Annotated in this window: 96 protein-coding genes, 3 tRNA genes and 1 pseudogene (2 of these 100 only partly in view); 38 read left to right on the forward strand and 62 right to left on the reverse strand. The window is 66.9% G+C overall.

The annotated features are described in order from the left end of the window. Nucleotides 1-1,854, reverse strand: partial view of an MFS transporter gene (locus OG326_RS36660; protein ID WP_442790869.1) — the 5' portion only. 621 nt of this gene lie to the left of the window's left edge; 1,854 of the gene's 2,475 nt are visible here — the first part of the coding sequence; its start codon is at nucleotides 1,852-1,854; its stop codon lies beyond the left edge, outside the window. A gap of 133 nt (nucleotides 1,855-1,987) precedes the next feature. Continuing rightward, nucleotides 1,988-2,647: a phosphate signaling complex PhoU family protein gene (locus OG326_RS36665; RefSeq protein ID WP_327141707.1), complete on the reverse strand. Its 660-nt coding sequence runs from the start codon at nucleotides 2,645-2,647 to the stop codon at nucleotides 1,988-1,990. 239 nt (nucleotides 2,648-2,886) lie between these two features. Here OG326_RS36665 and OG326_RS36670 point away from each other — a divergent pair, with 239 nt between their 5' ends. After that, nucleotides 2,887-4,062, forward strand: coding sequence for an AI-2E family transporter (locus tag OG326_RS36670; RefSeq protein ID WP_327141708.1), 1,176 nt, complete (start codon nucleotides 2,887-2,889; stop codon nucleotides 4,060-4,062). On the opposite strand, the gene OG326_RS36675 is transcribed toward OG326_RS36670, so the two are convergent. Next, a complete protein-coding gene (locus OG326_RS36675; RefSeq protein WP_327141709.1) occupies nucleotides 4,059-4,934 on the reverse strand; it encodes a DMT family transporter in 876 nt (291 codons plus the stop codon). The two genes, OG326_RS36670 and OG326_RS36675, sit on opposite strands and share 4 nt — an antisense overlap. Before the next feature lie 85 nt (nucleotides 4,935-5,019). Continuing rightward, nucleotides 5,020-5,376 (reverse strand): immunity 51 family protein, encoded by a 357-nt coding sequence (locus OG326_RS36680; RefSeq protein WP_297621924.1) that lies wholly within the window; start codon nucleotides 5,374-5,376, stop codon nucleotides 5,020-5,022. Nucleotides 5,377-5,477: 101 nt separating this feature from the next. Between OG326_RS36680 and OG326_RS36685 the strand changes: the two genes are divergently transcribed. Next, nucleotides 5,478-6,839, forward strand: a complete 1,362-nt coding sequence (locus OG326_RS36685) for a DUF2252 domain-containing protein (protein ID WP_327141710.1) — start codon at nucleotides 5,478-5,480, stop codon at nucleotides 6,837-6,839. Between the two features lie 4 nt (nucleotides 6,840-6,843). Here OG326_RS36685 and OG326_RS36690 read toward each other — a convergent pair whose 3' ends face one another. Then, nucleotides 6,844-7,692, reverse strand: a complete 849-nt coding sequence (locus OG326_RS36690) for a helix-turn-helix domain-containing protein (RefSeq protein ID WP_327141711.1) — start codon at nucleotides 7,690-7,692, stop codon at nucleotides 6,844-6,846. A gap of 75 nt (nucleotides 7,693-7,767) precedes the next feature. On the opposite strand from OG326_RS36690, the gene OG326_RS36695 reads away from it, so the two are divergent. Next, nucleotides 7,768-8,580 (forward strand): alpha/beta fold hydrolase, encoded by an 813-nt coding sequence (locus tag OG326_RS36695; RefSeq protein ID WP_327141712.1) that lies wholly within the window; start codon nucleotides 7,768-7,770, stop codon nucleotides 8,578-8,580. A 775-nt stretch (nucleotides 8,581-9,355) separates the two neighbouring features. On the opposite strand, the gene OG326_RS36700 is transcribed toward OG326_RS36695, so the two are convergent. Continuing rightward, the gene (locus OG326_RS36700) at nucleotides 9,356-11,512 is read right to left on the reverse strand and encodes an HNH endonuclease signature motif containing protein (protein WP_327141713.1); all 2,157 of its coding nucleotides are present in this window, start codon (nucleotides 11,510-11,512) and stop codon (nucleotides 9,356-9,358) included. A gap of 286 nt (nucleotides 11,513-11,798) precedes the next feature. Between OG326_RS36700 and OG326_RS36705 the strand changes: the two genes are divergently transcribed. Next, nucleotides 11,799-15,059 carry an arabinosyltransferase domain-containing protein gene (locus OG326_RS36705; RefSeq protein ID WP_327146687.1) on the forward strand — a complete coding sequence of 1,087 codons (3,261 nt, stop codon included), beginning with the start codon at nucleotides 11,799-11,801 and terminating at the stop codon, nucleotides 15,057-15,059. An 87-nt stretch (nucleotides 15,060-15,146) separates the two neighbouring features. After that, nucleotides 15,147-16,292, forward strand: coding sequence for a pyridoxal phosphate-dependent aminotransferase (locus tag OG326_RS36710; RefSeq protein WP_327141714.1), 1,146 nt, complete (start codon nucleotides 15,147-15,149; stop codon nucleotides 16,290-16,292). A 15-nt stretch (nucleotides 16,293-16,307) separates the two neighbouring features. On the opposite strand, the gene OG326_RS36715 is transcribed toward OG326_RS36710, so the two are convergent. Next, nucleotides 16,308-17,369 carry a S1C family serine protease gene (locus tag OG326_RS36715; RefSeq protein ID WP_442791082.1) on the reverse strand — a complete coding sequence of 354 codons (1,062 nt, stop codon included), beginning with the start codon at nucleotides 17,367-17,369 and terminating at the stop codon, nucleotides 16,308-16,310. A gap of 537 nt (nucleotides 17,370-17,906) precedes the next feature. Here OG326_RS36715 and OG326_RS36720 point away from each other — a divergent pair. Both OG326_RS36720 and OG326_RS36725 read left to right on the forward strand, forming a co-directional pair. Next, nucleotides 17,907-18,347, forward strand: a complete 441-nt coding sequence (locus OG326_RS36720; RefSeq protein ID WP_327141716.1) for a helix-turn-helix domain-containing protein — start codon at nucleotides 17,907-17,909, stop codon at nucleotides 18,345-18,347. After that, nucleotides 18,344-18,730: a hypothetical protein gene (locus OG326_RS36725; protein WP_327141717.1), complete on the forward strand. Its 387-nt coding sequence runs from the start codon at nucleotides 18,344-18,346 to the stop codon at nucleotides 18,728-18,730. The genes OG326_RS36720 and OG326_RS36725 overlap by 4 nt, the downstream gene beginning before the upstream one ends. A gap of 102 nt (nucleotides 18,731-18,832) precedes the next feature. On the opposite strand, the gene OG326_RS36730 is transcribed toward OG326_RS36725, so the two are convergent. After that, a tRNA-Met gene (locus OG326_RS36730) sits at nucleotides 18,833-18,906 on the reverse strand. Between the two features lie 116 nt (nucleotides 18,907-19,022). Between OG326_RS36730 and OG326_RS36735 the strand changes: the two genes are divergently transcribed. The 5 genes from OG326_RS36735 (at nucleotide 19,023) to OG326_RS36755 (ending at nucleotide 25,179) form a co-directional block, all read left to right on the forward strand. Further along, a complete protein-coding gene (locus tag OG326_RS36735; protein WP_327141718.1) occupies nucleotides 19,023-20,027 on the forward strand; it encodes an AraC family transcriptional regulator in 1,005 nt (334 codons plus the stop codon). Nucleotides 20,028-20,207: 180 nt separating this feature from the next. Further along, the gene (locus OG326_RS36740; RefSeq protein ID WP_327146688.1) at nucleotides 20,208-21,329 is read left to right on the forward strand and encodes an acyl-CoA dehydrogenase family protein; all 1,122 of its coding nucleotides are present in this window, start codon (nucleotides 20,208-20,210) and stop codon (nucleotides 21,327-21,329) included. 263 nt (nucleotides 21,330-21,592) lie between these two features. After that, nucleotides 21,593-22,873, forward strand: coding sequence for a hypothetical protein (locus tag OG326_RS36745; protein WP_327141719.1), 1,281 nt, complete (start codon nucleotides 21,593-21,595; stop codon nucleotides 22,871-22,873). Between the two features lies 1 nt (nucleotide 22,874). Next, entirely contained in the window at nucleotides 22,875-24,212 is a 1,338-nt protein-coding gene (locus tag OG326_RS36750) for a lipase family protein (RefSeq protein WP_327141720.1), read from the forward strand. A 313-nt stretch (nucleotides 24,213-24,525) separates the two neighbouring features. Further along, the gene (locus OG326_RS36755; protein WP_327141721.1) at nucleotides 24,526-25,179 is read left to right on the forward strand and encodes an SDR family oxidoreductase; all 654 of its coding nucleotides are present in this window, start codon (nucleotides 24,526-24,528) and stop codon (nucleotides 25,177-25,179) included. A gap of 90 nt (nucleotides 25,180-25,269) precedes the next feature. On the opposite strand, the gene OG326_RS36760 is transcribed toward OG326_RS36755, so the two are convergent. The 9 genes from OG326_RS36760 to OG326_RS36800 all read right to left on the reverse strand — a co-directional run bounded on the left by OG326_RS36760 (nucleotide 25,270) and on the right by OG326_RS36800 (nucleotide 36,910). Beyond that, nucleotides 25,270-25,890, reverse strand: coding sequence for a VOC family protein (locus tag OG326_RS36760; protein ID WP_327141722.1), 621 nt, complete (start codon nucleotides 25,888-25,890; stop codon nucleotides 25,270-25,272). Nucleotides 25,891-26,015: 125 nt separating this feature from the next. Further along, entirely contained in the window at nucleotides 26,016-29,792 is a 3,777-nt protein-coding gene (locus OG326_RS36765; protein ID WP_327141723.1) for an ABC transporter ATP-binding protein, read from the reverse strand. Continuing rightward, a complete protein-coding gene (locus OG326_RS36770) occupies nucleotides 29,789-31,141 on the reverse strand; it encodes an LLM class flavin-dependent oxidoreductase (protein ID WP_327141724.1) in 1,353 nt (450 codons plus the stop codon). Before OG326_RS36770 ends, OG326_RS36765 begins: the two co-directional genes overlap by 4 nt. 10 nt (nucleotides 31,142-31,151) lie before the next feature. Next, on the reverse strand, nucleotides 31,152-31,874 hold the full coding sequence (locus OG326_RS36775) for an ABC transporter ATP-binding protein (RefSeq protein WP_327141725.1): 723 nt from the start codon (nucleotides 31,872-31,874) through the stop codon (nucleotides 31,152-31,154). Further along, complete coding sequence (locus tag OG326_RS36780; protein ID WP_327141726.1) at nucleotides 31,850-32,707, reverse strand: ABC transporter permease; 858 nt, start codon at nucleotides 32,705-32,707, stop codon at nucleotides 31,850-31,852. Before OG326_RS36780 ends, OG326_RS36775 begins: the two co-directional genes overlap by 25 nt. Next, nucleotides 32,704-33,744, reverse strand: a complete 1,041-nt coding sequence (locus OG326_RS36785; RefSeq protein ID WP_327141727.1) for an ABC transporter substrate-binding protein — start codon at nucleotides 33,742-33,744, stop codon at nucleotides 32,704-32,706. The genes OG326_RS36780 and OG326_RS36785 overlap by 4 nt, the downstream gene beginning before the upstream one ends. A 155-nt stretch (nucleotides 33,745-33,899) precedes the next feature. Further along, nucleotides 33,900-35,051 (reverse strand): ROK family transcriptional regulator, encoded by a 1,152-nt coding sequence (locus tag OG326_RS36790; protein WP_327141728.1) that lies wholly within the window; start codon nucleotides 35,049-35,051, stop codon nucleotides 33,900-33,902. Between the two features lie 66 nt (nucleotides 35,052-35,117). After that, nucleotides 35,118-36,617, reverse strand: coding sequence for a sodium:solute symporter family protein (locus OG326_RS36795; protein ID WP_327141729.1), 1,500 nt, complete (start codon nucleotides 36,615-36,617; stop codon nucleotides 35,118-35,120). Beyond that, complete coding sequence (locus tag OG326_RS36800) at nucleotides 36,614-36,910, reverse strand: DUF3311 domain-containing protein (RefSeq protein WP_327141730.1); 297 nt, start codon at nucleotides 36,908-36,910, stop codon at nucleotides 36,614-36,616. Before OG326_RS36800 ends, OG326_RS36795 begins: the two co-directional genes overlap by 4 nt. Before the next feature lie 205 nt (nucleotides 36,911-37,115). On the opposite strand from OG326_RS36800, the gene OG326_RS36805 reads away from it, so the two are divergent. Next, nucleotides 37,116-38,708: an FAD-binding protein gene (locus OG326_RS36805; RefSeq protein ID WP_327141731.1), complete on the forward strand. Its 1,593-nt coding sequence runs from the start codon at nucleotides 37,116-37,118 to the stop codon at nucleotides 38,706-38,708. Further along, nucleotides 38,705-39,046 carry a ferredoxin family protein gene (locus OG326_RS36810; RefSeq protein WP_327141732.1) on the forward strand — a complete coding sequence of 114 codons (342 nt, stop codon included), beginning with the start codon at nucleotides 38,705-38,707 and terminating at the stop codon, nucleotides 39,044-39,046. Before OG326_RS36805 ends, OG326_RS36810 begins: the two co-directional genes overlap by 4 nt. Nucleotides 39,047-39,204: 158 nt before the next feature. Here the strand turns inward: OG326_RS36810 and OG326_RS36815 are convergent, their stop codons facing one another. Next, nucleotides 39,205-40,107 (reverse strand): LysR family transcriptional regulator, encoded by a 903-nt coding sequence (locus OG326_RS36815; RefSeq protein ID WP_327141733.1) that lies wholly within the window; start codon nucleotides 40,105-40,107, stop codon nucleotides 39,205-39,207. A 75-nt stretch (nucleotides 40,108-40,182) separates the two neighbouring features. Between OG326_RS36815 and OG326_RS36820 the strand changes: the two genes are divergently transcribed. Beyond that, nucleotides 40,183-41,691: an MFS transporter gene (locus tag OG326_RS36820; RefSeq protein WP_327141734.1), complete on the forward strand. Its 1,509-nt coding sequence runs from the start codon at nucleotides 40,183-40,185 to the stop codon at nucleotides 41,689-41,691. A gap of 87 nt (nucleotides 41,692-41,778) precedes the next feature. On the opposite strand, the gene OG326_RS36825 is transcribed toward OG326_RS36820, so the two are convergent. Together OG326_RS36825 and OG326_RS36830 are read right to left on the reverse strand one after the other, a co-directional pair. Then, nucleotides 41,779-42,198: a nitroreductase/quinone reductase family protein gene (locus tag OG326_RS36825; RefSeq protein WP_327141735.1), complete on the reverse strand. Its 420-nt coding sequence runs from the start codon at nucleotides 42,196-42,198 to the stop codon at nucleotides 41,779-41,781. Nucleotides 42,199-42,303: 105 nt separating this feature from the next. After that, on the reverse strand, nucleotides 42,304-43,317 hold the full coding sequence (locus tag OG326_RS36830; RefSeq protein ID WP_327141736.1) for an endonuclease/exonuclease/phosphatase family protein: 1,014 nt from the start codon (nucleotides 43,315-43,317) through the stop codon (nucleotides 42,304-42,306). Between the two features lie 348 nt (nucleotides 43,318-43,665). Here OG326_RS36830 and OG326_RS36835 point away from each other — a divergent pair, with 348 nt between their 5' ends. From OG326_RS36835 to OG326_RS36850, 4 genes are all read left to right on the forward strand, one after another. Next, a complete protein-coding gene (locus OG326_RS36835; RefSeq protein WP_327141737.1) occupies nucleotides 43,666-43,926 on the forward strand; it encodes a hypothetical protein in 261 nt (86 codons plus the stop codon). 165 nt (nucleotides 43,927-44,091) lie between these two features. After that, nucleotides 44,092-45,075, forward strand: a complete 984-nt coding sequence (locus OG326_RS36840; protein ID WP_327146689.1) for an NADP-dependent oxidoreductase — start codon at nucleotides 44,092-44,094, stop codon at nucleotides 45,073-45,075. After that, nucleotides 45,072-45,608, forward strand: coding sequence for a helix-turn-helix domain-containing protein (locus OG326_RS36845; RefSeq protein WP_327141738.1), 537 nt, complete (start codon nucleotides 45,072-45,074; stop codon nucleotides 45,606-45,608). Before OG326_RS36840 ends, OG326_RS36845 begins: the two co-directional genes overlap by 4 nt. Before the next feature lie 129 nt (nucleotides 45,609-45,737). Next, nucleotides 45,738-46,859, forward strand: coding sequence for a 3-oxoacyl-[acyl-carrier-protein] synthase III C-terminal domain-containing protein (locus OG326_RS36850; protein ID WP_327141739.1), 1,122 nt, complete (start codon nucleotides 45,738-45,740; stop codon nucleotides 46,857-46,859). A 21-nt stretch (nucleotides 46,860-46,880) separates the two neighbouring features. Here OG326_RS36850 and OG326_RS36855 read toward each other — a convergent pair whose 3' ends face one another. Continuing rightward, complete coding sequence (locus OG326_RS36855) at nucleotides 46,881-47,498, reverse strand: TetR/AcrR family transcriptional regulator (RefSeq protein ID WP_327141740.1); 618 nt, start codon at nucleotides 47,496-47,498, stop codon at nucleotides 46,881-46,883. After that, nucleotides 47,485-48,957, reverse strand: a complete 1,473-nt coding sequence (locus OG326_RS36860) for an MFS transporter (RefSeq protein ID WP_327141741.1) — start codon at nucleotides 48,955-48,957, stop codon at nucleotides 47,485-47,487. Before OG326_RS36860 ends, OG326_RS36855 begins: the two co-directional genes overlap by 14 nt. A gap of 372 nt (nucleotides 48,958-49,329) precedes the next feature. Between OG326_RS36860 and OG326_RS36865 the strand changes: the two genes are divergently transcribed. Continuing rightward, nucleotides 49,330-49,800, forward strand: coding sequence for a hypothetical protein (locus OG326_RS36865; protein WP_327141742.1), 471 nt, complete (start codon nucleotides 49,330-49,332; stop codon nucleotides 49,798-49,800). 76 nt (nucleotides 49,801-49,876) lie between these two features. On the opposite strand, the gene OG326_RS36870 is transcribed toward OG326_RS36865, so the two are convergent. The 3 genes from OG326_RS36870 to OG326_RS36880 all read right to left on the reverse strand — a co-directional run bounded on the left by OG326_RS36870 (nucleotide 49,877) and on the right by OG326_RS36880 (nucleotide 50,898). Then, nucleotides 49,877-49,950: transfer RNA gene (locus OG326_RS36870), tRNA-Met, on the reverse strand. Nucleotides 49,951-50,013: 63 nt separating this feature from the next. Continuing rightward, nucleotides 50,014-50,484: a nuclear transport factor 2 family protein gene (locus OG326_RS36875; RefSeq protein WP_327141743.1), complete on the reverse strand. Its 471-nt coding sequence runs from the start codon at nucleotides 50,482-50,484 to the stop codon at nucleotides 50,014-50,016. 21 nt (nucleotides 50,485-50,505) lie between these two features. After that, entirely contained in the window at nucleotides 50,506-50,898 is a 393-nt protein-coding gene (locus tag OG326_RS36880) for a carboxymuconolactone decarboxylase family protein (RefSeq protein WP_327141744.1), read from the reverse strand. A 98-nt stretch (nucleotides 50,899-50,996) separates the two neighbouring features. On the opposite strand from OG326_RS36880, the gene OG326_RS36885 reads away from it, so the two are divergent. Then, nucleotides 50,997-51,845 (forward strand): helix-turn-helix domain-containing protein, encoded by an 849-nt coding sequence (locus tag OG326_RS36885; protein WP_327141745.1) that lies wholly within the window; start codon nucleotides 50,997-50,999, stop codon nucleotides 51,843-51,845. On the opposite strand, the gene OG326_RS36890 is transcribed toward OG326_RS36885, so the two are convergent. From OG326_RS36890 to OG326_RS36900, 3 genes are all read right to left on the reverse strand, one after another. Beyond that, the gene (locus OG326_RS36890) at nucleotides 51,830-52,627 is read right to left on the reverse strand and encodes a PP2C family protein-serine/threonine phosphatase (RefSeq protein ID WP_327141746.1); all 798 of its coding nucleotides are present in this window, start codon (nucleotides 52,625-52,627) and stop codon (nucleotides 51,830-51,832) included. The two genes, OG326_RS36885 and OG326_RS36890, sit on opposite strands and share 16 nt — an antisense overlap. Nucleotides 52,628-52,755: 128 nt before the next feature. Next, a complete protein-coding gene (locus OG326_RS36895; RefSeq protein WP_327141747.1) occupies nucleotides 52,756-53,544 on the reverse strand; it encodes a trans-aconitate 2-methyltransferase in 789 nt (262 codons plus the stop codon). Between the two features lie 98 nt (nucleotides 53,545-53,642). Continuing rightward, nucleotides 53,643-53,716, reverse strand: a tRNA-Met gene (locus OG326_RS36900). Nucleotides 53,717-54,260: 544 nt separating this feature from the next. Here OG326_RS36900 and OG326_RS36905 point away from each other — a divergent pair. Further along, the gene (locus OG326_RS36905; RefSeq protein ID WP_327141748.1) at nucleotides 54,261-54,794 is read left to right on the forward strand and encodes a transglycosylase family protein; all 534 of its coding nucleotides are present in this window, start codon (nucleotides 54,261-54,263) and stop codon (nucleotides 54,792-54,794) included. Nucleotides 54,795-54,919: 125 nt separating this feature from the next. On the opposite strand, the gene OG326_RS36910 is transcribed toward OG326_RS36905, so the two are convergent. Then, nucleotides 54,920-55,774, reverse strand: a complete 855-nt coding sequence (locus OG326_RS36910) for an SDR family oxidoreductase (protein ID WP_327141749.1) — start codon at nucleotides 55,772-55,774, stop codon at nucleotides 54,920-54,922. A 127-nt stretch (nucleotides 55,775-55,901) separates the two neighbouring features. Between OG326_RS36910 and OG326_RS36915 the strand changes: the two genes are divergently transcribed. Then, complete coding sequence (locus OG326_RS36915; protein WP_327141750.1) at nucleotides 55,902-56,885, forward strand: Lrp/AsnC family transcriptional regulator; 984 nt, start codon at nucleotides 55,902-55,904, stop codon at nucleotides 56,883-56,885. 102 nt (nucleotides 56,886-56,987) lie between these two features. Here OG326_RS36915 and OG326_RS36920 read toward each other — a convergent pair whose 3' ends face one another. Continuing rightward, nucleotides 56,988-59,987: a UPF0182 family protein gene (locus OG326_RS36920; protein ID WP_327141751.1), complete on the reverse strand. Its 3,000-nt coding sequence runs from the start codon at nucleotides 59,985-59,987 to the stop codon at nucleotides 56,988-56,990. A 177-nt stretch (nucleotides 59,988-60,164) separates the two neighbouring features. Here OG326_RS36920 and OG326_RS36925 point away from each other — a divergent pair, with 177 nt between their 5' ends. Beyond that, a complete protein-coding gene (locus tag OG326_RS36925) occupies nucleotides 60,165-60,767 on the forward strand; it encodes a PPA1309 family protein (RefSeq protein ID WP_327141752.1) in 603 nt (200 codons plus the stop codon). A gap of 109 nt (nucleotides 60,768-60,876) precedes the next feature. Here OG326_RS36925 and OG326_RS36930 read toward each other — a convergent pair whose 3' ends face one another. After that, entirely contained in the window at nucleotides 60,877-61,902 is a 1,026-nt protein-coding gene (locus tag OG326_RS36930; RefSeq protein WP_327141753.1) for a YlbL family protein, read from the reverse strand. 85 nt (nucleotides 61,903-61,987) lie between these two features. Between OG326_RS36930 and OG326_RS36935 the strand changes: the two genes are divergently transcribed. The 3 genes from OG326_RS36935 (at nucleotide 61,988) to OG326_RS36945 (ending at nucleotide 65,951) form a co-directional block, all read left to right on the forward strand. Further along, a complete protein-coding gene (locus tag OG326_RS36935) occupies nucleotides 61,988-63,421 on the forward strand; it encodes a zinc-dependent metalloprotease (protein ID WP_327141754.1) in 1,434 nt (477 codons plus the stop codon). 137 nt (nucleotides 63,422-63,558) lie between these two features. Then, nucleotides 63,559-64,521, forward strand: a complete 963-nt coding sequence (locus tag OG326_RS36940; protein ID WP_327141755.1) for a TOMM precursor leader peptide-binding protein — start codon at nucleotides 63,559-63,561, stop codon at nucleotides 64,519-64,521. A gap of 44 nt (nucleotides 64,522-64,565) precedes the next feature. Further along, nucleotides 64,566-65,951, forward strand: coding sequence for an ABC1 kinase family protein (locus OG326_RS36945; RefSeq protein ID WP_327146690.1), 1,386 nt, complete (start codon nucleotides 64,566-64,568; stop codon nucleotides 65,949-65,951). A 122-nt stretch (nucleotides 65,952-66,073) separates the two neighbouring features. On the opposite strand, the gene OG326_RS36950 is transcribed toward OG326_RS36945, so the two are convergent. Further along, the gene (locus OG326_RS36950) at nucleotides 66,074-66,361 is read right to left on the reverse strand and encodes a WhiB family transcriptional regulator (RefSeq protein WP_297612622.1); all 288 of its coding nucleotides are present in this window, start codon (nucleotides 66,359-66,361) and stop codon (nucleotides 66,074-66,076) included. Between the two features lie 711 nt (nucleotides 66,362-67,072). Next, a complete protein-coding gene (locus tag OG326_RS36955; RefSeq protein WP_442790870.1) occupies nucleotides 67,073-69,226 on the reverse strand; it encodes an ATP-dependent DNA helicase UvrD2 in 2,154 nt (717 codons plus the stop codon). A gap of 102 nt (nucleotides 69,227-69,328) precedes the next feature. On the opposite strand from OG326_RS36955, the gene OG326_RS36960 reads away from it, so the two are divergent. Continuing rightward, nucleotides 69,329-70,582, forward strand: coding sequence for a low temperature requirement protein A (locus OG326_RS36960; protein ID WP_327141756.1), 1,254 nt, complete (start codon nucleotides 69,329-69,331; stop codon nucleotides 70,580-70,582). 3 nt (nucleotides 70,583-70,585) lie between these two features. Here the strand turns inward: OG326_RS36960 and OG326_RS36965 are convergent, their stop codons facing one another. Genes OG326_RS36965 through OG326_RS36975 form a run of 3 tightly spaced genes read right to left on the reverse strand, consistent with a single transcriptional unit; the run spans nucleotide 70,586 to nucleotide 71,903 of the window. Continuing rightward, nucleotides 70,586-71,068: a MarR family winged helix-turn-helix transcriptional regulator gene (locus OG326_RS36965; protein ID WP_327141757.1), complete on the reverse strand. Its 483-nt coding sequence runs from the start codon at nucleotides 71,066-71,068 to the stop codon at nucleotides 70,586-70,588. After that, complete coding sequence (locus OG326_RS36970; protein WP_327141758.1) at nucleotides 71,065-71,487, reverse strand: EVE domain-containing protein; 423 nt, start codon at nucleotides 71,485-71,487, stop codon at nucleotides 71,065-71,067. The genes OG326_RS36965 and OG326_RS36970 overlap by 4 nt, the downstream gene beginning before the upstream one ends. Next, nucleotides 71,484-71,903, reverse strand: coding sequence for a hypothetical protein (locus OG326_RS36975; RefSeq protein ID WP_327141759.1), 420 nt, complete (start codon nucleotides 71,901-71,903; stop codon nucleotides 71,484-71,486). The genes OG326_RS36970 and OG326_RS36975 overlap by 4 nt, the downstream gene beginning before the upstream one ends. 99 nt (nucleotides 71,904-72,002) lie before the next feature. Here OG326_RS36975 and OG326_RS36980 point away from each other — a divergent pair, with 99 nt between their 5' ends. Beyond that, nucleotides 72,003-72,254 carry a mycoredoxin gene (locus tag OG326_RS36980; protein WP_327141760.1) on the forward strand — a complete coding sequence of 84 codons (252 nt, stop codon included), beginning with the start codon at nucleotides 72,003-72,005 and terminating at the stop codon, nucleotides 72,252-72,254. A gap of 61 nt (nucleotides 72,255-72,315) precedes the next feature. Here OG326_RS36980 and nudC read toward each other — a convergent pair whose 3' ends face one another. From nudC to OG326_RS37000, 4 genes are all read right to left on the reverse strand, one after another. After that, a complete protein-coding gene (gene nudC / locus OG326_RS36985; protein WP_327141761.1) occupies nucleotides 72,316-73,224 on the reverse strand; it encodes an NAD(+) diphosphatase in 909 nt (302 codons plus the stop codon). Nucleotides 73,225-73,270: 46 nt separating this feature from the next. Next, nucleotides 73,271-74,329 carry a potassium channel family protein gene (locus tag OG326_RS36990; RefSeq protein WP_442790871.1) on the reverse strand — a complete coding sequence of 353 codons (1,059 nt, stop codon included), beginning with the start codon at nucleotides 74,327-74,329 and terminating at the stop codon, nucleotides 73,271-73,273. 100 nt (nucleotides 74,330-74,429) lie between these two features. After that, complete coding sequence (locus OG326_RS36995; protein WP_327141763.1) at nucleotides 74,430-78,290, reverse strand: ATP-dependent helicase; 3,861 nt, start codon at nucleotides 78,288-78,290, stop codon at nucleotides 74,430-74,432. After that, nucleotides 78,287-82,075: an ATP-dependent helicase gene (locus OG326_RS37000; RefSeq protein WP_327146692.1), complete on the reverse strand. Its 3,789-nt coding sequence runs from the start codon at nucleotides 82,073-82,075 to the stop codon at nucleotides 78,287-78,289. The genes OG326_RS36995 and OG326_RS37000 overlap by 4 nt, the downstream gene beginning before the upstream one ends. A gap of 142 nt (nucleotides 82,076-82,217) precedes the next feature. On the opposite strand from OG326_RS37000, the gene OG326_RS37005 reads away from it, so the two are divergent. The 3 genes from OG326_RS37005 to OG326_RS37015 all read left to right on the forward strand — a co-directional run bounded on the left by OG326_RS37005 (nucleotide 82,218) and on the right by OG326_RS37015 (nucleotide 84,170). Next, nucleotides 82,218-83,003 (forward strand): alpha/beta fold hydrolase, encoded by a 786-nt coding sequence (locus tag OG326_RS37005; protein WP_327141764.1) that lies wholly within the window; start codon nucleotides 82,218-82,220, stop codon nucleotides 83,001-83,003. A gap of 39 nt (nucleotides 83,004-83,042) precedes the next feature. Then, nucleotides 83,043-83,348, forward strand: coding sequence for an MGMT family protein (locus tag OG326_RS37010; RefSeq protein ID WP_327141765.1), 306 nt, complete (start codon nucleotides 83,043-83,045; stop codon nucleotides 83,346-83,348). 81 nt (nucleotides 83,349-83,429) lie between these two features. Beyond that, complete coding sequence (locus tag OG326_RS37015) at nucleotides 83,430-84,170, forward strand: VOC family protein (RefSeq protein WP_327141766.1); 741 nt, start codon at nucleotides 83,430-83,432, stop codon at nucleotides 84,168-84,170. Between the two features lie 33 nt (nucleotides 84,171-84,203). On the opposite strand, the gene OG326_RS37020 is transcribed toward OG326_RS37015, so the two are convergent. Both OG326_RS37020 and OG326_RS37025 read right to left on the reverse strand, forming a co-directional pair. Next, a complete protein-coding gene (locus OG326_RS37020) occupies nucleotides 84,204-84,482 on the reverse strand; it encodes a WhiB family transcriptional regulator (RefSeq protein WP_442791083.1) in 279 nt (92 codons plus the stop codon). A gap of 68 nt (nucleotides 84,483-84,550) precedes the next feature. Next, nucleotides 84,551-84,973 carry a hypothetical protein gene (locus OG326_RS37025; RefSeq protein WP_327141767.1) on the reverse strand — a complete coding sequence of 141 codons (423 nt, stop codon included), beginning with the start codon at nucleotides 84,971-84,973 and terminating at the stop codon, nucleotides 84,551-84,553. A 222-nt stretch (nucleotides 84,974-85,195) separates the two neighbouring features. On the opposite strand from OG326_RS37025, the gene OG326_RS37030 reads away from it, so the two are divergent. Continuing rightward, nucleotides 85,196-86,077 (forward strand): alpha/beta fold hydrolase, encoded by an 882-nt coding sequence (locus OG326_RS37030; protein ID WP_327141768.1) that lies wholly within the window; start codon nucleotides 85,196-85,198, stop codon nucleotides 86,075-86,077. Between the two features lie 18 nt (nucleotides 86,078-86,095). On the opposite strand, the gene OG326_RS37035 is transcribed toward OG326_RS37030, so the two are convergent. Then, a complete protein-coding gene (locus tag OG326_RS37035; RefSeq protein WP_327141769.1) occupies nucleotides 86,096-86,926 on the reverse strand; it encodes a helix-turn-helix domain-containing protein in 831 nt (276 codons plus the stop codon). 350 nt (nucleotides 86,927-87,276) lie between these two features. On the opposite strand from OG326_RS37035, the gene OG326_RS37040 reads away from it, so the two are divergent. Continuing rightward, nucleotides 87,277-89,025, forward strand: coding sequence for an NTP transferase domain-containing protein (locus tag OG326_RS37040; RefSeq protein ID WP_327146694.1), 1,749 nt, complete (start codon nucleotides 87,277-87,279; stop codon nucleotides 89,023-89,025). Between the two features lie 244 nt (nucleotides 89,026-89,269). Here the strand turns inward: OG326_RS37040 and OG326_RS37045 are convergent, their stop codons facing one another. The 5 genes from OG326_RS37045 to OG326_RS37065 form a co-directional block, all read right to left on the reverse strand. After that, a complete protein-coding gene (locus tag OG326_RS37045; RefSeq protein WP_327141770.1) occupies nucleotides 89,270-90,055 on the reverse strand; it encodes a helix-turn-helix transcriptional regulator in 786 nt (261 codons plus the stop codon). 154 nt (nucleotides 90,056-90,209) lie between these two features. Next, nucleotides 90,210-91,976: an ABC transporter ATP-binding protein gene (locus OG326_RS37050; RefSeq protein WP_327141771.1), complete on the reverse strand. Its 1,767-nt coding sequence runs from the start codon at nucleotides 91,974-91,976 to the stop codon at nucleotides 90,210-90,212. Further along, a complete protein-coding gene (locus OG326_RS37055; RefSeq protein WP_327141772.1) occupies nucleotides 91,973-92,878 on the reverse strand; it encodes an ABC transporter permease in 906 nt (301 codons plus the stop codon). Before OG326_RS37055 ends, OG326_RS37050 begins: the two co-directional genes overlap by 4 nt. Next, entirely contained in the window at nucleotides 92,875-93,834 is a 960-nt protein-coding gene (locus OG326_RS37060; protein WP_327141773.1) for an ABC transporter permease, read from the reverse strand. Before OG326_RS37060 ends, OG326_RS37055 begins: the two co-directional genes overlap by 4 nt. Continuing rightward, nucleotides 93,831-95,420 (reverse strand): ABC transporter substrate-binding protein, encoded by a 1,590-nt coding sequence (locus tag OG326_RS37065; protein WP_327141774.1) that lies wholly within the window; start codon nucleotides 95,418-95,420, stop codon nucleotides 93,831-93,833. The genes OG326_RS37060 and OG326_RS37065 overlap by 4 nt, the downstream gene beginning before the upstream one ends. Nucleotides 95,421-95,699: 279 nt before the next feature. Here OG326_RS37065 and OG326_RS37070 point away from each other — a divergent pair, with 279 nt between their 5' ends. Next, nucleotides 95,700-98,012: an arylsulfatase gene (locus OG326_RS37070; RefSeq protein WP_327141775.1), complete on the forward strand. Its 2,313-nt coding sequence runs from the start codon at nucleotides 95,700-95,702 to the stop codon at nucleotides 98,010-98,012. Nucleotides 98,013-98,142: 130 nt separating this feature from the next. On the opposite strand, the gene OG326_RS37075 is transcribed toward OG326_RS37070, so the two are convergent. After that, a complete protein-coding gene (locus OG326_RS37075) occupies nucleotides 98,143-98,883 on the reverse strand; it encodes a TetR/AcrR family transcriptional regulator (protein WP_327141776.1) in 741 nt (246 codons plus the stop codon). A 45-nt stretch (nucleotides 98,884-98,928) separates the two neighbouring features. Between OG326_RS37075 and OG326_RS37080 the strand changes: the two genes are divergently transcribed. After that, entirely contained in the window at nucleotides 98,929-100,515 is a 1,587-nt protein-coding gene (locus OG326_RS37080) for an FAD-dependent monooxygenase (RefSeq protein WP_327141777.1), read from the forward strand. Here the strand turns inward: OG326_RS37080 and OG326_RS37085 are convergent. After that, nucleotides 100,436-100,882, reverse strand: coding sequence for a YdeI/OmpD-associated family protein (locus OG326_RS37085; RefSeq protein ID WP_327141778.1), 447 nt, complete (start codon nucleotides 100,880-100,882; stop codon nucleotides 100,436-100,438). The genes OG326_RS37080 and OG326_RS37085 overlap by 80 nt on opposite strands. Nucleotides 100,883-101,093: 211 nt before the next feature. Between OG326_RS37085 and OG326_RS37090 the strand changes: the two genes are divergently transcribed. Then, entirely contained in the window at nucleotides 101,094-101,288 is a 195-nt protein-coding gene (locus OG326_RS37090) for a hypothetical protein (protein WP_327141779.1), read from the forward strand. Between the two features lie 68 nt (nucleotides 101,289-101,356). On the opposite strand, the gene OG326_RS37095 is transcribed toward OG326_RS37090, so the two are convergent. From OG326_RS37095 to OG326_RS37115, 5 genes are read right to left on the reverse strand one after another with little or no spacing between them, the layout of a single operon-like run. Continuing rightward, entirely contained in the window at nucleotides 101,357-102,139 is a 783-nt protein-coding gene (locus OG326_RS37095; RefSeq protein WP_327141780.1) for an SDR family NAD(P)-dependent oxidoreductase, read from the reverse strand. Between the two features lie 14 nt (nucleotides 102,140-102,153). After that, the gene (locus tag OG326_RS37100; protein ID WP_327141781.1) at nucleotides 102,154-103,899 is read right to left on the reverse strand and encodes an N-acyl-D-amino-acid deacylase family protein; all 1,746 of its coding nucleotides are present in this window, start codon (nucleotides 103,897-103,899) and stop codon (nucleotides 102,154-102,156) included. 5 nt (nucleotides 103,900-103,904) lie between these two features. Further along, complete coding sequence (locus OG326_RS37105; protein ID WP_327141782.1) at nucleotides 103,905-105,563, reverse strand: class I adenylate-forming enzyme family protein; 1,659 nt, start codon at nucleotides 105,561-105,563, stop codon at nucleotides 103,905-103,907. Between the two features lie 3 nt (nucleotides 105,564-105,566). After that, complete coding sequence (locus OG326_RS37110) at nucleotides 105,567-106,718, reverse strand: serine hydrolase domain-containing protein (protein ID WP_327141783.1); 1,152 nt, start codon at nucleotides 106,716-106,718, stop codon at nucleotides 105,567-105,569. Nucleotides 106,719-106,734: 16 nt separating this feature from the next. Next, nucleotides 106,735-108,102 carry a flavin-containing monooxygenase gene (locus OG326_RS37115; RefSeq protein WP_327141784.1) on the reverse strand — a complete coding sequence of 456 codons (1,368 nt, stop codon included), beginning with the start codon at nucleotides 108,100-108,102 and terminating at the stop codon, nucleotides 106,735-106,737. Between the two features lie 205 nt (nucleotides 108,103-108,307). Between OG326_RS37115 and OG326_RS37120 the strand changes: the two genes are divergently transcribed. Further along, on the forward strand, nucleotides 108,308-108,961 hold the full coding sequence (locus OG326_RS37120) for a TetR/AcrR family transcriptional regulator (protein ID WP_327141785.1): 654 nt from the start codon (nucleotides 108,308-108,310) through the stop codon (nucleotides 108,959-108,961). Between the two features lie 36 nt (nucleotides 108,962-108,997). Here OG326_RS37120 and OG326_RS37125 read toward each other — a convergent pair whose 3' ends face one another. The 7 genes and pseudogenes from OG326_RS37125 to OG326_RS37155 form a co-directional block, all read right to left on the reverse strand. Further along, the gene (locus tag OG326_RS37125) at nucleotides 108,998-109,408 is read right to left on the reverse strand and encodes a nuclear transport factor 2 family protein (protein ID WP_327141786.1); all 411 of its coding nucleotides are present in this window, start codon (nucleotides 109,406-109,408) and stop codon (nucleotides 108,998-109,000) included. An 87-nt stretch (nucleotides 109,409-109,495) separates the two neighbouring features. Beyond that, nucleotides 109,496-109,717, reverse strand: coding sequence for a hypothetical protein (locus tag OG326_RS37130; RefSeq protein ID WP_327141787.1), 222 nt, complete (start codon nucleotides 109,715-109,717; stop codon nucleotides 109,496-109,498). A gap of 91 nt (nucleotides 109,718-109,808) precedes the next feature. Next, nucleotides 109,809-110,684: a sirohydrochlorin chelatase gene (locus tag OG326_RS37135; protein ID WP_442790872.1), complete on the reverse strand. Its 876-nt coding sequence runs from the start codon at nucleotides 110,682-110,684 to the stop codon at nucleotides 109,809-109,811. Between the two features lie 389 nt (nucleotides 110,685-111,073). Further along, a pseudogene (locus OG326_RS37140) lies at nucleotides 111,074-112,219 on the reverse strand (uroporphyrinogen-III synthase); the annotation flags it as partial. After that, the gene (nirD, locus tag OG326_RS37145) at nucleotides 112,216-112,650 is read right to left on the reverse strand and encodes a nitrite reductase small subunit NirD (protein ID WP_327141789.1); all 435 of its coding nucleotides are present in this window, start codon (nucleotides 112,648-112,650) and stop codon (nucleotides 112,216-112,218) included. The gene nirD and the pseudogene OG326_RS37140, both read right to left, overlap by 4 nt. A 57-nt stretch (nucleotides 112,651-112,707) precedes the next feature. After that, entirely contained in the window at nucleotides 112,708-115,242 is a 2,535-nt protein-coding gene (gene nirB / locus OG326_RS37150) for a nitrite reductase large subunit NirB (protein ID WP_327141790.1), read from the reverse strand. 26 nt (nucleotides 115,243-115,268) lie between these two features. Beyond that, nucleotides 115,269-115,343, reverse strand: partial view of an MFS transporter gene (locus OG326_RS37155; protein WP_327141791.1) — the 3' end only. It continues 1,419 nt past the right edge of the window; the window shows 75 of its 1,494 coding nt (coding positions 1,420-1,494); its start codon lies beyond the right edge, outside the window; its stop codon occupies nucleotides 115,269-115,271.

Raw genomic sequence — 115,343 nt, forward strand, 5'->3', positions numbered from 1 at the left:
ATAGCCGCCCGCGCGCGGCACCCCGATCCGGTAGCCGCCGTCCGCGGTGCCGATGGCACGCGAAACCTGGTGTCCCCGCTGATTGATCAGCGTCAGCACGGCGTCGGAAATCGAGTGGCCGTCCTCGCGGTGCACACATCCGGAGATGGCCAGACCGGCAGGCTCGATGATCCGCAGTTCCGGCTCGGGTTCGGGCTCCGGTTCCGGCTCCGGTTCGGGCTGCGGCTCCGGTTCCGGCTCGGGCTCCGGTTCGGGCAGCGCCTCGACCACCACGGGGGCCGGACTGTCCTGCAGCGGAATCTCTTTCATGAACATGAGCACTGCCGCGGCCACCACCGCCACCGCGGCGGCGACATAGAACACGCCGCTCATGGCATCGGTGAAGCCGATCAGAATGGGCACCCGCAGCTCATCGGGGAGCGCGGCGATTCCGGTGGTATTGCTCTGGATTCGGCCCAGCTGCGCGGCGTCGAAGCCGTTCGGAAGGCTGCCGCCGAAGGCGTGCAGGATCCGGTGCGGCAGCAGATTGAACAGGATGGTCAGGAAGACCGCCACACCCAGCGTGCCGCCCATCTGGCGGAAGAAGGTGGCCGAGGCGGTCGAAACGCCCATATCCGAACGCGGACCGGCATTCTGGGCCGCGATGACGAGCGTCTGCATACAGCCGCCCAGGCCGAACCCGATAATGCCGCAGTACAGCAGCGGCTGCCACATCGCGCTGTCGTAGTGCACGCGGGCGAAGAGCACCGAGCCGATCGCGATCACCATCGAACCCGCCACCGGCAGCATCTTGTAGCGCCCGGTGAACTTGGTGACCAGTCCGGCCAATTGCGCGCCGATCATGATGCCCACCACGAGCGGCAGCATGAACAATCCGGCGCGGGTCGGCGAGTATCCGCGCACCACTTGGAAATACAGCGGCACCAGGACGATCGCGCCGAACATGGCAACGCCCACAATGAATCCGCCGATAATGGCAATGCTGAAGGTGCCACTGGTGAAGAGCCGCAAGGGAATCAGCGCGGCATCCTTCATGAGCAGTTCCACAATGACGAACAGCACCAGCCCGGCCGCCGCGATGCCGTAGCAGGCCAGTGCGCGATGGGAGCTCCAGCCCCACTCCCGGCCCTGCTGGGCGATGATGAGCAATGGCACGGTGGCAATGGCCAGGGCAATCGCGCCCAGCCAGTCGGTGCGATAGTCGCGCCGCGGGAACGGCACGTTGAGCACCTTGGCGACCACCAGCATGGCGAGCACGCCGATGGGCACGTTCACCAGGAACACCCACCGCCAGCCCTCCAGCCCGAGCAGATGATCGGCATTGGAGAGCCAGCCGCCCAGCACCGGGCCGAGCACGGTCGCGATACCGAAGCACATCATGAAATAGCCCTGGTAACGCACCCTTTCGCGGGCGGGCACGATATCGCCGATAATCGTGAACGCCAGCGACATGAGCCCGCCCGCGCCGATGCCCTGCGCTGCACGGAATCCCGCGAGCTGGTACATGCTGGTGGCGAAGGTGCAGGCCACCGAGCCGAGCACGAAGACCCCGATAGCGATGAGGTAGCAGGGTTTTCGGCCGTAGATATCGGCGAGCTTGCCGTACAGCGGGGTGCTGATGGTGGCGGTGATGAGGTAGGCCGTGGTGGCCCACGCCTGCTGGTCGAAACCGTGCAGGCTATTGGCGATTCGAACGATCGCCACGCTCACAATGTTCTGGTCCAGGGCGGCCAGGAATACGCCCAGTAGTAGACCGGACAAAATGGTCATAATCTGCCGATGTGAGAGTTCCGCTCTCGCATCGGAATCCAGAGCCGGCGGGATAACCCGCGGCTTGGTCATGGTATTCGTCATGTTTGGGGCCCTTGTCGGATTTCGGGTGTCCGTATAGGTGCGGTGCTACTCGAAAAGACCTCGCCATGAAGCAATTCGGGCAGCGTACTCCTGGTGATACGGACCCTTACGACACACCCCCGATATGAGGCGGTTACCCCTCCACTTGTGCGTACAGCGGAATTCCGGTGTGGAAGAAGCGAATGAGCTGACCGATGCGCACACTGTGGTCGGCGCAGCGCCCGAAGTGGTGCGCGAGCATGGCGATATCGATGGCCATGGCGCTGCCGTGCGACCACCCGGCGTCGGAGGCGGCGTCGGCGACCTGCGCCCGCAATCGGTCCAGCGTCTCGTCGCGCGGCACCAGTATCCGATCACGCGGCGGGTTCGGTGCGGCAATGACTCCCACCACGGTCCCCGCCATATCCGCTACGGCGCCGGAGATTTCCGCGAGCATCTCGCTGAGAGGTTGCAGGGCAACCGGTTCCGGATAGCGGCGAACCACCACATCGGCCACCCGGCTCAACGCGGCCGCGACGCCCAGCAGATCGTCGGCGATCTGGATGGCGGTCACCACGTGGCGCAGATCACGCGCGACGGGCGCTTCGAGGGCGAGCAGGATGACCGATCGGTCCTCACATTTGGCGTGCTCGATCTGCACCTGCTCCTCGAGCGCGAACACCTCGTAGGCCGCGGTGAGGTCACTGCCCACCAGCGCCACCGAGGCGCGCTCGGCCGACTCATGCGCCAACCGCGCCATATGCGCCAACTCGTCGGTCAGCGCCATGAGCTCGATGGAGAATTTCGTTCGCACTCGCATATCTTGTCCGCCCGCCCACACAACTGCACAATATCGCGGCAAAAGCATTCCCTCCGAATGCGTCTCGGCCTGTCATACGGAAAATAACCAACCGACCAGTCGTATTGGTGGCGGCGGAGAGTCCGGACGTCGAATTCAATTCACCGGATGTTCGTGATCGAACGCTTCCCGCCGACCACTCGGACCGGTGCGTCGGTGGCCGAAAACGCCGCGACGTACCCGACACTGGACCGATGGCCGCACATCCCCCCGCTGCCGAGCAGAACGACGAGCCGGACACCGGCAGCGCGGTGCAGACCGCCGACACGCCGCCGTCGCCCGAGAGCCGGATGCCGGTGTGGCTGCCCCGCGCCATGGTGCTGGCGCTGGCCCTGCTCGGCCTGTTCGAGCTCGCCAATTGGGCTGCGCACGAACTGATCGGCATTGCCATCATGATGACGGTGGCGTTCTTCATCTCGCTCGCCATGGAACCGGCCGTGGACGGGATGGCCGCGCGCGGCGTCAATCGGGGGGTCGCGACCGCGATCGTGTTCATCATCGTGTTCGCGTGCACCGTGGGATTCCTCGTCACGCTCGGCATCCTGATGGTGGAGACCGTCAGCACCGTGCTCGATGAATTGCCGCGCCTGCTGGACGAATTGATCAGCTGGGTCAACCACACGTTCCATCAGAATTTCACCGTGGGTCAGCTGCGGGACCGGCTGTTCAAGGACTCCGACGTCATCAGCTCCTATGCCGAGCGGGCCGCCAATAATGTGTGGGGGCTGTCGAATACGGTGCTCGGCGGGTTCGCAAAGGTCGTCACCATCGGACTGTTCAGCGTGTACATGACCGCCGACGGGCCGAAGCTGCGGCGTTCGGTGTGCTCGCTGCTGCCGCCGGCCAATCAGGGCGCGGTGCTGCACGCCTGGGATCTGGCGATCGACAAGACCGGCGGCTACCTGTACTCGCGGGCGCTGCTGGCCGTCATCTCGGCCCTGACGCACGGTGCGTTCCTCTGGATCCTGGGGATTCCGAACGCCTTTGCGCTCGGCATCTGGTTCGGCGTCATCGCCTCGTTCGTCCCGACCATCGGAACGTACATCGCGGGCGTGCTGCCGATTCTGGTGGCGCTCACGATCAGGCCGATCGACGCCGTGTGGATCCTCATCTTCGTGGTGGTCTACCAGTGGATCCAGGACTACGTGCTGCAGCCGCGCATTACCGCCCGGACGGTCGATGTGAACCCGGCGGTGGCGCTGCTGTCGGTCATTGTGGGCGGGGCGCTGCTGGGGGCGGTGGGCGCGCTGCTGGCCATTCCCGCGACCGCCACGCTGCAGGCGTTTCTGAGCGAGTACGTGAAGCGCTACGAGGTCAATGAGGATCCGCGGATCGAGCGCACCGGAGGCAAGGCGCGCAAGAAACGCTAGGCGGGTGCGGGCTCCGGGAGTTCGGCGCGGGATCGCGCGGTACCCAGAACCGAGCCCAGGATCACCAGCGGGAAGCCGATGGCCATTCCCGCGGTCACCGGCTCGTGCAGCAGGCTCACGCCGATGAGCAGAGCCACGGCCGGATTGATGTAGGTGATGACCGTGGCGCGAGCCGGGCCGACCTCGCCGATGAGCGCGAAGAACACCACGAAAGCCAGTGCGGTGCAGAGCAGGCCCAGGCCGACCACCGACCAGCTGGCGGCCGCCGGATAGTGCGCGGGCAGGCGCAACATGGCGAACGGCAGGTAGATGACGGCGGCGAACACCAGCGTGGCGGTGACCACGCCGATGGGCGGGAGGCCGGTGAGCTTGCGGGCGATGATGATCGGGCCGAGCGCGTAGCCGACAACGCTGAGGGCGATCGCGCCGAGCGCACCCCTATTCGAGACATCGATATCCAGGCCGACCAGTGCGGCCACACCGGCGAAGCCGATCAGCAGGCCGATGACACGACGGGTGTCGAGGCGCTCGGTGCCGCCCACGGTCACCATGACGATGGCGATCAGCGGCACCGCCGCGATCAACAGCCCGACCGTGGAACTGGTCAGCGTCGTCTCGGCCTTGCCGATGAGCAGCCAGGGCCCGGTGATCTCGACGAGGGTGTAGACCAGCAGCCAGGGCCACTGCCGCAGAACGGGCAGGAAAACCTTGGTGTACAGGGCAATCGGCAGCAGCACGAGCGCGCCGAGGGCGGTGCGGCCGAAGGCCACCACCACCGGATCGAAGTCGCCCACCGCGACCCGGATCATGGCGTACGGGACGCCCCAGATGACGCCCATACCCAGGAACAATGCCCAACCACGCCGGCTCATGACGGCACTCCTTCCGATCGCCCCGGAGCGTATGCGAACGCTCCGACACCGGAACGCCGCCGCGGCCCGCATCCATCCCGCAGGGTCAGTCGAACCATTCCGGATCGCCGGCGGCGATGAATCCGGTGAGCACCGTCTGATCCTGGAATGCCTCCTGCAGGAGCAGACCCAGTTGCCGCAGCGCCTCGGCATCGGTCCCGTAGGCGACAAACGTGCCCGCCTCCGGATCGAAATTGATGCGCTCGGCGAGTTCGGGGGCGCGCAGGCTCACAGCGGACTGTGCGACACCGGCCCAGCCGTAACCATTGCCCTCGTACCCGGCCTCGGTGAAGTTCTCCTCCAACTCGACCATGTGGTTGTCGGAGAGCATGAGGCAGTAGTTGCCGGGATTGTGGTCGTACTCGAAAAAGACCAGGGGTGCGAAGGTTTCACGATCAGTCACAGCGCGGACGGTACCGACCGGCCCCGACAACCGCATCGTCTGCACACACCGAGGGCCCGCATCTGCGGGTTTGTCCCCCGGCGAGGAACTACAGTCCCCACATGACGACAACGGACACCGCGGTGAGCACCGCCGACACCGACACTGCCGAGGAGGGGCGGGCCGTTCGTAAGCAGGTGCCGCGGTCGAGCCTGGGCCAGTGGGAGCCCGCCGCTGACCGGGTCGATCCGATCGAGGTGCTGGAGCAGCAGGCGGCCACCCGGGTGCCGGAGCTGGTCCGAATTCGGTACGCGCGCATGGCCGCCGGGCAGTTCCCGTTCTACCGGGGCGCACCCGCGATCCTGGCCGCCGATCTCGCGGCCGGGCCCAATACCGGGCTCACCGTCCAGCTGTGCGGCGATGCGCACCTGTCGAACTTCGGGCTGTTCGCCTCGCCGGAGCGCTCACTCATCTTCGATATCAACGACTTCGACGAAACCCTCCCCGGGCCGTTCGAATGGGATGTGAAGCGTTTGGTGGCGAGTGTCGCCGTCGCGGCGCGCGCCAATGGCTGTGACGATGACGAGGCGACCGAGGCGGGTGCGGCCGCGGCCACCGCCTACCGCGAGACCATGAACCGGCTGGCCGGAATCGGCGATACCGAGGTCTGGTACGAGCGGGTCGATGCCGAGCAGGTTGCCGAACTGCTGAGCCCGAAGGACCGCAAACGCACCGAAAAGGTGATCAGCAAGGCGAAGTCGCGCACCAGTTTGCAGGCGCTCGACAAGCTCACCGAGCCTGGTCCGGACGGTATGCCGCGCATCAAACAGGATCCGCCGTTGCTCATGTCCGTCCCCAATACCGAACTGGCAGATCTGGATTCGGTTCTTGTCGACTACGGAAACACCCTGCCGGAAGAGCGGCGGGTGCTGCTCAACCGCTACCAATTACGGGATATGGCAATGAAAGTCGTCGGCGTAGGCAGCGTGGGCACTCGGTGCTTCATCGCCCTGCTCACCGGCCGCGCCACCGGCGACCCGCTGTTCCTCCAGGTCAAGCAGGCTGAGAAGTCGGTACTCGCGCAATACCTGCGCTCCAGTGTCTTCCAGCACCAGGGCCACCGCGTAGTGCACGGCCAGCGCCTCACCCAGGCCGCCAGCGATATCTTCCTCGGCTGGGCCACCGGCCCCGACGGCAACTTCTATTACTGGCGTCAACTCCGAGATATGAAGGGCTCGTTGACAATCGACGATATGTCCTTCGCTGAACTCCGCCAATACTCGACCCTCTGCGGCCAGACCCTGGCCCGCGGCCACGCCCGCTCCGGCGATCGCGTGGCCATCTCCGGCTACCTCGGCACCAATGACGTATTCGACCGAGCCATGGGCGATTTCGCCCTCTCCTACGCCAACCAAACCCTCACCGACTACGACGCCCTCCAGGCCGCGATCAAATCCGGCCGGATAGACGCCGCCACCGACTGAGACGTCAGGTGGCGGCGGCCTTGAAGCGGCCGGGCGAGGTGGCGGTTCGGGTGCGGAAGAACTTGGCGAAGTTCGCCGGGTCGTCGAAGCCGAGTCGGCGGGCGCACTCGGAGGCGGTCAAGTTGCCGTGGACCAGTAGGCGTTTGGCTTCGAGAATTACGCGGTCGTCGATGAATTGTTTGGCGCTCATGCCGGCGGCGGCGTGGGACGCCCGGCTCAGGGTGCGTGCCGAGTAGCCGAGTTCGGCTGCGTACCAAGAGAGTTCACGGGTTTCACGGTGGTGGGCTTCGACGGCGCGGGCGAAGGTGTCGAAGACTTCGCCGGTGGTGCGGTAGTGCTGCCCGGCCCGGGTGCGCAGGAGAATCACCTCCAGCAGATTGCGCAGGATTGTGGTCGAGTCGGGGATCGGGTCGGTCTCGACCGCAGCGTATTCGCGGTGAAGATGCTCGATTGCCGTGGTGATGAGGGGTGTGGTTTTCGACATCGGTGAGACGAGCATCCCCGGCGGATCGGCGCCGATGATTGCCGTGGAGACGAATTCCGGGCGGAGCAGGACGAGGCTGCCCTGGACATCGGCGATGTCGTCCCAGCGATGAGTCCAGCCCGGGCGGATCCACGCCAGGTCGCCCGCGCCGAAGGGATGCGCCGCGAAGTCGACCCGCAATCGGCCGTTGCCGTCGGTGCAGCTCGCCAAGACATGGAAGTCCGCTCTGATCACAGGCGAGGATTCCGTGCCCGCGCGCATGGCGCGCACCTCGGCGAAGGTCAGCATCTCGAGGTCCGGGGCAGCCAGCGCACCGGACTGGTACCGCATCGGCAGAATCTGCGGGTCTTGTCCATTTTTGACCGTCATCAGTCATGAATGTACCTCGCCGGGGTCGCGCCTTCCGAATAGCGTCGGTGTAGAGCGAAAAGAGAGGTCGACACTATGACCATCAAGACTGAAACGATTGCCGTGCAAGGTGGTTCGCTGGATATTCAGCTGCATACCGGCGATCCCGAGCTACCGACGCTGATCTTCCTGCACTACTGGGGTGGCTCCCACCGCACCTGGAGCCCACTGATCGACGAACTGAACTGGGCAGGCCCGGTGGTAACTTATGACCAACGTGGCTGGGGCCGATCCCGAGGCCTCCCCGGCCCCTACGAAATCGACCAACTGGCAGACGATCTGGACCGCATAGTCACCGAACTCGGTGCGCGCCAGTACGTCCTAGTGGGCCACTCGATGGGCGGAAAAGTCGTACAGCTCTTCGCCGCCCGCAGGCCTCCAGGCTTGATCGGCGTCGTACTGATCGCCCCGGCCCCCGCCCACCCCGCCATCACCGAACCGGAGCAGCAAGGTCTGTCACACGCCTACGACACCGAAGCCACCATCACCGCAGCCCTAACCCACGTACTCACCCACCACCCCCTCCCCCACAACCTGCACGCCCAGGTAGTCACCGACAGCCTCGCCACCAGCCCACCCGCCCGCTCCGCCTGGCCCCTACATTCGATCGCCCAGAACATCACCACCCCCGTAGCCGCCATAACAGCACCCGTCCTGATCCTGGCAGGCGAACACGACCAGGTAGACCCACCCACCGTTCTCCTCGACCACCTCCTCCCCCACCTCCCCACCGCCGAACTCGAAATACTCCCCCACACCGGCCACCTCTCCCCCTTGGAGATCCCAACCCCACTCGCCACCCGACTACACAAATTCCTAAGCGAAACCGCAACCCCCACAACCACCTAACTCCCGAGCGCCCATCACCAAGATCCCCGAGAAACAGCAATCAACAGGCAGCAGCGGGAGCCTCAACGCTCACGACCCAGCAGCCCTCAACCCTTGTCTTTGTGTTTTGTCTTGAGAACGCAACCACAGCCGGTCGACCCCGCCGGTACCGCAGGTATTCCCTCCCAACTGCGGAAGGCAAACCGGGTACCTCTCCCAACGTGCCCAGCACGGCCATCTCGGGCTTTGCCCGCACCCCCTGCCAGATCAACCCTGCCCGGGAGGCAAGAAACCCAGGTGCACCGACCGTTTCGGCATAGAACCCGTCGGCTACCGGGGATCGAACAGCGGGTGTCTCAGCGGCACAACGGTTATCGGGTCTGTGCCGTGCGGATACCTGCTGTGCGGTCAAGGAGAAGCGTTGTGCGGTGCCCGCTTCAGGGGTTTCGAGGCCGAGATGAGGCCGGTGCACCTGGGTTGCGTGCGGCGAGAGGCAGTGTTGGGTCACGGGGTGCGGGCAGGGCCCGAGATGGCCGTGCTGGTGACGTCAGGTGGGGTACCCGATCTACCTCCCGCAGTACGGAGGTACCTGCGGTACCAGCCGGAAGACCGGCTGTGGTCCGGTTTCAGAGACACAAGACGAAAAACCAAAACCCGAAAGACCAAGAACCCGAAGCACCCAGACCCAAGAACCCAGACCCCGAAACCCCCACCCGTGCAACGACCTGTAGCACCGACGGGACCAGCCCGGCGGTGGAACAGAGGCAAAACGGGGGTCAGCAGGCGGGTGTGGAACCTACCGCCGGTAGCGCTGTAGTTCCCGCTCGTTACGAGCCCGGATCCGCGCCACCGCAGCAGCCTTCAACTCCAAGGGATGATGCAGATGATTGACCTGTGGTTCCCCACTGGGGTTGATGTGCGCAGGCCCGATCCACCCGGTCCGCCCCGGAAACTCCGACTCCGGTCCCATGACCACGGTTTTCCACCCACCGGGCCCGTCGTGGACCTGGGCATGGCAGTGATCGCACGCGAGGGTGAGGTTGTCGATATCGGTGCGCCCACCGTTGCTCCACTCGGTGATGTGATGCACCGCGCACATCGTCGCCGGCGCGTCACACCCAGGCCGCGTGCACCCCTTCTCCGACGCGATCAACGCCAATCGTTGTGCGGCACTGGCCAACCGAGGAACCCGCCCGGTGCCGAAGGACCGCGGACCGAACACCAAGCACGCAGGCCGAGTGCCGTCACCGAGGCTGCCCGCCCCGGAGTTGACCTCGGTGCCCGAGGAGTGGGAGCCGTCCTCACTGCCACACGAGCGCAGGTCGGGGCCGGAACCGCCTGCACGCGAACCGGCCTCGGGGCCGGAGGGCCAAGCACTGTCGCCGAGGCTCACCGCCCCGGAACCCTCCTTGGTACCCGAGGAGTGGGAGTCGTGCTCGAGGGTAGCCGGACGGGAGTCGTCCTCACTACCGCACGAGCGCAACTCAGGGCCGGAACCGTCTGCCCGTGAACCGCACTCAAGTTTGGCAGGCCGAGCACCCTCGCCGGAGCTCGCCGCACAGGAGTCATCATCGGTGCCGGACGAGTGGTGGTCGCGGCCGGAACTGCCTGCCCGCGCACCGTTCTCGGCGCTGCTCGAGCGCGTACCGGCACCACAGCTTCCCGACGAGCCAGGCGCGTGGTCGGGACCGGCCGCACCCGGAACACCCTGGTCGCCGGTAGGCCGGGCACGGTGCCCGAGATCAGCCGACCCGCGCTCGCGATCGGCACCACCTGCCTGCGAACCGGTCTCGAGGCCGGCCGGGTGAGCACCGGGATCGAGGCCCGCCGAACCGGACTCACACTCGATACCCGAAGAGCTGCGGGTGTGGTCCAGGTTCACCGAGCGGGTACCGCGACCCAAATACAACGGCAATCCCACCGGGTTCAGCACCGCCAGATACTTGTTCGACTTCGCCGCCAACTCCAAAGCCTCCGGGATCGACACGATCCCACCGGACGCGGTCGTCGCGACACCGGCGTCGGCTTCCAGATCAGACACGCTCATCGTCACGATCACCGACACCGGCAGACCACGATGCCTACCCAACTTCGCCGGGCCACCGAACTCCGGACGCAAGAACGCCAGCAGCGCATCATGATTACGCTGCGCCGGAGTACGGGTATCACGCTCGACACACGCCGCCATCGCCTTGGCATCGAGCTTGTGCTCGGACACCCACGGACTCTGCGGATCCTTCGGATTACACATCCCCGGGCGGGCCAGCTTCGCGAACACCGGCTCCAGCACCGAGCGCAGTTTGCGGTTGATCTCCCCGTTCCACGGCGACATCCCATCCGCCCGTTCGGCACCCAAGGTGAGACCGCGCATGCGTTCACGATCGGCATCGGAGCTCAACGTGCCGTCCGGATCCAAACCCGCGAGCAGCACTTCACCCATGACCGGCAACCCTTCCGGGTAGCCGGTCGGGGCGAACTCGGTCAACTGCAGTTCGGTGGCTTCACGCACGTCCATGTCGAGGCTGCCGGGCAACCGGTTCATCACCGTCATGATCCGGCGCACATGATCGACACCGATTGTTCCTTCGCGGTGTGCGGCGGCCACGTGCGCCAGGGTCGGTTCCAACTCCACACCCGACACGATGCGCGGACCGGTTTCCACCGCGATGCTGACCCGGGACGCGGCGTCGGCGCGGGAGATGCCCAGGGTTTGACGCAGGAACACCTTCGGGGACGCCACCCCACCGCGCTGGGCCAGGCCGCGGCTGGTGGTTTCCACGACGAATCGGGTCTGTACGGCCTCGAGTTTGCGTTTACACGTTTCCACTTCCCGCATCACCGCGATGAATTCGTCATCGTGCAACGGAACCAGGGACGCGTTCAGGAGGTGATCGACCGCTACCGACAGTGCGTGCGCACTCTCGGTGTCGACGGTTTTTCCCCCTGGATTCATACCACTATTCTACCGCCGCGATACGGGCACGGAAAGGTGAATTGTGGTTTGATATAAGGATATTCAGACTGGCGGACCGACCAGCCTCTTTCACGTTATTTTCCCTTCTTCTAGTCCAGGCGTCTTTATCTCTTTGGTCTTTGTTCTTCTTGTTCTCCGCACCGGGACCACAACCGGTCTTCCGCTGGGACCCCGGTCCCGACTCCCAGCATTCTCACACCTCCGCATCGTCTTGCATGCCACCACCGAACCGACACCGTTGCTAGGATCCGAAAGCGTGACCTTGGTGCTCAGTCGAAGACAGCCGCCCGACGATCAGCCACTGGATTCCCAAGTCGAGCAACAAAAACCTGCCCGATTATGGCGAATTGTCGCGATCGTTGCGGGCATTTTCGGCGCCTTACTGGCGGTGGCGGTCCCACTGCTCCCAGTGCAGCAGCAGCAAGCGTCCTTCTCTTGGCCACAGGGCGGTCAAGCGACGAGCTCAACGTCTTCATTGGTGTCGTATTCACCGGTCAGCACGAATGTCACCGTCCCCTGTGCGGCAATCGGATCCATGGGAGCGCATGGCGGCAATCTGCTCTCCACCGTCCCGCCCGCATCGGGGCAGGCATGGCACTACGGCCTGAATGTGCTTGTCGCACCCGCCGACGCGGGTAACCGACTCCAGGTGGTGCTCCGCGACAAGGTGCTCGTCGATGCCGCCATTGCGGACCTGCCTCAGGGCTGTCAGGTATCAATCGCTTCCGACAGCACCCGCACCACCGTGAATGTCAGCGGCACCGATCCCGTCGTGCAGGAGGGCGACCATCGGCCGCAGCTGGTCGGCGTATTCACCGATCTGACCGGCAGCGCGCCCGCGGGAATGCGGGCCGATGTGGTGATCGATTCTCGCTTCACCACCTCACCTACCGCGCTGAAGCTGGTCGCGATCATCGGCGCGCTGGCCGCAACGGCGCTGGCGCTGTTCGCATTGCACAGGCTCGACGGGCTGGATGGTCGCCGTAATCGCCGAGTACTACCGCATCGCTGGTGGCGGCCTCGGGCGGTGGACAGTGTGGTTATCGCGATCCTGGTCCTCTGGTACTTCATCGGGGTCGGTACCGCTGACGACGGATATATCTTCGGCATGGCCCGGACGGCCGGGCACGCAGGCTATCTGGCGAATTACTTCGCCTACTTCGGGGTGCCCGAAACACCGATCGGGATTCCCTACGACAATGCTTTCGAACTGCTGTCGCGGATTTCGCCGGCGAGCATTGTGGTGCGACTGCCGGAATTGGTCTTCGGCATTGTGTGCTGGCTGTTGATCAGTCGCGAGGTGGTTCCGCGACTGGGGGTGGGCGTTCGGCGGGAGCGGGCCGCGATCTGGGCGGGTGGACTGGTATTCCTCGCCTTCTGGCTGCCCTACAACAACGGTATGCGGCCCGAACCCGCGGTCGCGCTGGGCGTATTGCTGGTGTGGGTGTCGATGGAACGCGCACTGGCGACCCGTCGCCTTGCTCCCGCGGCACTGGCATTGATTCCGGCGGCGCTGGCAGTGGTCACCAACCCGGCGGGGCTGATCTGTTTCGCGGCGCTACTGGCCGGGGCTCGACCGCTGGTGCAGATCATCGTCGAGCGAGCGCGCAAAGTCGGATACACGGCACTGATCGCCCCGGCTGCCGCCACCGGACTGGCGATTCTGGCGATCGTCTTCGCGGGGCAGCCGATCGCCGAAGTCAGCGCTATGAGCCAGGCGCACAATGTCGTCGGCCCGGATATGCCTTGGTACGACGAGTCGCTGGTCTATCAGGATCTCTTCCAGGCCACGCCGGACGGCTCGATGGCGCGCCGGTTCGCCATGCTGATCATGTTCCTGGCCTTGGCATTATCAGTGCTGGCACTGCTGCGCGGCAGCGGGCGGATTCCCGGTCTCGCGGCCGGGCCCACCCGGCGCATTGTGGGGACCACCCTCGCCGCGCTGCCGCTGATGGTGCTCTCGCCGACAAAATTCACCCACCATCTGGGGGTATTCGCGGGGCTCGCCGGTGTGGTCGCGGTGGTGGCGGCTGTCGCGGCGGGGCCGAGAGTCATGCGGTCGCCGCGCAATCGGGCGCTCTTCGCTGCCGCCGTTTTCGCGGTGCTGGCGGTGTCGTTCTCGAGTTCGAACGGCTGGTGGTATGTGGCCAGCTATCGAATTCCCTGGTGGGACAAGCCGATATCCGTGCACGGCATCGCGGCGGGCACGGTTCTGCTGGCTGTCGCCGTACTGCTGGTCGGGGTCGCGGGCTGGCTGCATATTCGGGAACCCTTCCGCCGCACCGAGTATCGGCCGCGGCGGCGAATTCCGATTCTGACGATTGCCGCGGCGCTGGTGGTGACCTTCGAGCTGGCCTCTTTCGTCAAAGCCGGAGTCGAGCAGTACCCGGCGTATTCGCTGGCGAAGTCGAATCTCTCCGCGCTGGCCGGCAAACCCTGCGGGCTGGCGAACGACGTGCTGGTCGAGCCTGATCCGAATGCGGGGATGCTGCAACCTGTTTCGGGAGATCCCGCAACTGCCCTGGGCGCGGCGGCCGGCGGATTCACGCCCAATGGCGTCAACCTCACCGACTTGACTCCGGACGCCTCGGACGCGGCATCCGCTTCCGTCGGCCAATCCCTGGGCAGTGCGGGCACCACCACCAAGGCCGGGACCACGGATAACTCCGCTGAGCACGGAGGCGCCGGGGCGCACAGCAGCAATGGCAGCACGGTCCCGCTGCCCTTCGGACTGAATCCGGCCACCACACCGGTGCTCGGCAGCTACGGCAGCCCGGGCGCCACAAAAACACTCACCTCCGGGTGGTACCGCCTGCCCGCCCCGGACGCGCACGGCGACCGTGGCCGGATCATCGCCATCGCCGCCGCCGGGCGCATCGCCTCGACCGATATCGACAATCTGCCGGTACCCGGTCAGAGCGTCCAGGTCGAATACGGCACGACCACCGGCACCGACGTGCAGCCGCTCGGACGCGTCACACCCGATGATGTGAGCGTGCTCCAGCCGTCTTGGCGAAACCTGCGAGTTCCCTTGCAGCAGTTGCCGTCCCAGGCGTCTGCCGTGCGGATTGTCGCCACCGTCGACAGCTCCGATCCCCAGCAGTGGGTCGCGGTGACACCGCCGCGCGTCCCGCGACTGCGCACTCTCGACGATCTGGTCGGCCACACCACCCCGGTCCTGCTGGATTGGCTTGTCGGCCTGCAGTTCCCGTGCCAGCAGCCGATGCTGCATCGCTACGGGGTCGCCGATACCCCGGGGTACCGCATCCTGCCCGACCTTTCGGGCGCGACCATGACCAGCAACTGGGAAAGTCACACCTCCGGCGGACCCCTCGGTTACATCGGCCTGGTGTCCCGCGCCGATGTGCTGCCGTCCTATCTGGCGGATGACTGGAAACGCGATTGGGGCGAAATCGAACGGCTCGTCCCGTTCGATCCGAGCGCGACACCGGCACGGCTCGATACCGTGACCGTGCAGCGTTCGGCCCGGTGGACGCCGGGACCGCTGAATTTCGGTATCCGGTAGGCGGGACAGCGCGGTACGAATTCGGGCGGGCGTACTGCGCTGTGCCGTCATATCGGCAAGGATGTTCGCAACAACGGTGTAAGGGCGATGGTCGAAATGCTTGTCGAACGGCTGCGGCCCTTTAATTCCTCGGTTTTCGGGGAGATTTCACAGCTGGCGGTGGTGCACGGGGCCATCGACCTCGGGCAGGGTTTCCCCGATTACGGGGGTCCGCAGGCAATGCTGGATATCGCCCGGGGGGCCATCGCCGAGGGGATGAACCAGTATCCGCCGTCGAACGGGCAACCCGGATTGCGTGAGGCCATCGTGTCCGAGCACGCGGGTCGTGTCGGCAGCGATTACGACGTGGACACCGAGGTGCTGGTCACCTCGGGCGCCACCGAGGCCCTGACCGCCGCCATCCTCGGGCTGGTGGAGCCGAGTGATGAAGTGGTCCTCATCGAACCGTTCTACGACTCCTATGCGGCCGCGGTGGCAATGGTGGGAGCGACTCGGCGCACGGTGGCAATGGTTCCCGACGGTGACGGATTCATGCTCGATCTCGACGAATTGCGCCGGGCGATCACGCCGCGGACCCGGTTGCTGGTGGTGAATTCGCCGCACAATCCGACGGGGTCGCTCCTGACGGTGCAGGATTTGCACACCATTGCCGAATTGGCCTGTGCGCGAGATTTTCTGGTGGTGGCCGACGAGGTCTACGAGCATCTGGCTTTCGACCCGCATCCGCATGTATCGATTGCCTCGCTACCGGGAATGCGAGAGCGGACGATTGTGGTGTCCAGTGCGGCAAAGACTTTCAATGTGACGGGTTGGCGGATCGGCTGGGCGCTCGGGCCCGCGGAGTTGATCGCGGCGGTGCATGCGGCCAAGCAGTATCTGGCCTTTGTGGCCGCGGCGCCGTTCCAGCCCGCTATCGCGTATGCGCTCGAATATGAGCGAGAGTGGGTGGCGGCCAGTCGAATCGAGCTCGAGCGCAAGTATCGGCTGCTGTCGAGCGCGCTGAGCGACCTCGGATTCGACGTGAAGCGCAGTGCGGGTGGCTATTTCGTCTGTGCGGATATCGGTTCGGACGGTACGGCGTTCTGCCGGGAGTTGCCGGGCCGCGTGGGAGTCGCGGCGATTCCGGTGTCGGCGCTCGCCGACCGGTCGGACTGGAACACGCTGGTGCGCTTCGCCTACTGCAAGCAGGATGCGACGCTGCACGAAGCGATTTCGCGATTGAAGCTGATCTGAGCGGATTCGGGTGTCTCAGCCGACCGGACCGGTTCCCAGTGCCACCTGGCCCTGCTGTGCTCCGGATTGCGGGTCGGTCCACTTGAAAGTGACCTGGTCGCCGGGCTTGTACAGGTCCATGCTGTTCGTCAGCGCCGTCGCGGAATCGATGCGGTTGCCATCGGCGGCGGTGATCACATCACCGGCCGCCAGACCCAGCTGGGCCGCCGGGCCGCCGCGAACCACCTGCTGCACAACGGCTCCGACGCCATCGGAGGTGCTGACGGAGACGCCGAGGAACGGGGTGGCGCCGATGTGCACGGTGGTCGACTTATTGCCCGCGTCGATATCGTGCGCGATCGAGAGCGCCTGGTTGATCGGGATGGCGAAGCCCTGACCGCCACCACTCTGCGCCGCGCCCGGCATGCGGAAACGGTAGTTGGTCGATGCGGCGGTATCCATGCCGATGACCTGGCCGGAGCTGTCGATCAGCGGCCCGCCGGAGTCACCGGGCTGAATATTCGCGGCGATCTGGATGAGTCCCTGCAATTGCTCGGAGCTGCCGCTCGACTCGTCACTGGCGGTGATCGTCTGCCCCAGCGCCGTGACCTGGCCCGCCGCGACGCTCGGCTGTCCGGTGCCGCCCGCATTGCCCACGCCCGCGATCTGCTCGCCCACCGTGGCGGAGTCCGAATTGCCGATCGGCGCGGTCTGGAGTCCCGAGGCCCCGGACAGTTTCAGCACCGCCACGTCCTGGGAGCGGTCGTATCCCACCACGGTCGCGGGGTAGGTCTGCCCATTGCCGAGATCGGTGACCGAGATATCGGTCGCACCCGTGACCACGTGGTTGTTGGTGAGTATCTCGCCGTCGGAGGTGAGCACGATGCCGGTGCCGGCGGTTTCCGCGCCCTGCATCCCCAACTCCGAGTTCACATTCACCAGCCCGGGGATCACACCCTGTACGGCGGTGTCCATCGCGGCCGCATTCGGTTGTGTGGCAGCGGTTTTCGAGTTGCCCACCGGCTGCACGAGCGGAGCGGGCCAGCCGGCCTTCCCGGCGGCCGGCTGGGCGTGCTGGGCACCAAGCCCGAAACCCATGGTGCCGAGCCCGACCGCGCCCACACCGACCGCTGCCGCGGCAGCGAGCGCGAGCAATGCCGTCCGGCCGCGATGCGGCGAAGTCGGCGGTTGCGGCGGGAAGGGTTGCCCGTACTGGGGCCACTGCTGCGGGTCATCTGGTCGCTGCGCACTCATGTTTCCAGGAAACCCCGCGGACCTGAGAAGTCGCTGACTGTCAGGTTGCGCTTTGCTGACAGTGCTGGTCCGAGACAGGCCCTGGTACCGGGGGCAGGTGGGGGTCCGACAGCGGGGACCCCCACCGGATGGCGTCGCCGACCGGGCAAAATTCGATCAGAACCCGTCTTCTACCGACCGTTGCTCGTTCTTCCCCTCCTCCGTTCAGACCGAGAAACGTGTTTTCGATAACTCTGTGCGAGGGCTTCGTTCGCCTGATGTTCGAAAGCCTGTCTCGCACACTAGGTTCCACCGCCGCCGGGCCTCTACCGTTTTCCTGCCCGTTCGCGGTCATTTTCCGCCCGCCGGACATGCCCGCCGTCTGCTTGTAGGCTTGCCGTGGTGCGTGAAAGGGGCGGTGTGATCGATGCGGAATACGGGAAAGAGACCTTCTCGACCGACGATGACGACCCAGCCGCGTCCTGGTACGAGTACCTCCAGCAGCGGCAGGGCTCGGTTCGACTGGGGTTCGGCCCGGACCACTTCAGCTCGGATGCCTACGCCCAGAACGTCGGCCCATTCCAGGTCGTAAGATTCACCTCCTGGCCGTCGCCGGGTGCGCTGCTGCGCACGATCCGCGTCGAGCGTGCGCATCGGCGATTGTCCATCGCACTTCCGGTCGATATGGACAGGATCGCCTTCGAGGAGGGGTTCCCCAGCACTCGCAGGTTCCGGGAGACCTATCGAGAGCACTACGGGCAGACCCCGGCCCAGATGCGTGAACAGGTTTTCGGCGGCCGATTGCCGCGGGACGGGCATCCCGTACACAGCGGGTCGCAATGACCTCGGCGCGCGAGGTTCCCGATCCGTCGTCCGGCTTCAGCGGCACCCGTCACTGGGTTCCCTCCCGCGGTCTGGCCAACGGACTGAATGCCCGCGCCTGGGGAATCCTCGCCGACTTGACCGAATCACAGGTCTACAGAGTGCTTTTCGCGCTGACCGATGCCGGAATCGCGGGCTACGTCCTCCCGGTGCGCGCGACGACCAAGCTGGAGCCCAGCGATCCCGACGTGGTGTGGCGACTCTGGGTCGATATCCAGCAGTACGGCGCGGCCCAGGATCTGCTGATGGAGTTGCTCCGCTACGGCCGCCAGCGCCGCCGTCCGCCCCCGGCGCCGGGGCGTCGGCGACGTATGCGAGTGCGCCTGATTCGCAAGTCACGCTAGTTCCACGCCACGGGGCCCAGCCGCACCACCGGGTGCTGCCGAATATGGTGCCCGCCAATGCGAAACGGCCCGGAACCTTAGGTTCCGGGCCGTTCTGCGTAGTAGCGGGGACAGGATTTGAACCTGCGACCTCTGGGTTATGAGCCCAGCGAGCTACCGAGCTGCTCCACCCCGCGTCGGGTAAACAGAACAGTACACGGGCGTTGCGGATACACCAAAACGGCTGCGGACCTCGGTGGTTCGGTGTGCCGCCAGGGGTGGGCGGCGGGGGGATTGATAGCGTCAGGGCGATATGTCCCCTACCGATTCCCGAAGCACGCTGCCCATCCAGCGGGTGCGGGCGATTGTCGAGCTGGCGCAGCAGCGCGGCTGGGATGTGACGGGCATGCTGGACGATGCGGGGATTGCTCCGGAGCTGTTGGCGGAGGGGCGATCTCGGGTCACCATCGAGCAGGCCGTGGAGATGGTGCAGCGGCTGTGGCGGGTCACCGATGACGAATTGCTCGGGCTGGGACTGCATCCGATGCCGCGCGGCACGCTGCGACTGGTGTGCTTCGGGCTGGTCGGCGCCTCGACGCTGGGCGGGGCGATTCGCCGGTTCGAGAGCTTCCGGCGGTCGCTGCCCGGTTTGCCGCCCATCACCCTGAGCGAGCACGACGGTGAAGCGCGGGTGACCTTCGATATCGGCGAGGTCAGTCAGCCGGTCGGCATTGTCATCGACACCATGCTGACCATTACGCATCGGTTCATCGCCTGGGCGATCGGCGGGCGGCTGCGGCTGCGGCGGGTCGAGGTGCCGTATCCCCGCGATCCCGAGGTCGATGACTACGAGTTGATTTTCGGTGCGCCCGTGGTCTTTTCGGCGCCCGCGCCGATGCTGGTCTTCGATGCCGCGCTGCTGGAGCATCCGGCCACGCGCACCGAGGACGAGTTGCTGATCTTCCTGCGCAATGCCCCGGCCGGCGTTCTCGGTCCGCGCGATTATTCGGTATCGCTCGCCTCACGGGTCCGGCGCATTCTCGAACAGGGACTCACCGGCGCGTGGCCGAGCATCGAGGATATTTCCGCCGCACTGTCCATGAGCCCGCAAACCCTGCGCCGCAAGCTGCGTGAGGAACACACCTCACCCCGCGAGATCCGGGAACACATTCTGCGCGACGCGGCCATCGCCAGTCTGGTGCGCGGTGACGAGACCGTGTCGGCGCTGTCGCGACGGCTCGGATTCTCGGAACCGAGTGCCTTCTCGCGGGCCTTCCGGCGCTGGACCGGCAGCGCGCCGGGCTCCTATCAACGCTGACGGCGCTGTCAACGCCGACTGCCTGCCAACGCCGACTGTCTCCCAATGCTGACGCTCGAGCGTTCCGGTCAAGAAGTCGAGCGAGCGGGTCATAGAAATACCGGACATATCGCCTTACCGTCACGGCAGAGCCGATTAGAACAGAGGAGTTCACTCGTGGCCCTGCACCGCTCGCCGTGGATGGATGAGGACCTGGACGCGCTGTCCGATCTTGCGCGCAAGTTCTTCGAGAAGGAATGCGCCCCCAATGAGGACCGGTGGGCGCGCCAGCACCATGTCGACCGCGAACTCTGGAACCGCGCAGGCGAATTGGGCCTGCTGTGCCTCAGCATTCCCGAGGAGTACGGCGGTGGCGGCGGCACCTTCGCGCATGAGGCCGTCGTGCTCGCCGAACAGGTTCGCGGCCTGTCCCCCAGCCTCGGCAATCCCGTGCACAGCGGGATCGTCGCGCACTATGTGAACGCCTACGGCACCGAGGCGCAGAAGCAGCACTACCTGCCGAAGATGGCGTCGGGCGAACTGGTCGGCGCGATCGCCATGACCGAACCCGGCACCGGCTCCGACCTGCAGGGCATCAAGACCAAGGCGGTCAAGGACGGGGACGACTACGTCCTCAATGGCGCCAAGACCTTCATCACCAACGGCTATCTGGCCGATCTGGTGATCGTGGCCTGCAAGACCTCCGAGGGCAAGGGCGCCGACACCGTCTCGCTGGTGCTGGTGGAGACCGAGCGCGAGGGTTTCCGCCGCGGCCGCAATCTGGAGAAGATCGGCCAGCACGGTCAGGACACCTGCGAGCTGTTCTTCGACAATGTCCGTGTGCCGCAGTCGAATCTGCTCGGCACCGCCGAGGGCATCGGCTTCATCCAGCTCATGCAGCAGCTGCCGCAGGAGCGCCTCATCCTGGCCGTGATCGCCGCGGCCGCCATCGAGAAGACCGTCGAGGTCACCCTCGCCTACACCAAGGAGCGCGAAGCCTTCGGCAAGCCGATCTTCGCCTTCCAGAACACCCAGTTCACGCTGGCCGAATGCGACACCATCAAGACCATCGCCTGGAGCTTCACCGACGATTGCGTCAACAAGCATCTGCGCGGTGAACTCGACGTCCCCACCGCCGCCAAGGCCAAATGGTGGCTCACCGAACAGCAGTGCAAGGTCGCCGACGAATGCCTGCAGCTCTTCGGCGGTTACGGCTATATGGCCGAATACCCGATCTCCCGCATGTACGCCGACGCCCGCATCCAGAAGATCTACGGCGGCACCAACGAGATCATGAAGCTGATCATCGGCCGCACGCTCTGACATAGCCTGTCGCGGGTCGGATTTCGCCCGCGCAACACCTCATACTGCCCGATCCGAAAGACCCCGGAGATAAATCACTCCGGGGTCTTTTGTCGTGTGTCGAATCGACGGGAGCGGATTTTCCGCTGCTAGCATCGCGCTCGCACTCTATCCGGGCCTCGCTTTCGTAGTGACAGCCTCGGGCATTTGTCGACTGCAATCGGCGATTTCGAGCGGCGTAGAACAGCTTCCGCCCTCGATCGACAGACGAAAGGCTCGAAAGAATGCGTATTGGCGCAATCCTGCGTGTGATCGTCCTGGCCTCGGTCGTATCCGTGAGTGTTGTACAGTTCGTCTCGGGTCAGGCCGGGGCGGCGAGTGCGGTGGAGCAGTATCTGGATCTGCCACTACTCAACCGGCATGCGGATATCGGTCCCGGTGGAGTGAATTCGGCACTCCCCTACAATCGCGACGAACTATCGAATCTGCTCGACCAGGCGCGCGCCGAAGGTGTAGCTCCCACCCGCTATGCAGCGCTGCTGTACCAGTTCTGGCTGGTGGATACCGCGCAGAAGGCCGGAATCGATCTGCAGAGCTGGAATCCACGCGATGGCGTTCAGGCGAACTATCAGAACCTGATCAGGTCCTACACCTACTACGAGAACCTGCAACTGAACCACCGCGAACTGCAGTGGGCGGGCATGGGTGGTGAAGTCGGCGCGGATTTCGGTGGCGGACTGGTCGACTTCGAATTGATGTCGAACATCTTCGCTGTTCCGGGCCTCGCAGACACCGCACACGCGATCGTCACGACCGCGACCCAGGTGGCCGGTCCGCAAGTGATCGGCAGTCTGCCGAAAGGTCTTATCGCGCTGGACAATGCGGGTAAGTCGATCACTCCGGAGGATCTGAGTTACATCATCGGATGGATCATGGTGATGCAGAAGAACATCTTCTCCGACCTCATGCCCATGCACGATGCCTACGTCACCGGCGGAGTACCCGCACTGGCCGAATTCGCTGCCGCGGGGCTGTTCGGCAACGACATTCTCGACGCGTGGAAGGACATCGCCTCCGGCGACTCCGACCGAATCTCCGACGGCAATGCCGATCTGCTGCACCGTGAGCAGTTCACGATCGTCGGACCCCAGTGGGATCTGGTGCGGGAGTACAAGGGTGATATCGGGGAGGCCGTCAGCTACCTTTCCACGGTCGCCGGCTCACCGTCGGTGGCCGGGGTCATTCCACCGCGCGATTACCACTCGGTGCAGTACACCTTCGCCGGGTCGGACGGGCGCAAACAAACCATGACACTGCCACTGCCCGACTGGAATTGGTCGGTATTCGACCAGCGCTGGGACTACATCAACGCGCAACTACTGCCCAAATACAAGGACCAGGTCAACAACGACTGGCCCGCACTGGAGGCTGTCCTGCGCACACCGTACGACATTCAAATGCAGTCGCATCGGCCGCTGAACAATATTCCCGAGTTCTTACAGTCTGCGCTGCAGCATATTTCGATAGCACCGGCGAGTGATGACACACCACTGGGAGCACACTGACATGAAACGGACAATCCTCGCGACACTGATTCTCGCCGTCCTGGCCTTCGCCGACGCGCCTTCGACTGCAGCGCAACCGCCGCCGCCACCTCCCATTGTTCAAACACCTGATCTCGGAACGGTTTTCAATGATTTCGTCCAGGGCGCGCTGAACGGTTCGACCGCCGCGACACCGCAGGAGAATTCGCGCGCGCTGGCCACCGACGACCCGTTCTACCTCGAGCCCGAGTGGGATCACTCGGCGGCGCCGGGAACCCTGTTGAAGGCCGCGAAGGTCGAGGTGAACTTCATGGGCGTCAAGCCCGCGAATGTGGACGCCTACCGGCTGATGTTCGTCACCACCGGAATCGACGGGACCACACCGGCACTCAGCACCGGCATCGTCCTGATACCGATCGACGGAAAACCCGCCTCGGCCAAACATGTTGTCTCCTACCAGGAGGCCAATGACAGCGTCGGCTGGTACTGCCATCCGAGCAGCCAGTGGACCGGCGGCGATCCACTCGACGGCGCATCCTGGTCCGCGCTCGGACCGCTGGCCATGATGTTCGAAAAGGGTTATGCGGTAGTGATTTCCGACGTCGGTAACAATGCCGACCGCAGTCCGCACGGCGTCTTCGCCGGAAAGTTCGCCGGACATTCGGAACTCGATGCGGTCCGGGCGGCGTTCCACTACACCCCGGCCGGACTCGATCCGCATGCCCAGGTCGCATTGTTCGGGATCGCGGGCGGCGGTGTCGGCGCGGGCTTCGCCGCCGAGGCGCAGCCCACCTACGCCCCGGAATTGAATGTGGTGTCGACCGTCCTGGAGGGAATGGTCGTCAAACCGGATAACTTCATGCGGGTCGCGAACGGCTCGGTCGGATCGGGCTTCGCCTTCGCGACCCTGCTCGGACTCGAGCCCTGGTACCCGGAGATGAATATCGACTCGAAACTCACGCCTGCCGGTCTGGCTGTCGCCAACGGCTTTCGCACGCAGTGTCAGATGCCCGCGTACTTCATGATGCCGTTCGTTCCGCTGCAGGCGCTGTTCGACACAGGGCGCAGTCCCGCCGACGAACCCGCCTTCCAGCACGCGTTCCAGGACAATATTCTCGGCCGTTCCGCACCGAAATCCAAGGTGCTCATCACCTCCTGCGCGGGCGACGACTCACCCATGTCCCTGGTGCCCGCGGCCGATTCTCGCGATCTCGCCGATACCTACCGGGCGCAAGGCACCGACGTCACCTACCAGCCGTCCGATTGCAGCATCGTGCACATGCTCACCAATCTCTACGGCTGGGCCACCGATCTGTGCGGGATGCAGACCATCGAATGGCTCGCCCGCAGCTTCGACTGATCCGCGCACCACGAAAGGACCACACCCATGCTCGGAGCCATCCAGACAGCCATCATCTACGTCGTGACCTTTCTGCCGCTGGCATTCCTGGACGCCATAGCGCGAGTCTGGCCGGGCATCGGCCCGCACTAGAGCTCGGCGAACGGCCGGAGGCGGTCAGTCCCCCTCCGGCCGCTTCCGGCATTCGACAATCCTCTGTCCACGGTCGGGGGCTCGAATTATCGGAAACCACGCTACGCCACGCCCGAAGTAAGCGGGGTTCGTAGCGCCGCGCGCCGCTGACTTCGAGAAGTGGAAACGTAGACTCGGGAACATGCGAATCGCCATTATCGGAGGACATGGGCAGATTGCTTTGCAGCTCACCCGGCTGCTCAGTGAGCGCGGGAATGAGGTGCTGGCCGTAATTCGGAACGCGGCGCACACGGGGGATGTGGAGGCGGTGGGCGGGCAGCCCGTGGTGCTCGATCTGGAGGGGCCGGGGGCGGATGAGCTGGTTGCGGCGCTGAGCGGGGTGGATGCGGTGGTGTTCGCGGCGGGGGCCGGGCCGGGCAGTGGTGTGGAGCGCAAGTACACCGTCGATCGGGACGGGTCGGTGCGGCTGGCCGAGGCCGCGGAGAAGGCCGGGGTGCGGCGGTTCGTGCAGATCTCGACCATGGGGGCGGGGAAGCCTGCCGCCGGGGGCGATGAGCAGTGGGTCGCCTATATCGACGCGAAGACGCAGGCGGAGAACGATCTTCGGGCTCGGGACCTCGAGTGGACCATCCTGCGGCCCGGGCGGCTCACCAACGAGTCCGCGACGGGACAGGTGTTGCTCTCGGAGAGTGTTTCCGCCGGAAGCGTGCCGCGCGCCGATGTGGCGGCGGTCCTCGCCGAGTTGCTGATCACCGGAAGCGCGGCGGGCCGGGTTCTCGAGTTGATCAGTGGGGATACCCCGATCGAAGCGGCGGTCGCGGCCATCGCAGGCTGATACAGCTTTCGAAATCGCCTCGGTCACAGCGAAAATGCAGCAGGGCCCGGCGGCGATCAGACCACCGGGCCCCACGCACCGCTGACGGATTCAGAGCAGGATGGTTGGGTCCGCTCCGTCTCCGATCGTGGCAATCAGGGCCGGGCGATTGCCCTGCCGCACAATCAGGTGAGCGTCGAGAGCCTTCAGATGCTCCGATACCGCTGCGGGATTCGGGTGCACCGCTTCGAGCGACCGCAGCGGCACGGTGGGCAGTTCGTCCGACGGGTGGTCAGTGGCTCCCCAGTCGATGAGCGCGGGCACCAGCTGCGTCGGCTCGGAGAAATCCGGGAAGGTCAAGCGCCAGTGCAGAACTCGGCCGTCCGGGGTCTCACGGGACAGCGCCTGGGGATCGCCCGGGTCGTAGCCCACAGCGCGCGCCGCGGCCACCGCCGCGTCGATATCGGTGACGCGGACCAGCCAACCCGCCAAGCGGCTCTCGGTCAGCCTGTCGATTCCGAAGGGCCGTGGCTGCGCCGGTTCGGGCTGCTCGGTATCGGGCCCGATGATTTCCAGATATCCGCCATTGCCCAACCCCAGCAGGAAGTTCCGGGTACCGCGTCCGGTGTGCCGCCCGCCCGCGACCGGCTCCACACCGAGGAGCCGGGCAATGCGCTCCACCGTGCCCCCCAGATCCGGGGTGGCCAGGACCAGATGATCGAGTTCGCTCACAGATCAGACAGTAGGCACAGTCGCAGCCGGGCAGTACCCTTCCGCTCGCCGCGATCCGGACTCCGCCGCGAGCTCACCCTCAGCACGAAAGAGGCTCCCGCAGAACAACTCCGGGAGCCTCCCCGTCACCGCCCGCCGAGACTGGCCGCGGCCTCGTCACCGACGTACGCCGCCCACAGCCGACGATAGGGGCCCTCGGTCGTGAGCAGCTCGGCGTGGCGACCGGTCTGCAGCAGGCGGCCCTCGCCGACGACGACGATCATGTCGGCGTCCGCGGCGGTGGCCAGGCGGTGCGCCACGACAATGGTGGTGCGGCCCGCGGTCAGCAGATCGACGGAGGCGCGCACGCGGGCATCGGTCGCCAGATCGAGCGAGGCGGTGGCCTCGTCGAGAATGAGGATGTCCGGCTCCACCAATTGCGCACGCGCCAGCGCGAGCAGCTGACGCTGGCCCGCCGAGAGACTGTCACCGTGCGCGCCGATCGGCTGCCGGTAACCGTTTTCCAGGGCGGCGATCATCTCGTGCGCGCCCACTGCCCGGGCGGCCCATTCGATATCGGCGGGCGTGGCATCGGGTTTGCCGTAGGCGATGGCCTCCTGCACGGTATCGCCGAACAGGAAGGGTTCCTGCGGCACCACGCCCAGTCGTTTGCGGAAGTCCCGCAGCCGATAGTCCCGAATGTCGACGCCGTCGACGAGCACCGCGCCCTCGGTCGTGTCGTACAGGCGCGCAAGCAGTTTCACGAGCGTGGACTTGCCCGCGCCGGTCTCACCGACCACCGCGACCTTCTGCCCCGGCGCGATACGCAGATCGATGCCCGACAGCACCCGTGCGCCCGCGGGGTCGTAGGCGAAGCCGACATCACGGAACTCGATCTCGCCGGTAAGGCTCCGCACCCGGCGGGCATCGGGTGAATCCGGCGTCGCCACCGGTTCGCGCATCAGCCCGCCGAGCCGCTCCACGCCCACGACCGCCTGCTGGTAGCTGTCGAAGACCTGCGACAACTGCTGGATGGGCGAGAAGAGCAGATCGGTGTAGAGCAGAAAGGCGATCAATGTGCCTGCGGTGAGCGCACTTTCCCGCACCTGGTGCACACCGAAGGCCAGCACCAGGGCCGTGGCGAGGACCGACATGAACTCGATGAACGGGAAGAACAGCGCCATCAGGGTCTGGCTGCGCAGCCGCGCATTGCGGTACCCCCAGGAGCGGCGCTCGAATTCGCGCTGGTTCACCGCCTCTCGGCGATAGGCCTGCGTGACCGCGATATTGTCCACGTTCTCCTGCAGGTAGGCATTCGCGGCACTGACCTGTTCCCGCGCCAGGTTGTACGCGGGCACCGACGCCCGCCGGAAGGCGACGGTCGCGGCCACCAGCACCGGCATCAGGGCCAGGACCACCAGGGCCAGCCGGGCGTCGATGACGATCAGAGCCACCACCACGCCGCCGATGGTGAGCGTGCTGGTCAGCGCCACGGACAACCCGGTCTGCAGGAAGGCCGACAGTCCGTCCACATCGGTGATCATGCGAGTCATGATGCGGCCGGCCAGTTCTCGCTCGTAGAACTGCAGACCCAGGCGCTGCAATTGCGCGAACACCTTCACCCGCAGCCCGTAGAGCAGGCGCTCACCGGCCCGTCCGGACACCCGCACCTGCGCGACGGTGATCGCCCAGTCCACGACGACAACCGTGAACGCCGAGGCGGCGGCGATCAGCAGCACATCCCGCGCACCGGCCAGCACGCCGTGGTCGATGCCGTAGCGCACCAGGACCGGAATCAGGATCTGGGCCAGCGCGTCCAGGAATACCAGGCCGAGTCCGGCCAGCAGCGGCAGCGCGAAAGGCCGCAGCAGCCGGCCGAGTGAGAACTCCGAATCCGGAGTGTGCGAGAAGTCTTCGGGCACTTCGGGTTCACCGGTCAGTGCGGGCAGCCGGTCGATCAGCGCGCGCACATCCCCGGAGGGCGGGGCACTCGACATCATGCCCCCGGCCATGGCGCCCGGGGAGCCCGCGGCGCGCTGCGAGAACGCCTTCGCCATCTGTTCGAGAGCGCGCGATTCGTCGCCGTCGGCTTCGGCCGCCACCCACAGTCCGGCCGTGGGCACCGTATCGGCCGCCACCCCCGCGTCCTCGGAGAACCCGGTCGGATCCGGCGGAGTGAACAGCGCATTGAACAGCTCGCCGGAACTCTGCAGCTCGCGCAGGGTGCCCAGTTCGGCGACCCGCCCGCCGTCCAGGACCGCGACCCGGTCCGCCAGCGCCAGCGTCGAAATCCGGTGTGCCACCACAATGGTGGTGCGCCGGCGCACCTCGGCGGTGATGCGGGCGAAGATCTCCTCCTCGACCTGTGCGTCGATGGCGGAGGTGGCATCGTCGAGCACCAGGATCGGGGCGTCGGTGATCAGCGCCCGGGCCAGGGCCAGGCGCTGGCGCTGCCCGCCGGAGAGCCGCTGCCCACGGTCTCCGATCATGGTGTCCAGCCCCTCGGGCAGCGCGGCGACGAATTCGTCGGCGGCGGCCAGATGCAAAGCGTGCCATACCTGTTCGTCATCGGCGTCCGGACAACCGTAGGACACATTGGCGCGCACCGTATCCGCCATCAGCGAGGTGTCCTCGAACACCATCGCCACCCGCGAGCGCAGGTCCGGCAGCTCCTGAATATCGGTGCCGTCCAGCAGAATCCGGCCCTGCTCCGGCTCGAACAGCCGCGGCAGCAGCAGCGTCAGGATCGATTTCCCGGAACCGGCCGCGCCCGCGATAGCGAGGGTCTCACCCGGCTCGATGCCGAGATCGAGCCCGTCCAGCACCGGTCGCTGACCGTCGAATCCGAAACGCACACACTGGAATTCGAGGCGCGGCGGACTATCGGGCCAGTGCACCGGTTCGGTGTCCGGTAACGGCCCCTCGACCGCGGCCGAACCCTCGATGACCTCACGCACCCGATCCAGCGATGCCTTGCCCTGCTGGCTGACCGTCAGCAGCATCGAGAACATGCGGATGGGCGTGACAAACGACCCCAGATAGGTCATGAACGCCAAAAACGTTCCCAGCGTGATGGATTGGTGCAGCGCGAGCAGACCGCCCACAACGAGGATCAGCGCCTGCCCGGCCGCCGGCACCGCCTGCATGACGGGGGTGAACCGGCTGGTGATCCGGGCGATGCGCAGCCGGGACCGGTACAGGTCACGCGTGGCGGCGGCCATCTGGTCCAGCTCGTGCGATTCCTGGCCGAAGCCCTTCACCACCCGCACGCCCGCGACCGCGGCCTCGACCCGCATGGCGACATCGGCGGCCCGGGCCTGGGCATCCCAGTTGGCCGGGAACAGTTCCCGCTGACTGCGCGAGATGATCAGCCACAGCGCCGGAACCACCAGCAGCGCAATCACACTCAGCAGCGGCGACATGAAGGTCATCAGCACCAGCGACGCGGCAAGCAGCACCACATTGCCGGTGACCAGCGGAACCAGCTGCAGGAACATCTGAATCAGCGTCACATCGGTGATGGCGCGGCTCACCACCTGCCCGGTGTAGAGCCCGGACCGCTGCCGCCCGTTCATGCGCAGCAGCGAGGCGAACAGGTCACCCCGCAGATCGTGCTGCACATCCAGTGACAGCCTGGACGACCCGACCCGCCGCACCCGGCCCGCCACGAAGCGCGCCGATCCGAGTGCGAGCAGCACCAGCACCCACGGCAGCACCGAGGTGGCGGTGATCGTCAGATTGTCGACCACATGCCGGACCAGCAGCGGCAGCAGCGCGGTGAGCACTCCGGATACCACCGAGCCGATCGCGGCCATGAGCGCCGTGCGGCGGTGGGATGCGCAGCGCCGCAGCAGATATCGGACCCAGCCGTCGGCGCGGTCGGCATCGACCGCGCCGGCGGAGGAGAGGGAAGTGCGAGTCATCCGGCGACCACGAGCTCGGCTGCCGCCGAGAACTGGTTTTCGGGGCGGGTCAGGCCGTAGTGCCCGCGCAGGGTGGTCTCGGTGTACTCGGTGCGGAACAGCCCGCGCTGCTGCAGAATCGGCACGACCTCGTCGACGAATCGGTCCAGACCCGAGGGCAGTACCGCGGGCATGATGTTGAATCCGTCCGCGGCGCCGCGGGTGAACCACTCCTCGATGGTGTCGGCCACCTGCTCCGCGGTACCGGCGAAGGTGTGGTGCCCGCGCCCGCCGCCGAGCCGGCCGATCAGCTGGCGCAGCGTAAGCCGTTCGCGCCGTGCGAGATTCACAATGAGGGTGAACCGGCTCTTGGCGCCCTGGATCTCATCCTCGGACGGCAGATCCTCGGGCAGTTCGCTGTCCAGATCCAGATTCTCCACCGGAATGCCCCAGACCCTGGCCAGCTGCCGCTTGGCGTACTCGGGCGAGATCAGCCGCTCCAGTTCGGCGTCCAACTTCCGGGCGTGCGCCTCGGTATCGCCGATGACGGGCACGATGCCGGGCAGGATCTTGATGGTCTCCGGGTCCCGGCCCAGTACGACCGCACGCCGCTTCAGGTCCGTATAGAACTCGAGACCGTCCTCGATGGTCTGCTGCGCGGTGAAGACCGCCTCCGCATGCCGCGCGGCGAACTCCCGGCCGTCCTCGGACGAACCGGCCTGCACCAGAACGGGATAGCCCTGCGGGGAGCGCGGCAGGTTCAGCGGGCCCGCCACCTTGAAGAACCGGCCCTCGTGATCGATGGCGCGGACCTTGTCGGGATCGGTGTGCACGCCCGACTCCTTATCGGCGACCACCGCGTCATCGGCCCAGCTGTCCCACAGTTTTGTCGCCACCTCGACGAATTCGCCGGCCTTCTCGTAGCGCAGCCGGTGGTCCGGCACATCGTCGAGCCCGAAATTGCGGGCCGCGTCCGCACCGGCGGTGGTGACGATATTCCAGCCGACGCGGCCGTTGGACACCCAGTCGACCGAGGCGAACCGGCGAGCCAGGTTGAACGGTGAGTTGTAGCTGGTGGAGGCGGTGGCAATGAGGCCGATGCGCTCGGTCTGCACGGCGATGGCGGTGAGCAGCACCGTCGGGTCCAGCTTGCCGCTGGGCCGGCGGCCGGTATCGCCGAAGAGCACCGGGCTGTCGGCGAAGAAGATGGAGTCCAGCTTCCCGCGCTCGGCGATCTTCGCGAGATTCACATAGTGGTCGATCTTGGTATTCGCATACGGATCCGATTCCGGCAGCCGCCACGACGCCTCGTGGTGGCCGGTCGACATGAGAAATGCGTTGAGGTGCAACTGCTTCGGTGATTCGGACATGGTTTTCCTTTCAGACCGCGACCGGGGTGACGCCCAGCGCGGTCAGCAGAGTGCGGCGGATGCGCTGGAATTCCGGGGCGCCCGGATCCCGCTCGGCCGGTAATTCGATGGGCAGATCGACGGTGAGGCGGCCGGAGTCCAGCACCAGCACCCGCTGTGCGAGCGTGATCGCCTCGTCGACGTCATGGGTGACCAGCAGGACGGTCGGAGTGTGCCGCTGCACCAGTTCGCGCAGCAGCTCGTGCATCTTGATGCGGGTCAGGGCATCCAGCGCGCCGAACGGCTCATCGGCCAGCAGCAGATCCGGATCCGCCACCAGCGCCCGGGCCAGGGCCACCCGCTGCTGTTCGCCGCCGGAGAGTTCGGCGGGCCAGGCCCGTTCACGGCCGGCCAGGCCGACCTCCGACAGCAGGGCCCGGCCGGCCGGACGGCGCGAGCGGGGCTGGCCGTAGAGCACATTGGTCAGCACGCGCTGCCATGGCAGCAATCGCGAATCCTGGAACACCACAGAGGTTTTCGCGGGAACCCGGAAGACGCCGGAGCCGCGCACATCGTGATCGAGTCCGGCCAGTGCGCGCAGCAGGGTGCTCTTCCCCGAGCCGCTGCGGCCGAGCAGGGCGACGAACTGCCCCGGCGGAATGGTCAGCGTGATGTGGTCCAGGATGGTGCGGTCGCCGAAAGACCGGGCCAGCTCCCGGGTGTGGACGCCTAGGTCGCGATCGTGCGTCGCCATGACAGCACCTTGCGTTCGACGAGACGGATGGCGGCATCGGAGATCAAGCCGAAGATGCCGTAGATGCCCAGGCACACCAGAATGACGTCGGCCTGCCCGTAGTTCTGCGCATCGCTCATGAGCTTGCCCAAACCGTCTGTGGCATTGACGGATTCGACGACGACCAGCGCCAGCCACGAACCGGTGATGGACAGTCGCAGACCCAGGAAGAAGCCGGGCAGCGAACCCGGAATCACCACCCGGCGCAGGAAGTCCAAACGCGAAACACCCTGTACCTCGGACAGTTCCACAAGACGCTTGTCGATGGCCGTGAGCGAGGCGTGGGTCTGGATGTACATGGTGATGATGACACCGAAGGTGATCACCACGACCTTGAACGTCTCGCCGATGCCCAGCCACAGAATCATGAGCGGGATCAGGCCCAGCGTCGGAATGGCGCGCTTGACCTGCAGCGGCCCGTCGACGAGCGATTCACCCAGCCGCGACAGGCCGGACACCAGGGCGAGGGCGGTGCCGATGAGGACACCGAGACCCAGTCCGGTCGCGGCCCGGCGCAGTGAAGCCTCGACATTCCCGGTCAGGCTGCCGTCCCGCAGCAGGTCCCAGCCGGTATCCAGCACGGTCCACGGCGCGGACAGCTTGCGGGCGTCCAGCCAGCCGAAATGGCTTCCGGCCGACCAGGCCGCGAGCAGCAGCGCTACACCGAGCAGCCGGGCGAACGGGATCTGCTTGCGCACGCCGAGGCGACGGACCCGACGCCGTTCGACAAATCCGTCGGGCGCGGCGGCAGCCCGGTACGGCAGTGCCGCGAGGCGCGGCAGCGCGACCGTCATGATTGCACCTGCGTCCGATACTGCGCGGGCACCGCGGCCGACGCGAGGTGTTCGAAACGCCGATCGAAGAGTCCGGCGACATCGAAGCTCTTACCGAAATAGCCGTCCTTGGTGACGAGGTCGACGGTGTCCTGCTCCCACTTGATGGCCGCATCCCAGTTCTCGGGGTAGTACGGGCGATCCGTGGCGGCCAGAATCCGCCGGCCGTCATCGGCCGAAACCTTCTGGTCCTTCACGTAATACGCGTCCAGCCACTGATCCGGATGCTCCCAGGACCAGATGTCGGTGCTCGCCCAGGTCTTCACGAATTCGGCGACACCGGCCAGTTTCGAGGAATCCTCGAGCACCTTGGTCGGCGCCCACAGAATCGTCAGCGCGTCGACAGCGGGTGTATCCACCGCCCGCGCGCCCTGACTGCCGTACTGCGCAAGGTATTTCGTGGTCTGCGGCTCCGCCAGCGGGGCGACATCGATCTGCCTGCCCTGTAGCGCGGTCAGGAATTGCGTACTGCTCAACTCCACGAGTTTGACCTCGTTCAGCCCGATGCCCGCTGCCTGCAGTGTGCGCAGCACGATCACGCCCTGGGCCTGCCCCGGTGAGAAACCGATGCGCTTGCCGCGCAAGTCGGCGAGAGAGTTGATATTCGAATTCGCCGCCGTCGCGAGTTTGTACAGCGGCGTCGAACGCACCTTGACGCCTACGATTTTCGCGTCCACATCGGTGGCATGCGCCTGGATCGGCGGAATTCCGGCATTGGTGGCGATATCCACCGCGCCGCCGCGAAATGCCTGAATCACATCCGGACCGGCCTGCACGACCGGCCAATCGGATACCGTGAACGGCAGCGAATTCAGCTGACCGGAAGCCTCCAGCGCGACCCGGGTGGTATTCACCGAAATCGACAATTTGGTGCCCGGTGGCACCGAAGTAGGCAGTGCGGCCGAGAGATCGGTATCTCCGCCCTTGCTTGCACAACCGCTGATCAGCAGCGCCGCCGCGGCGATCACCAGTCCTACCCCGTAAATAGTTGAACGCATTCTTTACTCCTCGCTCGAATGTGCCGGACAACGGCATGAGAATCCGAGTAACGAGGACAGGCGGAGCTCCCGGACCGGACCGCGAATGCGTAGTCGTTCATGTCAAGACTCTCGCGGAAAACATTGCGATCGGGCAACATTCGTTCGACTTAAAATTACTGGGAATCGAAGGCGAGCTCCTGCGGCGCCGCGGCGACCACCGCCAGCGGATCGGTGAACAGCTGATGCAGCACCACGGTCCCGGCGGCGGTCTCGAGCACCCGGCCCAGGAACGACGAGCTGGTGACCACCTCCTCCGGCCGCTCGCAGGCCGAGAATCGGCGCACCACATCGAGATACGTCGCGCGCACCCCGGGCACCCGCACCATGGCCTGATCGACGACGACCACCGTGTCCGGGTCCAGCAGGTCGATGACGACCGCGATCACCCGGCCCAGGACTTCGGCCCGGTCCACGAACAGTGCGCGGGCCCGTTCGTCGCTGCTCGCGGCGGTGATGAGATCGGCAATGCCGTGCACCGGCAGCGATGCGAGTTGCGCCCGCGCCACCAGGGCTCGATCGGCGCAGTCCGCCAGCGCATCCTCCGCCGTCTCTCCGCCGACCAGGCGGGTGATCGCACCGGCGGCCGAGCGCGGGCCGTAGTGCACGCGACCGTGCACCGCGAACGCCACGTCGATGACATTGCCGACGAACAGCACCACCGTCGCCGCGGCATCGCGGGCGTGGCCGAACAATTGTTCCGCGTGCACCATGGCGCGGGTGTGGCTGTCGAGGGTGACCGGCAGCCCGGTCTCCTCCGAGAGATACTGCCGCACAGCGACATTGTGCCAATGCAGGGTGCCGTGATCGACGACCGAACCGGCCTGAGTGTCCACCCAGCCGCCGATCGCGACCCCCACGCCCAGGACGCGCTCGGTCAATTCGTCGCGCAGGCGCCGGACTTCGGCGGCGGCGGAAGCCAGAATCCGGTCGGGGTTCAGATCCACATGCGGTACGCGATGCGAAAGCCGCACCGCCCCAGCGATATCGAGCGCCGCGACGGTGGTGTGCTGGGCGGCGATATGCACGCCGATCACCACATTGCCCGCGATATTCAGCACCAGTGGCGAATGCGGGCGCCCCATTCCGGCGGGGCCCGCCGTCTCCGGCAGCTCGAGCAGTAGCCCGGCCGCCACCAGCGCCCGCACATGCGCGGTCACCGTCGCCGGCGACAACCCTGCCAGCTTGGCGATCGCGCTGCGCGGCGCACTCCCCTGCTCCAGCACCGCCCGCAATACCGCCCCGGCACTATTACCTCCAGTTGCCACCGCCGTCTCACCTCGATCGATCGGTGCCATCATCCGCACCGGGATGCTCCGCTGGAACCCTTGCGATCAGGGCGATTCTGGGGCGGCCCGGCGTACCGGGTTCGCGATGTCCGCCAGGCGCGCCCGCGAAGTAGTCGTACCGCCCGCTACGAAAGAGACCGCGGTGGCGACAAGAAGATTCGCCAGGAGGGCGATCAGTCCGCCATTGACGCCGAAGAGCGGATCACGGCCGAAGAGATGCAGCAGCAGGACTATTGCGGTGCCGGTGATCAAGCCCGCGGTTACTCCGGCGGTGGACAGGCGGCGCCAGTAGAGGCCCAGGAGTACGGCGGGGACCAGTTGCGCCATGCCCTCGTAGGACAGAACCGAGAGATTGACCAGGGCCGACGGGTAGAGCAGGGCTCCCGCCAAGGCCAGTGCTCCGACGATGAGGCAGACCAGTTGGGAGCGGGTGCGTTGACGACCGGCGGAGAGCGGTGTGGAGCCCTGCAGTCCGCCGCCGAGAATCGTTCTGCCCCAGAGGGTTCCGATGGACACCAGGAACACGCTCATCGGGACGATGGCCGACAGCGCGCCCGCTATGCCGATCACCGCGACCACGACGGGCGGGAGTGAGTCGGTCACCAGATCGAACAGCGCCAGATCGGGATTCGTCAGGTGCGGGACCACGAACAGTGCGGCCGCGCCGATGAACATCGGGATGACCAGCAGCAGCTGATACCAGGGCAGAAATATCGAATTGCGGCGCAGGGCCGTGGGATTCGCGGCGGAGAGGTAGCCCGCCACGGTGGTCGGGAAGATGCCGATGGTCACCGCGTTCAGGACCACGGTGGAGACGAACCAGGCCGCGCCGAAGGTGCCGCCACCGGCTCCCGGGAACGTCAGCCACTGCGGTTTCTCGGCGACCATGCGGTTCAGCAGCTCGCCCGGACCGTCGAAGTAGTGCCACGGCACATAGATCGCGAGGAACGCCACCGACAGGACAGCGAGGCCGTCCTTCAGCACGCTCACCCAGGCGGAGCCGCGCAATCCCGAGGTGAGCACGAACGTTTCGGCCACCACGAACGACACCACGGCCGCGACCTTCAGATCGACCGATCCGTAGGACATGGCATGCACCACGACGCCCATGCCCTGAATCTGCAACTGCACGTACGGCACCAGGAAGATCGTGCAGATCAGCGCCACCACAATGCCCAGCCTGCGCGAGGAGAAGCGATGCTCGGCGATATCGGCGATCGACATCAGGTGGTGCCGGGCGCAGTAGGTCCAGATGAGCGGGGCGAGGAAGTAGGCGGCGACCAGCCCGGTGCTGAGGTAGGCGATCAGATAGAAGATCGGGACGCCGTAGCGGTACGACCAACCGGCCGCGCCCAGAAACGAGAAGCTCGTATACGACTCCCCCGCCATGAGCAGCAGGACGAACAGTGTGCCCAGGCCACGTCCGGAGATGGACCACTCCGACATCGAACGCTCCCGGCCGCGCCCGGACAGCACGCCGATCACCACCGTCGCGAGCATGGCCACCGTGAACAGCGAGACCGCCACCACCGCCCGGCCGGTCACGAAAGCTCCTCCGGCGCAGCGGTGTTCTCGTCGGCGGGCACGAATTCCTCGGCGCCCGCGCGATAGGCCGGATCGAAGCGGGCGACCAGCGCGACCAGCGGACCGCTCAGCACCGTCACCACCAGCAGGTACGCGATCAGGAACGGGATCCCGAACAGGCGCGGCTCGATTCGGTTGGCGATCACCGGCGTCAGGCAGTACAGCACGGCCGGGAGCGCCAGCAGCCACAGCACCGGCCCTCTGCGGCGCAGCGGAATCGCCGGTGCGGGACCGGGCGGTGCGGATTCAGCCATGGACGTGCCTCTCCTGTGGTCCGACATCGACTACCACCACCCTTGCCGATCACCGGGCCCGCGACCAGTCACGCCCGCGCCGTGTCGCCGCGCACCTCGCGACACCGGCTGGCAGTCAGGATCGCCCTGATCGCAACCATTCGGCGGAAGCGGTTGTCCGCCTTACGGTGTCCGGACACTCCTTCTCGTGTGAGGACCATGTCCTATGAACGACACCTGGCAGACCAGTACCGACGTCCTGGTGATCGGCGGCGGGCCGGCGGCCTGCTGGGCCGCGATCCACGCGCGCGAAGCCGGGGCGCGGGTGATCCTGGCGGATAAGGGCTACTGCGGAACCAGCGGCGCCACAGCGCCTTCCGGCACCGGCGTCTGGTACATCGCTCCCGAGGCCACCGCCCGCGCCAATGCCAAGGCCAGCCGGGAGGCGCTCGGCGGGCATCTGGCCGATCACTACTGGATGGACCGGGTGCTGGACCGGACCTATACGAATATGAATCGGCTCGCGGTGGAGGGGCGCTATCCGTTCCCGGTCGATCCGCATACCGGCGAATCGCTGCGCACCGGGGTGCAGGGGCCGGAGTACATGCGCCGGATGCGCGCCTGGGTGCAGCGGCTCGGCGTCGAAATCCTGGACCACTCACCGGCATTGGAGCTGCTCACAGACTCCGACGGGGTGGTGCGCGGGGCCGCCGGCTATCAGCGGCAGCTCGATCGCGACTATCGCATTGCGGCCGGTGCGGTGGTGCTGGCCAGCGGCGGCTGCGCATTCCTGTCCCGCGCGCTGGGCACCAATGTCGACACCGGCGACGGCGCGCTCATGGCCGCCGAGGTGGGCGCGCGGTTCTCGGGCATGGAATTCTCCAATGCCTACGCCATCGTGCCGAAAGGTTCGACCGTCACCAAGACGGCCTACTACGGATACGCCACCTTCTTCCACGAAAACGGCGAGGTGGTCGAGGGCGCCGGATCCACCAGTGGTCGGTCGGTCATCGCGCGAACGCTGTTGACGGAGAAGGTCTTTGCGCAGCTCGATCGCGCCGATGCCACCGTGCAGGCGCAGATGCGGGTGGGGCAGCCGAACTTCTTCCTGCAGTTCGACCGGCGCGGGATCGATCCGTTCACGGACCGCTTCGAGGTGGATCTGCTCGCCGAGGGCACCGTCCGCGGGACCGGCGGCATCGATATCGTCGACGACGAGTGCGCCACCACGGTGCCCGGGCTGTACGCGGCCGGTGACGCGGCCACGCGCGAACGTATCTGCGGCGGCTTCACCGGCGGCGGCAGTCATAATTCCGCCTGGGCCATGTCCTCGGGCAGCTGGGCGGGCGCGGGGGCCGCGGGCTTCGCGCTGAGTTCGCCACGACCGGATCAGCTCGCTCTGACCGGCGCGGGACGCGTCGGATTACGGCCGGAGCACACCGAATCGGTCACCGCCGAAGAGATCGTGGCCGCGGCACAGGACGAGCTGATTCCGTTCGAGAAAAACTATCTGCGCCACGGGGATCGGATTCGGCCCGCGCTGGATGTGCTGGACGAGGTGTGGGAGCGGGCGAAGGGACTCGGCGGCGGCGCCGGGGACGCGCGAGTCCGGGCACGGCAGGCCGCGGCGATTACCGCCGTGGGACGGCTCATGTATCGATCAACCTTGCAGCGCAATGAGACTCGCGGCATGAGCAAGCGTGCCGATCATCCGGATCTCGATCCGGCGCAGCACCACCATATTCTGTCCGGCGGCCTCGATCAGGTGTGGACCACCACCGCCGCGGCGACCAATACCACCGTGGCGGTGGCGTCGTGATCGAACTCGTCCGGGCCGCCGATTGCATCGGCTGCGATAAGTGCGTCGATGTGTGCCCGACCAATGTCTTCGACCGCACCGACAGCGGGATTCCGCTCATCGCACGGCAATCCGATTGCCAGACCTGTTTCATGTGCGAGGCCTACTGCCCCACCGACGCGCTGTACGTCGCACCGGATGCCACGCCGCTCTCGGATCCGGCCGCGATTCCGGAAAGCCATATCGGCCGCTACCGCAAGGAAATCGGCTGGGGCCACGGGCGCAAGCCCGGCAGTCTGCTCGCCATCGGTCCCCGTCTCCCCCACGGTGCGCCACCCCCGCGCCTGTCCGAGCTCTGATCTGGGGAGGCCCGCACGGACAGCGCTGGCCCGCCTTCGAACGGCTGCGTGATCACGTCGAGCGGCCTCTGTCGAGCGCTCGCAAGGTGGGTCCGCACTGCCCTGAACTCCGGTCCGCACAGTTCTGAACTCTGTTCGGTTTCACTGTGTTCCGTCGATCAGTCCGGCGGTTCGAGCGCGGCGATAATCGTCTCGCGGAGCCAGCGCTGGGCCGGATCGGCGTCGAGCCTGGCATGCCAGAGCAGTCGCACCTCGATCTCCGGCAGGTCGGCGGGGATGGGGAACCAGCGAATGCCGAGGGTTCGGCCGTACTGCTCGGCGAGGCGCTGCGGGACCAGCCCCACATAGGGGCTCGACGAAACCAGCAGTGCGGCAACGGCAATGGTGGGGACCACCGCCGCGATGTGGCGCTGCAGGCCGACGGCTTCGAGGGCGTCGTCGAGCGGTCCGCGGGCGCGGCCGCGACGCGAGGCCGAGACATGCGGATGACGGCACAGCTGCGCCAGGGTGGGGCGGCGGTGGCTGCCCAGCGGACTGTCGGCGCGGACGATGCCGACCATGCGTTCGCGATACAGCAGGGCTGTCCGAATATCCGGCGCCACCACCTCGCTGGGCCCGATATCCAGATCGACGGATCCGTCGCGGAGGGCCTCGATGCTCTCATTGCCCTCGTTGACGAACCGCAGGATGACCCCCGGCGCGACCGCCGCCGTGGCTTCGACGGCCGCCGCCGCCAGGGTCGCGGCGAGACCGTCATTGATGCGAATCGTGAAGGTGCGCTTCATATCCGCGATACCGCCCTCACGATCGGCGCTGATCAGCGCCGCCGCCTCGTCGAGCAGGGACCGCACCCGCGGTGCGGTGCGCAGCGCGAACGGGGTCGGTGCCATTCCGCGACCGGCGCGCACCAGGATCGGGTCGTTCATCGCGCGCCGCAGGCGGCCCAGCGCCCGGCTGGTCGCCGGGATCGACAGGTTCAGGCGCTCGGAGGCCGCCGTGACACTGCCGTCTTGCAGCAGCGCGTCGAAGACGCGCAGGAGATTCAGGTCGAGCTCGGGCATAGTTGCACCGTACACAAGTAATGATTGCCAAAGTTGCGTGGCGCGCACATACCCGTCCTCCCTAACGTCGATGCCATGCCACTCACCGATCTGATTCGCGCCCCGGAGGCGCGCAGCCTCTCCCGCCCCCCGGCCTCGCCGCGCAGCCTGCTCGCGGCCATGTGCGCCTGTGTCGTACTGGTCGTCGGGATGGTCGCCGCGATCAATCTCGCCGTCCCGATGCTCGCCGCCAGCGCACTGCATCCCTCCGCCTCGGCGCTGGTCTGGATCGTCGACACCTATGTCATCTTCTTCGCCTGCCTGGTGATCCCCGGCGGCGCCGCGGGCGATCGCTTCGGGCGCAAGGGCGTGCTGATCTCCGGGCTGGTGCTGTTCGCACTGGGCGCACTGCTGTCGGCAGTGGCGCCGAATGTCATGCTCCTGCTGGTCAGCCGTGCGATCACCGGTGTCGGCGCGGCGGCCGTGCTGCCCAACACCCTGGCCGTGCTGCTGCACGCGGTTCCCGCCGAGCGCAAGGGGCCGACCATCGCCGTCTGGGCCTCGATGACGGGTATCGGCGGGGTCATCGGCAATGTCGGTGGCGGCGCGGTGCTCTCGGGCGGATCGTGGCGCTGGTTGTTCGTCGCGGCCGTGCCGATCGCACTGATTCTCGCCCTGGTCGTCGGACGCATCGCGCCGGTATCACCGCGGCACGACCGCCGGCTCGATGCGCTCGGCGCACTGCTGCTCGTCGGCGCCTCGGTGGCGCTGCTGCTCGGCGTCGTGCAGGGACCCGAGGCGGGCTGGGGCAGTGTGCTCGTCATCTCCGGATTCGGCTGCGCCGCAGTGCTGTTCACGGTGTGGACGATTGTCGAGCTGAAGGTCGAACACCCGCTGCTCGATCCCCGGCTGTTCCGCCTGCCCGGCCTGCGCAGCGCCTGCCTCGGCATGACCGCGATCTTCTTCGGCATGTTCGCGCTGTTCTATGTGAACGCCTCATTCCTGCAGTACGGCAAGGGATTCAGCGTGCTGCGCACCGGACTGGGGATCATTCCGCTCACCGTGCCGATCATTCTCGGCGCGCGGCACGTCGGACGGCTGTCCCAGCGCATCGGAATCGATGCCACCATCGCGCTCGCCTTCGGATGTGTCGGCTGCGGACTGCTCGGCCTGTCCACCAGCAGCGCGCAGACTCCGTACCTGGCCTACGCCGCCTGGCTCATTGTGACCGGAATCGGTGTGACACTGGCACTTCCGACACTCTCGGGCGCCATCGCCGGATCGCTGCCGCCCGCACAGGCCGGGGTCGGCGCCGGATTGCAGGCCACCACACGCGAATTCGGCAGCGCCCTCGGGGTGGCCGTCATCGGCACGGTGCTCACCGCGCGATTTGTCGCCGCCCTGCCGCAGGACGTCCGGGACGGCCACCGTCCGCACACCGTCGCCCAGGCCCTGGCCACGGCTCCCGGCCGCAGCCACGACATCATCACCGCCTTCATCTCGGCGGCGGACGCCGGATTGCGGGTGGTCGGCGTGACCGTGCTCGTGCTCGGCGCACTCGTCCTGCTGCAATCGCTGCTCTCGCGACGCGGCAGCACCGCGTAGACGGCGCCTGTTCGGATCTCCCCAGTGGTGGCAGTCCGCCCTTGCGACGACATTCGTTGTCGCAAGGGCGGTCGGCGTCGGGGACGCTCAGGCGCGGCGCAGGGCGAGCACCGGAATCGTCCGGATGCCCTCGGTCTTGACGGCGTATTCGGCGAAACCCGGATAGCGGCGCGCCTGCTCGGCATAGATCGAATCCCGCTCGGGGCCGGTCACTTCAGCGACAGTGACCGGGTATTGCTCGGTGCCCACCTCGACCTCGGCGCTCCCGGCGGCGGTGAGGTTGTAGTACCAGTCGGGGTTGGTCGGAGCGCCGGCCTTGGAGGCGAACACGTAGATGGTGGCCGGATCCCGCTCGTCCAGCATGTACATCATCGGGCTGACCGATTTGCGTCCGGACTTGCGGCCGACATGGTGCACCAGCACCATCGGCGCACCCTCGAACGGACCGCCCACCCGGCCCTCATTGGCTCGGAACTCGGCAATGATATTGGCATTCCAGTCACTCATGCCGTGCTTCCTCCTGGTCTCGACGGATAGGCCCGTGTAAGCCTATGACGCCGCCGGAAATCGTGGCTGTCAGGCGGCGCGTGCCATGAAGGGAGTCTGCTCGGGTCAGACCGTGATCGCGGCCCAGATGCCGCGGTGATCGGAGCCGGGCAGAGCGACGGTGTGCACCTGGTGTGCGAGAGCGTCGCGCAGAAGGATGTGATCGATGGCAATCGCGGCCGGGTACCAGCGATCGGCGGCATAGGTGGGCAGGATCCCCGCGCCGGCCGATACCGCCGCGTCCCGATAGGCCCCGTCGAGGAGTGCACGGTAGGGGCGGTGGTCCATGGTGGCATTGAAATCGCCCGCGACGAGGACCGGACCGGTGCCGTCGGGGATCTTCGCCAGCAACTGGCGCAGCAGCTCCAATTCGCGCAGCCAATCGCCGGGCTCACGCGGCCAGGGCGGCACCGGGTGCACGGCGAATACCAGCGGGGCCGGATCATCGGGCAGTTCGACACGGGCGGAGAGCAATTCGGTGACGAAGCCGTCGTGACGCCGGGTGTCCGAGAGTGGATAGCGGCTCCATATTCCGGTGCCGTCGCCGCGCTCCCCCGTGCTGCAGTAGTGGTAGGGCAGCAATTCGGGCAGGCGCGAGGCCAGTAGGCGAACCAGTCCCTGGGGCGTCAGTTCACAGACCGTCAGGACATCGATGTGCAGCCGGTCGACGGCCGCCGCCAGCGCGTGCGGATCCGCGCCGCCGACAAGGATATTGGCCTGCATCACCCGTAGCGGTCGCCCGCCCGCCGGGCGCAATCGCGGCTCGGCCGGCTGCCGCGCTCGGTGCCGTGGCCGGCGGGTCGCCCGCGCCCAGGGCATGCCCGCCCGGTACAGCGGCCACTGCGTGGCAATAGCGGTGGCCAGCAGAACAGCGCTCGCGGCAACCGCGACCCACTGCTGTGCCGCGGCGGCCAGGACCGCCGCCGGGAGGGATGCGGCCAGCAGCCACGGGGCGAGCGCAGCGGCGACGATCATCGGCTGGCGTTGCGAGTTCACGGTCCGCGCGACCAGCCCGGTCGACGCCATCAGCAAGAGGGCTGTCGAGGCCGCGAGCATCAGTGTCGGGAGCAAATTCTGCACACTACCGATCGTTCCGCCGAATGCTGTGTCTCACCTGAATGAAACCTGCGAACAGCCTTCGATCGACATCACCGGTGGTCAGGACTGAAATAGCAGAATAACACGAGACACAGGGATCACAATTGCTGTGACTAGACGCAGAATTCATTGGGAAAAGCCTGGGAGCAGGCATGATTCACGATCACTCCGATTTGCCATTCGATCGCAAGAACAGGTGGGCACGCCCGGTGCGCATGGCTGGCAATGTGCCTAGAGTTCAATGAGTTTCATTGAATCGAGCGCTTATCTGTATTGGAATTGCCGTGGCCACTTTCGGCCTTCAGAAGAAGTAGAAAGGTTTGTGCCGTAATGAAGAAACTCGTAGGAACAGTGGCGGCGACGTTCGCCGCGGGCGCATTGCTGATCGGCCCGGCGGCGGGTGCGGCCTCGGCGGGCATCCCGGGTGGCGGCATGCCGGCCGCGGCGGATTGGGCCGGCTTCAACCATCCGGGCTGGGGCGATCCGCACGATCCCTGGCGCGACGACTGGCATTGCGACCGAAACGGCAACTGGCACAACGACGAACACGACCAGTGGGGCCATCGCGACGGCCGCTGCCACATGTGGTGACGCGCTAGCCCTCTCCACTCGGCCGATGCACTCCGACCGGCGCCGATCCGGTACACGACCAATACCCCTATAGCCCTTGACGATCGGTTAGATCGGCCTGCATAGTGATATGCACTGACCGATCGGTCAGGCCGTGGGTCGAGAGGTGTGGTCGGCGTGACGACAATGCAAGCCGTAGTGGTATTCACCTCGGGCGGACCCGAGGTGGTGCGCGTCGAGGAGATCGACCGCCCGGCCCCGGGCAGCGGCGAAGTCCTGCTCGAAGTGCATGCGGCCGGGGTGAATCCGTCGGATTTCCGCGGCCGCAGCGGGCTCGCGGATCTGCCGCCGCAGTACCGGCCCTCGATCGCGCGCCCGTCCATTCCCGGGGCGGACGTCTCCGGTGAGGTGATCGCCGTGGGTGCGGACGTGACCGATCTGACTGTCGGGGACCAGGTCTACGGCCTGGTGCGGTTTCCGCCGTTCGACGGCCGGGGCCACGGCCGCACCCATGCGGAGTACGTCACCGCGCCGGTGGCCGATCTCGCGCCGAAACCGCAGCGGCTCAGCCATATCGAGGCGGCGGCGGTGCCGATGGCGGCCCTGACCGCCTGGCAGCAGATCCACCGATACGGTGCGGTCGAGCCGGGCGAACGGGTGCTGGTCGTCGGCGCCGCGGGCGGGGTCGGTCACTTCGCCGTACAGTTGGCGCGGCTGCGCGGCGCCGAGGTCGTCGCGGTCGCGTCCGGCCGGCACGAGAAGTTCCTGCGCCGGTTGGGAATCGAGACCTTCATCGACTACACCGATGGGGATCCGGTCGAGGCGGCGGGCATCGTGGACGTCGTGATCGACTGCGTCGGCAGCGTCGGCGGGGTCGATTCCGCGCGGTGGGTCTCGGCCATTGCCGACGGCGGCCGCCTGGTGCCCATCACGCTGGGTTTCTATCCGCCGGAAGAGCTTTCGCGCCGCGGCATCACGCGCGTCGGCGGGCAGGTGCAGTCCAGCGGAGCGGATCTGCGTGAACTCGGCGCGCTCTTCGACAACGGCACGCTGACGGTTGCCATCGACAGCGCCTACCCGCTGCGGGACGCCCGCGATGCGCACGAGCGCGGCGAACGCGGACATCTGCAGGGCAAGATCGTGCTGACCATGCCCGCGAGCGCGCGGTGACCACCGGACGCCGTGCCGAGATCCTCTCCGCCGCCCGGGAACTGTTCCTGCGCAAGGGATATGCCGCGACCTCGATCGCCGATATCGCCGCGGCGGTGGGCGCCAGCAAGGCGGCGGTGTTCTATCACTTCAAGGCGAAGGAGACCATTGCCGCCGAACTACTGGAATCACCCTTCACCGCGGTGACCCAGCTCATCGAGCGCGCCGAGGCGCAACAGCTGACCCCGGCCCAGATCCTCACCGACTACATCGACGGCGCCGCCGAAACCGGCGCCCTGTTCATCGCCTTCGCCACCGACCCCTCCGTAGCGGACCTCATCCCCCAGCACGATGCCGATGCCGCGTGCCGCAGGATTATCGAGCTGCTCGCGGGCCCGGCCGCAACACCGGCCGATCGTGTGCGCAGCCGCGCCGCCTTCGCCGTCGCCCAGACCATCGTTCCCGCACTGCAAGAGCACGCAGGCCTGCTCGATGACGCACTCCGCCAAGAGATTCGGGCCGCCGCACTGCGGGCGCTCGGCGCGGCGGAGTAGGTCGGCACGACAGGCTGCGCGCCTGCTGATACCTGAAAACAAAGTGGAACATGTGTGTTTTGATCGACTCACCGATCTACGTACAGTACTGTTCGCTAAGTTTCTCTCTCAGATCAGTTGGAGCGCAGCATGAGTGCCTACATCACAGCCACCGGCCGGTTTCTTCCGGGAGATCCGGTGCCCAACAGCGAGATCGAGGACTATCTGGGCACCGTCGGGCGAGCATCCTCCGCGTTGAAGGATCGGACGCTGGCGAACTGCGGCATCAAGACTCGGCACTACGCGATCGACAAGAAGCAGCAGACGGTGATCTCGAACGCGGCGATGGCGGCCGAGGCCGTGCGCAATGCCGTCGAGCGCGCCGGTCTGGGCGGGGACGATATCGAATTGCTCACGGCGGCAACAACTATTCCGGATGTGGTGGCTCCCGGTTTCGCCAGTATGGTGCACGGTGAGCTGGGGTACGGTCCGCTCGAGATCTCGACCGCGCACGGTATCTGCAGTTCCGGGATGATGGCGCTGAAGAACGCGTATCTGCAGGTGGCGATCGGTGAGAAGCGCACCGCGGTCACCGTGGCCAGCGAACTCGCCTCACGCGTTCTGAAGAGCTCCCGCTACGGGGACATCGATCCCGAGCGCGGCACGATTCCGATGGAAGCGGCGTTCCTGCGCTACATGCTCTCCGATGGCGCGGGCGCCGCCGTCATCCAGGACGCTCCGGCGGCCTCGGGGATCAGCCTGCGGATCGACTGGATCACGCTGACCTCGTACGCGAACACCGAGAAGGCGTGTATGTTCCTGGGCGCCAATGACAATACGGTCATGAAGAGCTGGATGGACTATCCGAACGCCGCGGAGGCCGCCGCGGACGGAGCGCTGAATCTGCGCCAGCGGCTCACCATGCTGCCGCATCTGGTGCGGGTCGGCGTCGACGAGTACGAACGGCTCTGCAGTATGGGCAAATTCGATCCCGAGCAGGTGACGTGGTTTCCCGCGCACTACTCGAGCGAACGAATGAAGACCATGGTGCTGGAGGAGGCCGCGCGGCGCGGCATCTGGACCGGCCGTCCCGAAATGTGGTACAGCAACCTGGCCGAGGTCGGAAACATCGGCAGCGCATCGATTTTCGTCATCCTCGACGACATGCTGACCGAGGGCATGATCAAAGCCGGCGAGACCCTGCTGTGCATGGTTCCGGAATCCGGCCGATTCGCGGTCTCGTTCATGCACCTCACCGCGGTGGCAGCGTAGGACCCCGGAGATCCGCCGAACCTAACGGCCGCTGACCCGCCTGGCGAGCCGTTCCTCGAGCGGCGCCTCGACGAGTTCCTCTGCACCGGGCCGCATTCCGGCGATACACAGCGCCAGGTGCCGCTTCCAGGCGGTATCGGTGACCCCGCGGGTTGTTTCGATCACGCCGCGCATGGCCCAGAACTGCACCTCGAGATCGGTGTCGGTGAGATCCGCCCGAATGCGGCCCGCCGCTTTGGCCGCGATCAGCAACTCGGTCACGATGCGCCAGTACTCGGCCTTGAGCGCCTTGGTCTCCTCATCACTCCACAGCCGCGGCAGACAGCCGCGCTGGGAGGCGATGACTTCGCCTGTCCCGTAGAGCAACTGCTCCAGGCCGCGACCGTCGGTCCGGTCGCGGGCCGTATTCGCGATGGCCACCAAATCGTTCATCAATTTGCGGACCAGCGCACTGATCAGTGCTTCCTTGGTGGGAAATCGGCGGTAGAGGGTGCCCATCCCGACACCGGCTACCCGCGCGATCTCATCGACACTCGCGTCCATCCCGGATTCGGTGAAGACCTGCTCGGCCGCGTCCAGGAGCCGCTGCCGATTCTGCGCGGCATCCCGGCGCAGCACCTTGGGCTCATTCGGATTCATCGCCGACTACGGTACCGCCCGCGATCAGCGCCAACTCGCCGTGTGCGAGCTCAGCCGAATCCTCGAGCTGCGACTGCTGGTTCCGTTTGATCGCGGGGATGAACAGTGCGGCGAAGGCGCCCAGGACAACCGCGATGCCGAGCATGACGAACCCATTGGTGTAACCGGACTCCTTCGGCAGGCCCGAGGGCGCGGCCCCACTGCTCACAACACTGGCCATGAAGGCCGCGCCGAGCGAACCGCCGATGGTCCGGATATTGGCGTTCATACCGCTGGCGACCCCGGTCTGCGCCGGAGATACCGCGGCCACAACAACATTGGACATGGCAGAGAAAGCCAGACCGAATCCGACGCCGACAATGGCCATCGCGATATAGATGTCTATCTCGTACTGGTGCAGGAACGCCAGCATGAAGTAGCCCACCGCACCGATCAGCGAGCCCACGAACAGCACGTTCTTGGAACCGAAGCGCGCTGCCATCGGCCCGGAGGCCAGACCGAGCAGGAACATTCCGATGGTCATGGGCAGCAGCATCAATCCCGACTGGGTCACCGAGGCGCCGAAGCCGTAGCCGGCCGAGGTCGGCGTCTGCAGGAACTGGGGCAGGAAGCCGAAATTCGCGTACATGCCGACGCCCATGAGCAGGGCCACCAGGTTCGCCGCCCACACCGTGCGAATGCGCATCATCTTCATATCGATGAGCGGATTGGACGAGCGCGTCTCGGCGATCACCCAGACGACCAGGATGACCAGCGCCGCCACCAGCAGACCGAGCACCTTGAACGAGCCCCAGCCCCAGCTCGGCGCCTGACTCACCGACAGCAGCAGCGCGACCAGCCAACCCGACAGCAGGAGCGCGGTCGCCCAATTCACCTTGCCCTCATTGCGGATCTGCGATTCCGGAACCAGGAAGAAGGCGGCCACCGCACCGGTGGTGATCATGATGAGCGGGATCCAGAACAGCCAGTGGTAACTGAGCACATCGACGATCGGACCCGCGAATACGATCCCGAGCCCCGCGCCCACCGCGGTCAGGGCGGCAATGATGCCGACCGCGCCGGGCACCTTGTCCCGAGGGAACTCATCGCGAATGATGCCGAACGCCAAGGGCAGCACACCACCGCCGACACCCTGGATCACCCGCGCCACGATCATGACGGACAGGCTCGTGGCCAGCGCGGCGAGCAGTGAGCCCGCCCCCAGCGCAACGAGCGCGATCACGAACAGCCGCTTCTTACCGTGCATGTCACCGAGGCGGCCCATGATCGGCGTGAAGATCGACGCCGACAACAGATACGCCGTCAGCACCCACGTGACATTGGTCTGACTGGTCCCCAGCGACTCCTGAATGGTCGGCAGCACCGGCATCACCAGCGACTGCAACAGCGCATACGCACCCACACCGAGCGCAAGAACTCCGAACGTCACCCGATAGTGCGCTCGACGGGCGGTTTCCATATTCAACTCCTCGTCGAACCGGAGGGCAGACTCCGGATACGACCAAAAAATATCATCTCAAGCGGAGGGTTTGCTCCGCATAGGAGGCGGATCACAACGTCACGGGCATTGCATAAATCAGCGGCTAGCGCGGGCCCGGTACGTCTGTCACCAGCTGCCCGGGTTTCGCCTGCCGAGATGATCCGGCCGCGTCGCCGAACTCCCCCGGCCCACTCCGCGCAATATCACTCTGAAATATGTGTCGGTCACTTCCGATAGGCTGCGCCAGTCCCCTTGACACATGGGGACTTTCGACAACTGGGGAAGTGAAGTATGAAAATGTCGGTCCTTGCTCGTTCGACCGTCGGTATCGCCGCAGGAGTGGCGATGGGGGTGGCCACCATCGTCTCGGCTACGACCGCATCAGCAGATATGACCATTACACCGTCGCAAGCGTATTGCGTTGGCACCACCTATTCCGTCACCCTGCCGGCGGCAGATGCTGCGGCACTGTGGGCACAAATGCCTGCCGTCGAGACCGCTCTGAACGAGTGGGCACTGGTGGAGACACCGTCTGCCGGCAGCGGACTGTCGACAACCGTCTCCGCCCCGGTGAAGTACGTCGCCGGCCAGGACGTGACCGTGCAGTGGGCGCCACCTGCGGCAGGGCAGTGGCAGCTGATGATGGCCCCATTCAGCCAAGGCGGCTACGGCACCCCCTTCGGAGGGCCATTGGCAGTCACCGTCGTGCAGTCTGCGCCGGCCGGGTCGAGTTGCACCCCGCCCACCAGCGGCGGAACCGGTAGCGCGAACTCGATTCCGGTGATCGGCGGCCTCCTCAGCAGCCTCTCGGCCCAGAAGTAGCACCACGCCAAATGTAGTTGCCGAACCAATATGAAAACGGCCCGGAACCTGTTGGTTCCGGGCCGTTTTCAGGTAGTAGCGGGGACAGGATTTGAACCTGCGACCTCTGGGTTATGAGCCCAGCGAGCTACCGAGCTGCTCCACCCCGCGTCGGTGTGAGGATGACGTTACCTCGGGGTAGGGGGAAACTCCAAAACGCGGGGCGGGAGGGGGTCAGGCGGCTTGGGGGCGGATGCCGCCGGAGGCCAGGGTGAGGACGTCTTTGTTGCCGTCGGACCAGGTGGGGGTCATGGCGATGTCGTTGATGCGCCAGGCGCCGTCGATGCGGGTCAGGCCGAAGCGGTAGGTGCCGCCGAGGGTCCAGCGTGGGGAGCCGAGGGGGTTGGCCAGGATGTGGACGGCTTGGAAGACGGCGGTGAGGACCGCGGTGTCGCCGTCGACGGTCACCAGGTGGTTGCCGAGCAGGTGCTGGGTGGCGTCGAAGGCGCCGAGCAGGCGAGACCAGTCGGCGTGGATCTGGGCGGGGGTGGCGTGTGACGGATCGCCGCCCCAGATGGCGGTGTAGTCGAGGCGGACATCCTCCGCGAAAACGGTCGTGAAGGCGTCCCAGTCACGAATGTCGATGTACCACATCATGGCGGTGGCGGTATCGATCACGTCGGCGCGGTCCTGTGCGGAAGTCATTGTGTTCTCCTGTGATCCGGGTTAGGTGACGGGAAGCAGGTTGTGGTCGGCGAAGATTCGGCGGGCGACGCCCATGGCGGCGAGTACGCGCGGGAATCCGGCGTACGGCAGCGCCTGGATGACGGCCTCGACGAGTTCGGTGGAGGTCAGTCCGGTGTTGAGGGCGGTGGTGAAGTGGGCTTCCAATTGCGGTTCGGTGGCGCCGAGGCCGATGAGGACACCGAGGATGACCAGTTCCCGCCGGCCGGCGTCGAGTCCGGGACGCGCATTGATATCGCCGTAGGCGAATTCGACGGCGAACCGGTGCAGGTCGGGCGCTATATCGGCCAGTGCGTCGTACACCCGCTGCCGGGCGGCGGTCGGGCCGCCGAGCTCGGCCAGCCTGGCCGCGCCTCTGTCGTACCGTTCGTTCATGGGTATGAGATTGCCTGCCGTGCAACGGCCTACCCAGACCTCCGTTGTTCCAGGTACTCCCAGGGCCAGGCTCCCGATCCTCGGGCAAACTGGACGGCATGGCAGAACGCAATCCCCTGGGGGAATTCCTCCAATCCCGCCGGGCCCGGATCAGTCCCGAAGAGGTCGGACTGCGGGCCGGTGCGTCCGGGCGGACGCGGCGGCGGGTCGCCGGACTGCGGCGTGAGGAGCTCGCTCAGCTGGCGGGGATCAGTGTCGAGTACTACCAGCGGCTCGAACAGGGCCGGGCCAATCACCCCTCCGACGAGGTGCTGGACTCCCTCGCCGAGGTGCTGCGCCTCGACGACACCGAGCGCGGGTATCTGCGCAGGCTCGCCAACCCGCCGCGGGTCCGGGACCGGCGCAGCGCGCCCACCGCCGTCCGGCCGCAATTGCGGCGCATGCTCGACCTCGTCGACAAGGTGCCCGCGGTGATCATTACCGATCGCTTCGATGTGCTCGCGGCCAATCTGCTGGCCGAGCGATTGTTCGCGCCGATCTCGAATGCCTTGCACGACAACGGAAACCTCGCCAGGGAACTTTTCCTCGATCCGGCCGCCCGCGAGTTCTATGTGGAATGGGAGGACGTGGCCGCCGCCACCGTCGCAGCCTTGCGATTGGCTGCGGGCAGCCACCCCGAAGACGCGGAGTTGACCGCGCTGATCGATGAATTATCCACCGGCAGCACAGCATTCGCCGAACTCTGGTCCGAGGGCGATGTGGCCGTGCGCACGTACGGCGCGAAGAACTTCCGGCATCCGGCCGTCGGCGTGCTGACGCTCAACTACGAGAATCTGGAGCTTCCCGGCGATCTGCGGCAACGACTGGTCACCCTCAGCCCGGACGCCGCCACCGCGACCGAGGCGGCCTTACAGGTCCTGGCCTCCGAGACCTACATCAGCCGCTGAACCACCGGCGGCACACCGGGCAACGGCCGGGCATCGACCACCAGCGCCGTGGTGTTGTCGCGGCCACCGCCGTCGAGGGCCGTCTGCACCAGCGCCGTCGCGGCGTGGCTCGCCGAACCATCCTCGGCGAGAAGGGATTTGATGTCCGCCATCTCGAGACGCTTGCCCACGCCGTCGGAGCAGAGCAGCAGTCGTCCCGTGCTGGTGCCGGTGGCCGCGTGGCCGATGTCCTCCGGCCGCACGGTGCGCGCGGACGTGGTGACCAGATGGCCCATCCCGGGCATCGGCACATGTCCGCGCGCCCGGAAGTATTCGGCCACAGTGTGATCGGTGGTGAGCAGATGCAGTACCCGGCCGTTCCACCGGTAGGCCCGGCAGTCACCCACCCAGGCGATATCGCACGGCCCGTCCGGCTGTCCATCGGCCGGCAGCACCGCGACGACGAGCACGCTGTCGGCGGCCGCCTCCGGCAGCTCGCGCAGCAATTCCGCCTGTGCCGCAAGGATTCCGGCGCGCGCACCCTGTGTGACCGCCACCCGGGCCGCGACCCGCGCGACGATCCGCGCCGCCCGTGCGGCCGCCAGATGATCGCCGACCCCGTCCGCCACCACGAACGCGGCGCGCCCGGTCTGGCGATCGGTAACGGTGGCAACCGCATCCGCGTTGATATTACGTAGGCCGAGTCGGCTCACCGCCGCTCCCGCGACGGTGACGAATCGAACCTCTTCGTCAGGATGGGCGGGCACTGCGGCAGATCCGATCTCGAGGGCTGCGGTGTGCATGGCCCGACCTCCTGGGACTCGGCCTAAGGGGGTGCTGCCAACCAGCACTCCTCCATTCAACGGCCGAAACCCGTGTACAACTCCTGAATCACCTGTGCGATTGCTGTGTTTACCTGCGTCGATAACGATCAGATCGCGGTCTGCGCGACCACGAAGATGCGGCGGAACGGCAACCAGGTGCTGCCGTCGGCCTGCTCCGGATAGGCGGTGCGCAGCAGCGGGGCCAGCTCGCTCCGGAATTCCTGCCAGCCGGCATCGTCGAGGACGTCACGCACCGGCGTCAGCGCGGTGCCGGTGACCCACTCCAGCACCGGATCCGCGCCGGTGAGGCGCTGCAGGTACGTGGTCTCCCAGGCATCGACCGTGCAGCCCGCCGCGGCCAGCAGCTGCGCGTAGCCCTCCGGATCGAGGACGGCGCGCGGCTCCAGAAGGTTTGCCGGAGCGAGCTTTTCGCGCCACCGCGGCCGCGCCGCGACGGTGCGGATGGCGAGATGGGAAGGCGCATCGAAATTTCCGGGCACCTGGAAGGCCAGCCAGGCGCCGACAGGAAGCTCACGCGCCCAGGCGGAGAGCAGATCCTGATGGCCGGGCACCCACTGCAGCACCGCGTTCGACACCACCACATCGGTATCCGCGCCGGGTTGCCACTGCCGCACATCACCGAGTACGGCATCGATCCCGCGCGCCCGCGCGGCCGCCACCATCTCCGGGGACGAGTCCGAGGCCTCCAGCACGGCCTCGGGCCAGCGCTCCGCGAGGGACACAGTGAGATTGCCCGGCCCGCATCCCAGGTCGACCACCCGGCGCGGCTTCTCGGCCCGCACCCGGGTCACCAGATCGAAGAACGGCCGCGCCCGATGATCATCGAAGGCCAGATACTGCTGCGGATCCCACATGGCTGCTCCATCCCTGGTCACACCAACCGAGCCTGCATATCGCACTGTCAACGGTAATCGGGCGGCCACAGATACAGCGAAGGCCCTCGAAGAAGTTCTTCGAGGGCCTTCGCTGTTAGTAGCGGGGACAGGATTTGAACCTGCGACCTCTGGGTTATGAGCCCAGCGAGCTACCGAGCTGCTCCACCCCGCGTCGGTGAACACAACATTACACACGGCTCCGCGTCAGTGCCAAATCGGCTGGTCAGAAGCGGTTTGGCGGGTTGCGAAGACGATCATGGAACAGGCTGTGGCGGATGCGCCGACCGTCCGGACGGTGCGGAAGCGGAGGTTTGGAGGTGAAAATCCTCCGCCTCACAACGCTTTCCTGCGCGCGTCCCCGGTTTCAGGGGCCGAAAACGTGACCGACCCCACAATTTCGTCGTGACTTAAATCACATCACGGTCATATAACAGACCGATCGGGATATCGAAATGCAGCATAGCCAACCTGCATGAACAACGTTTCGACGGTTATTCGCTTCATGCAATTCCGAAGTTATCAAGAGTTATCAAGACGTGATCTGCCGAGATTTACTCGTTACCGTCGTACTCGGCCCGGATCAAACCTGAGATGGGCACCGCACCGAACCGCTGCACTCCGGAGACCCTGTCCCGCGGTTTGGTACCCAGAGCCCCTGGGGACAGGGACACGGCACAGCAACTCGCCGGGTCGGTAGGCGCAGGGAGGGACAAACGATGAAACAGAACCGGAAGATCAACTCCCGCACCCTCGGCCTGCTGGCCGTCACAGGCGCAATTGTTGCCGTCCCGTTCGGCTTCTCCGCAACCGCCTCGGCGGCCACCCACGACTGGGACGGTGTTGCCCAGTGTGAGAGCGGCGGCAACTGGGGAATCGCCACCGGCAACGGCTACTACGGCGGTCTGCAGTTCACGCAGAGCACCTGGGCCGCCAATGGCGGCACCGGCTCCCCCAGCAATGCCAGCAAGGCAGAGCAGGTCCGGGTGGCCGAGAACGTGCTCGCCACCCAGGGCGCCGGCGCCTGGCCCGTCTGCGGCCAGTACCTGCGCAGCGGCTACACCGAGCCCGAGCCGGAAGCCGCTCCGGAGCCCGTCGCTCCCGCCCCCGCCCCGCTCCCCAACGACCGCCAGGCCGCGATCGATCAGGCCAAGAGTGTCGCCGGTGGCCTCGCTCAGCAGTTCGGCGTCCAGGACCAGCTCAATCAGGTGCTGGATCAGAACTCCGCGCTGATCGAGTCCTGGGGCCGCTGAGATCCCTCCCTCTCTCGGGAAGTAGCGAAATGCGCTGCCGTCCATGCTGACGGCAGCGCACTTCTCTGTAGACACAACCCGTTGGCATGGTACGCCGACTGCCGCTGCGCGGCACAGGTTTTCGGCTATACGGTGACGAACTCTGCCCGGTGCGCGGTCGCCCACTCCGCGAAGCTGCGCGGCGGACGGCCGGTGACCTCCTCGACCGAGGGGTGGACCACCGAGGTGAACGACTCCAAAGCCGTTGCGCGCAAGGACATTATGGCGTCGGCCATATCGGGAGCCACTCCGAAGCCGAGCAGCGCGGTATGCGCCTCGGCGGCCGAGATCTCCTCATAGCGCAGCGGACGGCCGAGCACCTCGGCGAGGATGCCGGTCTGCTCCCCCGGCGCCAGCGCCTGCGGGCCGCTGAGTGTGTAAATCCTTCCGGCATGGCCGGTTTCGGTCAGCGCCGCCACGGCGACGGCGGCAATGTCCTCCGGATCGACCACGGCGATGCGGCCCTGCCCGTACGGGGCGCGGACGGTATCGACGGCCCGGATGCCCGGAGCCCAGTGCAGCGCATTGGACATGAATCCCAGCGGGCGCACCATGGTCCAGTCGATGCCGCTCGCGCGCACCGCCTGCTCACCGGCGCGGTGCCAGGCCGGAATCGGATCGGTGGCGGCCTCGTCACCGGCGCGCCCGGAGGAGAGCTTCACCAGGTGGCGGACGCCGGCGCGGATCGCGGCCGCGGCGACATTGGCGTCGTGCACCGGGATTTCGGGGCCGGCCGACAGCAGGAAAACGCTGTCGACCCCGTCCAGTGCGGCGGCGAGACTCTCCGGCGCACCCAGATCGCCGCGCACGACGTCGATATCAGCGGGCAGGTTCGCGGTCTCCGGCCGCCGCACGAGCGCCCGCACCGGTGTGCCCAGCACACGCAGCCGGTCGATGACGGCACGCCCGACGGTGCCGGTGGCTCCGGTCACGAGAATCATCAGATACTCCCAGTTCAGATTGATCGCGGATGGTCACCGCGTCTGGAACCAGCCTGTGCTGGGGCGCGAAATAGATCCATCCACGGGCTGCGGATTGCGGCTATTTTCCATTTGGTGTACCCGTGCGATGATTTATTCCATGCTGGACGAGGTGGACCGCGGCTTGATCCATGCCCTGCACATCGACGGGCGGGCGCCGTTCAATCGCATCGGCGAGGTGCTGGGCGTCTCCACCCAGACCGTCGCGCGGCGCTATCGCCGCCTGCGCGAGGAGTTCGGGCTGCGGGTGGTCGGGCGGCCCGATCCGGGGCATACCGGCACCACCCAGTGGCTGGTCCGGCTCACCACCACGCCCTCCGCGAGCGGGCAGCTCGCCCGGGCGCTGGCGCAGCGCACCGATACCAGCTGGGTCATGCTCACCTCCGGCGGCACCGAGGTCTTCCTCATTGTCGACGGACCCGGATTCGACGCGCCCGCACTGCTTTTGCACGATCTACCGCGCACCTCGGCGATCACCGGCATCTCCGCGCACTACGTGCTGCACACCTATCTGGGCGGGCCGACCGCGTGGCCGGGCCGCCTCGCCGTACTCGATTCCGAACAGCAGCGAAAGCTGCGGCCGCACGAGGAAGACGCCACCGGGCGAGCTGGATCGGATACGGATGACCTGCTTTTCGCCGCCCTGCGCACCGACGGGCGCGCCGGACTCGCACAGCTGGCCGAGGCCACCGGGTTATCGCAATCGACTGTGGCGCGGCACATTTCGGGGCTGCGGGCCGACGGTGCGCTCTACTTCGATGTCGACGTGGACGACCGGGTCTTCGGGGTCACCACACGGGCCATGCTGTGGGCGTCGGTCGCGCCCGGAAAGCTCGACGGGGTCGCCGAAGCCCTTGCGCGGCATGAGGAATTGGCATTCGTGGCCGCGACCACCGGCAGCACCAACCTCATCGCCGAGGCGCTCTGCCCCGACCCGGCGAGTCTGCACACCTATCTCACGAAGAAGCTGGGCGCCTTCGACGCGATCGGCACCCTGGAGACCACCCCGGTCCTGGCGACGGTGAAATCGACATCGCAGCCACCGCTGCTGCGACCCCGGCCGGCGCGCTAGCGACAGGGTCGCGAAGACAAATGGCACGATGACAAAAGGCGCTGCCGTCTTGTGGACGGCAGCGCCTTTCATTGTGCAGCAGGGCTTTTCACGCCCGGATGACTACGGTCCCGCCTGCTGGTAGGCGTTCACGGCCGTCTGCAGATTCTCCAATGCCTTGCCCAGGGTGCCCAGGTCGCCCGACTTCTGGGCGTCCTGCACCGCCTTGAGCGCATCGTTGAGCTGCTTGACCGCGGCGTCCTTACCGGTCGAGCCCGTCGGCGGCGCGACTGTGCCCTGGTTCGGCGGAGCGACCGTCTGATTCGGCGGCGCCACAGTCTGATTCGGCTGATCGGTGGCGGCGCTGCCGGTGCCGGGCAAGACCTGCTCCAGCGCCTCCTTGACCGTCGAGCCGTACCCGACCTTGTCGCGATAACTCGCCAGCACCTTCACCAGCTGCGGGAAGGACGGCGCGTTGGTGCCGCCGGTATTTCGTTCCAGATACCACGGCTCCACATAGAGGATGCCGCCGTCACCGACCGGCAGGGTCAGCAGATTGCCGTATTTGATCTTGTTGACATTGCCACCGGTCAACAGGTTCCGGTCGCGTGAGACTTGATCATTGGTCGTCATCGACGTCTGGGTCTGACCCGGGCCAGGCGTCTGCGAATCCGGGGGTAACTTCAGCACCGTCAACTTGCCGTAGTTGTCCGGATCCGAATGCGCCTGGATATAGGCCGACAGGAAGTTCCGTTTATAGCCCACCATGACGCTGGTCAGGCTGAACTCGGGTTTCCCTGTCTTCGGGTCGCCCACCAGCACGTAGTACGGCGGTTGATGCGCACCGCTGGCCGCGCCCTCCTGCGTCGGATCATTGGGCACCGACCAGAAGGCGTTGTTGGTGAAGAACTCTCGCGGATCGTCCACGTGATACGTCGCGAGCATCTCGCGCTGCACCTTGAACAGGTCCTCCGGATAGCGGAAGTGCGCCCGCAGTTCGGGACTGATGGCACTCTCCGGCTTCACGGTATTCGGGAACACACCGCTCCACGCCTTCAGCACCGGATCGGTCTTGTCGAACTGGTACAGCGTGACGGTGCCGTCGTAGGCATCAACGGTCGCCTTCACCGAATTACGGATATAGGAGACCTCCTTACGCGGCAGCAGCCGGCCGGTGGTCTGGTCGATGCTGTCCTCCACCACACCGTCCAGCGAGGTGCGCTGGGCGTACGGGTAGTTGTCCAGCGTGGTGTAACCGTCCACGATCCAGAGCATGCGGCCGTTGACCACCGCGGGGTACGCATCGCCGTCGGTGGTCAGCCACGGCGCCACCTGCTGTACGCGATCACGCGGATTGCGATTGAAGATGATCTTCGAATCCGAGCCGATCGCACCCGAGAACAGAATGTTCCGCTCGGCGTACTTGGCCGCGAACGCGAATCGGTTGAACCAGTTGCCGATCGACACACCACCCGCACCGGAGTACGTGTACTGATCGGTGGGAGTGTCGTACTCCCGCGGCGCCTGGTTGTTGCCACCGACGATGGCGTAGTCCGCGTCGGTCTTGGAAATCAGCTCGCCGTAGTAGATGCGCGGCTGGTCGAGCTTGATGGCTTCCTTGTCCTTCGGCGTGAACAGATCGCTCACCGTGGACAGATCACCCAGATTGAAGGTCGGATAGCCGTAACCGCCACCGGAATCACTGCCGGCCGCAGCCTGCGCCGCCGCAGTGTCCTTGGGCGGAGCCACATTCACCTGGTTCGCCGGCGAGGCCACGAAGCCGTTGCCGTGCGTGTACACGGTGTGCTTGTTGATCCAGTCGGTCTGGTTGCCGGACAGGTTCTGCGGCTGCAGCTCACGGGCCGCCACGATGTAATCGCCCATCTGACCATTGATGGTGTAGCGGTCGATATCGAGCGGATCCGGGAAGCCGTAGAAGTTCTGCAGCTGCTGATTGCGCTGGATGAAGGTCTGCGTCAACAGGTTCGGATCCAGCAGCCGGATATTCTTGATCGTCGCCTGATCGGCGGGGACCATGAGCGGCTGCTTGGTCACCGGGTCGGTGGTCGCCTCACCCTTGTAATCCTGGTACTCCACCTTGTCCGGTGTGAGTCCGTACGCATCACGGGTGGCCGCGATATTGCGCTGGATATACGCGCTCTCCTTGGTGGCCGCGTTCGGGCGCACCGAGAACTGCTCCACCAGCAGCGGCCACACCGCACCCACCAGCACCGAGGACAGCACCAGCAGCGCCGCCGCCATGGCCGGAATCCGCAAGTCGCGCAACACCACTCCGGCGAAGAACGCGAGCGCGCAGATGACCGCGATGGACAGCAGAATCAGTTTGGCGGGCAGCACCGCATTGATATCGGTGTAGGAACCACCGCTGAAGGTCGGCTCCTTACGGGTGCTCGACAGCAGCGCATACCGGTCGAACCAGTACGCAATCGCCTTGAGCAGCACGAACAGTCCCGCCAGCACCGCCAGCTGAACCCGCGCCGCCGTACTCAGCGTGCCTTCGCGACCGGCCAGGCGCAGACCGCCGAACACGTAGTGCGTCACCAGATTCGCGAAGAACGCGATCACCACGGCGACGAACAGCCAGTTCAGCACCATGCGATAGAACGGCAGATCGAAGGCGTAGAAGCCGACGTCGATATGGAACTGCGGATCCTTGATGCCGAACGAGCCGCCGTGCAGGAACAACTGCACCGTCACCCAGCTCGACTGCGCCACCAGACCGGACAGCACGCCGATCACCAACGGAATCCCGATGCCGAACAAGCGGAGCCGGCCCATGACGGTGGTGCGATAGCGCGCGATCGGATCGCCGGGTCCGGACACCGGCACGAAGACCGGACGCGACCGGTACGCCAGTAGCAGCGACACCCAGATGATCACGCCGACCACGAGGGCGACCACCAGGAAAAGCACGATTCGGGTCAACAGCACCCGAGTGAAAACACCACGGAAACCGACCTCTCCGAACCACAACCAGTTCGTATAGGCGTCGGTGAGCCGAGGCCCGACCAATAACAAGGCAGCCAATACCAGCGCTGTCACCAGCAGTATTCGGCTGCGGCGTGACAGCGAAGGTAAGCCTGTCGGGGGGCGCATGCCCACGATGCCACTCTCCCAGGGTCTGGCAGGCCCGCGCCGGAAATACCGGTCGGTACACCGCAGTCCGATGATGCGAGCTGGTCCCGGGGGACCGTTCGCGCCCCACTCTACGTAAATCGCCCCCGTTCCCGCCCAACACCCGCACTCGAGACTTTCGGAAGCCGATGCGAGGATTGTCGGGTGAACCCTGAGCAGTGGGCCGCATCCGCCCTGTACCGGTGCATCCGTGAAGTCGCCGAGTACGCCGACGGTGAAGGCTGGGACCGTCCGCCGCAGATGTTCGCGCTGGTACCGACCGTGGACCTGGTAGCCGCCGAACCTTCGCTGCTGGATCAGGTCGACTCCGAGGACGCCCTGACTCCCATTGCGCAGGAACCGTTCCCGGAGGACATCAACGGCGACCATCCGCGCGCACTCGACGAATTTCTCGCCACCACCAGCTGGCCGTCGGCCGTCGAGGGCTGCGTGCTGGTGCAGCAGATCGTGGTGCTGCCGCCGGATGCCGAACAGACCCTCGACGATGCCATCGCACCGCTGCTCGCCGATCCCGACGCCGCCGACTCGGCCGGGCGCCAGGCCGCGGTGACACACCCGGAGCGCCGCGACGCGCGCCTGTTCGTCGGCGTGCTCCGCGACGGCACCTCGCTGTCGCTGCTGCAGGTGCGTCCCGCCGAACACGAGGAAGACCCGTTCGGCGACCTCGAGTTGCGCACGGCGCCGAACCTCGCGCCGAACCTGGTCGAGGCCGTGCGGCAGACACTCGACAACGAGCCGGACGACTGACGGCACACGCGGAACGACATCGCGCCCGCTGCCATCAGGCAGCGGGCGCGACTCTTGTTTCCGGACGGCTGTGTCCGGCCGCAGCTGTATCTCGCTGCGGCCCGGACGTCTAGCTGCAGCTGGGGACGTCCTTGCCGGCATTGAGGTCGTCCAGGGATTGCACTGCGGCGGCGAGGTTTTCGACCTTGACCAGGCGCAGGCCGTCGGGAGTGCGCTGGGCGGCCTCACCGCAGTTGGCGGCGGGGACCAGGAAGGTCTGCGCGCCGGCCTCGCGGGCGGCGATCATCTTGTACTGAATGCCGCCGATCGGGCCGACCTTGCCGTCGGGGTCGATGGTGCCGGTGCCCGCGACGAACTTGCCGCCGCTCAATTCACCGGGGGTGAGCTTGTCGATGAGGGCGAGGGTGAACATGAGGCCCGCCGACGGACCGCCGATCTCGGCGAGGTTGAAGTCGGCTTCGAGCGTGCCGGCGGCGTACTCGCCCGGCGTGATGCCGAGGTAGCCCTTGCTGGAATCGTCCGGGCGCGCACCGAGGGTGATCTCGGCGGTCTGCTCGGTCCCGTCGCGGCGGAACACCACCGGAATCGCACTGCCGGGCTTGGCGCCCGATACCGCTGACACCACATCCGTGGAGTTCGCGATCGGCTTACCGGCGACGCTCACCAATTCATCGCCCTTGCGCAGCACATCCTTGGCGGGCCCGTCCTCGGTGACCGCGCGCAAACGCACCACCGTGGGCATCTTCAAGAAATGCAATGCGGCCAATTCGGCATTGTCTTCGGAGTCCTTGAAGTCCTGCTGATTGCTTTTGTCTATCTCGTCACGCGACACCCCGGGCGGATACACCTCGGCACGCGGAACCAGACCGTGCTGACCATCCACCCAGAGGCCGAACGCCTCGAAGATATTCAGCTGGTCGCGAACGGAGACCGTCGTCATATTCAGATTGCCGGTGGTCGGGTCCAGGGGTGCGCCACGCACCTCTACCACCTCTTTTCCATTCACCTCACCCAGCGTATTGAACGTCGGACCAGGTCCGAGCGCCACAAACGGGACGGTGATAACGCTGCCTGCGATCCCGAGCGCCAGAATCGGGATCAAGGCAGCGAGCAGGGTGAATATCCGACGGTTCACGCGGCCAAGGGTACTGGTGATGCACTCGAATGCCGCGCTCCGCTCTGCGGTTCGCCCCATCCGCGGCTCCAGTACCGTAGTAGGTATGAGTGACATTCCGTTCGGATTCTCGAATCGTGACGACGACCCGGAGCGCAAGCCCGGTGACGAGTCCAGCGGTTCTGGTGCGAACAACCCGTTCGGATTCGGTGGTCCGGGCGGCGGCGGATTCGATCCCTCGCAACTGGGGCAGATGCTGAGTCAGCTGGGTCAGATGTTCACCAGCATGAGCCAGCCGGGCGGCCAATCCGGTCCGGTCAATTACGACCTCGCCAAGCGATTGGCCCGGCAGCAGCTCGGTTCGAGCGTCACGCCCGTCACCGCCGGCGCCCAGCGCGCCGTCACCGATGCCGCGCACCTCGCCGAACTGTGGCTCGATGCGGTGACCACGCTGCCCGCGGGCGCCACCAAGACCGTCGCCTGGACCGCCAACGACTGGATCGAGGAGACGCTGCCCACCTGGAAGCGGCTCTGCGATCCGGTGGCCGAACAGGTCTCCGGCATGTGGACCGCGACCCTGCCCGACGAGGCCAAGGAATTCGCGGCGCCCATGATGGGCATGCTCGGCCAGATGGGCGGGCTCGCCTTCGGTTCGCAGCTGGGCTCGGCCCTGGGCCAGCTCGCCAAGGAGGTGCTGACCTCCACCGATATCGGCCTGCCGCTCGGCCCCGCGGGCACCGCGGCGCTATTGCCCACGGCCATTGCCGAATTCAGCGCCGGCCTGGAGCAGCCGGAGAGCGAGATCCTGGTCTATCTCGCCGCGCGCGAGGCCGCGCATCAGCGGCTGTTCGCCCATGTGCCGTGGCTGCGGCAGCAGGTGCTCGGCGCGGTCGAGGACTACGCACGCGGCATCAAGATGGACTTCTCGGCCATCGAGCAGGCCGCGGCGGGCCTCGATCCCATGACGCTGGCGCAGGATCCGTCGAAGCTGGAGGAGCTGCTCGCGCAGGGCACCTTCGAACCGCAGACCACGCCCGAACAGCAGGCCGCGCTCGATCGCCTGGAGACCCTGCTCGCGCTCATCGAGGGCTGGGTGGAGACCGTGGTGACCGATGCGGTCGGCGATCGGCTGCCCGGTGCGGGCGCGCTCGCCGAAACGCTGCGCCGCCGCCGGGCGACCGGCGGTCCGGCGGAGCAGACCTTCGCCACCCTGGTCGGGCTGGAATTGCGGCCGCGCAAGGTGCGTGAGGCGGCCACCCTGTGGCGGCGACTGACCACCGATGCCGGTGTCGAGAAGCGCGACGGGATCTGGGCGCATCCGGATCTGCTGCCGGACTCCTCCGATCTGGACGCGCCGGCCGGGTTCATCGATACCGTGCTCGGCGGCGGGACAACAGCTTTCGACGATCCGATGGCCCAGCTGGCCGAGACCGAGGCACGCGAGCGCGCGGCCAAGGAGTCGATGGACAAGGCCGACAGCGACAGGGCCGAGTCGGGCGAGAAGCCGGACGAGGACGAGGGCGGCAAGCCCGCCTCCTGAGCACCCCGATCGGGTTGTCCACACGGTTCGCCGCGGTGCACAATCCCTTTGAGCTACTTGTGGATAACCCGTGAAAGCGCTGGTGGTTAAGCGTTTTCACGGGTTGTTCGGTTTTCGGGGGCGCGCAGACTGCTGCTATGACAATGCTGCCACGTACGCACGGGCCGATGCTGCATCCGCGAATCGCGGTGCTGCGGCGGTGCAATGGGCTGGTGCAGTTGGGCTGGGATCCCGGGCATGCCGTGGTGCTGCGGCCGCCGGGCCCCGCGGAGGCCGTGCCCGCGCTGCTGCGCCTTCTGGACGGGGTGCACACCCGATCCGAGATCCTTTCGCACGCCGGGGAATTGGGGTTCGACGCCGGGACCACCCGGACGCTGCTGGATGAGATGGCGGCCGCCGGGCTGCTGGCCCGGGAGGACACCGGCTCGCGATTGCGCACGGTGCGGGTGCACGGGCGCGGGCCGCTGTCGGATGCGCTGATCGAGGGTCTGCGGCGAATCGGCTTGCGGCCCAGTCATTCCGCTCCCGGCCACGCCGCCACACAGCGCACCGTGGCCAACGCGCAGCGCACCGCGCCTCCCGATCTGGTGGTGCTCGCCGATGCGCTGGTGCCCGATCCGGCGCTGGTCGCCGAGCTCATGCGACGCCGCATTCCGCACCTGCAGGTGCGCATTCGGGACGGGCGCGGTGTGATCGGCCCGCTGGTGCTGCCCGGCGCCACCAGCTGCCTGCGCTGCGCCGATCTGCACCGCTGTGATCATGATCCCGATTGGCCACACCTGTGTGCCCAGTTACTCGGCCGCGTGGGTCACCTCTCCCCCGCCGGCATCGCGGCTACCGCGGCCTTGGCGCTCGGTGAGGTCGAGACCATTGCGCACGGCCGCGACGATCGGGCGCCCGCCACCCTCAACTCGACGCTGGAATTGGACTTGGACTCACACCACCTGGAGTTCCGGCCCTGGTCGGTGCATCCGCACTGCGGTTGCACCGAGGCCGCCGACGATGGCCAGGAAGCTGCCGGTGCGCCTCCCGCGACCGAAATACCCTCCGCCGAGGCCGATCCCGTGGCGCGCGGCAATAGCCGGGAGGCGTTGCTGTGACGGATCCCACTCACGCCCTGGACCCGCGATTACAGCTGATTCCCATGGCGAACCGTCTGGGACATCGGCATGATGGGAACGTGTCAGAGATTGTGAGCAAGCGCTCTTCCCGCAATGCCAAGTTGGCGAAAATTCCACTCGGCATCGCAGGGCGGGCGGCCGTGGGGTTCGGCCGCAAACTGGCCGGGGGCGATAAGCAGGAAATCAATGCGGAACTCAACCAGAAGGCCGCCGAACAACTGTTCGCGGTTCTGGGCGAGCTCAAGGGTGGGGCGATGAAATTCGGGCAGGCGCTGTCCGTATTCGAAGCGGCCGTGCCCGAAGAGTTCGGCGAGCACTACCGCGAAGCCCTCACCAAATTGCAGTCAGCGGCCCCGCCCATGCCGACCGCCGCCGTCCACCGTCAACTCGACCAGCAGCTCGGAACCGGCTGGCGGCAACGCTTCCGGGAATTCGACGACAATCCCACCGCCTCGGCCAGTATCGGACAGGTGCACAAGGCCGAATGGTCCGACGGCCGCATTGTCGCGGTGAAGGTGCAGTACCCGGGCGCCGACGAAGCCCTGCGCGCCGACCTCAAGACGCTCAACCGCATGGCCGGCATGATGGGCGCGATCATTCCCGGCGCCGATGTGAAGCCGATCCTCGCCGAGATCAGCGAGCGCACCGAGGAAGAACTCGACTACCGCATCGAGGGCGGGCATCAGCGCCAGTTCGCCAAGGCCTTCGAGGGCCATCCGCGCTTCCTGGTGCCGAAGGTGGTGGCCAGCGCCCCCAAGGTGATCGTCACCGAGTGGCTCGACAATGCCACGCCGGTCTCCAAGGTCATCTCGCATGGTATGGAGGACCCGGCGGGCACGCTGGAGCAGCGCAATAGCGTCGCCGCGCTGATGGGCGAATTCCATTTCTCCTCACCGGCGATCGCGGGGCTGCTGCACGCCGATCCGCACCCCGGCAATTTCATGGTCATGCCGGACGGCCGCCTCGCCGTCATCGACTACGGCGCCTGCGCACCGCTGCCCAATGGTTTCCCGCCCATTCTGGGCCAGATGGTGGCGCTGGCCGTCGAGGAGCGCTTCGACGAGCTGACCGAGCTGATGACCACCAATGGCTGGGTCATCCCCGGAAAGACGGTGAGCCACCAGGAGATTCAGGACTACCTGCGTCCCTTCACCGACCCCATCAAGACCGAGACCTTCCACTTCACCCGCAAGTGGATGCAGCGCGTCGCCGGTAAGGCCACCGATCTCACGAATCAAGACATGATGAAAACCGCTCGCGCCCTGCAACTCCCGGCCGAGTACGTGATGATCTTCCGGGTACTCGGCGGGTCCATCGGCATCTGCGCTCAGCTCGACGCCGAACTGCCCTTCATGAAGCTCATGCAGGATTGGGTCCCCGGCTACAAGGAATACCGCACCGCGAGCTGAATTACCGCGCTGCACAACGGCTTACAACCCCCGGACTCACAGCCCCTGGACGCAAAACGACCCGCTTACAAAGAAGTAAGCGGGTCGTATGCGTTCTTTGTCACCCCCGGCCGTCAGGCCTGTCATGCCACCGCGACCTTGCGCGGGCGACCACGCGGGCGCTTGCGGGCAATGACCGCACCCTGGTCGAAGATCTCGCCGCCCCACACTCCCCAGGGCTCGGCGCGATCGATGGCGGCGGACAGGCAGCCCTGCCGGATCGGGCAGCTGGCGCAGAGCACCTTCGCCTCTTCCAGCTGGGCAGGGTTCTCGGCGAACCAGAGATCGGGGTTACCGTCTCGACAAGGCAGGGTCATGGTGACGCCCCGGCGGATACGGGGGGTCGAGGCCACGTTGTTGCGGCATGTCACGCGGTCACGGATAACCGTGGTGGACACGTCGTTCTCCTTCAGCTCGTGCAGCGGTCGTCTTGTGGAAGACGTTGCGTTGTATTTCGCGAAACCGGTGCCGTGGCTGGTGCCGATAAAACTATGGCCACGGTTTCGCTCTGAGGCGATCCGTGGCCAGAAGGTCCGGGGAGTGGTCCCCTACCCGAGTCGACTTCGGTGTCGACTCCTGATCACGGTCGCTAGGTGGATATCGCGGAGGCGGGCTGCGTGCGTGCCGGGAGCCGCTGCTGCGACTACCGGGTGCCAGCCACCGCTGGGCTTGTCCTGCTTCATGACGATCGTCTGTGCCGCTTGGGTTTCGGTTGCAAAACCCTGAAGACCAAGATCGCCATTACGGCCGGACAGACGAATCCCCTGCATAGCGAGGATCCCCCGGGAGGCCGACGGAACGGAGACGACCGGGGTCGTCACCAAATAGCCGGTGCTACCGGTAGCGGTGATGTTCACGATGCCGTTCATGTTCTTATTGCCTCCCGTCCTGCGCTCGTAGCCGATAGATGTCGCATGCACGCCGGGATGTCCTCCCGGGTGCATGCGAACCACATTAGGTACATATACGGATGCACACAACTTATTTTTGACCAGCAGTTTTGTGGTCTTGTGCGCCTCTCGCAAACTCTCGTGCCCGCCGCCTGGTGGCAGCGGGCACGGCTGGATGAGTAGCCGCGGTAGTCAGCCCTGGTTGCGGGCTCGAATGATGGCCAGGACGTCCGCGCCGTAGGTCTGCAGCTTCTTGGCGCCGATGCCGGGGATGGAGACCAGGGCGCCGTCGTCGGCGGGGCGCTGTTCGGCGATGGCGGTGAGGGTCGTATCGCTGAAGACGACGAAGTGCGGCAGTGAGAGCTCGTCGGCCTTCTCCTTGCGCCAATCCTTGAGGGCGGTGAGGAGTTCGGTGTCGATATCCGCGGGACAGCGGGAGCAGCGGCCGAGCATGGTCGCCTGGGTATTGAGCAGCGGGCGGCCGCAGACCCGGCAGGTCGGGTGCACGCGCTTGGGGCCCCGGCGATCGATGGTGTGCTGTGCGATGCGGGAGGCCGGCGAATCGTCGGGGACCAGGCCGTTGAGGAAGCGGGAGCGGCGGCGAACCTTACGACCGCCCTCGGAACGTGCCAGCGCCCAGGACAATTGAAGGTGTACGCGGGCACGGGTGACGCCGACGTAGAGCAGGCGGCGCTCCTCTTCGAGCGCGGCCTCATCGGACACCGTTCCGTCCGAACCGAGTACGTGCTGGATCGGCAGGGTGCCGTCGGCGAGGCCGACCAGGAAGACGGCGTCCCACTCCAGCCCCTTGGCCGCGTGCAGCGAGGCCAGGGTGACGCCCTGCACGGTCGGTGGGTGGCGGGCCTCGGCGCGGGCGGCGAGCTCGCGCAGCAGGGCGGGCAGATCGAGTTCGGGTTCGTGGCCGGCCAGTTCCTCGGTGAGCGCCACCAGCGCCACCAGCGCGGACCAGCGTTCGCGGGCCTGGACACCGACGGGTTCCTCATTGGTGAGGCCGAGGCGGGCCAGGACCGCACGCACGAGGGTGACGAGCTCGGCGCCGCGGGCATCGGGCAGATCGTCGCGGGCGCCGGCCTTGCGCAGCTCCTGCACGGCCTGGCGGACGTCGGGGCGATTGAAGAAGCCTTCGCCGCCACGCACCTGATACGGGATCCCCGCCTCGGTGAGCGCCTGCTCGTATGCCTCGGACTGGGCATTGATGCGGTAGAGGATGGCGATCTCGGCGGCCGGGGTGCCCTTTTCGAGCAGGGCCGCAATGGCTTTCGCGGCGGCGGCGGCCTCGGCGGGCTCGTCGTCGTATTCGGCGAAGCCCGGTTCGGGGCCCTCGGGCCGCTGGCCGATCAATTGCAGCCGGGTTCCGGCAATGCGGCCGCGGGCGGCGCCGATCACCCGATTGGCCAGGGAGACGACCTGCGGGGTGGAGCGGTAGTCGCGTTCCAGGCGGATGACCGTGGCGTCGGGGAAGCGGCGGGAGAAGTCCAGCAGGAAGGTCGGGCTGGCGCCGGTGAAGGAGTAGATGGTCTGGTTGGCGTCGCCGACCACGGTCAGATCGTCGCGCTCGCCGAGCCAGGCGTCGAGCACACGCTGCTGCAGCGGTGTGACGTCCTGATATTCGTCGACGACGAAGCTGCGGTAGCGACCGCGGAACTCCTCGGCGACCGAGGCGTAGTCCTCCAGCGCGGCGGCGGTGTGCAGCAGCAGATCGTCGAAGTCCAGCAGGATGCCGTCCGAGGTGGCCTTGGCCGATTCGTAGCCGGAGTAGACGGCCGCGACCTTCGATGCCTCGAAGGGGGCGTCGCGTTGCAGCCGCGCGACCGCGGCGGCGTAATCCTCCGGTGCGATGAGTGAGCCCTTGGCCCATTCGATTTCGCTGGTCAGATCGCGCAGGGTTTCGGTATCGGTGCCGAGCCCGGCCCGGCCCGCGGCCTGGGCCACCACCGGGAACTTGCGGTCGAGCAGCTTCCACGGCACATCGCCGACCACCTGCGGCCAGAAATAGCGCAGCTGCCGCAGCGCCGCCGCGTGGAAGGTGCGGGCCTGCACCTGACCGGCCTCACCGCCCAGCCCGAGCGCCCGCAGCCGATTGCGCAGCTCCCCCGCGGCCCGGGCCGTGAAGGTCACCGCCAGCACCTGATCGGCGCGCACATGCCCGGCGGACACCAGATGCGCGATGCGGTGGGTGATGGTCCGGGTCTTGCCCGTACCCGCCCCCGCCAGCACGCATACCGGACCGCGCGGTGCGCGCACAGCGGCCGCCTGCTCGGCATCGAGTTCGTCGAGCCGGAGTTTGGCCTGCTGTGTTGGGGCGGCAGTCACGCGCACCATCATGACAGTGCCCTCCGACAGCCCGCCCGCCCGTTGCCCTCCGACAGCCTGATCTCGGCGCGCGGCCTACGGGCGAGCGGGGGCATCTCGGGTTAGCGTGCCCGCGTGGCGAATAACGCACCCGCTGAGGGCACGACGCATGATCGGCATGCGACCTGGATGGAATTGTTCTTCGATCTGGTCGCGGTGGCGGGGATCAGTGAGCTCACGCATCTGCTGCATCGTGGGCCCTCGCTCGGCGAGCTGGCGCTGTATTTGATTCTGTACCTGGCGTTTTGGACGGCGTGGGCCTGCATCACGCTGTACAGCGATGTCGCTCGCGATCACACGCACCAGGGGTTGATGCTCGCGGCCATGCTGGGGCTCGGCCTGATGGCGGCGGCGGTGACGGGGGTGCCGGATCGGCATTCGACCACGTTCGCGGCGGTATATGTGGTGCTGCGGGTGTTCACGGCGCAGATCTGGGGGCGCGGGCGGATCGTGGTCGACTGGCCGGTCGCTCAGCTGACCCTCGGGGTACTGCCGTGGATCGTCTCGCTGTGGGTGGGCGAACCGGGGAAGTACTGGTGGTGGGCGGCGGGACTGGTGATCGACCTGTACCTGATGTTCGCGGTCAGCGGCGAGCGCATGCTGGCCGAGGCGCAGCAGAAGCTCGATTGGCGGCTGAGCAGGTCCCATCGCTTCGACGATATCGAGGTACCGAAAATCAAAGCGGTGCATGCCGATCCGGAGCATTTCGGGGAACGGCTCGGGCTGTACGTGATCATCGTGCTCGGTGAGGGCGTCATTGCGGTGATCGACGCCGTCGGCTCGGAGGCCTGGACGGCGCGGGTGCTCGTGCTGGGTTTCGGGTCGTTCACGATTCTCGCGGGGTTGTGGGCTCTGACCCTCATGTTCGGCGCGATTCCCCGCTTGATGAGTGGTGCGGATACGACCGGAAGAGTCCCGTGGCAGCACATTATGGCGACGCACTGCGGGGTCACCGGCGCGATCGCCACGATCGCGGCGGGTCTGGGCATGACCATCGCGCATGCGGACAGCCATGTGACGACGGGCATCGGGTGGGTGCTGTGCGGTGGCGCCGCAGCATATTTCGTGATCACGGGATTGAGTGGACTGCGCAGTGGCGCCGATTGGCACTCGATCCTGGGCTATCCGCTCCCCTGCGCGGCGATCGCGGTGGTATTGGGAATTTTCGCGGTGCACATCGGTCCGATCGGACTGGTGTACGGCGTGCTGGCGCTGATCGTCTGGTCACTGCTGTGGCAGACCTACACCGACGGGAAGTGGCGGACGGGGACCGGTCCCGACCGTCCGCATCGCCCGTCGCGCGGTGAATCCGGTCCGGCAGCGGCCTGACGCTCAGCCCCGGTCGCGGAGCCGGCGCAGGGCGACGGTGAAATCGGGGGTGTTCTCCCCCAGGGGCGCGAAGAATTCGCGATCGCAGGATTCGACCGCGACGATGGCCCGATTCACCAGGGCCACACCGGTTTCCGTGGGCACCAGCGATTTGGCGCGGCGGTCGTGCGGATGGTCGCGGCGTTCGATCAGGCCCTTGTTCTCCAGGACGCGCAGCACCTGCGAGGTCATCATGGGGTCGGTCGCGGCCTGGGCGGCCAGATCGCGCTGCATGACCGGCTCACCGCCGGAGTTGCCGGTGAGCCAGGTCAGTGCGGCCAGCAGCACGAACTGCACATGGGTCAGGTCGAAGGGGTCCAGGGCCGCCCGCTGGGCGGCCTGCCAGCGGTTGGTCACCTGCCAGAGCAAGAAGCCCGGACTTTCCTCAGCGCCGAAATCGGAGCGCAGCAAGTGCTCGGATTCATTGTTCTCACCGGGCGCCGTCACTCGCCGACCATAGCGCGGGAGATGACGGCGAAATCGTGGGCGGTCAGTTCGACCAGGCCGCGCCGCAGCACGATCCCCCAGTTGGGCGTGCTGGTCAGGTCGAGTTCGCCGCGGAGCCGGTCGATGGGCACCTCGGCGGCGGTCTTGTCGTAGTCGACCGCCCGCCGCCAGGGGCGGAAGCAACCGCCCTGATCGTCGGCCTGCCAGACGGGCTGATCGTCGATGATGCCGAGGGCGGTGAACGCCTTGATCGGCTCGCCCTCGCGCATGCCGGTCCGGGGTGAGTAGTAGACGAATCCGTCCCCCGGCTGCATGCGCTCCACCGGGGCGCGTTTGCCGTGATTGGCCTGTGCGATACCGAGTTCCACGCCGCGCCGGACGTGATCACGGGAGACGACGGCGAGCCAGTACTTGCTCATGCCCGCACCGCCTCGGCGGCGACGACCAGCGCGTTCAGGTCGGGCTGAGCGGATTTGGCGAGATCGGCGCCCATGATCTTGGTCCAGAACCAGCGCAGCGGGCCGTCGATGCTGACGGTGACGGAAACGGTGGTGCGCTCGCCGGTGGTGACCTTGTGAGCGAAGGTGAGGCGACCGCCGAAGAGCTTGGAGACATCGACGAATTCGGTATCGGTGAGCTTTTCGACGATGAACGGAACCTTGGGTCCGCCCTTGGGCTTGAGGGTGCCGGTGGCGCCCTGGACGAACGGGCCGTCGAGCTTCACCCATTCGGTGTCCTGGTTCCATTCGGACCAGGTGGCCATATCGCCCCACTTCTCGAAGAAGGCGGCGGGAGCGGCGGTCGAAGTGGCGGTGGCAGTTGCGATCGTGTTCATGGATTTAGTATGCGCGCATACTAAATCCATGTCAACCCCCGGTCGTGATCACGTTCGGGCCGAGGGAACACGATCAGCGGGGGACGTGTTGCACAGTCCGTGACTGCAACGGACCTGACCATGTACTCGACCACCTGGTGTGGCTACTGCCGACGCCTCCGGACCCAGCTCGACGAGGCCGGCATCACCTATACGGTGATCGATATCGAAGAGAATCCGGCCGCCGCCGAGTTCGTGGGCAGCGTCAACAATGGCAACCACGTGGTGCCGACCATCAAGTACAGCGATGGCTCGACCGCCACCAACCCCAGCCTCAAGCAGGTCAAGCAGGCCCTCGCCAGCATCAGCTGAGCCGCCGCTGAACGAAGGAAGCCGCACATCCGAGGGGTGTGCGGCTTCTTCTCGTCCCGGATCAGCTTGCGGCAGCCCAGGATTCGACGATGGTGCGGGCGATGGAGATGGAGCCGGGCAGCAGCAGGCGGGCATCGGTCTTCGCGCCGCCCCAGGCCCCGGCCGCGAGCGCCTCGCGGACCTCGGCGCGGGTGAACCAGTGCGCCTCGACGATCTCGCCGTCGTGGAACGTCAGCGGCTGCTCCGGATCGGCGACGGCGGAAAAGCCGAGCATGAGCGAGCGCGGGAACGGCCAGGGCTGACTGCCCAGATAGGTGATCTCGCGGACGTCGACGCCGACCTCCTCGCGCAGTTCGCGCTCGACGCAGCGTTCCAGCGATTCACCGGCCTCCACGAAACCGGCCAGCAGCGAGAACAGGCCCTCGGGCCAGGTGTGCTGACGGCCGAGCAGGACGCGGTCGGCGCCGTCGTGAATGAGGCAGATGATGGCCGGGTCGATGCGCGGGAACTCTTCGTGACCGGATTCGCTGGTGCGCGACCAGCCGCCGTTGGTGATCGTGGTGGGGGTGCCGTCGCCGGCGCTGAAGTGCGCCTTGTCATGCCAGTTCAGCAGGGCGATGGCGGTGGAGAGCAGGCCGGTGCCGAAATCGTCGAGCTCGAGGGTGGCGCCGTAGGCGCGCAGGTCCGAGAGCGAGCCCTCGATGGTGTTGTCGCGCACCGCCCACAGGTGCAGGTCGCCGTCCACACCCAGGAAGACGGCGTCGGGGGCCGGTTCGGCGGCGAGGGTGGTGGTCGATTCCAGCACGACCGTATTGCCCTCGACGCGGACCTGGCCGCGTTTGTTCATCCGTAGCAGCTTGGCCTGCGGCCAGCCCTCTTTCAGTGCTTGCTCATCGGCGCGAAGGTGTTCCGCCCGATCGAGAGTGGTACGGGAAAGAATCGGGACCGCATTCAGCTGGAACTCAGGCACAGTGTCTATCTTGCCCTTCGCCGTACCCGGAACTGGTTCGGGGCGCTCAGGATTGGACGCGGCGCAGGTAGAGGAGTTTGTCGCCGGTTTCGAGGGCATCGGTTTCGGGATCGCCGACACGGATGAGAACGTCCGCGCGGACCACGCCGAGGACGATATCGCGGAGGTGGCGGGGCGAACCGCCGATCTCCTCGGGGTCGACCTCTCGTTCGGAGATGGCGAAGCCGGCCTCGGGGGTGAGCAGGTCTTCGATCATCTCCACCACGCTGGGGGTGGTGGTGGCGATGCCGAGCAGACGGCCCGCGGTCTCGGAGGAGACCACGACCGAGTCCGCGCCGGATTGCCGCAGCAGATGGGTGTTCTCGGCCTCGCGGACGGCGGCGGAGATGCGCGCCTTGGGATTGATCTCGCGGGCGGTGAGGGTCACCAGGACGGCGGTGTCGTCGCGATTGGCCGCGACCACCACCGCGGACGCACGGGCGACACCCGCGAGATGCAGTACATCGGACCTGGTGGCCGAGCCGAGCACCGTCACCAGTCCGGCATTGGCGGCGGCCTCGAGCACCACGGGATCGGTATCGACGACCACGATATTGGAGGCCTGCACGCCGTCGCCGAGCATGGCGTCGATCGCGGTGCGGCCCTTGGTGCCGTAGCCGACGACCACGGTGTGATTACGCACGCTGTGCCTCCATCGCTGAATCTTGAAAGCCTGCCGGGATCGTTCGGTGAGTACGGCCAGCGTGGTGCCGACCAGAACGATGAGGAAGAGGATCCGCAGCGGGGTGACCACGAGAATATTGATGAGCCGCGCGGTAGGGGTGACCGGTGTGATGTCGCCGTAGCCCGTGGTCGACAGCGAGACCGTCGCGTAGTACGCGGAGTCCAGCAGCGACATGCGCTCGCGGGCATTGTCGTGATAGCCGTCCCGGCCGAAGTACACCACCGCGGTGGCGACGGCCAGCAGCAGCACCGCCATACCCAGTCGCCGCACCAGCGCCTGCCAGGGGCTGGCCTGCGCGGTCGGCACCCGCAGAATGCCGACCAGCGCGAAATCCGGGCGGTCGGTGAGATGGGCCAAACCCCTCGAAGAATCACCGAACACGCGAATCACCAGCCATTTCGGGGACGTCTTCCTGCGGCACAGGTCCGGAGCGTACCTGCCCGCCGCCCGCAACGGTGTGTCGGTCGCGGGCGCGTCGCGACTACCGAATCAGGTCCGGGGGCAGGGATTCCGGATCCGGTGGGGGCTCGAAGTCGGGCGGGGATTCGACTTCCGGGCGTGCCGGGGTGGTCGCCTGGAACGGGGATTCCGGCGGGAAGTTCTCCTCCGGCGGGGGTTCCGGATCGGGGGGACGCGACGAATCCGGCTGCCGTCGAAGGGAATCGACGTCCACAGGCGGGGGCGCCTCCGGGTCGGCGCCGCGACGGTCCGGGGCGCCGCGCGGTCGAGAGGCCGCCGGCTCGGGCTCGGCGACAACTCGCCGCGGGGCCGCGGTGGTGATGAGATTCGCGAGTTCCTCCGGGCCCGCGAGATGCTCGGGGGCGATGGTGCGGAGAGTGCGGACGTAGTGGAATGCGGCGGTGGTGCGGGCGAGTACGTCGGCTTCGGGGGCGCCGGTGCGGGCGGCCTCGAGGCGTGCCCAGGCGAGGCGGTAGACGGCGAGCTGAATGGCGACCGAATCCTCCTCGGCGGCAGTGGGTTCGCCGCCGGTCTTCCAGTCGACGACGATCCAGGTGCCGTCGGCCTGCCGGAAGACGGCATCCATGCGGCCCCGAATCACGGTGCCGGCCAGCGAGGTTTCGAAGGAGACCTCGACCTCGACCGGATTGCGGTCGGCCCACTCGGAAGCGAGGAAGGCCTCCTGCAGGCGGACGAGTTCGGCGTCATTGTCGGAGGTATCGGCCGCACCGGGCAGTTCGTCGAAGCCCAGCAACCGGCCCGCGCCGAACCAGCGTTGCAGCCAGGCGTGGAAGGCGGTGCCGCGGCGGGTGAACGGGCTCGGCGGATACGGCAGCGGACGGCGCAGGCGGGCAGCGAGTTTCGCGGGATCGGCGCGCAGGTCCACCAGGGAGGTGGCGGCGAGCTGGCCGGGGAGCTCGACCTCGCGGATCGCCTGATCGGCGGCGAGGTGCTCGGCGATCAGGGCATCGACATCCGATGCCCAGCCCTCGGGGTCGTCCGGGTCGTCCGCTGAATCCGCTGTGTCGCTGTCGAATTCGTCCGCGTCGACGAATTCGCCGGAGTCGGTCAGCCCGAAGTCGAATTCGATCTGCTCGGGCCGGGATTCGACATGCAGCGCGGTGAGGGCCGTCTTGACCAGTGCCGCACCCTCTTCCACCGATCCCCGGCGGGCGCCGAGCGGGTCGCGGGGCCAGGACGCGGTGAGCGGATTATCGGTGAAGGGGTTGGCGGTATCGGGCAGCGGCGGATCGTCCCAGCGGTCGATGCGCACACCCCGGGAGAGCGCGGAGCCGGGCACTTCGGTGGCCTGCTTCAGTTCCAGCAGGAAGTCGGAGGGGCCCTTGGGCTTCGCGCCCGTCTCCGCCCAGTGGTGAGCGGAGACGAAGAGCGCGCGCTCCGTACGGGTGAGGGCCACGTAGAAGAGGCGGCGGTCCTCATCCAGGCGGCGTCGGCCCAGAGCCTTCTTGTGCGAGTCGAGAGCGCGTTCCAGATCGGCGCGATCGTAGATATCGTCGAGGCTCAGGACGGGGACGCCGTCGCCCGCGCCCTCCGATTGCCGGTCACCGCGCAGGTGGGTGGGGAGTTCGGCGAGCGCGCCCATCCAGGTGGTGGTGCCGGTGCCCGAGGGGAAGGTGCCGTCCACCACATGCGGGACGGCCACCACCTCCCATTCCAGTCCCTTGGCGGCGTGCACGGTGAGCACCTGCACCCGATCGTGTGCCACCTCGACCTCGCCGGGTTCCAGGCCGTTCTCGACTTCCTCTGCGGCGGAGAGGAAGTCGAGCAGGCCGCTGAGGGAGGAGCGGTGGTCGGCGGAGTATCCGGCGACCACATCCGCGAAGGCGTCGAGGTGTTCGCGTCCGGCGGCGGCCACCGCCCGGCGGGCCTGGGTCTCCACGCCGACGCCGATGGTGCGTTCGACGTCCGCGACCAGTTCGGCGAGGGGTTGTCCGCCGCGTTCGCGCAGAGCGCCGAGTTCCTGGCCGAGCACCACGATGCGCGCATAACCTGTCGCCGAATACTGTTCTGCCGCACCGGGATCAGCGATGGCGTCGCCGAGTCCCGCGCGCTCGGCGGGCTCCGGGGCGACCTCCCGCAGGGCCGCGTCCAGCCCGGCCGTATCGGTGATATCCGCCGATTGGCCGGGCGGGCGGCGAATGGAGAGCTCGCGGGCCCGCCGGGACAGCGCGGCGATATCGGCGACGCCGATGCGCCAGCGGGCCCCGGTGAGAATGCGCATTGCCGCGCCACCGGCGGCGGGATCGGCGATCAGGCGCAGTGTCGCAACGATATCCGCGACCTCGGGGGTGTGCAGTAGTCCGCCCAGGCCGACGATCTCCACCGGCAGGCCCTGCTCGCGCAGGGCCTCCGCCAGCGGCGCGGCATCGGCATTGCGCCGCACCAGTACCGCCGAGGTGGGTGGTTCCGACCCCGCGTCCGCCGCCGCCTCCCATTCGGCCTTGATCCGCTCGGCTACCCAGACCCGTTCATCCGCAACGGTATCCGTGAGCGCCAGGGCCACCAGACCCGGTGTAGCACCCGGCCGCGGCCGCAGCGCGTCCACCGTGACACCGCCACCCGCGGCTGCTGCGATGCGCAGTGGATCCGCCACCAGATTCGCCAGATCCAAGGCCTCCGGGGGATTTCGCCAGCTGGTCATGAGCGGCAGGATAGGTGCGGGAACCCCTGGCGCACTGGGGAAGTCGGTGGCGAATCGGGGCAGATTCGCGGCCGACGCACCGCGCCAGCCGTAGATCGACTGCATAGGATCGCCGACGGCCGTCACCGCGAGCGGTCCCGGCTGGACTTCGGCGCGTTGTCCGGTGAGCGCCTCACCCTCGACTCCTCCCGCGCGCGGGGGTACGGCGGCTTCGTCAGCGGCAGACCGATTCGACTGCGCCGCTTGGTGTCCAGTTGGCGCTGATCGCTGCGCGCGTGCTGCCTCGCCCTCGGAGTCGGCGAGCGGTGCGGTGTGGACGCCGCCGAAAAGAGCAGAGAGCAGGATGCGCTGGGAGTGGCCGGTGTCCTGGTATTCGTCGAGCAGGACGAGGCGGAAGCGGGTGCGTTCGGCGACGCTGACCTCGGCGTGCAGGGCGGCGAGGCGGGCGGCCAGGGACATTTGGGCGCCGAAATCCAGGGCGCCGCGACGGCGCAGCTCTTCGGCGAGGCGCTCCACCAGCGGCAGCAGGGAGACTCGTTCGTGCTGGGTGTCGACGAGATCGGTGAGAGTCTTCTTGGGGCCGCCCTTCTGGCGCGGGCCTGCCGGAAGCGTGAAGATCAGCCGCTCCAATTCCACATGGGCGGTGGCCAATTGGCGCGGTTCCACCAGGTGTTCGGCGAGCTGACCGGAGAGCGCCAGCACGGCTTCGGTGACCGAGACGGGGCTGCGGTCGGTCTCGAGGTCACCGTCCCAGGTCGAGACGACGCGGTAGGCCAGCTGCCAGAGCTGGGTCTGGGTGAGCAGGGTGGCGGTGGGTTCGACGGGCAGCAGCAGGCCGTATTCGGTGAGCAGGCGGCCCGCGTAGGAGTGGTAGGTGCTGATCTCCGGTTCGGAGCCGGTGAGCAGACCGCGCAGCCGGCCGGTGGGGTCGATATCGCGCAGCAGCGGCGCACCCGCCAAGCGGGACAGCCGGGTGCGGATGCGAGTGGTCAACTGCTGGGCGGCTTTTCGAGTGAAGGTGAGGCCCAGCACCTGTTCGGGTTCGACCAGGCCGTTGGCGACCATCCACACCACACGCGCCGCCATGGTCTCGGTCTTTCCCGCGCCCGCACCGGCGACCACCAGGGTCGGGCCGGTCGGGGCCTCGATGACCGCGGCCTGTTCGTCGGTGGGGGGCGGCAGGCCCAGCGCATCGGCGAGTTGACGAGCAGTGATGCTCACTCGTCGGTCACCTGGCGTCCGGTGTCCTGGACGGGGCAGCTGCCCGCGACCTTGCAGTGGCGGCAGCCCTCATTGCGCATGGCCAGATAGCTGGGACCGGTCGAGGAGGCCGCGGCATCGTGGATCACGCCGCGCCACAGCTCGATTCCGCCGTCGTCGAGTGCGGGCTGCATGCGTTCGGTGGCCGCGCCGTCCCGGGCGCTGGGTTTGGCCACGTAGACCAGGCGGGCGCCGCCGGGTTCGCCGTCGCCGAGTGCGCCCGCCGCGGCCGCTACCTGATAGGTGGCCAGCTGCGCGTGCTCCTCGGCCGCCTGCTTGGTGATCGGCGTCTTGCCGGTCTTCACATCGACGATGACGAAGCGGCCCATGGCATCTCGTTCGAGGCGGTCCATGCGCCCGCTGATCCGCACCGGGAGTTCGCCGGGCGTGCGTGCGGGCAGGATGCAGTCCACCGGCACCTCGACGCCGATGGAGGTGAGTTCGTCGCGGGTATTGCGCAACCAGGCCAGGAAGGTGTCGACCATGGTTTCGGTGCGGCGCAATTCGGCTCGGGAGTACCAGTTCTCGCCGTCGCGCGCGGTGGGATCGACCTTTTTCCAGGCCTTGACCAGCGCGACTTTGACCTGGGCCTCGGTGACCTGACCGGCGAGCGCCTGCACCAGCGTGTGCACAAGATTGCCCTTGAGGGCGTGCGGATTCTCGCCGTCGCTGCCGCCGTGGCGTTCCAGCGCCCAGCGCAGCGGGCAGGTCTTGAGCTGCTCCACCGTGGAGGGCGAGAGCGCGACCGAACCGTCCTCGCTGTTCCAGAGCGGACTTTCGGAGGACAGTTCGGCGGTGCCGTACCAGTCGTCCGGGTGCGCACCGCGCACCCCGGCCCGGGCCAGCCGGGCAAGCTGGCGGGCGGCGCGGGAGCGGCGCTCCGGTGTGGTCTCGGGATCACATGCGGCACTGCGCAATTCGGCGATCAGCGTATGCATGGCGAGGGCGCGGCCGGGATCGACCGGCGGCGGTATGCGGCCGGGCTGCCCGTCGGCCGCGTCGGCGTCGAGTTCGGCGAGGAAGCGCGAGGGCACCAGATCCTGGTCGCCGGTGACGGATTCGACCGCCGTCACCAGCAGGGAACGGCGCGCCCGGCTGCACGCCACCAGCAGCAGTCGCCGCTCCTCGGCGAGCAGTGGGGCGGCACGGCTCACCTTCTCACCCGTATCCCCCACTCCGGCAAGCAGATCCACCAGATCCTCGACACCGAGCAGGGTGCCGCGCGGGCGCAGATTGGGCCAGATGCCCTCCTGCACCGCGGCGACGGTGACGGTGTCCCACTCCCGGCCCGCGGCGGCGTGCGCACTGCAGATGGTCACCGCTTCGCCCGGATCGGTATGCGGCGCATTGTCCTGCGGAATCACCTGCTGCTCCAGGTATTCCACAAAACCCTCGATGGTGGCGTGCGGCAGCCGGTCCACATAGGCCGCGGCCGCCTCGAACAAGCCCACCACCGCATCGAGATCGCGGTCGGCTTGCAGCCCCACCGCTCCCCCGCGCTCGGACTGCCCCACCCAGCGCCGCTCCAGCGTCGATCCGGTCCACAACCCCCACAGCGTGTCCTCCAGCCCACCCCCGCCCCCCCGCACCTTGCGCGCCCGCCCCAGCGCCTTCAGCACCCGCCGCAACGGTGCGGCCTCCACCTCGGTGAGCCGCTCGAGCAGCACCCGATTCCCCGCCCCCACCAACAGATCTCGCAGAATCTCCGCCGACGACCGATCCAGATCCGCGAAGCGATCAGCACCCGCACCATCGCCGTCGAGATCCGCGGCGGAACGGCCGGTACTGCGGCGCGCCTCGCCTCCCGCTGTAGTGGCGACCGGCGTTGGCACGGCAGCACCGGAGTCCGCGGCAGGTTCGATGCGACCGGAGCCGCCGTCACCGGCGGGCGAGTCGGTGGCCGCCACCGAGTCGTTCGGTGCGCTCACCGAGGACGAGCCGTCGCTGTCGGTGGCGTCCGCTACCGTCGATGGCATGGTCGTATAGCGCTCGCTCGCAAGGTAATCCGCGGTGCGGACGGGTTCGTCGCCGTCGTGATCCTCGGGGGCGCGGTCGGGGTAGCCGAGTTCGAGGACGGTACGGCGGATGCCGCGGCGGAGGCGGCGGAGGCTGATCTGGTCCGCGCCGCCGAGGGGGCCCGCGAGGAGGTCGAGGGCATCGTCGGCGGTGAAGGGGATGGGGCGGGGATGGCGGACGCGGGTGGGGTCGCCGGCGGTGACGGCGCGCAGGGCGAGCAGGGCCCAGGCGGCGCCGCGGCGGCGGGCGAGGGGGACGTCGGCGGGGGGCTGGCGGACGGGCACACCGGCGGCCAGCAGGGCGCGGCGCAGGGGGGCCAGGGACAGCGGGACCGAGCGGACGATGACGGCCATATTCGACCAGGGGACGCCGTGGGTGAGGTGGGCGCGGCGGAGGTGGTCGGCAATGAGGGCGGCTTCCTTGGCCGGGGTGGTGAGCACCTGCACACGCACCTCACCCTCGAATGGCGGCTCTTCCCAGAGGATCTCGTCGTCGGACCGCACATCCCACTCGGCCGTGCCGTCCCCGGGCGGCGCGATCGCACCCGCCTTGTCGGCCCGAACCCTCACACCGCCGTGACCGTTCGATGCGTCGGTATCGGATGGGGCGATATCGCGCAGGAAATTCGCGGCGTCCCGGGCTCCGGGGCGGATGCGGTGCGGGCCGGCGCCCGGGAGGCGGGAGGTGATGCGGGAGACGACCTCCTGGATGGCGGTGGCGGATCGGTGGTTGTGGCGCAGGATGATTCGGCGGTCGGCGGGGGCATCGGGGTCGGCGGCGAAGCGGGCGTCGGCGCCGCGGAAGGTGAAGACGGACTGGTCGGGGTCGGCGGCGATCACGGTGGTGGCCGCGCCACTGCCGATGGCTCGAACGAGTTGGGCCGCAAGGGGATCCAGATGCTGGGCGTCGTCGACGAGGACGGTGCGCAGCCGATCGCGCTCGGCGGCCAGCAGTTCGGCGTCGATCAGCAGGGCATCGAGGGCCGCGCCGACCAGTTCGGCGGCGTCGAGGGCGGGCGCACTGGCCTCGGGTACGTCCATACCGACCGACCAGCGCAGCAGCATGATCTGCTCGTAGCGTTCGTGGAATCGCCCGGCGGCGACCCATTCGGGGTGTCCGTGGGTATGTCCGAGCCGGATGAGGTCCTCGGGACCGAGTCCGCGCTCGGTGGCGCGCAGCATGAGATCCCGCAACTGTTCAGCGAATCCAGCGGCGGGCAATGCGGGATGCAGCCGCTCCGGCCAGTCCGGCGCCTCGTCGGCGAGTTCGCCGCGCAGCATTTCCCGAATGACAATGTCCTGCTCGGAACCGGTAAGCAGGCGCGGGGGCGGATTGCCGTGGGTGGCCGACACGGTGCGCAGGAGACCGAAGGCATAGGAGTGCAGGGTGCGCACCAATGGGCCGCGAGTGGCGCCTGGTACCCCTCCCAGCAATGGATCGGCCTCGGCAATTCGGACAGTAATGGCATTACGCACCGCGGTGGCGGCCCGTTTCGAATAGGTGAGCACCAGCACCGATTCCGGATCCGCCCCGGCCAGAATGCGTTCGGCCGCGATATCCACCAGCAGGGCGGTCTTGCCCGCGCCCGGACCGCCCAGCACCTGCCACGGCCGCCAGCCGGGATCGATGCCGGGGTCGTCGAACAGCGGCCGGAGGGCGGCATCCCACTCCCGGAGGTGGGAGGCTGCCTCGGCCCGGCGCACCAATTGCACCGAGCTATCCGATCGCATCACGTCGGCTATTTCAACAGACCGCCCCGACACGTTCCGTTTGCCATGTGTTGGCCGTGCCGCCGGTCACAGCGGAAACGCCCGCCGCGGACCCGCGATGCGGACCGCCGGCGGGTGGAGCCGCACGCCGGCAGGCAGCAGAATGGTCGGGGTGTCCGATCTTCATATTCATCATTTCGGTCCTTCGACCGGTCCGGTTGTGCTGGCGCTGCACGGCTTGACCGGGCACGGTCAACGCTGGCAGGCGCTGGCTGAGCAGCAGCTGCCCGATGTGCGGATTATTGCGCCGGATCTGCGGGGGCACGGGAGGTCGACCGGCGTGCCGCCGTGGGATTTCGAAACGATCGTCGCGGACCTGGTGGCGGCGCTGGCGGCGCGGACCGGCGAACCGGTGGTAGTGCTCGGGCATTCGTTCGGCGCGGCGGCCGCCGTGCATCTGGCGCGGCGCCATCCCGAGCTGGTGCGCGCGCTGGTCCTGCTGGATCCGGCGATCGGCCTGGCGCCGGAGCTCATGCTGCGCATCGCGGATTCCACTCTGGCGCACCCGGATTACGCGAGCCTGGCGGATGCCCGGTTCGACAAGCTGGAGACCGCCTGGGCCGATGTGGAAACGCAGGTGCTCGAGGCCGAACTGGCCGAGCATCTGGTGCCCACCGCGGACGGCCGGCTGGCCTGGCGCATGACCCTGCCCGCGATCATTTCGTACTGGGGTCAGCTGGCCCGCGATTTCGTGCTGCCACCGCCGGAGCTGCCCACGATCCTGGTGCAGGCGAGGAAGGTGCAGCCGCCGTTCGTGACCCCGGCCTTCCGCGCGGCGCTCACCGCGAAGCTGGGCGACCGGCTGACCGTGCACGAATTCGACTGCGATCACATGGTGGCGCAGGAACTGCCCGCGGAAACCGCCGCGCTCGTCCGCGCCGTGCTCTGAAACGCTGTGCTCTGAAACGCGACCCCGAGGAGCCCGCCCATGCCCACCTCCGATGCCGAAGTCGAGCGAGTCCGCGAGCTGGTGGCGGCCATTCCGCCCGGCCGGGTCGCCACCTACGGCGATATCGCCGCCGCCGCGGGTCTGTCCACGCCCCGCACCGTCGGCTGGATCATGCGCACCGATTCCGCGGATCTGCCGTGGCATCGGGTGCTGCGCGCAAATGGCACGCCCGCACCACATTTGGCGCACCGGCAACTGGTGCAGCTCGCCGCGGAGGGCTGTCCGGTCCTCGACGATCGGGTGGACCTGCGGCGCGCCCGGTTTCATTTCGACTCGCCGGACTGACCGCCGACCTGGGCCGACAGCCGGATTCGGTTCCGCGAAACCGGGTACGCGGCACCCCGGGCGGCGGCTACCGTGGAAACCATGTCCACCCGTCTGGCATGCGTGGTGTTCGATGCCGTCGAGCCCAGGAGCGTCTCCCGCTTCTGGGCCGAACTCCTAGGCTGGGAGGTGGCACTCGATCGTCCCGACGGGGTCGATGTGGCCGCATCCGACCCGGACGGGCTGGATGTGGCGCTCACCTTCCTCCCCGCCCGCCGGTCCAAGGCGGCGAAGAACCGCATCCACCTGGACCTGTCCAGCCGATCGCTGGATCATCAACGCGTACAGGTGGATCGGGCGCTGTCCCTGGGTGCGCGCCGGATCGATATCGGGCAGGGCGCGGTGCCGTGGGCGGTGCTGGCCGATCCGGAGGGCAATGAATTCTGCGTGCTCGAGCCGCGTGAGCACTATGTGGATACCGGTTCGGTGGCGGCGATCGTGGTGGATACCGAGAATCCCCTGCGCCTGGCGCAATTCTGGTCGAAGGCCGCGGGCTGGCCCGTCACGCACGACAGCGCCCGCTATGCGGGAATCCGTTCGGCCACCGGTCAGGGTCCGTGGCTGGAATTCCTCCGCACCCCCGAAGCGCTCGGCGAGCGCAGTCGTCTTCATCTGGATCTCATCGCTTTCCCCAGCGATGACCCCGTGGAGGAAGCCGCCCGACTGCAAGCCGCGGGCGCGTCGCCGATCAGTTCCGAGACTCCCCCGGCCAATGCACCGGCGGTGGTGCTGGCCGATCCGGAAACCAACGAATTCTGTCTGCTGCAAGCAGCATCCGGCTGATTTACGTTCCCCCGCTGATACCACTGCGCGGTATCAGGCCGCCCCGCGTTCGTACCGGCGCCGTTCCCGCGGCGACATTCCGCCCCAGATGCCGAAACGCTGATCATGCGTCAGCGCATAATCCAGGCATTCGCGCCGCACCTCGCACGATGAGCAGACTCGTTTGGCCTCGCGCGTGGAACCGCCCTTGTCCGGAAAGAACGCCTCCGGATCGGTCTGGGTGCACAGGGCCTGCTGATGCCAGGAGCCCGGTTCGGATTCGTCCCGGTGCGTGATGGTTTCGAACATCGCATCGAAATTGGTGAAAAGCATTTTCACGTCGTTCACCCTCTTCATAAACGGATTGATTCTGAATTACACAAGACCCGAAAACTGGTGGGTCAGCAATCGCCGCTGACCGCGGCCAGGCGGGCCTGCTCACCGGTGAGGAAGATGCGGCGCGCGTGCACCGCGGCCGGCGTCGACGACCAGGGCGCGAGTGCCGTGGTGAACATGAGTTCGCACCACGAAAGCGCGGGCGTCGCACCGAGGGAGAGGGTATTGAGCAGTGACAATTCGGTATCGGAATCGTTCCAGGCGGCGAACAGCCAGGTGCCGTCCAACCGGGCCAGGAATTCCTCGGCGTCCTCCGGCACTCCGAGGGGCGCGTCGACGGCGAGATGAACAACCGCGGTAATGGCATGGCGCATACGAGCATCCAGGCCGACTCCGTCGTGCAGCAGCAAACCCTCGAGCGAATCGCGAAGTACGGCCCCATGATCGGTCCGGAAGTCGCGGCGAGCGGCAGTAGTGACGTCGAACATTATTTTCCTCCCTATCGAATAAGCGCTTGTCCCAAAAGCGCCATCGCCTGATTTAAAAGGCCGAACGGTCGACTTGTCCAGTTTTAAGGACATCTGGGGCAAACCCCTAGCAGTACTGACACTGGCCAGTGTTGGTACCCGTCGGGAACAGCACCGAAGGGTGCCCGGCACCACGTGGGCAAACATTAGCTCGATACGGGTTCCGCCCTTTACGGTCTGACCATGCCTTATGTGCAATCAGGTGCGGCCACAGTTCATTTCGTCACCAGCGACATCGCTGGACCGACACTTCTCCTCATCCACGGATTTCTCATGGATGAATCGATGTTCGAACCGATGCGCGAACCTCTGGCAGCTGCCGGGATCAATCTCGTAACGATTGATGCGCGATGCCACGGACGCACTCAGTCACCCGATGGCGAACAGTTCACCTACTGGGATATGGCGGCCGACGCACTGGCGGTTATGGATGAATTGGGGATTCGAAAAGCAGTCATAGGCGGTATGAGTCAGGGTGGATTCACCGCACTGCGACTGGCGCTGCTGGCACCGGAGCGGGTGCGCGGATTGGCGCTCATCGATACCGAGGCGGGCGACTGCAGCCCCGGCGAACTCGCCTTCTACCACACCTTTTTCGAGCGCTGGTGCAGTGCGGAGCCGATGGCGCCGCTGGTCGCCGAACTGGCTCCGCAGCTGATCGGCGGCAGCGATCCGCGCCTGTGGCGGGCCTGGACCAGCCGCTGGTACTCCTCCGATCGGCAGTCCATTCTGCCGGCCGCGCGCTGCTTGATGGAGCGCCGTTCGGTATTGCACCGGCTCTCGGAAATCACCGCGCCGACACTGGTGATCCGGGGCAGCCACGATGGCACCAGCACCGCGCAGAAATCCGATGCGCTGGCTGCCGGACTCGCGAATGCGGATGGGGTGGTGACCATTCCGGGCGCCGGGCACGGCGCCGCGTGGACACATCCGGAGGTGGTGGCGCCCCTACTGATTCGACTGGTGCGACGGTCTACTGCGCGGCACGAGAACAACCTGACGCACGCGCTGGCGCATCCATGGCTGCAGGGGCGTTCCACACCCGGAATTCACGCCGCACGATGACCGGAATTCGATCCCGGCCTATTCCTCCGCGCCGTTGCGCAGGTGGCCGGGATCGAGCAGCACACCGGTATCCGAACACCAGGTCGGAATACCGAGGAAGATCTGGATCTGGCTGGGATATGCCGCGCAGAACACGCTGAACAGCTGCACCGCGATTGCGCGGCAGCGGCCGGTGGGGACGTCGTTCAGATGCATGATGGCGCGTGGACGACCATATGCCGCAATGCCTTCGTCCCATAATTCGCGAAAGAGTCCGAACCGTCCGAGTTCGGCGAGAAATCCGGCGGACCAGCCGGTGTCACCGGAGCTGGCAATGAGTCCGCGCAGCCAATGCACGGTCACCCGGACCTCCTCCTCCCACTCCAGCATGACCTCGCGGGAGAGCTCGTTGCCCAGAAGCCAGCGCAGAATATTCACATCCTGCTCGAGCCCCGGGAAGGCTTGGGAGTAACTGGTGTTGCAGGCCAGCACATTCCAGCGGGTGTCCACATACGCGGCGAGATTGGGTTCGTGCAGTTCGAGCGCGCGGCGCATGTCGTCGGTGATTTCGCCGCGCAGTTGCTGCACCGTGGGAAAATCGCTGACGCCGAGGCCGGCCAGATCGAGCAGATGCCGGCGTTCCACCACCGACAGCGGGTCTATTCGGTCCAGATATCGGACCAGTGCGTCGACCACCTCGCGGGTGGGATGGCCGCGGTCGCCCTTCTCCAAATGGCTGATGTAGCTGGCGCTGACTCCGGCGTTGAAGGCGAGTCTTTCGCGTGATACCCCCCGCGCGTCGCGGAGCTTGCGCAGCAGGAGTCCGAATGTCGGCGGTTTCAGCTCTTCGAAGTCTCTATCAGTTTTCACGCCCAGCACCACGCCGTTCCCTCTCCACAAACATTCAGCAAACCAACCTTCATCAGTCCGGTACCCACCTGTTCCGGAGAGCGGGACCCGCTGTAACGCCTGCCGTGAACTGTGACGAATCCGCTGGAACGCCCGCAGCTCTGGCTCCGGATACTGCCATATGCGATTGTTCAGAAGTTCAAAACATGATCATTTCTACTATGTGTCGTGGTGCATCGCACAACTTCGCATACATGAGCAATTGCTTAGCAAGCAGTGGATTCGGCGTGCTGGAGACCACGTTCGCGGCCTCGAATCAGCCAGCCACTACGATCTTCAACCATGATCACCATCGCGCCCGTCTTCGCCTCGTGACGACCGTCGACGCGATTGTGCTGGCCGGTGGCCGGGCCAGCCGGATGGGCGGCGCCGATAAGCCCGCACTGGTGGTCGGCGGCCGATCGATGCTGGATGCGGCGATTTCCGCGGTCGCCGCGTGCACGCGCACCGTCGTCGTCGGACCGCCTCGGCCCGAACTGCCGCCGGAAATCCTTCAGGCACAGGAGGTACCGGCGGGAGCCGGTCCGGTGGCCGCGATAGCGGCCGGACTCGCAGCGCTCGGTGCGGGCGAATTTCCGGACGGACTCATTGTGATTCTGGCCGCGGACATGCCATTTATCACAGTTGCCGCCATCGACGAACTACTCATGCACACAAGAGAATCCGGCGCCGAAGCGGTATTCGCCGCGGATGCCTCGGGCCGGCCGCAATATCTGGCCGGGGTCTGGCGGCGCTCCGCGCTGACCGCGGCGCTGAATCAGCTTGATTCCCCGGTCAATCGGCCGATGAAGGCACTGGTGCCGAGCAATACCGCCACGATGCCGCTGGCCGGGGTCGACGACTGCGATACACCCGACGATGTACAACACGCCCGGGCAACGGCGAGTCGCTCCGCTACGCCGCTGTCGCTCGCGGAGGCGCGGGATGCGCTGCGCCGGAGTATTTCCCGACTGCCGGTGCGGCGGGTTCCGGTGCACACGGCCCGGGGCGCGGCGCTGGCCGAGCCGCTGCCCGCGGCGGAGGCACTGCCGCGTTTCGATGTGTCCGCCATGGACGGGTACGCGGTGCGCGGTACCGGCCCGTGGCAGGTGCGCCGGGATATCGGCTTCGCGGGCGGAGAGCGGCCGGCGGGTCTGCGGGACTGCGAGGCGGTGCGCATTGCCACCGGTGCGCACGTACCCGACGGCACCGGCGCGGTGGTGCGGGACGAATTCGTGCGGGTGGCGGACGACGGGCGACTATATCGCCTGGCGGACACTCCGATTCGCGATGATGTGCGCCACCGCGGCGAGGATTGGAATCCCGGCCACGAGCTCGCCCCGGCGGGCGCGCCGGTGACCCCGGCACTGATCTCGGTGGCCGCCAGCGCCGAGGTGACGAGCGCCGCGGTGCGCGGACCGGTGCGAGCACGAATTGTCATGACCGGCGACGAGATTCGCAGCGAGGGCCCGCTGCACCTGGGCCAGACCCGGGATTCCATCGGCCCGGTGCTGCCGGATCTGCTCGCCTGGCACGGTGTCGGCACGGTGGATCGAGTGCACCTGCGCGACACCGAGAATGCCTTCGACGAGGTGTTCGCCGCCGCCGGCGCGTGCGATCTGCTCATTATCGTCGGCGCCACCGGCGGCGGCGCCGCCGATCAGCTCCGCGCCGCGCTGGACCGGGCCGATGCCCGCATGCTGCTGCGCCGGCTGCGGCTGCGCCCCGGCGGTTCCACGGTGGCCGCCCAATTGGCTTCCGGCCCGGTGATTCTCGGACTCCCGGGCAATCCGTACGCGGCCGTGGCCACACTGCTGGCGCTCATTACCGCCGTCGTGGAGGGGCTCACCGGCGGCGCTCCCGCACGCGTCCAGCGGGGGCCGCTGGCGAATGCGGGCGAAATCTCCGGCACCGCACCGCGAATCGTCCCGGCGCGGATGTGCGCGGAGGGCGGCTGGATCGGTGATGCGCACATTCGCACCGCGCATCTGGCGGGGCTGCTCGACCGTGACGGTCTGGTGATCGTCCCCGCGGACGCCCTCGACGGCGCGCTCGTCGAATTCATCCCGCTCCCCCGCTGAAGGGATTGCCCGGCGGCTTCGTCGGAGCGCTCTACTCCCCCGGCGACTGGATTGACTGGTGCGCTTGCCAATCCGCTATGAGTTCACCGATGCGATGGGTTCACCGACGCGCTGTTGAGTTCACCGATGCGCGGCCGAGTTCACCCGTGCACTGCCGAGTTCACCTGTGCACTGCCGAGTTCACCTGTGCACTGCCGAGTTCATCGGTGCGCTGTCGCGTTCATCGGTGCGGTACTCGGGATTGTCAGCCGCCCAGTCCGAGAATGGCCAGTAGGTGGCCGGGATAGGCGCCGCTGTCCAGGCGGCCGGTTTGCGCGAAGACCCGGCGGCGCAGACCGGTGACCGGATTCCGCAGATCCAGGGTCCATACGTGCGGGGCGAAGGCGACGCCGCCCTCGGACCAGGCCTGCCGGAATTTCGGGAATTGGCCGAGTTCCTGGATGAGATCGGTGAATCCGGCGACATTGCCGGAGCGGCCGATCAATCCGCGCATCCAGCGCACGGCCTGCCGCACATCGGCATCCCAATTCACCATGACCCGAGCTGCCAGCTCATTGCTGAAGAACCAGCGGAGCATATTGCCGTCCTCGGTGAGACCGGGGAAGGCATCCTCCCAACTGTCGTTCCAGGCCAGCACATTGGCGCGGGTATCGAGATACGCGGCCAGATTCGGACGGTGCATAGTGAGCACGCGCAGCAGTTCGGGAGTGAGGGCTCCGCGCAGTTCCTCCACGGTCGGAACGGTATCCGCACTGCCGAGACCGGCCAGATCCGTGAGCTGGCGGCGGTCGGCGGCGGTCAGCGGGTCGAGGCGATCCAGGTAGCGGGTCAGCGCCTCGACCACCTCGCGAGTCGGGTTCCCGCGATCGCCTTTCTCCAAATGCGTTATGTAGCTGGCACTCACGCCCGCGTTGAATGCCAGGCGTTCGCGGGAAACACTGCGACCGTCACGTAAACGGCGCAGCAGATTTCCGAAAGTGGGTGCTTCGAGCTCCCGAGAATCACGTCCGCATGCCGCATCGGCGACCACCGCAGTCCTCCTTCGACTTGCCCGGCGCGCGGCGTCGAGAGTAGGACGCCGCCGGGTGTTCCCCCTTCCGGTGGATGCTTGCACAAATCGTCCGAATGGCAGCTACAGCGAACTATCCCTGTTTGTATATGTCACCGATCCTGTCCGGAATTCCTTACGCCCCCAGTGCGAGTGGCGTACGGTCCCCGGCTGATTCACGACTGCGCGCCTGCTCCGGATCGGGTGCGGGAACGGCGTCCAGCAGACGGCGGGTGTAATCCTCGCGCGGATTACCGAAAACATCTGCGACCGGCCCGGTTTCGATCACATTCCCCGCTCGCAACACCACTACGCGATCGGCGATCTGATTGACCACCGCGAGATCGTGACTGATGAACAGGCAGGCGAAACCATATTCTTCGCGCAGATCGGTGAAAAGGTCCAGTACCTGTGCCTGAACCGAGACATCGAGGGCGCTGGTGGGCTCGTCCGCCACCAGGAGCCGGGGCGCGAGCGCGAGCGCCCGGGCCAGCGCGACCCGCTGCCGCTGACCGCCGGAGAGTTCACCGGGGCGGCGGGTGGCGTAATCGCGCGGCAGCCGGACCGATTCCAGCAGATCGCCGACCCGGGCGCGCAGCAGTGCGCCGGAGGCGACCCGGTGCACCAGCAGCGGCTCGCCGATGGCCTCCTCCAGACTGCGGCGCGGGTTCAGCGAGGCGGTGACGTCCTGATGCACCAGGGCGACGTTCTTGCGCAGACCGCGCAGATCACGCGTGGACAGACCGCGCAGCGAGATGCCCTGCAGCACCACCTCACCGGTCGTGGCGGGCACCAGGCCGAGGGCGGCGCGGCCGAGAGTGCTTTTACCGGAGCCGGATTCGCCCACCAGCCCGATCACCTCCCGGGGTGCGACGGTGAGCGATACCTCGTGCAACGCGCGGAACTGCTTGCGCTGACTGCGATACACCACCGACAGATCCGAGATATCCAGCACCGGTTCGCGTTCCGGTGCCGCCTCGGGCCTGGTGACCGCGTGGACCTCGGCGAGTACGAGTTCACCGACCGTGACGACGGCCTCGGACACCGCATCCGGGGCTTCCTCCGCTTCCGGAGCGGGCAGGTGCAGCACGGTCGTGGCCGAATCCGCCGTGGGGGGCGGGAGTGTCGGGACCGCCGCGAGCAGGGTCCGGGTGTAGTCCTCGCGGGGATCGGCGAAAAGCTCGCGGACGGGCCGCGTTTCGACGATCTCGCCGGCGCGCATGACCACCACCCGGTCGGCGATGGCCGCGACCACGCCGAGATTGTGGGTGATGAAGAGAATGGCGGTGCCGGTGCGGCGCTGCAGGTCTCGCAGCAGATCCAGGATCTCGGCCTGGACGGTCACATCGAGCGCGGTGGTGGGTTCATCGGCAATGAGCAGATCCGGTTCGCCGGAGAGCGCCAGCGCGATGACGACCCGCTGCTTCTGTCCGCCGGAGAGCTGGTGCGGATACCAGTCGACGCGCTTGTCCGGTTCGGGGATGTCGACCAGGGCCAGCAGTTCCACAGCGCGAGTTCGCGCCTGCGCCTTGCTGATCGAGCGGTGCGCGCGCAGCGCCTGGGCGATCTGGGTGCCGACCTTCTGCACCGGATTGAGGGCGGTCTGCGGTTCCTGGAACACCATGGCGGCCCGGGTGCCGCGCAACGCCCGCAGTTCGGTATCGGGGGTGCCGATGATCTCGCTGTCGCCCAGGCGGATCGAGCCCTCGGCCTGCGCGCCGTCGGGCAGCAGGCCCAGCACCGCGCGGGCGGTGAGCGATTTGCCGGAGCCGGATTCGCCGACCAGCGCGACGGTTTCACCGCGCCCGACCCGCACATCGACGCCGTTGACCACGGTGCGGGCGCCGAAGCGCACCACCAGGTCCCGGATATCCAGTAGCGGCTGTCCCTCGTGCTCGCTCATCCGATCCTCCGTGCGCGGCCCAGTGCCTGGGCGATCAACAGGAATCCGAGCGTGAGACCGGAGACCACCAGTAGCGGCCCGATCGCATACGCCGGATTGGCGTCCAGATTGCGAATGGACTCCGAGATGAGCGATCCCAGTGAGGGATCCGGCGGTCGCACGCCGATGCCGATGAAGCTCATGGCGCCCTCGATGAAGACCGCGAGCGACAGCGACAGCGCCAATTGCACCGAGAGCGGTTCGATCACATTGGGCAGCACGTGTTTACGCAGCGTCCACCAGGTGCCCGCACCGATCACCTCGGCGGCCTCGACGAACGGCTGTTCGCGCACCGCCAGGATGGCGGTGCGAATCTGCCTGCCGAATATGGGGATTTCGGCGGCCACGATGACCACGATGACCGCCTGCACGCCGGGGCCGGTGACCGCGGTCAGCGCGATGGCGAAGATCAGCGCCGGGAAGGCCAGGATCAGGTCGAACACCCGCTGGGTGATCACGTCGGCAATGGTGTTGACGCTGGCCAGCAGTCCGGTCAGGGCGCCGGCGAGAGCGCCGAGCGGCACGGCGGTGAAGGCGATGAACAGGTCGATGCGAACGCCGAACAGCACCCGGGAGAACACATCCCGATTCACGCTGTCGGTGCCCAGCCAGTGCTCGGAGCTCGGGCCGAGCAGGTTCGCGCCCGGAATCTGGGTCAGCGGATCGTATTTCGTCAATGCTCCGGCGGCCAGGCCGGCGATCGCGATGACGGCGACCAGCACGACGCCCGCCAGACCCTGCCCCCTGCGCAGGGCCTGAAGGGGCGACCGGGACGGATTCGGTGCGCGGTCAGCGGTTTCGACCGCGTCCGCGCTCGCGGTCACGGCCGGATCGGTGCCGGGCAGGGTGGTGAGATCGCTCATGACCGGCCTCCGATGCGGATGCGGGGATCGAGGTAGGCGTGCACCACGTCGGTGGCCAGCTGGATGACCACGAACACCGCCACCGAGAACAGCAGCAGCGCCTGCACCACGGGATAGTCCCGGCGATTGATGCCCTGCTCGATGAGCTGGCCGATGCCCGGCCAGGCGAAGGCCGCCTCGACCAGCACCGCACCGCCCAGCACCTGGCCGGTTTGAATGCCGAGCACTGTCAGCAGGGTGGGCAGCGCATTGCGCAGCGCACCGCGGGTGACGATCTGCCGATGCGAAATCCCCAGCGCCCGAGCGGTCAGGACATAGGGCTGGCGCATTTCGGTGCGCAGCGCTTCGGTGAGGAATCGAGTGAGCGCGGCGGTCACCGGCAGTGCCAGGCAGATCGACGGCAGCAGGAGGTACTGGACGGTGATATCCGGCTGTGCGAAGAACCCGTCCGGCGGAATACCGCCCGCGGGCAGGATCGGAATCGCGACGGCGAATACCAGCACCAGCAGCACTGCGGTCACGTACGGCGGCACGGCGATGGCGACCGTATTGGCCGCGGCGACAAGGCTGTTCAGCCAGCGCCTGTTCCACAGCACCGCGGCGACGCTCACCGCCAGGCTCACGCTGACGGCCAGCAGCAGCGCGAAGGCCGCCAGCACCAGGGTATTGGTGAGCCCGCGCCCGACCAGATCGGAGATCTGCCCGCCGATAATGTAGGACCGGCCCAGATCACCGGTGAACACGCCGTGCAGCCAGCTCAGATACTGCGCGGGCATGGACCGGTCCAGGCCGAGCTGATGCCGGATGCTCGCGATGGTGTCCGGACCGGCGTCGGGCCCGGCCAGGATCATGGCCGGATCACCGGGCACCAGGCGCAGCAGCAGGAAGATCAGGACGGAGGCGCCGAAAAGCACCGCTACGGCGGAGGGGACCCGGCGCAGCAGATAGCCGGTCATGCCAGGAAGGTGTCCGTGAGGGCGAGCTCACGGCGCTTGGTCCAGTTGACGGCGTGCAGGTTCTTGGAGGTGGTGCCCTGTGCGAAGCGCACGCCGATCTCGATGAGCCACAGCCCGTCCAGCAGCTGATCGCTCAGTACCCCGTAGGCGCGCTGCGCATCGGGACCGGTGCCCTGCGGCAGCTGCCAGGCCGCGTCCGCCGCCGCCACATAGGCGGGCGATTCGAAGTGCGAGGTGTTTTTGCGCGCATTGAAGGGATAGGCGCTGGCGGTGAGGGTGGAGGGCGTGAACTGCGCCCACGAGTGGTCGGTCACCCACAGGCCCGGGAACTGGCCGCCGATCAGCTGTTTCACGAAGGTGGCGTTATCGGTCGGCACGAGTTCGGTCTCGATGCCGATCTCGGCGAGATTGGCCTGCACGATCTGCGCGGTGGCCTCGTAGGTCGCATAGCCGGCGGTGAAGGCCAGCGGCAGTTTCGGCGGCTTGGGCAGCTCCGACAGCACCTGTTTGGCCTTGGTCAGATCGCGCTTGAAGCGGGTGTTGCGGGTGTCGTCGAAAGCGGGAGACGTCTTGGGCCACGGGAGATTCAGGGCGTAGCCGGCGCCGCGGAACACCTCGGTGATAATGCGATCGCGGTCGATGGCGTAGGCGATGGCCTGGCGCAGCTTCACATCGGCGAGCGCCGGATTCGCCACATTCACGCCGACGTACATCTGCACTTCCGCGCCCTCGTACGAGACCACGCGATAACCGTCGGTCTTGCCCAGATTCTCGTTGTCGCGGTAGGTGATGCCGTCCGCGAAGTGGATCTGGCCGGTCTTGAGCGCGTTGAGCTGTGCGTTGTTATCGGAGATGATGCTGAGTTCGACCCGGTCCAGGTACGGGCGGTCCGGCACCCAGTAGTTCGGGTTCCTCTCGAATACCAACTGCTGGTTCGGGATTCGCTGTACGAAGCGGAAGGGCCCGGTACCGATGATCTTGTCGGCGGTGGCCAGCTGATCGATGGATTCGCTGTCCAGGATGGGCACGGTGTCGAGCAGGTCGAAGATATTGCCCAGCGGCTGCGCGAAGGTCAGCTTGATCTGGTGCGGGTCGGTGGTGTCGAAGCCGGTGATGGCCGCGGCGGTGCTCTTCAGCTGCGCCGACCACTTCGGATCGGCATAGGTGCGCAGCGAGAATTCGACATCCTTCGAGGTGAAAGCGCGACCGCTGTGGAATTTCACATCATCGCGCAGCACCAGCGCGATGGAGCGGCCGTCCGGTGCGAGCGTCCACGACTTGGCCAGCAGCGGCTGCGGATCCAGCTTGTCGTGCGGGTAACGCACCAGGGATTCGAAGACCAGGCCGACCACATACGGGGTGGTGCCGGTATTGGTGAGGATATTGGCCGGAACCAGATCCACCAGCACGCCGTACTTCAGCGTCCCGCCCTTGACCGGCTGCGCGTTGTCGTCACCGCCGCCCTTCGACTGGTTCACCGCCGACGAGCAGGCCGCCAGGACGCCGCCGCCGAAAATGGCGAGAGCGGCGACGCCCGTATTGCGCAGAAAATGACGACGATCGAGTCCGCCGGGGGACGAATTCATCTGGAAATCCTCGAGATACATGGCCGCAGCGGGCGGCGGGGCGCGGTGGACGCACCCGTGGGGACGTGAGAAGTAAGGAATTACGCGCGGGCCGGCGCGTCAGGCACTAGCGACGACAGCCCTGCACCCGCGAAGTCCGGAATATTCCGGTGCGGGGCGCGCAGAGGTGACCGATGTGCATGCGGCGACGCTAACAGCCGGTAAGCGCGCGATCAGCGGTTGTGCGCAGCGTGCGTGAAACCCTGGTCAGCAGAGCGGGTGCCGACCTTTGCTGAAAGAATGCCTGTTCCCTCTCATGCCCGCGGATACGAGAACTTCGGCGGCGATATCGGCCGCACCACCGCCGATTCGACCCCCGAATGGCTCTACCCGCCGACCGCCCCGGACGGTGCGCCCAATATTATCGTGGTGCTGGTCGACGACATGGGCTTCAGCGATATCGGCCCGTTCGGCTCCGAAATCGATACCCCGACGCTGGATCGCATTGCCGCGAACGGATTGCGGCTCACCAATTTTCACACCACACCGCTGTGCTCGCCGTCGCGGGCCGCGCTGCTGACGGGTGTGAATTCGCACCGTGCCGGATTCGGATTCGTGGCCAATGCCGATCCCGGCTATCCGGGGCTGCGGCTGGAGCTTGCCGATGATGTGCTGACCCTGCCGGAAATTCTGCGCGCCAATGGCTATGCCACGTATGCGGTCGGCAAATGGCATCTGGTGCGCGATGCCACGCTGCATCCGGGCTCGCATCGCGACTCCTGGCCGACGCAGCGCGGATTCGACCGCTACTACGGGTCTTTGGAGGGGATGAACTCCTTTTACCATCCGAATCAGCTGATCTCCGACAGCTCCGCGGTGGATGTGGAGGAATACCCGGAGGGTTACTACCTCACCGACGATTACACCGATCGGGCCGTGGGTTATCTCAAGGAGCTGCGCGCGCACGACGCCGACAAGCCGTTCTTCCTGTACTTCGCGCATACCGCCATGCACGGGCCGCTGCAGGCGAAGCCGGATGATCTGGCGAAGTATCGCGGTAGGTATCGCGAGGGCTGGGATCGGTTGCGGCAGAGCCGTTTCGCCTCGCAGCTCGCGCAGGGCTTGTTTCCCGAGGGCACACAGCAGAAGCCGCGCAATACCGAGCCGGGTTATGAAGCGCAGGAGTGGGATTCGCTGACGCCCGAGCAGCAGTCGCGCTTCGAGCGGTATATGGAGGTGTACGCCGGCATGGTCGACAGCATCGACCAGAGCCTGGGGCGGGTGGTCGAAACACTGGAGCAGCTCGGCGAACTCGACAACACCATTATCGTTTTCACCTCCGACAACGGCGGCACCGCCGAGGGCGGGCCGGAGGGCACCCGCTCGTATTTCGCGCAGTTCGCACAGGTGGACGAGCCGGACTGGGAGCGCGATGTGCCGCACGATGAGGAGCTCATCGGATCGGCGAAGCTGGGCGTGCACTATCCGCGGGGCTGGGGGCAGGCCTCCAATACGCCGTTCCGCTTCTACAAGGGGCAGACCTTCGCGGGCGGTGTGCGCGTCCCGTTCCTGCTGTCCTGGCCCAAGGGACTGCCGCGCACCGAGGGCGACAGCGGCATTCGGCAGGAGTACACCTACATCACCGATCTGACCCCGACCCTGCTGGAGCTTGCCGGGCTGGAGCGGCCGACCGTGCGTAATGGACGGCCCGCCAAGGATTTCGACGGGATTTCGGCCGTCGAGGTGCTGCGGGATCAGCAGGCGATCTCCCGGCATATCGAGCAGTACTCGGAGATGACCGGGCACCGCGGCTTCTACCGCGACGGGTGGAAGCTGCTCGCGCTGCACGAGCCCGCGCGCGGGATCGACAATCCGCACTGGCAGCTGTTCGACGTGCGCACCGATCCGACCGAACTGCACGATCTTTCGGAGAAGTTCCCGGAGAAGGTGGCCGAGCTGTCCGCGGCCTGGGACGAAGCCGCCTGGCACAATACGGTTTTCCCGCTCGTCACTCGGAAAGACCTGGCGCACCGGCGGCCCGAAGAGGCTCGGCTCACCGAGCGCGTGCGGATTCTGCCCGGCACGCCCACGCTCGAGCGCTACCGCTCCCAGCGCCTGATCGCCTACCGCGACTTCACTATTGCCGTGGAACTGGCGGACTACCGACCGGGTGATGAGGGCGTCCTCGTTGCCCACGGTGATCCCCAGGGCGGCTATCTGCTCTATGTCGAGGACGGTCATCTGCACTTCGGTTACAACGGCTACGGCCGGTACACCACCGTCGACGCGGGCCCCATTCCCGAAGGCAGCCAACACTTCACCGTATCCGCCATCGTCCGCCCGCATCTGCGCTGGGACTTCACCATCGGCATCAACGGCATCCGCGACGCCCACCTCCCCGACCAGGTCCAACTGGTCGGCATGGCGCCCTGGACCGGCATCTCCATCGGCCTCGACGCCCGCGGCCCCGTCGACTGGAACCTACGAGACCGCCGCGGCGTCTTCCGCTACACCGGCGCCCTCCGCGCCGTCACCTACAGCCCCGGCGCCATCGGCGTCCCCGAGGACACCCAGCGCGCCCTCGATTCGGAAGCGGAACTCATCGCCGAATAACCACCGCCAGCTCCACCACACAGCCCTTCTCCCACCACGCAGTCCGTGTCTGATCGCGCAGCCCATGCCGAAGCCGCACAGCTCCGATATGCGTTGCGCGGCAACGACACGGGCTGTGTTGCTGGCGGGGTCAGGCGGGGAGGTTCAGGCGGGTGGTGATGCCGTCGAGGAGGCAGGTGAGGGTCCAGGCGACGGGGTCGGTGGGGTCGGTGGGGTCGGGCAGGGTTCTGGAGGCGAGCCAGCGGGTGAAGGCGGGGTGGCGGTCGGCGGCGAGGATGGGCTGGAGGAGGGGGGCGGCGGCTTCGGCGAGTTGCTGTTCGGTGAGCAGGCCGGTGCGGGCGCGCATGCGCTGTTCTTCGGCCAGTTGCAGGGCGGTGCCGATGAGGTGGCCGTCGATGGCGGTGGTGATGCGGGTCATGTCGTCGGCGGTGATGCCGAGGGGTTCGAGCAGCGCGAAGCGGAAGTCGAAGTAGCGCAGGGCATTCGGGCCCAGCGGGGGGCGGGTGTGGACCAGGTGGCCGAACCACAGGTGGCGCCCGATGACGGTCCAGGTGTCCAGGGACAGCTGTTCCAGCGCGGTCCGCCAGGGAGCGGAAGATGCTGCCGGGAGCGGGATTTCGCCGTAGACGGCATCGATCATGAGGTCGACCAGGCCGTCTTTGCTGCCCACGTAGCGATAGAGGGACATGGGGGTCGACGCGCCCACCGCGGTCGCCACCCGGCGCATGGTGAGGGCGGCCGCACCCTCGGCATCGGCGATGGTCAGCGCGGCGCGCAGGATATCGGCGCGGCTCAGCGTGGTGGTGGGGCGACCCGGGGGTTCGGGCAGCGACCAGATCAGCGGGCCGGGTGCGGTGGTTTCTTCCTTCATGTCACCTCCTTGCGGGAAATTCAATCATTCGTGTACAACGTACACATGATGTACGACGTACACGAACAACGAGTACTGGTGGTCGGCGGCGGATTGGCAGGGTTGTGCGCGGCACTGTTCCTGCGCTCGCACGGGGTCGAGGTGATGCTGGTGGAGCGGCGCACCACGACCTCACCGCAGCCCAAGGCGCGACGCATCAATATCCGGACCATGGAGCTCTTCCGGCAACTGGGCATTGCCGACGAGGTGCTCGAGGCGGCACGCGATCTGGCGAATAACCAGTTCATGGCGGCCGGGCCGACCCTCGCCGCGGCCGAGCGACTGCCGTTCACGCTGCCCGGCGGCCTGCCGGACTGGGAGGCCATCACACCCGCGACGGCCTGCCTGTGCGCACAGGATCTCCTCGAACCGGTGCTGCGCGATAGGGCCGAGGCCCGCGGCGCCGAGGTGCGATTCGGGGTGGAGCTCATCGACTTCCACGACGGCGACACCGGCGTCGAGGCCACCCTGCGCGGTGCCGACGGCACGGTGCAGCGGCTGCACGCCGACTACCTGATCGCCGCCGACGGGTCCGGCAGCCCGATCCGGGAGCGGCTGGGCATCTCCCGCAGCGGTCGCGGCACGCTGGGCCGGGCGGTGAACGTCTACTTCCGCGCCGAACTGGCAGAGCTGGTGCGCGGGCGCGAGTTCAATCTCTGCCAGATCGAGAACGACAGCGCACCAGGCGCTTTCGCCTCCATCGACGGCTCGGCGCGATGGATATTCTCCAGTGCGACGGGCCTGGATCGCGGCGCCGGAGAGTGGCCGGACACCCTGCGCACCGCCATCGGCGATCCCACCGTCGAGATCGAGATACTGAGTGTAATGCCCTGGGAGCCAGGGATGTTCGTCGCCGACACCTATCGCCGCGGGCATATCTTCCTGGCCGGAGATGCCGCCCATGTCATGCCGCCGTTCGCCGCGGCGGGCGCGAATACCGGAATCGAGGACGCGCACAATCTCGCCTGGAAGCTGGCTCATGTCCTACACGGCAGCGCGGACCCGGCACTGCTGGACACCTATCAGTCCGAACGCCACCCGGTCGGATGGTTCATCGCCGATCAATCGAGTATTCGGACCACCGATCTGCGCACCATGAATCGCGAGTCCACCGATGCCACCCCGCTGGCCGATCCCCTCGCGCTGATACTCGGAAACCGCTATCCCACAGGCGCATTCGTCGACGATGGCAGCGCGCACACCATGGATCACCTCGATATCGCAGGGCAGCCGGGAACCCGGCTACCGCATGCGTATCTCACACCCGGCCGATCGACCCTCGATCTGATCGGCACCGATTTCGTGCTCCTCATCGGCTCCTCCGGAGCACCTTGGCGCACAGCCGCGGCCGGCATGCCGAGCGTGAGCGTGCATGACATCCCCGAGACTTATTGCAAGACAGTCGATCTCACGACCGAGGGCGCCCTGCTGGTGCGCCCCGATCAGATAGTCGCCTGGCGGGCGCCGCAACTGCCCGCCGATCCCGCAGGCGCACTGCACACCGCCCTCGCGCTCAGCCTCGGCCGGGCCGCACATCCTCGAGGGCCTTGGCAATCCGGCGAGCACGCGTCTCCGGCCGCTTCGCCTCGCTGACGGCCTTGATGTGCTCGCGGCGGCGGGTATAGGACAGCGCGTCGAACGCCGCGCGCGCATCCGCGTCCGCCAGGGCCGCGGCGAGGTCATCGGGTACCTCGATCGTGCGCTCGGCGGTATCGCGCTCCACGGTGACGGTCACCGTATCGCCGGGGCCCTTCCCCAGGTCGGCCCGAATGGATTTCAGCACGCCCAGGCAGGGGCCGTCACCCATGGACATGATCGAGCCCGTGTACGGAATACCGTCGAAGGTGACCTGCACGGGGATGCGGCCGCCACCGCCGAGATCGGCGAGGATCGCGGCGGGAACGGGGATATACGCGCCGCCCCCTTCGGCGGCGTGAATCGAGCCCTCGAATCGATGCATGCGACCACCGTATTCGAGCGATCCGGAAAAAGAACGCAGACCCGGACACACCTCGGGCCTGGGAATTCTCCGCCGTCCCGCCGTGCCGAGCGCCGCCGCACCCCCCATTTCATTTCTATAACCATCCGCACCCCGTAGGGTGAGGCATATAGGCGGAGTTGACCCGAGTCATTCGGATACGGCAACCCGACGCAGCCCCGGGAAGTTTTCTATGACCTCGGCACGACAGACGATCCTGGTAGAAGAGCAGAGCGAATTCGGCGCCGCACGGGCCGCCGAGAAGGCCGCCACCATCAAGCAGAACGCCATGGCGACCCGCACAGTCGCAGGTCACGCCCTCGATGTAGCCGACTGCGAATACCTCCTGCAGATGCTCGGCCTGGATGCGGGCAGCAAAGAGGAATAGCCCCACCTGCACGACCGGCCGGCCATCAGCTCTCGCTGATGACCGGCGTTTTATGCGGTGAGCGGCGATCAGCCGCCGGCGAGCTTGGCCAGGTTGGGGAAGTTGCTGATCTCCCAGCCGCCGTCCACCACCAGTTCGGTGCCGGTGATGTACGAGGCGTCGTCGCTGGCCAGGAACAGGCAGGGCGCTGCGATCTGTTCCGCGGTAGCGGCCGCGCCCATGGGGATGCGGTCCAGGAACATCTGCTTGGCCGGTGCGTAGCCCATGACGGCCGCGGTCAGCGGGGTGTCGACCAGCCCGGGCAGGACCGAATTCACCCGGATGCGGTGCTGCGCCAGCTCGAGGGCGGCGTTCTTGCTGAACATGACCACGCCCGCTTTGCCGGTGGAGTACGGGCTGCCGCCGGGCATCGGGACGCGGCCGTCCAGTGACGAGACATTGACGATGGCGCCGCCGCCGCTGTCGCGCATCAGGCGGGCCTCGTGTTTGGTGCAGAGGAAGACGCTCTTCTGCACCAGGTCGATGGTGAAGTCCCAATCGGCCTCCGCGAGATCGGTCACGGCGCCGATGCGGGAGCCGCCCGCCACATTGAAGGCCGCATCGAGCCGGCCGAAACGCGTTGCGGCGACCTCGATTCCGGCGGCGACCTGAGCCTCCACCGTCACATCCGCCACCACCGGCACGAAGGCGTCGCCGAGTTCGGCGGCCTTCTTCTGCAATCCGGCCTCATCGATATCGAGACCGACCACATTCGCGCCCTCGGCGATCAGCGCCTCGGCGATGGCCGCCGCGATACCCGAGGCCGCGCCCGTCACCACGGCGGTCTTGCCGCCGAATCTGCCTGTGCTCATTATGAACTCCTCTTTCAGCGTCGACCGGCGCGCAGGAACTGCCCGGTGCGCTCTTTGCCGAGAGCCGGGGATTTGTCACCCAGGCCGAATACGTATTCACCGTTCACCAGCACGGCGGTAATGGTGTCGTCATTGCGATTGACCATGCGGGAGAGATTGTCGAACTCCGGAATCGGGTTCTCCGCGTAGGCATCCAGGCTCTCGTCGAGATGCGCCGGATCGAGCACCACCACATCGGCGCGGTCACCCACGCGCAGGTGCCCGGCGTCCAGGTCGTACCAGTCGGCGAGTTCACCGGTGACGCGGTGCACGGCGTGCTCCACGCTCATGAACGGCCGCCCGTCCTGCTGTGCGCGGTGCACACGCTTGAGCAGTCGCAGCCCGAAGTTGTAGAAGGCCATATTGCGCAGATGCGCCCCGGCATCCGAGAAGCCCAGTTGCACACTGGGATCGGCGGCCAGTTTGTCCAGCACCTCGGGCCGGTGGTTGGAGATGGTGGTGCGCCAGCGCACCTTCGGCCCGTACTCCACCACCAGATCCAGGAAGGCGTCCACCGGATGCACACCGCCGCGATCCACGCCGACCTGACCGAAGGTCTTGCCGATCACGCTCGCATCGGGGCATTCGGTGATCTCGGCATCGAAGAAGTCCCGATGCCAGACCCGCGGGCCCCACTTCTTGTCGTAGTCCTTGCGGAAGGCACGCCGGTAGGTCTCATCGGCCAGCAGCTCACGCCGCTGCTCCAACTGATTGGACAGATGCAGAGCCGCTGCGCCGGAACCGAATTCCTCGAACACCGGCAGGTCGATACCGTCGGAGTACACCTCGAACGGCACCGGCAGATGCTGCCAGCGGAAGTCACCGCCGAGCCGGTTGAGCACCTTGCCGATGAGCGGGAAGATCTGCACCACACCGGGAATCGCCTTGATATCGGCGGCCGAGAGCAGGCTCACCTTCAGATTCGGGCGGAAGATGCCGAGGCTGCTGGCGGCCATGGCGACCAGGCTCTGCGGCCGGGCCACATCGGGACCACCCTGCAGCGTCCGCTTGCGTTCGCGCAGAATGCGATTGAGCCGGCGGCGCTCCTTCGGCTTGGCATAGGTCGAGGGCAGGGTGCGCGAACGGCACACCTCACCGTCGAGCTTGTCGAAGAGCAGCTGCTGTGAGGACATGCCGACAAAGCCGGCGTCGAGGGCCTCACTGAGCTTGTGCTCCATGGCTTTCAGCTCGGATTCGGTGGGAATCACATCCGGGCGGGTGGCGCGCTCGAGCCCCATCTGCGCGGCGCGAATATCCGAATGCCCGATGAAGGCGGCGAGATTCGCGCCCAGGGGCAGTGATTCCAGTGCGGCCACATAGCTGTGTGCGCTGTTCCACGTCTTCAGACCGTCGATCGCCGCCACCACGTGCTTGCGCGGAATCGCCTCCACCCGGCCGAACAGATCGCCCGCATCGGTACCGCCCACATGCACGGTGGAGAGCGAGCAGGAGCCCAGCAGAATGGTGGTGACGCCGTGCCGCAGCGATTCCGACAGCGTCGGATCCAGCAGCACCTCCACGTCGTAGTGGGTGTGGATATCGAGCATGCCCGGCAGGACCCACTGCCCGGCGGCGTCGATCACTCGCGCGCAATCGGTTTCGTCGAGCGCGTCGGTGGTGACGGTCGCGATCCGGCCGTCCCGAATGCCGATATTACGAATGGCCGACGGCGCTCCGGTGCCGTCGAACCAGCGCCCGCCCTTGATGATGGTCTCGTACACGGTCTTCACTCTCCGAGGGACAGGTCGCGGCGCAGCACCTTGCCGGTCGCATTGCGCGGCAGCGCATCAGCGGTGATGAGCCAGCGGGCGGGCACCTTGAAATAGGCCAGCCGCTGTGCCACGTGCTCGCGCAGCTCGTCCTCGGTGACCGAATCCGGGTCCGCGACAACAACAATGGCCGCGACCTCCTGACCCAGATCCTCGTGCGGAACGCCGATGATGGCCGATTCCTGGACCAGCGGATGGGCGTCGAGCGCGTTCTCGATCTCGGTCGGGTAGACGTTCTCACCGCCGCGCAGAATGAGATCCGAACGGCGCCCGGCCATTTGCAGCACACCGGCGGAGACGAATCCGAAGTCACCGGTGCGCAGCCAGCGGTTCTCATCGATCGACGCGGCCGTGGCCACCTCGTCGTTCCAGTAGCCGAGCATGACGTACGGACTGCGGATGCAGATCTCGCCCTCCACACCGTCGGGCACGACATTGCCCTCCGGATCCCGGATCTCGACGGCGACGCCGATGATGGGCCGCCCCACCGCTTCCGGGTTCGCCAGCAGATCCGCCGGCGCCGCGATGGTGGCGGCGGTACCGCTCTCGGTGCAGCCGTAGCTGGTGGTCAGGGCCACCTGCGCCACCGGAAGCCGCTCGCGCAGCCGCTGCTGCAGCGCGGGCGAGGACGGCGCGGCATTGAGCGAGAACCCCGACAGCGAGGACAGGTCGTACTTGGTGAGATCGGCGTCGAGCAGGCGGCTGGCCATGGTCGGCACCGCACCCCAGTTGGTGATGCGCTCGGATTCGATGAGCCCCAGGATCTTCTCGGCGTCGAACCCGCCGGACGGGAAGATCACCGCGTCACCGGTGTTCAGGCGCGGCACCGCGAGATTGTGCAGGCTCGCGATGTGGAAGAGCGGGGAGGTGGTGAGGAAGCGGCGGCTGGTCGGCGAACCGTCCCACGCCAGCCCGCGGAAGCCCGCCATCAGAGCATCCGTGAAACGGTGATAGTCCGCGACCGCCACCATGTTCCGATGCGAATGCACCACGCCCTTGGGGCGGCCGGTGGTGCCGCTGGTGTAGAGGATGCACGCCGGATCCTCCTCTGCCACAGCGGTTACCGGGTACTCCCCCGCGTATTCCGCGACCAGGGCGGGCAGGTCCTGCTCCATGGTGAGGACCGGTACCCGCGCGCCCGCCTCGGCCAGCGCCTGCGCCCGCTTGGCATCGGCGATGACCACCACCGGCTGGGTGTGCTCGAGACCGTAGGCGATCTCCAGCGGCGCCCACCACGCGTTGTAGCCGACCGGGATCGCGCCCAGCCGCTGCGCCGCCCAGAAGGTCAGCACCCATTCGGGGGTATTGGCGGCCAGAATGCCGATGCGATCGCCCTTGCCGATGCCGTAGCGCTGCTGCAGCGCCGCCGCCAGCGCGCCCGCCGCCTCGTAGTGCTCGGCGAAGGTCATGTGCTTGTCGGCGCCGACCAGATAGTCGCGATCACCGAGGTCACGGGAGCGCTCCAGCAGCTCCAGCAGGGAGTGCGCGCGAGTGCGGAAGACCGGGAGCCGCGCGCCCAGCACCTCCTCCACCGTCATCTCGAACGGCCCGCCCGGACCGGTGAGTTTCGCGGCCACCTGCGCGGCAAGGGCCTGGAGGTCAACGGCTTGCGTCATGAATCAAATCCTCGAATCTCGTACCGCTGCGAAGGCTGCCTTCAGATAGGCGTCGGCGCGATCGGAGCCGATCAGGCCGGGCGCCATCCGGTTCATGGTGTAGGCGAAGGTGACCCGGTGATCCAGGTCGTTGACGACCATGGATCCACCCAAGCCGCCCCACCAGCACACCCGGCCGTCCGGGACCTGCGGAGCCGTCTCCGGCTTCGGCAGACCGTAGCCGATGCCGAAGCGCAGCGGAAGCAGGATGGCCAGATCGACGCCGTCGACCTGCTGATCGAAGATCAGATCGATCGTCTTCTCCGACAGGAACTTCCGGCCGCTCAACTCCCCGCCATTGCTGATGAGCGACTGCACGCGGGCCACCGAGCGGGCATTGCCGTGGCCGTTCATGCCGCCGAGCTCCGCCTGCCGCCACCCGGGGGTGGAGCACATGTCGAAGTCCAGCAGCGGCTGGAACAGCGTCTTGAACATGACGCTGTCCTGCGGCAGCAGCGACTGATCGAATTCCGGATACTCGGGCGGAACGATGGTGGCGATGCGCTCGAAATGCTCTGCGCCGGTGCCGATATGGAAATCGGCGCCGAGCGGACCGGCCAGCTCCTCGGCGAAGAAACGGCCCAGGGTGCGGCCGTCGATCCGCCGGATGAGCTCGCCGACCAGATGGCCGTAGTTGAGCGCGTGATATCCCGACGCCGTGCCCGGCTCCCACCAGGGCTCCTGCTGCGCCAGGCGCGCCGTCGAGGACTCGAGCTCGTAGATATCGGGAATCTCGATCGGCGCTTCCCAGCCGGAAACCCCGGAGGTGTGCGAAAGCAGGTGCCGCACTTCGATATCGGCCTTGCCATTGGCCGCGAACTCCGGCCAGTAGTGCGCCACCTTCTGGTAGACGTCCAGTGCACCACGGTCCACCAGCAGCAGCGCGCTCAGCGCCGTCATGGTTTTGGTGATGGAGAAGCTGTTCACCAGGGTGTCCGCCCGCCAGCGCGTGGTCCGCTCCGGATCGGCGTAACCGCCCCAGAGATCGACCACCGGATCGCCGTTCACGGTCACACAGAGTGCGCCGCCGAGTTCGGCCCCGGATTCCACCTGCTCGGTGAAAGCCGCACGGACCGCAGCGAATTCGTCGGCACAGAATCCAGCCACATTGCTCATTCCGTTCCGCCCTCTCTCAGACTCTGGCCGAGGCGCGCGCCGGCACCGGCAGTGCGTGACCGCGATCGGCGGCCCGCTTGGCTCCGCGCGCCATTTCGCGCTGCAGATCGCGGACGTACGGCTCGAATTCGATCTGGATGGTGTGCCGGGGCGAGTCGTAGTACGTCCCGCTGCGCAGCGCTTCCGCGGCGGCCATGGTCTCGGTCATCTCCGCCGGGGACGGCAGGGCGTAATTGCCGGACAGATAGGCGGCGACCAGCTTCGACTGCTGCTCGGCGAAGTTCACCAGGGTCGGCATGGGCTGCGCGAGACCCAGATAGAACAGATTGTCCACACCCGGCTTGATCATCTGCCGGTAGAGCGGGATCATATTGCGCGCATCGGGCAGCAGCTTCGGATCGGAGAAGAACGGGAAGCTGATGTGATAGCCGGTGGCGCACACGATCACATCCACCTCCTCGACGCTGCCGTCGGCGAAGTGCACATTCTTGCCGTCGAGGCGGGAGATGGCGGGCTTGAACACCACATCACCGCAACCGGCCCGGTGCAGGAACTCCTCGCTGGCCGACGGATGCGCCTCGAACGGAAGGTGATCCGGCTTCGGGAGACCGTAATCCTCCATGAAACCGCGATTCTTGACCACGAAGCGCTGTTTGAGCTTGAGCCCCAGCTTCTTCGGCATCCAGGAGGGCATGGAGGCCTTGTCGCCGACCTTGCCGTTCACGTACTTCGGCAGCACCCACACACCGCGGCGGGCGGAGAGGAAGAACTTCGAGGCGATGAACTTCTGCGACAGTTCGGAGGCGATATCCAGCCCCGAATTGCCCATGCCGACAACCACGACGCGCTTACCGCGCATATCGATCGGATCGAACGGATCGTTGTAGGCATGCGAATGCATGAGGACGCCGTCGAATTCGCCCGGATAGTCAGGCATGCGCGGGTCCCAGTGGTGACCGTTGCAGACCAGCAGCGCGTCATAGGTTTCGGTGCGACCGGTATCGGTGGTGATCTCCCACAGGCCCTGGGCGTCCCGCTCGGCCGAGATCACCTTGGTGTTCAGGATGATTCGATCGCCGATGCCGAAGTGCTCGACATAGTCCTTGAAGTACTGGTGCAGCTGCGTGTGGTGCGGGAAGTCCGGCCACTCGTCGGGGGCCGGGAAGTCCTCGAACGCCAGGCGGAACTTCGAGGTGTCGATGTGCAGGCTCTGATAGCAGGCCGACATGCCGTTCGGGTTCTTGAAGTACCAATTGCCGCCCACCTGATCGGAGGCTTCGTAGCAATCGAAGGGGATGCCGTATTCGGCGAGGCGCTTTGCGGTGGTGATGCCGGACGGGCCGGCGCCGATGACGCACACCCTGGGCAACTCACGGGTTTCCAATTCACTCTCCTGCTTCGGCGGTGGGTCACATTGCCCGGCCGGACGTGATGTGACACACACGCTAGCATTCGCTAGACACCGTGTCTAGTGAATGAACAAACGTCTATCATCAAGGTGGAAAGCCCGGACAGACGTAGACTCGAGCATCGGAAAAGGCCGCCGTACGGGCGCCTTTCGCTCACCCGAACCAAGGCGGCCAGCACCCATGCAGACCGAACCGGCCATTGATCCCGCCCAGCCCGCGGGCGTGACCACCCGGCGCACCTCCCTGCGCGACGAGCAGAAACGACTCACCCGCAGCCGGCTGATCGAGGCCGCCAAGGGGCTGTTCACCACCCAGGGATACGCGCCGGTCCGAGTGGACGACATCGCCGCGGCGGTCGGTTGCAGCCGCGCCACCTTCTATCTGCATTTCACCGGCAAACCCGATGTGCTGCGCGCCATCGCCGAACAGGGGGCGCTGCCCAGCGTCCAGTACTTCTACGAAGACCTCGACCATGTACTCGACACCGGCTCGCGCGAGGAGTTCGCGGCCTGGATGCGGCGGTCCATCGACTGGTTCCAGGAGTACAAGGATCTGCTGCCCGCCTGGGATGAGGCGACGGCGCTGGAACCGGAGTTCCGGGAGGTGGCGCGCGAGGGCATTCTCGCGGTGCCGAATGTGATGACCTCATACCTGTCGCGCTGGCCGGCCGATCAGCAGGATGAGGCGCGGCTGCGGATAGAGCTGCTCGTGGCGCAGCTGGAGCGGTTCTTCACGCGCTGGGCCATGCAGGGGACGATCGATGTGTCCGCCGATCAGGCCGCGACGGTGCTGACCGATATCTGGTTCCCGGCGCTGCAAACACCCGGCGCCTGAGCCGATTTCGACGAGTCGGGCAAATTTCTGGCTGACTCAGTTCGGCACGAATGTGGTGCGCGCTTGTTTCAATTCCCAGAAGGCGCGCAATGCGAGGATTTTCCCGGCCGAGTTCACGCGATAGGTGAAGACTCCGTCGACCTCGACGACGCGGCCGGCGCGCACACTGCGAATGGTGCCCACGAAGGCGACCTCGTCGCCGCAGGCATAGGAATCGGTGAGGCGGAAGTCGATGCTGCTCTCGGCAATCGCCATATCCCAGAATGCCGCGATGGCTTCGGGGCCGAAATGCCCCTGACCCGCCGGGTCGTACGGGGAGACGCCGATCGGGTCTTCCACCCGGGCCTCGGGCGCGAACAGGGCCAGCCATTCGGCCTTGCGCCTGCCGCGCACGGCGGCCTGCGAGGCGAGTCCGGCACGGCGAGCGGGATGTTCGGCATCGAGCATGCCGCCATCCTCGGCTCGCCGCAGGCTGCGGTCACCTGTCGATTCCGGTCAGTGGTCACCGGCCGGATCGATCAGTGCGCGGATCGATCAGTGCGCGGCCGCGGAACCCGTCCAGCCGAAGCCGGTGCCGGGCGCCGCCGGATCATTGGCGGCGGCCTGCTGGCTGCACTGATCGTCCGAGAGGCCGGAGGCCTTGCACGCGGACCACGGGTCGTACAGACCGGAGACGGCTGATGCGGTGGACGCGGTGGCGAAAGACCCTGCGGCACAGGCGACAATCAGACCGGCGGTGACGACAAGCTTCTTCAACAGAAAACCCTCCGAGCGCAATGGAATTTGATTTGCACATTGCCACGGCAATGCGGAAACCACCAAACACTCGGCAATTTCGGCGATTCGGTCAGGCGACGTGAACGGCCGCGAGAGTATCCGCTGCGGTGCGGTAGCGATCCACCAGCAAACGAACAATGGCGGGATGCACGCCGATCGGTTCGGCCACCCCGTCCGCACCCGCCGAATGCAGGCGCTCATGGAACAGGCCGTGCGCCAGCAGGTACGAGGCGATGAATACGCGCCGCGCACCCGCCGCGCGCGCCTGGGCCACCACCTCCGGAACCCGGGGCTCACCGGTGGCGATATACGCCGGCCGGACCGGCGCCGCGATCTGCTCGGCGAGCAGCCCCGCCGCGCGCCGTACATCCTTCAGCGCCCGCGCATCCGACGAACCGGCGGCCGCGAACACCACCGCATCACCCGGTCGCCACCCCGCCGCCCGCAACCGCATGCGCATGACCGCCGCCAGGGCCGGATCCGGACCCATCGCACGGGTGACCGCGACCGCCGCATGGGCACTCGCGGCCACCTCTCGCGGCACATCCTGATACACGTGGTATCCCGAAGCCAGGAAGGCCGGAACCACCACCGCGGGAACACCTTCCACATCCCGCAACACCTCGGCCGGCGACGGCCCGAGCACATCCACGAACGCCGTGCGCACCCGCGGCACGTCCGCCGCACCGATACCCGTCACCGCCTCCGCACCGGACACCACGCCCGATGCGCCGACAGCAAGCAACGATGCCGATGCGGCCCCGAACGCGGCACCGGCACCTGTCTCTGAGTGCGACGCACCGGCCAAATCCGCCGTGCCGCTACCGAAACCAGGCGAATCCGCGCCCAGCTCCCGCGCCACCGCTTCGGCCAGCGCCGCAATCATCTCCACCCCACGCGCACTCCTGGTGCCGTGCGCCACCAGCACCAGCGCCGGGCTACTCACCACACCTCCGCAACAGGCGCAGGCCGAGTGGCCCGCACCGGCGCACCGGAACCGCTCACCGGCAGCTGAGCACCGGCATGCGGCACGGTCGCCGGGCGCGTGGGAAATGCCTGGCGGGCAACAGTGCTGGGCGCTGGGGCATGGTCGGCGGGGCGGGGTGCGCCCGCGGGGGCGGGCGGGTACGGCGGGCGACCACCGGAACCGGTTCCCGCGGCGGGATCCGCCGCAGTGCGGGGCGCGAAGGCGGGGCGAGCGGATCCATTGAGCGGCGGATCGGTGGGGACGACAGTCGAGGGGTAGCGGGAGGGGGTGTCCTGGCGGGGGCCAAGGGTGGGGGTGCGGGGCGGGAATTGCTGGCGAACAGGGGGGTTCAGGGTGACCGGGTGGGGGTTGTCGTTGCATTCGGCCGGGTCGAGGGCCAGGCGGTAGCCGCGTTTGACGACGGTTTGGATGGCTTTGGGGCTGCCGAGACCGGCGCGGAGGCGGGCGATGGCGGTTTCCACGGCGTGGGTGTCGTCGCCACCGCCGGGGAGGGCGGCGAGCAGGGCTTCGCGGGAGACGACGCGGCCGGGCTGGCGGGCCAGCGAACGCATGAGGGCCATGGGGGCGGGGGCCAGCTGGCGCACCTCGCCGTCCACGATGACGCAGCTGCCGCGGACGCTCAGAATGTGGCCTGCGGCTTGAATTCTATTGGCGCGGCGGGGAAGTTCCTCGGCCACGTGGCGGGCCAGGGCGCCCAGGCGGGCGCGGGCGGGCATGGTGGTGGCCACGCCGAGCTCCTCCAGGGGCGCGGCGGTGATGGGGCCGACGCAGGCCGCGAGCACCCGGCCGCGCAGAGCGTGCAGTACCGCCTCGAGCAGACCGGTTTCCTTGGCGCGCATGAGAAGTGACGCCACAGCGGGCGCACTGGTGAAGGTGACGCAGTCGATGCCGGCGGTCACGATGGCCTCGATCATGCGGTCCATCGGCGTGCGATCCTGCGGCGGCGTCCAGCGGTAGACCGGTACCGGCACCACATCGGCTCCGGCACAGCGCAATACCTCGCAGAAGTCCGGCACCGGCTCCCATTCGGTGGTGGCGCCGTGCAGCTGCACGGCGATCCGCACGCCCTCGACGCCTTCGGCGAGCAGATGATCGAGCACCTCCGCCGAGGATTCCGAGGCGGGCGACCATTCCTCGCGCAGTTCCGCGGCGCGAATAGCACCCTTGGCCTTCGGTCCGCGAGCCAGCATGCGGGTGGAAGCCAAAGTGGCGCGCAGGTTTTCGGCCAAACCCCAGCCCTCGGCCGCCTCCATCCAGCCCCGGAAACCGATACCGGTGGTGGCGACGGTGATCTGCGGCGGTTCGGCGACCAGCTGGCGCGTCACCCGCTCCAGCTCATTGTCATCGGCCAGCGGAATGATCCGAATGGCCGGGGCCATCACGATATTCGCGCCGCGACGGGTGAGCAGCGTGCCGAGCTCATCGGCCCGCCGCGCCGCCGTGATGCCCACGGTGAAACCGGCGAGCGGAGTGCCCGCGTCGGGCTCGGTCATGCCGTACCGCCGTCGAACGATCCAGGGCCGCCGTCGAAAGACCCAGGGCCGGGCACGAACATCATGGGTTCATTGGCCACCGAGACCACACCGTCGGCAACCTGCACCGAATAGACCGGCAGCGAGATGCCCGCATCGTCCAGGCAACTACCGTCCAGGAGCGAGAAACTCTGCTTGAGCAGCGGCGACGCCACCACGGGCACACCACCGCGATCGCCGACGATGCCGCGGGACATGACCGCGGCCCGGCCGAACGGGTCGATATTGCCGACGGCGTACAGCGTGCCGTCCGCCGTCAGGAACAAGGCCGCCTGGCGGCCGCCCTTCAGCAGCACCGCCACCCCTCGGCCGGGAATCAGGTAGTCCAGTCGGCATGCTCGGGTCCAGCCACTGAGGCTGGTCACGGTGCCGGGTGTGTCGATCACGGTCATCGGTACTCTCCTCCGAACGCCCTCACCTATTGGTACCGACGTCCTGTTTCCGTGCGGTTAAGCGGTCATTTCCGGCAGGTCCGGAATTCCCAGCAGGACGGGAACCTTGCGGTCGCCGCTGTCGTCGAAGGCGATGGTCGGATCGGACTCCTCCGGCGCATTGACGAAGGTGACGAAGCGGGAGAGCTTCTCCTCGTCGTCGAGCACGGCCGCCCACTCGTCCCGGTAACCCGCGACATGGCGTTCCATGGCCGCTTCCAGCTCCTCGGCAATGCCGAGACTGTCCTCGCAGACCACCTGCTTGACGTAGTCGATACCGCCCTCGAGGGCCTCCTGCCAGGGCGCGGTGCGCTGCAGGCGATCCGCGGTGCGGATGTAGAACATCAGATAGCGGTCGATGTAGCGGATGAGCGTCTCGTCGTCGAGGGCTCCGGCCAGCAGCACCGCATGCTTCGGGGTGAGACCGCCATTACCGCCGACGTAGAGATTCCAGCCGTTCTCGGTGGCGATGACGCCGACATCCTTGCCGCGCGCCTCCGCGCACTCGCGGGCGCATCCGGAGACCCCGAGCTTGATCTTGTGCGGGGACCGCAGCCCGCGGTAGCGCTTCTCCAGCAGCACCGCCATGCCGACCGAATCCTGCTGACCATAGCGGCACCAGGTGGAACCGACGCAGCTCTTCACGGTGCGCAGCGATTTGCCGTACGCGTGACCGGATTCCATGCCCACCTCGACCAGGCGCTTCCAGATCAGCGGCAGCTGCTCCACCCGCGCGCCGAACAGGTCGATGCGCTGACCGCCGGTGACCTTCACGTACAGGCCGAAATCCTTGGCGACCTGACCGATGGTGATGAGCTGATCGGCGGTGACCTCACCGCCGGGCATGCGCGGCACCACCGAATAGGTGCCGTTCTTCTGCAGATTCGCCAGGAAGTGGTCATTGGTGTCCTGCAGCGAGGCCTGCTCCCCGTCCAGGATGTGATCGCTGGAGGTCGAGGCCAGGATGGAGGCGACGGTCGGCTTGCAGATATCGCAGCCGGATCCGGCGCCGTACCTGGCGATCAGCGCCGAGAAGGTGCGCACGCCGGTGGACTGGACGATATGGAACAGCTCGGCCCGCGACTGGGTGAAGTGCTCGCACAGCGCCTTCGACTGCGCCACACCCGACTGCTCCAGCAGCTTCTTGAGCATGGGAACGCAACCGCCGCAGGAGGTTCCGGCATTGGTGCAGCTCTTGACGGCCGGCACATCGCAGGCGCCCTCGGCGATGGCGCCGCAGATGGCGCCCTTGGTCACATTGTTGCAGGAGCAGATCTGCGCATCATCGGGCAGTGTGTCCGCGCCCAATTCCGCACCGGCCGGGGAGATGAGCGCGGCGGGTTCGGCCGGGAGCGGGCGGCCCACCAGCGGGCGCAGCGCCGAGTACTGGGCGGCATCGCCGACCAGAATGCCGCCGAGCAGCGTCTTGGCATCATCGGAGACAACAAGTTTCGCGTAGGTGCCCTTGGCGGCATCGTGCAGCACCACCGACAGCGCGCCCTCGGTCTTGGCGTGCGCGTCGCCGAAGCTGGCCACATCCACCCCGAGCAGCTTGAGCTTGGTGGACATATCCGCACCCGGGAATTCGCCTGCGCCGCCGAGCAATCGGTCCGCCACGACCTCGGCGGTGCTGTAACCCGGTGCGACCAGGCCGTAGCAGACACCCTCCACCGCGGCGACCTCACCGATGGCGTAGATGCTCGGATCGGAGGTCCGCAGCCCGAGATCGGTGATGACACCGCCGCGCGGCCCGACCTCCAGCCCGGCCTCGCGGGCGATCTCGTCACGCGGGCGCACACCGGCGGCGAAAACCACCATGGCGGTGCACAATTCGGTGCCGTCCGAGAGCGTAACGTTCAACCGCTCGGAAAGCGGTGCGTCCGTGACGGTTTCGATGGTCGAGGTGCCGACGCCGGTGTGCACGTGCAGACCCAGTTCGGTGACCAGCTGCGCCAGGATCGCGCCGCCGCCCTCGTCGATCTGCGCGGGCATGAGCCAGTTGTTGTACTCGACCACGTGCGGGGTCATGCCCAGCAGGCGCAGTGCGTTGGCGGCCTCCAGGCCGAGCAGACCGCCGCCGACCACCACGCCGACCGCACCCGGACCGGCGGCCTCGGCGGTGGCGCGAATGCCGTCCAGATCCGCGAGCGTGCGGTAGACGAAGCATTCGGAAGTGTCGTGGCCCGGCACCGGCGGCACCCAGGCGTACGAACCGGTGGCGAGAACCAGTGCGTCGTAATCGATTACGTCGCCGGTGGAGGTGGTGACCTTGCGTGCGGCCTTGTCGATACTGTCGGCACGAACGCCCAGGCGCACCCGCACCTGCGCGTCACCCTCGTAGCCATTGCCCGGCAGTGCGAGCGCGGAAGTCTCCCAGAGGCCCACGTAGGACGAGAGACCGACGCGGTCGTAGGCGGCCAGCGGCTCCTCGCTCAGCACGATGACCTGCCAGGCGTTCGCCTCGTCACGGGAGCGCAGCGCCTCCACGAAACGGTGTCCCACCATGCCGTGGCCGACGACAACCGCTGTCTTGTGTCCGACTGTGTGCGTCATGACAGTCCTTTCGAGAAGTGTGCGGGTCAGACCCGGGCCGGCGTGCTGGACAGGGAATCGGACTCTGCCGCTTCGGCTTCCAGCGCCGGCGCCGCGACATC

It is taken from the genome of Nocardia sp. NBC_01327, assembly GCF_035958815.1.
In the GTDB taxonomy this organism is placed as follows: domain Bacteria; phylum Actinomycetota; class Actinomycetes; order Mycobacteriales; family Mycobacteriaceae; genus Nocardia.

What these genes read in the sequence shown, in the direction of transcription:
- OG326_RS37080 (WP_327141777.1), top strand. Translation starts at nt 98,929, where the DNA reads ATGATGTACGACGTACACGAACAACGAGTACTGGTGGTCGGCGGCGGA.
- OG326_RS36685 (WP_327141710.1), top strand. Translation starts at nt 5,478, where the DNA reads ATGACGACAACGGACACCGCGGTGAGCACCGCCGACACCGACACTGCC.
- OG326_RS36935 (WP_327141754.1), top strand. Translation starts at nt 61,988, where the DNA reads ATGAGTGACATTCCGTTCGGATTCTCGAATCGTGACGACGACCCGGAG.
- OG326_RS37085 (WP_327141778.1), bottom strand. Translation starts at nt 100,882, where the DNA reads ATGCATCGATTCGAGGGCTCGATTCACGCCGCCGAAGGGGGCGGCGCG.
- OG326_RS37000 (WP_327146692.1), bottom strand. Translation starts at nt 82,075, where the DNA reads ATGCGATCGGATAGCTCGGTGCAATTGGTGCGCCGGGCCGAGGCAGCC.
- OG326_RS36840 (WP_327146689.1), top strand. Translation starts at nt 44,092, where the DNA reads ATGCAAGCCGTAGTGGTATTCACCTCGGGCGGACCCGAGGTGGTGCGC.
- OG326_RS36880 (WP_327141744.1), bottom strand. Translation starts at nt 50,898, where the DNA reads ATGAACGAACGGTACGACAGAGGCGCGGCCAGGCTGGCCGAGCTCGGC.
- OG326_RS36915 (WP_327141750.1), top strand. Translation starts at nt 55,902, where the DNA reads ATGATTTATTCCATGCTGGACGAGGTGGACCGCGGCTTGATCCATGCC.
- OG326_RS36850 (WP_327141739.1), top strand. Translation starts at nt 45,738, where the DNA reads ATGAGTGCCTACATCACAGCCACCGGCCGGTTTCTTCCGGGAGATCCG.
- OG326_RS37030 (WP_327141768.1), top strand. Translation starts at nt 85,196, where the DNA reads ATGCCTTATGTGCAATCAGGTGCGGCCACAGTTCATTTCGTCACCAGC.
- OG326_RS36825 (WP_327141735.1), bottom strand. Translation starts at nt 42,198, where the DNA reads ATGAGTGACTGGAATGCCAATATCATTGCCGAGTTCCGAGCCAATGAG.
- OG326_RS36725 (WP_327141717.1), top strand. Translation starts at nt 18,344, where the DNA reads ATGACCTCGGCGCGCGAGGTTCCCGATCCGTCGTCCGGCTTCAGCGGC.
- OG326_RS36820 (WP_327141734.1), top strand. Translation starts at nt 40,183, where the DNA reads ATGCCACTCACCGATCTGATTCGCGCCCCGGAGGCGCGCAGCCTCTCC.
- OG326_RS36785 (WP_327141727.1), bottom strand. Translation starts at nt 33,744, where the DNA reads ATGCGTTCAACTATTTACGGGGTAGGACTGGTGATCGCCGCGGCGGCG.
- OG326_RS37020 (WP_442791083.1), bottom strand. Translation starts at nt 84,482, where the DNA reads ATGCTTTTCACCAATTTCGATGCGATGTTCGAAACCATCACGCACCGG.
- OG326_RS36700 (WP_327141713.1), bottom strand. Translation starts at nt 11,512, where the DNA reads ATGAATCCAGGGGGAAAAACCGTCGACACCGAGAGTGCGCACGCACTG.
- OG326_RS37015 (WP_327141766.1), top strand. Translation starts at nt 83,430, where the DNA reads ATGTCCACCCGTCTGGCATGCGTGGTGTTCGATGCCGTCGAGCCCAGG.
- OG326_RS37105 (WP_327141782.1), bottom strand. Translation starts at nt 105,563, where the DNA reads ATGACGCAAGCCGTTGACCTCCAGGCCCTTGCCGCGCAGGTGGCCGCG.
- OG326_RS37025 (WP_327141767.1), bottom strand. Translation starts at nt 84,973, where the DNA reads ATGTTCGACGTCACTACTGCCGCTCGCCGCGACTTCCGGACCGATCAT.
- OG326_RS37055 (WP_327141772.1), bottom strand. Translation starts at nt 92,878, where the DNA reads ATGAGCGATCTCACCACCCTGCCCGGCACCGATCCGGCCGTGACCGCG.
- OG326_RS36750 (WP_327141720.1), top strand. Translation starts at nt 22,875, where the DNA reads ATGAAACGGACAATCCTCGCGACACTGATTCTCGCCGTCCTGGCCTTC.
- OG326_RS36860 (WP_327141741.1), bottom strand. Translation starts at nt 48,957, where the DNA reads ATGGAAACCGCCCGTCGAGCGCACTATCGGGTGACGTTCGGAGTTCTT.
- OG326_RS36910 (WP_327141749.1), bottom strand. Translation starts at nt 55,774, where the DNA reads ATGATTCTCGTGACCGGAGCCACCGGCACCGTCGGGCGTGCCGTCATC.
- OG326_RS36855 (WP_327141740.1), bottom strand. Translation starts at nt 47,498, where the DNA reads ATGAATCCGAATGAGCCCAAGGTGCTGCGCCGGGATGCCGCGCAGAAT.
- OG326_RS36695 (WP_327141712.1), top strand. Translation starts at nt 7,768, where the DNA reads ATGACCATCAAGACTGAAACGATTGCCGTGCAAGGTGGTTCGCTGGAT.
- OG326_RS36875 (WP_327141743.1), bottom strand. Translation starts at nt 50,484, where the DNA reads ATGACTTCCGCACAGGACCGCGCCGACGTGATCGATACCGCCACCGCC.
- OG326_RS36780 (WP_327141726.1), bottom strand. Translation starts at nt 32,707, where the DNA reads ATGACGGTCGCGCTGCCGCGCCTCGCGGCACTGCCGTACCGGGCTGCC.
- OG326_RS36775 (WP_327141725.1), bottom strand. Translation starts at nt 31,874, where the DNA reads ATGGCGACGCACGATCGCGACCTAGGCGTCCACACCCGGGAGCTGGCC.
- OG326_RS36975 (WP_327141759.1), bottom strand. Translation starts at nt 71,903, where the DNA reads ATGAACACGATCGCAACTGCCACCGCCACTTCGACCGCCGCTCCCGCC.
- OG326_RS36835 (WP_327141737.1), top strand. Translation starts at nt 43,666, where the DNA reads ATGAAGAAACTCGTAGGAACAGTGGCGGCGACGTTCGCCGCGGGCGCA.
- OG326_RS36945 (WP_327146690.1), top strand. Translation starts at nt 64,566, where the DNA reads ATGGCGAACCGTCTGGGACATCGGCATGATGGGAACGTGTCAGAGATT.
- OG326_RS36905 (WP_327141748.1), top strand. Translation starts at nt 54,261, where the DNA reads ATGAAACAGAACCGGAAGATCAACTCCCGCACCCTCGGCCTGCTGGCC.
- OG326_RS36670 (WP_327141708.1), top strand. Translation starts at nt 2,887, where the DNA reads ATGGCCGCACATCCCCCCGCTGCCGAGCAGAACGACGAGCCGGACACC.
- OG326_RS37090 (WP_327141779.1), top strand. Translation starts at nt 101,094, where the DNA reads ATGACCTCGGCACGACAGACGATCCTGGTAGAAGAGCAGAGCGAATTC.
- OG326_RS37075 (WP_327141776.1), bottom strand. Translation starts at nt 98,883, where the DNA reads ATGAAGGAAGAAACCACCGCACCCGGCCCGCTGATCTGGTCGCTGCCC.
- nirB (WP_327141790.1), bottom strand. Translation starts at nt 115,242, where the DNA reads ATGACGCACACAGTCGGACACAAGACAGCGGTTGTCGTCGGCCACGGC.
- OG326_RS36765 (WP_327141723.1), bottom strand. Translation starts at nt 29,792, where the DNA reads ATGACTCGCACTTCCCTCTCCTCCGCCGGCGCGGTCGATGCCGACCGC.
- OG326_RS37010 (WP_327141765.1), top strand. Translation starts at nt 83,043, where the DNA reads ATGCCCACCTCCGATGCCGAAGTCGAGCGAGTCCGCGAGCTGGTGGCG.
- OG326_RS36885 (WP_327141745.1), top strand. Translation starts at nt 50,997, where the DNA reads ATGGCAGAACGCAATCCCCTGGGGGAATTCCTCCAATCCCGCCGGGCC.
- OG326_RS37050 (WP_327141771.1), bottom strand. Translation starts at nt 91,976, where the DNA reads ATGAGCGAGCACGAGGGACAGCCGCTACTGGATATCCGGGACCTGGTG.
- OG326_RS36940 (WP_327141755.1), top strand. Translation starts at nt 63,559, where the DNA reads ATGACAATGCTGCCACGTACGCACGGGCCGATGCTGCATCCGCGAATC.
- OG326_RS36755 (WP_327141721.1), top strand. Translation starts at nt 24,526, where the DNA reads ATGCGAATCGCCATTATCGGAGGACATGGGCAGATTGCTTTGCAGCTC.
- OG326_RS37060 (WP_327141773.1), bottom strand. Translation starts at nt 93,834, where the DNA reads ATGACCGGCTATCTGCTGCGCCGGGTCCCCTCCGCCGTAGCGGTGCTT.
- OG326_RS36735 (WP_327141718.1), top strand. Translation starts at nt 19,023, where the DNA reads ATGTCCCCTACCGATTCCCGAAGCACGCTGCCCATCCAGCGGGTGCGG.
- OG326_RS36955 (WP_442790870.1), bottom strand. Translation starts at nt 69,226, where the DNA reads ATGATGGTGCGCGTGACTGCCGCCCCAACACAGCAGGCCAAACTCCGG.
- OG326_RS37005 (WP_327141764.1), top strand. Translation starts at nt 82,218, where the DNA reads ATGGTCGGGGTGTCCGATCTTCATATTCATCATTTCGGTCCTTCGACC.
- OG326_RS36770 (WP_327141724.1), bottom strand. Translation starts at nt 31,141, where the DNA reads ATGTCCGAATCACCGAAGCAGTTGCACCTCAACGCATTTCTCATGTCG.
- OG326_RS36715 (WP_442791082.1), bottom strand. Translation starts at nt 17,369, where the DNA reads ATGGGTTTCGGGCTTGGTGCCCAGCACGCCCAGCCGGCCGCCGGGAAG.
- OG326_RS36805 (WP_327141731.1), top strand. Translation starts at nt 37,116, where the DNA reads ATGAACGACACCTGGCAGACCAGTACCGACGTCCTGGTGATCGGCGGC.
- OG326_RS36690 (WP_327141711.1), bottom strand. Translation starts at nt 7,692, where the DNA reads ATGACGGTCAAAAATGGACAAGACCCGCAGATTCTGCCGATGCGGTAC.
- OG326_RS36675 (WP_327141709.1), bottom strand. Translation starts at nt 4,934, where the DNA reads ATGAGCCGGCGTGGTTGGGCATTGTTCCTGGGTATGGGCGTCATCTGG.
- OG326_RS36800 (WP_327141730.1), bottom strand. Translation starts at nt 36,910, where the DNA reads ATGGCTGAATCCGCACCGCCCGGTCCCGCACCGGCGATTCCGCTGCGC.
- OG326_RS36745 (WP_327141719.1), top strand. Translation starts at nt 21,593, where the DNA reads ATGCGTATTGGCGCAATCCTGCGTGTGATCGTCCTGGCCTCGGTCGTA.
- OG326_RS37110 (WP_327141783.1), bottom strand. Translation starts at nt 106,718, where the DNA reads ATGAGCAATGTGGCTGGATTCTGTGCCGACGAATTCGCTGCGGTCCGT.
- OG326_RS36710 (WP_327141714.1), top strand. Translation starts at nt 15,147, where the DNA reads ATGGTCGAAATGCTTGTCGAACGGCTGCGGCCCTTTAATTCCTCGGTT.
- OG326_RS36970 (WP_327141758.1), bottom strand. Translation starts at nt 71,487, where the DNA reads ATGAGCAAGTACTGGCTCGCCGTCGTCTCCCGTGATCACGTCCGGCGC.
- OG326_RS36890 (WP_327141746.1), bottom strand. Translation starts at nt 52,627, where the DNA reads ATGCACACCGCAGCCCTCGAGATCGGATCTGCCGCAGTGCCCGCCCAT.
- OG326_RS36740 (WP_327146688.1), top strand. Translation starts at nt 20,208, where the DNA reads ATGGATGAGGACCTGGACGCGCTGTCCGATCTTGCGCGCAAGTTCTTC.
- OG326_RS37120 (WP_327141785.1), top strand. Translation starts at nt 108,308, where the DNA reads ATGCAGACCGAACCGGCCATTGATCCCGCCCAGCCCGCGGGCGTGACC.
- nirD (WP_327141789.1), bottom strand. Translation starts at nt 112,650, where the DNA reads ATGACCGTGATCGACACACCCGGCACCGTGACCAGCCTCAGTGGCTGG.
- OG326_RS37065 (WP_327141774.1), bottom strand. Translation starts at nt 95,420, where the DNA reads ATGAATTCGTCCCCCGGCGGACTCGATCGTCGTCATTTTCTGCGCAAT.
- OG326_RS36815 (WP_327141733.1), bottom strand. Translation starts at nt 40,107, where the DNA reads ATGCCCGAGCTCGACCTGAATCTCCTGCGCGTCTTCGACGCGCTGCTG.
- OG326_RS37070 (WP_327141775.1), top strand. Translation starts at nt 95,700, where the DNA reads ATGCCTGTTCCCTCTCATGCCCGCGGATACGAGAACTTCGGCGGCGAT.
- OG326_RS37095 (WP_327141780.1), bottom strand. Translation starts at nt 102,139, where the DNA reads ATGAGCACAGGCAGATTCGGCGGCAAGACCGCCGTGGTGACGGGCGCG.
- OG326_RS37125 (WP_327141786.1), bottom strand. Translation starts at nt 109,408, where the DNA reads ATGCTCGATGCCGAACATCCCGCTCGCCGTGCCGGACTCGCCTCGCAG.